This window comes from Myroides sp. DW712 (assembly GCF_046557355.1).
GTDB lineage: Bacteria > Bacteroidota > Bacteroidia > Flavobacteriales > Flavobacteriaceae > Flavobacterium.
Genome location: NZ_JBKFDO010000019.1, coordinates 1 through 106,500, shown reverse-complemented (window position 1 = coordinate 106,500; position 106,500 = coordinate 1). Strand labels below are relative to the sequence as shown.

Here is a 106,500-nt window from a genome sequence, read left to right as displayed (position 1 = left end):
AACTGAGCTACTTCCGCAGGTGATGATCTTTGAAAACTTTCATCAAGTTTTGGAGCGGAAGACGAGGCTCGAACTCGCGACAACCAGCTTGGAAGGCTGGAGCTCTACCAACTGAGCTACTTCCGCAATTGTGGATGCAAATATAAGGCATTTTTCAAATTTTACGCAAGAAATAAAAATATATTTTTTTTATCTATTTCATTTTTTTTTCTTTCTGCAGAATATCAATAAGATATCCTGTTTAAATCTTAGCTATTTTTTTTCTTATACAAAGACAGATTACCCTCCACCTCTACTTTTGTATGTTTTTTCTTATACAAGGAAGGATTATGATTATCCGCTCTCTTTACCTTCTTTTTCTGACGAACGGCGTTCACATTATTCAAATAGACGCTATTCAAGATTAGGATATTACTGAAAAAAAATGTATTTTATATGAGTACCCTTCCAAATATTTTTTCTAAAAAAGCTTATTTTTTACATTTTTATACCTAAAATTGGTGAAATAGAAAAATGATTTCCATTCCTCATGCCTTTTTAATAATGGAATTTCAGCTTATTTAGACGTCGTCTACATAATTTAAGAGAATTTTAAGTTTGTTTGGTTCGGAAAGAACAAAACTAACCCTATCTTTGCCCCGTATAATTATTATTAAGAGTTGTTTCCATAATGCAATACGATCAAAGATTAGTCGATTTGTTTCAAGACTTCTGTGCACATCATGAGGTAGTCTATAATTTCTCGCCACTTACGGCCCAGATTTACACCTACATCATGTTCAACAACAACAGAGACGGCGTAACATTTGACGAACTTGTAGAACGACTAAACGCCAGTAAAAGTTCGGTATCTACGAGTTTAAATTTACTAATCAGCAACAATCAGATTGAACATTTCAATAAAATTGACGAGCGGAAGCGCTTTTTTCGCTTAAACTCCAATTTTATTACTACGCGATTGGAGTTGATTAAGAATATGCTAGACCGAGAATCCACCTTAACCCTCAAGCTTAAAGGTTATGTTGAAGAAGGATTAGTCAACACCCACAACTGTCAAGCAAAGATGAAGCTCTACATTGAGCATTTAGAAAACAGTAAAATTCAGTTAACAAACACCATAGAAAAATTAAAAAGTACAAACCAGTAATTTATATGAAACGTTATTTGCATACTATCGTTCTTGGTTCTCTTTCGTCATTAGCCGTAATTTCTTGCGGTAAGAAAGAGCAAGCCCAAGGAGGGCAAGGTCCAATGCCATACAAAGTTGTTCAAGTTCCCACACAAGATGTTGTGGGTCATACTGCATACCCAACTACCCTACAAGGTAAAGTTACTAGTAGCGTCCGCGCAAAAATAACGGGATACATTCAGGAAGTATATGTAGATGAAGGAGCTTTAGTAAAAAAAGGACAACCCTTATTCCGTTTAGAGACCAATATTTTATCTCAAAATGCAGATGCCAGTAAAGCGGCTATTCGAACTGCTGAAGCGCAAGTAAATGTGGCACAAGTGAATATGGATAAATTAGTTCCTCTTGTTCAAAAGGGAATTGTAAGTAACATTCAGTTGGAAACAGCCAAAGCAAACTTAGCGAGTGCACAAAGTCAATTAGCTTCGGCTAAGGCAAACTACAACAGCGTAGTGGCTAATATTGATTTCTCTATTGTACGAAGCCCAATTGACGGAATTGTAGGATCTATCGCTTTCCGTGAAGGAGCGTTGATTTCACCTAGTGATCCTACAGCCTTGACTACCGTTTCTGACGATAGCGAAATATTTGCTTATTTCTCCATGAACGAAAAAGAATACTTTAATTTCTTAGAAAAAATTGAAGGTAATTCACTGAAAGAGAAATTAACTCATCTTCCAGAAGTAAAGTTGCAATTAGCCAATGGAGCTACTTACGCATATAGTGGTAAAATTGAAACCATTAGTGGTCAGATTAACACAGCTACTGGTACGGTACAAGTACGTGCAGCTTTCCCAAATAAGGATCGCATCTTGAGTACAGGAAACAGTGGTACCCTATTAATTCCACAAACGTATAGCGATGTTATGGTCATTCCAGAATCAGCTACGTTTGAGCAACAAGGGCAAATATATGTGTACAAAGTAGAAAATGACACGGTAAAATCAACGCCAATTGAGGTGATTGACCGTGTGAACAAATTAGCAGTTGTCAAATCAGGATTGGAAAAAGGACAAACAATTGTGGGTACAGGATTAGGTACGTTACGCAATGGTTCGGCAATTACGCCAACGCCTACTTCAATTGAGGAGATTAACAACTACAAATCAACATTCTAAACTATGTTAAAGACATTTATTGAAAGACCTGTTCTATCGACAGTTATTTCTATTCTAATAGTAATCTTAGGGGTGCTGGGATTAACCGCACTTCCTGTGACGCAATATCCTGATATTGCGCCTGCAACAGTACAGATTAACGCTAGTTATCCTGGTGCGAATGCTGAGACTGTGATGCAAAGTGTGATCATTCCGATTGAAGAGCAAGTAAACGGGGTAGAGAACATGGATTACATTACTTCTACGGCCAGTAATGATGGTAGTGCGAGTATTCAAGTAATCTTTAAACAAGGGGTAGACCCAGATATTGCAGCAGTAAACGTACAGAACCGTGTGGCACGTGCTACACCGCTTTTACCAGCAGAGGTAACGCGTTCTGGGGTAACGACACAAAAGCAACAGACCAGTGCGTTGATGTTCCTTTCGTTCTACTCTGAGAATCCAAACTACGATGCGATTTACATCCAAAACTACATGAACATCAACGTTATTCCAGAGTTGAAACGTGTAAGTGGGGTTGGAGATGCTCAAGCATTCGGTTCACGTAACTATTCGATGCGTATTTGGATTGAACCTTCAAAAATGAAAGCCTACGGCTTGGTACCTTCGGATGTTGTTCGCGTATTAAACGAACAAAGTTTGGAAGCTGCCGCTGGACAGTTGGGTGAAAACAATGCAGAAGCCTTCCAATATGTAATCAAATACAGTGGTAAATACAAAACACAAGAACAATATGAAAATATTGTTGTCAAGTCCCTAGCAAATGGACAAGTCTTACTACTGAAAGACGTCGCTAAAATTGAATTAGGAGCCATGTCTTATGTAGGGAACTCGGAACTAGATGGACACCCAGCGGTTGCTATGGCGATTTACCAAACGCCAGGATCAAACGCACAGGAAATTAACAAGCACTTACATGCTGAATTAGAAACACTAGCTAAAAACTTCCCAGAAGGAATTCACTATAAAGTATTGATGGATACCAACGAATTCTTGGATGCTTCCATTAGTAAAGTAGTTACTACATTAATTGAAGCGTTTATCTTAGTATTCTTTGTGGTATACATTTTCTTGCAAGATTTTAGATCGACGTTAATTCCGTTGATTGCGGTTCCTGTTTCGATTATCGGTACGTTCTTCTTCTTGAATGTTTTTGGATTCTCCTTAAACTTACTAACGCTATTCGCCTTAGTACTCGCCATTGGTATTGTGGTGGATGATGCCATCGTTGTGGTGGAGGCCGTCCACGCCAAGATGGAAGCAACAGGGGAAGATGCCTTAGAGGCAAGTAAGAACACGATGGATGAAATTTCTGGTGCGATTATCTCAATTACCCTAGTAATGGCCGCGGTATTTATTCCGGTAACCTTTATTAGTGGTCCAACAGGAGTATTCTATAAACAGTTCGGTATTACGTTAATTATTGCGATTTTAATTTCTGCGGTAAATGCCTTGACGTTGAGTCCTGCTTTATGTGCGGTATTCTTAAAACACCACGAAATTGACAACGGAAAAAGAAAGAATTTGCTCCAGCGTTTCTTTAGAGCCTTCAACATTGCCTTCAACAGCATTACAGAGCGTTATGGTAATTCTTTTAAATTATTACTGAAGCATAAATGGTTGACATTTGTTGTTTTACTTGTTTGTTTAGGTATTACCTACTATTCTGCAAAAACAATGCCTACAGGATTCGTACCAAACGAAGACCGTGGATTTATCATGGGTAACATTGAGTTACCAGCAGGTGCTTCCCAAGACCGTGTGGTTGCTATTCAGAGAGAATTCTCTAAAATTGTGCAACAAATTCCTGGAGTTGATGGGGTAACTGTAGTATCAGGATTCTCTTTCATCAACGGTCAAGGTTCGAACTACGGTATGGCGATGATTAAGTTGAAAGACTTTAAAGAAAGAAAAGCACCAGAGTTAGCTACTGACGTAGTAATTGGAAAATTATTCGGATTAGCAGCGACACAATTCCAAGACGCAAGAATGATTTTCTTCCAGCCACCAAGTATTCCTGGTTTCGGTATGTCTTCTGGTTTTGAGCTAAAATTATTAGATAAAACAGGAGGTTCATTGACGGATTTTGATGAAAAATCAAAAGAGTATTTAGGTGCGTTGATGCAGCGTCCAGAAATAATGTATGCGCAGTCCTCATTCAACACAAACTACGCCCAGTATGAATTAGATTTAAATGTAGCGAGAGCGAAAGAATCAGGAGTACTAGTAAGTGATATTTTCTCTGCTTTGCAGGGGTATATTGGAGGAATCTATGCGGCTGACTTTACACGTTTTGGTAAACAATTCCGTGTTATGGTTCAATCGTTACCTAAATATCGTTCCGATGTAAATAGCTTAAATGAGATTTATGTACGAACAGGGTCAGGGGATATGGCTCCTATCACGCAGTTTGTTAACTTAAACAAAGTGTATGGACCACAATCCATTAACCGTTACAACTTATTTACCTCTTCGAACATTACAGGAGCTCCAAAACCTGGCTTCAGTTCTGGGGATGCAATTAAGGCAGTTCAAGAAGTGGCTCAATCTAACTTGTCAGCAGGATATGGGATTGACTTTACGGGATTATCACGTGAGGAGATTAACGCAGGAAACCAAACGGTTCTTATTTTCTTCTTGTGTGTGGTATTCGTTTACTTCTTACTCTCTGCACAATACGAAAGTTATATGTTGCCATTTGCGGTAATCTTATCCCTACCAACAGGTATTATGGGAGCGTTCATTGCTCAAAAACTTGCGGGACTAGAGAATAACATTTACTTCCAGATTGCCCTGGTGATGCTCGTTGGACTACTCGCGAAGAACGCCATTTTGATTGTGGAATTCGCGGTTCAACGTAGAAGACATGGAGAAACCATTGTAGAATCAGCCATTAACGGAGCAAAAGCGCGTTTACGACCAATTCTGATGACGTCATTTGCGTTTATCTTAGGATTAATGCCTTTAGTATTTGCAGGTGGGGTTGGTTATATCGGAAACCGTTCCATTGGTACAGGTGCTGCATTTGGATTATTGATTGGTACAATCATTGGAGTATTTGTAATCCCAGTATTATACGCGATATTCCAATATCTTCAAGAGAAAATTAAACCAATTAAATTTGAAGAAATTAAGTCTGAATAACATGAAAAAACAATATATATACAGAGCAATTCCTGTTGCAATATTAGGACTTACCCTGCAATCTTGTATAGTTGCAAAGAAATACGATAGACCTGATGTTATTCAAGAGGAACAATATAGAGGTAGCAACACAGCAGACTCTCTTTCTATGGCAGCGATGTCATGGAAAGAGCTGTTCGCTGATCAAACCTTGATTCAACATATCCAAACCGGGTTAGATAACAACCTGGATATGTTAATTGCAATTGAAAACATCAACGCTGCCCATGCGTATATGCAGCAAGGAAAATGGGGCTTTGCTCCTACCTTAAATGTGGGTGCCAATTACACCCACAGCATTCAATCTAAAAATGGTCCTCAGGGAATCATGTATGGAGACAAACGCGTGAAAACGGATTTGTATGACATTACGGGTCAGTTTTCTTGGGAATTAGATGTTTGGGGAAAGCTTAGAAGTAATAAAAGAGCATTTGTCGCAAGTTATTTACAAACGGTATCGGCTCAACAGGCAGTAAAAACACAGCTAATTTCAACGATTGCTACAACGTATTTCCAACTTGTTGCTTTAGATAAACAAAAGGAAATCACAGAACTTACCATTGCCAACAGAAAGAATAGTTTGGAAACGATTCAGGCGTTGAAAGAATCTGGTCAAGTAGATGAGATTGCGGTGAAACAAACCCAAGCACAGTTGTACAACGCCCAAGCATTGTTGGTTGACTTGAATAACAATATCAAAATCACAGAAAATACTTTCAGTATTTTACTTGGACAAACACCAGGTGAGATCAAAAGAGAGAAACTGACCGATCAAAAAGTAAATGCTGATCTGACTGTAGGAGTGCCGATGCAATTATTAGCCAATCGCCCTGACGTTAGAGCAGCTGAATATGGTCTAGTTAACGCATTTGAAATGACGAATGTTGCCAGAGCCAACTTCTATCCTTCATTGCGCTTAACTGCAAATGGTGGGCTTCAAAGTCTTGATTTTGACGAATTATTTAATACAAACTCTTTATTTGCAAATTTAATCGGTGGGTTAACTCAACCCTTGTTAAACGGAAGACAAATTAGAACCCAACATCAAGTCGCTCAAACCAAAAAGGAACAAGCCTACTTGGGGTATAAAAAAGCAATCTTAACTGCTTCTAAAGAGGTTTCTGACGCGTTATATACGTATGAAAGTGCATCTGAAAAAATGGATTTAAAGAAAAAAGAATACGAAGCGTATCAATTAGCGACGGAATATTCAGAAGAGCTTTTAGTTCAAGGGATGGCCACTTATTTAGATGTATTAACAGCCAGAGAGAGTGCTCTTGCTGCTGAATTAAGCTACATCAACACCGAATTGACTCAATTAACTACTTTAGTACAATTGTATCGTTCATTAGGTGGTGGATTAGAATAAAACACATCAACACATCCATAGTTAAAGATAGCAGTAGGCATTTGTCTGCTGCTATTTTTTTTTGCTTCCTAGGTAATGGGCGGTAGTCTTCTTCGACATCCCTTGGAGAATGCTTCGAGAATACTAGGAAAACATGGCCTTTTGTCGAAGAAGTGTTGGAGCGAGGTTAAAGCAATCACGAAGGAGAGCCGATGCATTCATTTCGAAACTCCTTCCTTGGTTAGGGATAATTTTTCGCTTTTTTTGATGAAATCCTCCTTTACAAAACAAAATTTTATTTGATGCATAGCGGTAAAGATGTCACCAAATCCTCACCAAATCCTCACCAAATCCTTACCCATTTTTCTTATCTTTGAATTATGCGTTTACTACCTTTTCTCTTTCCACGGTATACTTGGCATAAATCCAAGGCTGATAAGGTGATCTACCTCACCTTTGACGACGGTCCCATCCCTGAAGTAACGGAATGGGTATTGGATGTCTTAGCTCAACATCAAGTGAAGGCTACATTTTTTTGTATTGGGGATAACATTAGAAAACATCCTGCTGTATACCAGCGTATTTTAAAGGAAAATCATCGAGTAGGTAATCATACCTTTCACCACCTCAAAGGGTGGAAAACTACAACTAAAGCGTATATTGACAATGTAACGTTATGCCAAACAGAAATGGCAAAACACGGCGTAGAAGCCGTAACTATATTTCGCCCACCCTATGGAAAAATAACAATGAAACAAGCGAATCAATTGTTACAACAGGGGTATGAAATTGTCATGTGGTCGATTATTACCAAAGATTATGAGGCGAACCTACGTCCACAACAATGCTTAGCGCGCACTATAAAAAAAATCAAACCAGGCAGTATTCTCGTTTTCCACGACAGCCTGAAAGCAGAGAAGAATATGAAGTACACCCTTCCTCTACTCCTTGAATATTTAAAAAAGCAAGGATATTCTTTTGCTACCTTATAACGTTTGAGTCACACTAAGTAAAGCCTCTGTTTCCATAACTCCTCCTTGTCTCCAAATCATAGCTCCTTTTTTGTACAGCAATAAGGTAGGAACTTTCTTAATTCGCAACGCTTCAATGAGTTCGTTGTTTTTAGCCACATCAATTTTAACGATGCGCAATTGATCCCCTCTAGCTGCTGCAACTTCATGAATGACAGTATCCATTGCGGTACAAGCTTCATTCCATTGAGCATAAAAATACACCAGTACAGGTACTTCTGCTGTTACTAAATCTCCAAATTTTGACATAAATCTTTCCGTTAGTGATTTTACTTGTTCTTTAACAACCTATTTTTACAAAAATATTATATTTTATCAAAACAAACTATTTTTTCTTGCGCAATTCTAGAACTGTTATTTCTGGCCAGATGCCCGTTCTCCCTTGATAGGCATGATAACCAAACCCGCGGTTGACGTAAATCATTTTTCCCATTTTTTCATAGAGTCCCGCCCATTGTTTATATACATACTGAATTGGGCTCCATTTGATAAAACCTGGAATTTCAATTCCGAACTGACTACCATGTGTATGTCCTGCAAGTGTTAGTTGAAAATTCTTTGGATGCTCTAACACTTTAGCCTCCCAATGGGAAGGATCATGTGATAGTAGTACTTTAAAATCGTTCGCCTCCACCCCTTTTGTTGCTTGATCTAAATCGCCGTATTTCATGAAATGTGCACGAGCTCCCCAGTTTTCCACTCCAACAATAACCAAGCTATCTTCTCCTTTTTTTAGGCGCACATGTTCGTTGCGCAAAAGCGTCATTCCAATTGCGGGGCTCAATGCACAAATGGCTTTGAAGTTGCGTTCTCTTTCTTCATCTGTTTCCCATTGAATATATTCTCCATAATCGTGGTTTCCTAAGATGGAGTAATTTCCAAAGGGATGTTGTTCTAATTTTTGAAACACCTCAAGCCAAGGCGTCATTTCAGCGGCTAGACTATTCACCAAATCACCCGTAAACAACAATAAATCTGATTTTTGTTGATTTACTAAATCAATGGCATATTCCAATTTTTCTTGATTGTCAAAACTACCTGAATGAATATCCGAAAGCTGGGTAATAGTAAACCCATCAAAGGCATCAGGCAAATCCTCAAAAGTTAAAACGTGTTTATATACTTGGAATTTATAGCGTCCGATAGTAATTCCATGTAAAACGGAAACAAAGGGAATAGCTGCGATTCCAAAGGCAATTTGCGTTATAAATTTTCTTCGTTCTGGAAGAAATCGATCTTTTTTGGTTATTCTTTCTCTTTTAAAATAGTGTACTATTCCACGGAGTACACGCACGAAATCTTCAAGAAGCAGTAATAGCGTGATTAACACTTTTGGCAGATACACCAAGATAACGAATGCTGCCGCTAACATGGACTGATGGTTTTGCCCCGATGCACGATCGAAACGCGAAAATCCATAAGCAATATAAGCCACGATTAAAACAGAACAAACAATATATAAGCGTCTAAAAAATTTATGGCGGGTTAGCTGTTTTACTGCTTGATACGTATATACTTCAATGAGCAGTAAAACAGGGAGTAAGAAAGCTAAATTCAACATAATATAAGCGATAAGTAACAAAGTTAGTTTTTTGTGTAACGTATCAAAATATCTTTAACAAAGATTAATAGCCTTACTGTAAAAACAAGCAGTTACACTGACTCAATAAAAAAAGCAAATACAAGGCTTTCGCTTGTATTTGCTTTTTTTATTCTGTATTGAGGTATATCACAATATGAAAACACTTAGGGTCTAGGATATCCCTTTACTGGAACTCCTTCAAAAACAGCTTTGAAACGCTTAGTAACATCCGTTTTTCTCACCATATCGACTTCTACTTTGTACGCTGTCGCCGATGTTTTGGCAATTCTAATTTCTCCATAATCAATATCCGTATCTAAATCTCCCGTTTGCTTGTTTTTAATTTGGAATGATTTTCCTACTTCATCTGCTCCTGGTCTTCCTAGACCTTGACTCGCGTTTCGGATGTAACGACCTTCTTTTAAGATATCCTCATCCGCTTGAGCGGCCGCAACGACAAATTGCACATCCCACTGATCATTAGACATATACAAATCGTAAGCGACCGTATGCCCTACTTCATCGCCAACGAAATTCATCTGCGTCATCACTTTTAATTCTTCATCCACTGGTGCTTCTGATTCATCTTTTGTCTTTACCTCTTCCTGAACGATTAGATGTGTATCTGAGGCAGAAATACCCGCTACATAAATAATATATTCCGTATTAGGTTTTGTGACTTTAGGTTTTAACGTACTCGGTCCATCTACCTTTATAATAGAAAATCCTTCTTCCATCACTTCTTCAGCAGTCATTTCTCTACCTTCCATTGCACTCTTTTCAACCACCATATAGCGCATTTTTACTGCTCCAGTTGGAGTTATTGTAAAAATAACGCGTTCATGCGTTGCGTCCACATCACTAATTATAAGGCTAATATCCAATGCTTTTTTTGTAGTGAAAGACACCCCTTTAGCGTCAAAAGTTATCACATCTTCTTTATTAATAGCTAAAGCATAAAGTACATACTCTTGTTCTGGTTCTAGTCCTTCAGCTACTTGTTCAGCTGTTGCATCTTCAACTACAACACCTTGTTCTTTTACTTGATCTACCGTTACTTCTACTCCTTTTTTCTCAATCAAATAATGTACCTTCTCTGCATGCGTAGTAGCTAACTTAAACGTCACTGATTCTTCTTCTACCGATACAATTTCAACTTTTATCGTTGCTTTTTCTGCCCCTTCGCTAGGCTCCTCTGGTCCTTCAGGTCCAGGGATTTCTATATCTACTTTTGTCAAATAATTGTGATCATCGCTAGAACAACTAACAGTTCCTATTAACCCCGCCGTTACCAAGGTTAAAACTCCTAATTTAAGGTGAATTTTTTTCATAAACTTATCATTTTTTATTAATAAACAACAGACAAGTCTATTAATAAAAATCCAATAAAACTAATTATTTACCAGAATAATGGTGTATTAATTAAAATAGCAGTATAAAAAAAATGAATTACATAAATAATAGATACAACAAAAAATGATGGGGGTAACTCAAATTCAGGAAGTCCTGTTGCATCAATTCTCACAGAGAAAAACAAAATCACTATCTTTGAAACTCATTCAGTATTAAATTAAACCATCAATCCATGGCTCAACAAAAACGTCTTTTTTTACTAGACGCCTATGCTTTAATATTTAGAGGGTATTATGCGCTTATTAAAAACCCTAGAATCAATTCAAAAGGATTAGATACCTCTGCTATTTTAGGATTTATGAATTCACTTTTAGATGTCATTAAAAGAGAAAATCCAGATCATCTAGCAGTTGCCTTTGACAATGGAGGGAGCAAAGACCGCTTAGCTATTTTTCCAGCATACAAAGCCAATCGCGATGTAACCCCCGAAGCAATTAAGATTGCTGTTCCGTATATCAAAGAGATCTTAAAAGCCATGCACATACCCATTATTGAAGTATCTGGTTTTGAGGCAGATGATTTAATTGGAACCATTTCCAAACAGGCTGAAAAGGAAGATTTTAAGGTATTCATGGTTACTCCAGACAAAGATTACGCCCAGCTAGTTTCGGACAATATTGTGATGTATCGACCTGCACGTATGGGGAACGGCATTGAAATTTGGGATGTAGAGCGAGTAAAAGAGAAATTTGAAGTTGATCATCCCGAACAGGTCATCGACTTTTTGGGGATGATGGGTGATGCAGTTGACAATATTCCTGGATTACCTGGGGTTGGAGAAAAAACAGCTAAAAAGTTCATCAAAGAATATGGTTCTATGGAGAATCTTTTAGCGCATACGCATGAACTAAAAGGCAAGATGAAAGAAAACATCGAAGCCAATAAAGAAAAAGGATTACTCTCTAAAAAATTAGCTACCATTATCTTGGATTGTCCTGTCACGTTTAATGCAGACAATTATATTTTAGAACAACCCGATGTAGAAAAAACAGATGCACTATTCATAGAACTGGAATTCCGAAGAATGAAGGAGCAATTTGACAAGATTTTTTCTTCAACAACAGCTCAACCTATTACTTCAACTACAAGTACAGCACCAACGACTACACAAGAAGAGCAATTTTCTTTGTTTGACACCGCAGAAGGCAGCAGTACCCAATCGCCTTATCAAACGTTGGAGAATACCCAACACGTCTATCAATTGGTCCAATCTCCTATGGCGATTCGCTTGTTGGCGCAGCAATTGATGCAACAAGCCAGCGTTTGTTTTGATACAGAAACCACAGGATTGGATCCATTGACTGCAGAATTGGTTGGCATTGCTTTTTCTTTTGACAAGGGAACGGCTTTTTACGTGCCTTTATCTTCAAACAAACTAGAGGTCTTAGAAACACTAGAACATTTTAGACCTTTCTTCGAATCCGAAAGCATTGAAAAAATTGGTCAAAACTTAAAATACGACATTAAAGTTTTAAAACAATACGATATACAGGTGAACCATCCCCTGTTTGATACCATGATTGCGCATTATTTGATTAATCCAGACATGCGTCACAACATGGATGTATTAGCAGAAACTTATTTAAACTATACGCCACAGCCCATCGAATCTCTCATTGGAAAAAAAGGTAAAAACCAAAAATCGATGCGCGAAGTGGAGGTTGAACTAACCAAAGAATACGCAGGGGAAGACGCGGACGTTACCTTCCAATTGAAACAAGTTTTCTTGCCCGAATTAGAAGCAACGCAAACAGCCCAATTATTCAAAGAGATTGAAATTCCTTTAGTTTCTGTCTTGGCCGATATGGAAAATGAAGGGATTCGCTTAGATGTACATTTCTTAGAGTCTTTATCAACGACCTTAGACAGTGACATCAAACAACTGGAGCAAGCGATATACGAAACTGCAGGAGAGACCTTTAACCTAGCTTCTCCCAAACAGTTAGGGGATATTTTATTCGAAAAAATGCAGATTGGTGGGTCAAAACCCAAGAAAACAAAAACGGGACAATATGCAACGGGAGAAGAAATATTAAGTGATTTGGCCTCCAAACATGCGATTGTTCAAGATATTTTAAATTGGCGTCAATTGATTAAGTTGCAAAATACCTATGTAGATGCTTTGCCAAAACAAATCAATCCCGTGACCAATCGCGTGCATACCGAATACATGCAAGCGGTAGCCGCTACGGGACGCTTGAGTTCAAATAACCCCAACTTACAAAATATTCCGATTCGCACAGCACGCGGTCGATTAGTCCGCAAAGCTTTTGTAGCCCGTGACGAAAATTACGTCCTACTCGCAGCGGATTACTCTCAAATTGAGTTGCGTATTATTGCTGCTTTGAGTGAAGAACCCAATATGATTGAGTCCTTCAAAAACGGCGAAGATATTCACCGCTCAACAGCGGCACGCGTTTTCAATGTTCCTCTAGAGGAAGTAACCAAAGAACAAAGAAGTCATGCCAAAACCGTTAACTTCGGTATTATCTATGGTGTGTCTGCTTTTGGATTGAGTAATCAGACTAACTTATCTCGTGCGGAAAGCAAAGAATTAATTGATACCTACTACGAAACATACCCAAGGCTAAAAGATTATATCGCAAAACAAATCGAATTCGCCAGAGAAAATGGGTATGTCCAAACTATTTTAGGTCGAAGACGATATTTAAAAGACATACACTCTCAAAATGCAGTGGTCCGCAGTGCAGCAGAACGAAATGCAGTGAATGCTCCTATTCAAGGAAGCGCCGCTGATATCATCAAAATTGCCATGATTGCCATTCACAAACGACTCGTTCAGGAACAATGGAAATCTAAAATGTTGCTACAAGTACACGATGAGTTGGTGTTTGATGCACACAAAGAAGAACTTGAAGCCTTAAAAACCATGGTAAAACAAGAAATGGAAAGTGCCTTTACGTTAGCAGTTCCTTTAGTTGTTGACTTGGGTGTAGGTGAAAACTGGCTAGAAGCACATTAATGGTGATGCGTAATAGGTGATGCGTGAATTTCTGAACTAAATTATTTTTACGATATAAAAGAGGCTGTCTATACAAAGGCAACCTCTTTTTTGTGCTTTGTTGTTTATTTTTTTGGGTTTTGAACAAAACGGATTTCCACACCCTCCTACACCAAACCTCACCAAATCACACCAAATCACACCAAACCACAACCAACCTCACCCAACCCCAACCAACCAAACCAACCAAACCAAGACGGATTTCCATCCGCTTCTATACCATTCACAAAAAACTCGTACTTTTGCGTCCAATACATTGATTACATGAAAAAAGCGATAGGAAAATTAATGTTGGCTGTCACAGGATGGAAACTAGTGGTTCACGACGAATCGTTCAAGCAAGAAAAGAAAAGCATACTCATTTGTGTACCTCACACAACTAACTGGGATTTCTACTATAGTTTGGCTTGTTTTTGGGTGTTGGGTATGCCCTTTAAAATTTTCATTAAAGACTATTACACCAAATCGTGGTTTGGTTTTTTCTTTAAAGCGATTGGCTGTATAGGCGTAGACCGTACAAAGAGTCAGAACTTAGTGGAATACGCCGTACAAATCATTGAAGAAGCGGATGAAATTGCTTTGATTAATACCCCAGAGGGAACCCGTTCATTTTCGCCTAAATGGAAACAAGGATTTTATCACATTGCCAAACAGACAAACATACCGATTGCCCTATGCTATGCCGATTACAAGAAGAAACAATGCGGGATAATGAAGTTAGTGAAAGTCGATACTAAATCTTTTGAGGGATTGCTCGATGAAATTGCGCCCTACTATAGTCCAAAAATGGCAAAATACCCGGAAAATTACAATCCAAAACTCTACTAATCTCTTTCATCACACAATGAAAAAAATTTGTATTCTATTCTTTTGTTCTTTACTATTTCTACAGTGTACAAGCATAAAACCTAAACACGACCAGACCATCCTTGCGTTACAACTTTGTGCGCTTTATGGTTCCGATCAGAGCATACGTTCCAAGACCTTTGCACAAAAGAACAGGGAGCTCTTACCCCTTCTTGATTCAATTAACTTTTCAAAACTAGTCACCTTTGTTCAAACTCACGGTATGCCGAATGAACAATTACTAGGTACTTCGAATTACCATGTTGAATGTGTAAAACTTGCAGCTTTTTCTATTCTCTTACACAATCCAGACAAACTCATACAGAATGAAACTTATTATACGGTATTCTTAAACGAAGTACACGCAAGACGCATGAAACCTGAAGTTTTTGCTTTGCTTATCGACAAGTACTATTGGTCAAGAGGAGAGCACTTGGTTTATGGCAGTCAATTTGGGGCTCCTTGTATGGATGACAAAGCGTTAGTTAACCAACGAAGAAAGGTCTTAGGACTAGGAGAATTAGAGGACACGGCGTTCAAAATATGCGAATAAGTGGATAATTTTAAAAAGATATCTTTTATAGGATCGGCTTTTGGACAATAATAGCGTAAAAAAAAGAGCAAGCTCCTTACTTCAAACAAATTACAAATCAGCGATTTAATAGCAAATAAAAGCAAAAAACAGTCCAATGAATTTGTATAATAAAAGAAATTATGTAATTTTGCACTCCCTTAATTGGGAATGGAATGTTTAATTAAATACAAAATTATTGTGGAAAGTTTAAGCTACAAGACTGTATCAGCAAACAAAGCGACTGTTCAAAAAGAATGGTTAGTTGTAGATGCTGAAGGCCAAAATTTGGGTCGTCTTGCTTCTAAAGTGGCAACACTTTTAAGAGGTAAGCACAAGACAAATTACACGCCGCACGTAGACTGTGGAGACAACGTAATCGTGATCAACGCAGAAAAAATCAACCTAACGGGGAACAAATTAGATGACAAGACTTACATCCGTCACACAGGTTACCCAGGAGGACAAAGATCTTTAACTGCTAAAGTAATGCAACAAAAAAATCCTGCATTATTAGTAGAGAAAGCAATCAAAGGGATGTTGCCTAAGAACAAATTAGGAGCACAATTATTCCGTAATTTAAATGTTAATGTAGGCGCTGAGCACAAACATGGAGCTCAACAACCTAAAGCCGTTAATTTAAACGAAGTTAAGTAATGGGAGTTATTCACAAAATCGGTAGAAGAAAGACCGCTGTTGCTCGTGTTTATGTTTCAGAAGGAACAGGAAACATTACAGTAAACAAAAAAGATTTTAAAATTTATTTCCCTACAGGTACATTACAGTACAAAGTATTACAGCCTCTTACACTTACAGAGAACGCTGAGAACTTTGACATCAAAGTAAATGTATATGGTGGAGGAACTACAGGACAAGCTGAGGCAGTGCGTATGGCAATTGCAAGAGCGATGTGCGAAATTGATGTTGAAAACAGAGCAGTTCTTAAACCAGAAGGCTTATTGACTCGTGACCCTCGTATGGTTGAGCGTAAGAAATTCGGTCAGAAGAAAGCTCGTAAGAGATTCCAATTCTCTAAACGTTAATATTTATTTATTATTAAAAAATCTAGGTTTTTGTTGCGCACTTGCATTTTTTGTAAGAAGTAGTTTAGCATCTAAATGGTTGAGACCGAGTAATCGCTACTGAATCATTGCTAAAGTAACAGAACGTAAACTATTAGAAAATGGCAAACAAAGTAGAAGTTAAAGAATTACTAGAAGCAGGTGTTCATTTCGGACACATGACTAGAAAATGGGATCCAAACATGGCTCCTTACATCTATATGGAGCGTAATGGTATTCACATTATCAATCTATATAAAACTGCAGCTAAAATTGAAGAAGCAAATGAAGCTTTGAAAAAAATTGCTGCATCAGGAAGAAAAATCCTTTTCGTTGCTACAAAAAAGCAAGCGAAAGACATCGTAGCTGAAAAAGCAGCTGCAGCTAACATGCCTTACATCACAGAAAGATGGCCAGGTGGTATGTTAACAAACTTCGTTACTATCCGTAAAGCGGTTAAGAAAATGGCTTCTATTGATAGAATGAAAAAAGACGGTACATTTATGACGCTTTCTAAGAAAGAGCGTTTACAAGTTGAGCGTCTTCGTGCAAAATTAGAGAAAAACTTAGGTTCTATTGCTGATATGACTCGTCTACCAGCTGCTCTATTTGTTGTAGATATCAAAGCTGAACACATTGCGATTAAAGAAGCACAAAAATTAAACATTCCGATCTTCGCTATGGTGGATACGAACTCTGACCCACGTCAGGTTGAATACGTAATTCCAGCAAACGATGATGCTTCTAAATCAATCGATAAAATTTTATCTTTAGTTACTGCTGCAATTATCGAAGGTAATGCAGAACGTAAAACTGAAAAAGAAGAGGCACCAGCTGTAAAAGCAGATGCTGAAGCTAAAGCATAATTTTTTAACAATATCATAAAGTCGTTATGCTGATGGATGTTTACCTTTGTATACAACTGTCCGTAACGACTTTTTTTAATTTATTAACTCTATAAAGATTACTACAATGGCAAATATTACTGCTGCAGACGTAAACAAGCTAAGACAACAAACAGGTGCCGGAATGATGGACTGTAAAAAAGCTTTAGTTGAGGCTGAAGGAGATTTCGATAAAGCAATCGAAGTTTTACGTAAAAAAGGACAAAAAGTTGCTGCTAACCGTTCTGACCGTGAGTCATCAGAAGGAGCTGCTGTAGCTTTCGTTAACGCTGACAAAACTAGAGGTGTTGTTATCACATTAAACTGTGAAACTGACTTCGTAGGTAAAAACGAAGGTTTCCAAGCATTAGCAAAAGAATTAGCTGAAAAAGCAATCAACTTCAATACAAAAGAAGAATTCTTAGCTTCAGCATACAATGCTGAAATGACAATTGCTGACAAATGTATCGAGCAAACTGGAGTTATCGGAGAGAAAATCGAAATCGGTTCTTTCGAAGTATTAGATGGAGCTTTCATCGGTTCTTATGTACACGGTAACAAAATTGCTGCTATCACAGCTTTATCTTCAGCAGTAGCTAAAGCAGAAGAAATCGCAAAAGACGTTTCTATGCAAGTTGCTTCAATGGGTGCTGAGACATTATCTTACAAAGATTTTGACGCAGATTTCATCGCGAAAGAAACAGAAGCTCGTATCGCAGTTATCGTAAAAGAAAACGAAGAATTAGTACGTTTAGGTAAAACACTTAAAAATGTACCTCAATATATTTCTTACGCTCAACTTACTGAAGAAGTATTGAAACAAGCGGAAGAAGATGCTAAAGCTGAATTAAAAGCTGAAGGTAAACCTGAAAACATCTGGGATAGAATCTTACCTGGAAAAGTTGCTCGTTTCATCAGTGATAATACAACTTTAGACCAAGAGAAAGCATTATTAGACCAAAACTTCATCAAAGATGAATCTAAAAAAGTGTCTGACTATGTACAAGCTTTTGGTGTTGAGATCACAGGATTCAAAAGAGCTACATTAGGATAATATTTTTCCTAAAAAAATTAAATATTCAAACCTCAAGCATTTTGTTTGAGGTTTTTTTATTTATTTTCGTATTTTTAAACAAAAAAACATGAAACTCATTAAGAACAGTTTACTATTACAAATTGTAATCGCTATTGCCTTAGGAACCTATTTAGGTGATCTTCTACCATTGGGTATGAGTCGAATTTTTAGCACTTTCAATGCTATCTTCGGGAATTTTTTAAATTTTATCATTCCGTTGATTATCGTGGGATTAATTATTCCAGCCATTGGCAATATTGGCAAAGAAGCAGGTAAGCTATTGCTCCTTACCACAGGATTAGCTTATGGCTCTACCCTACTCGCTGGTTTTAGTTCGTATACTGTTTCTATTAGCATCTTTCCACAATTACTTAAAAATCAATCAGCTAAGCTAGCCATTGAAGCTGAAAACGTGCTCACTCCTTATTTCACTATTGAAATTCCAGCATTATTTGATGTGATGAGTGCTTTAGTATTGGCTTTTATCGTGGGGATTTGTCTTTCAAAAGGTCCTTTTACGCATTTAAAAGGGGTTTTTAACGAGTTTCAATCTATTGTTATGTCTATTATAGAAAAGGTTATTATTCCTTTCTTACCACTCTTTATTTTCGGTGTATTTTTAAATATGTCGTATAGTGGTCAAGTCTTTGTTGTTTTGGAAACCTTTTTGAAGATTATCGGGGTTATTTTTGCCCTTCATATTGTATTCCTTGTATTTCAATACTGCATTGCTGGTTGGGTAGTCAAGAGAAACCCGTTTTTGCTGATGAAACGCATGCTACCCGCTTACTTTACTGCTTTGGGGACGCAATCTTCAGCAGCAACAATTCCCGTCACCTTAGAATCAACCCTAAAAAATGATGTCAACCCTAAAATAGCGGGTTTTGTGATCCCTCTGTGCGCAACCATTCACTTAGCAGGAAGCACACTAAAAATTGTTGCATGTGCCATTGCCTTAATGCTGATTCAACATACACCTATTGATCCGCTAGCCATGATTGGTTTTATCTTCATGCTTGGTGTCACTATGATTGCCGCTCCAGGGGTCCCTGGAGGAGCAATTATGGCCGCTTTAGGGGTTTTACAATCGATATTAGGTTTTGACACGGATCAACAAACCTTGATGATTGCACTCTATGTCGCTATGGATAGTTTTGGAACTGCGTGTAACGTTATGGGGGATGGTGCGATTGCACTAATTGTAGATAAGATAGGTATGGAAACCGATGATGTAGCAGCAGAACACTAATTAACTAAAAATCATATAGATACAAAAAAAGTCAGAAGCAATCTTCTGACTTTTTTTGTATCGTATTTCCATCAGCCTTATACATACAAAATGTAGGAGGCCTACAATTGCAAGCACAAACATCTGATATACTGATTCCACCTCTATCATATTGCAACTGCAAAAACACTTCTTTTTTTAAAGTACAACATAAAACAACAATACTTTAAATTCCCTTTTTACTTTGGTTTCTTTGTTGGACGTACAATGCGTATTTCTTGGTCATTTTTTTATAATAATATCCATTCATCGCCCACATCAATGGGCCGTAAATCACAATTCCTCCCAAGATCCAAATACCAAAAGCCAAGGTTAATCTAGACCACGTTAAGAGATAATTTGTCTCTAAGAAATAAGTCAATCCTTCAACAAAAATCAGCATGATCAAACCAAAAACACCGCCTTCTAGAAGACAATACTTGAGGCGTCCCTTTTTCCTTCTCCTCTCCCAATCAGTCATAAATTTCAGCTCTGATCTTTTCATAAGTTGTTCATTTTTAGTCGAATTTAACATTTTAAACGAAATAATCCAACATTTGCTTCCTATAAAATAATCCTTATATTTGCCTTCAACTTTAGGGGTGTCTACATTGTGTAGGCTGAGATTTTACCCTTTGAACCTGATCTAGTTCATACTAGCGTAGGGAAAAGTAAGATGACTTCATTTGGTACATCCTGTACTGCTGTGTAGCCATTCCTAAAGTTATGTACTAAATACAACAGGGAATGGAACTACAAATCAACAATCAAAAAATTCACTTGGCACAATCGGAAGTAAGTATTCAATTGCTGCTTGACCTCCATTGGTCTACGCCACAAAAAGGCATTGCTGTTGCAGTCAATGCTCAAGTTATTGCTAAAGCCGACTGGGAGACGTATCTTTTATCGGAAGCAGATGACATTTTAATTATCACAGCTACCCAAGGCGGTTGATTCCATTTCAACATAAAAACTACAACCTGTAATTAAATAACTGAACATGGAACAACACGAAAAAATTTCACAAACCCCTTTTCCTAATTCGAAAAAAATTTATGTTGAGGGAACCTTATTTCCTATTCGCGTAGCGATGCGCGAAATTACACTGAGTGATACCAAACTCAGTCAAGGTGGAACAGAAAAAAACCCTCCCGTAACGGTGTATGATACCTCAGGTGCGTATACGGATGAGCAATTGGATATCAACATTAAAAAGGGATTGCCACGTCTGCGTGAATCTTGGATCACTGATAGAGCAGATGTCGTTGTATTGGATCAACTGACTTCAGTCTATGGACAAAAAAGAGCCGAAGATCCTACATTGGCGCACTTGCGCTTTGAATTTACCCACAAGCCCAAAGTGGCCAAAGCGGGCAAAAATGTTACTCAATTACACTATGCTAAACAAGGGATTATCACAGCAGAGATGGAATATGTTGCAATACGCGAAAATCAGCGTATTGCTGAACTAGAAAAGGTATCGCCTGCTCTAAAACAGCAACATGCAGGACATAGCTTTGGAGCAAATACACCTAAAAATTATATCACACCAGCATTTGTGCGTGATGAAATTGCTGCGGGACGTGCCATTATTCCAAACAATATTAATCACCCAGAAAGCGAACCAATGATTATTGGTCGCAATTTTTTAGTGAAGATCAATGCCAATATCGGCAACAGTGCGGTAACCTCAACCATTGAAGAGGAAGTAGAAAAGGCGGTTTGGGCGTGTCGCTGGGGTGCCGATACGATTATGGATTTATCCACTGGTAAAAACATACACGAAACGAGGGAATGGATTATTCGCAATTCTCCTGTGCCGATTGGAACCGTACCGATTTACCAGGCCTTAGAAAAAGTAAAAGGCGTAGCCGAAGATTTAACCTGGGATATTTTCAGAGATACGTTGATAGAACAAGCTGAACAAGGCGTATCCTATTTCACCATTCACGCAGGTGTACTCTTGCGCTACATTCACCTAACCGCTCAACGCGTTACAGGCATTGTCTCTCGAGGTGGATCCATTATGGCAAAATGGTGCTTGTTTCACCACCAAGAAAACTTTTTATATACGCACTTTGACGAGATCTGTCAAATCATGAAGCAATATGACATTGCTTTTTCATTAGGCGATGGCTTACGACCTGGCTCAATTGCCGATGCCAATGATGCTGCCCAATTTGCAGAATTAGAAACCTTAGGTGAGCTGACGAAAATTGCTTGGAAGCACGATGTTCAAGTCATGATTGAAGGACCAGGACACGTGCCTATGCATCTCATCAAGGAAAATATGGAAAAACAACTACGCGATTGTGGTGAAGCACCTTTTTATACTTTAGGACCGTTAACTACAGACATTGCTCCTGGCTACGACCACATTACCTCTGCCATTGGCGCGGCAATGATTGGTTGGTATGGAACGGCCATGTTGTGTTATGTAACACCTAAAGAACATTTAGGCTTGCCCAATAAAAAGGATGTAAAAGACGGCGTGATTACCTATAAATTGGCGGCTCATGCTGCGGATTTAGCCAAGGGACACCCAGGAGTTCAATACCGAGATAATGCCTTGAGCAAAGCGCGCTTTGAGTTCCGTTGGGAGGATCAATTCAATCTATCCTTAGATCCTGATACGGCACGAGAATTTCACGATGAGACCCTACCAGCAGACGCCGCTAAAGTCGCGCATTTCTGTTCGATGTGTGGACCTAAATTCTGTTCGATGAAAATCTCCCAAGAAATTCGCGATTCAGCCGAGCAAGGAATGAAAGAAATGGCAGAAGAGTTTATCAAAGCAGGAAAAGAAATCTATTTGTAAAATGGTTGTGATTACTCCTGAATATAATCACCCAAAAGAACTAAGCCTCGCCAATGAAATGTTGGCTAGAGGCTTGCCTCTTTTGCATATTCGAAAGCCTTATTGGACATTTGAACAGCTGGAACATTGGGTGGAAAAGATTAGTTATCAACATCAAGATCGCTTGGTTATTCACATTCCAACTCCAGTTATCAACAATTGTTTGAAAGTTTTTAAACAATATAGTCGACTTATCAACAGCATAAAGGCTCAATACGCCCACTTATCAACAGAAAATTGTTCACTTGTTAATAACTACATGTCAGAACTGCCCTATTTGTCAACAAGTGTTCATAACTCTACCGAAAGTAAACAGTTATCAACAAGGCATCGACGCGCATTTCTCAGTCCTGTTTTTACGAGTATCTCAAAGCGCGGTTATCATCCGACTATTGATTGGACGTCAATTTTACAAGCGTGGGAATTCCCTTGGATTCAAACGGTGGCACTCGGAGGAATTACACCGGAGTATATTCCGATCATCCAAGCCCAAGGCTTTGACGATTTTGCTGTACTAGGCGCCATTTGGCAAGCCCAAGAACCTTTAAAAATTTTTGATTTATGCCACAACCAAGACCATTTATTCTTTCCCTAGCGGGTTTTGACCCCTCTGGAGGAGCAGGTATTATAGCCGATATGAAAACCTTTGAAAACCACCAGGTATATGGGATTGGGGTTCTCACAGCCAATACAATACAAACTGAAGACTCCTTTATTGACATTCGATGGGAAAAACGAGACTATATCCTTCATCAGCTGGAAAACATCCTTCAACGCTATCAACCACAAGTTATTAAAGTTGGCATTGTAGCATCTGGAATTGAACTATTACACTACATCGATGTGATAAAACGCTATACTCCCCAAGCGTTTATCGTTTGGGATCCCGTTTTGCGTTCTAGTACACAGTTTGATTTTACAGCACATATAGACCAGCCAACCCTGCTGAGCATTCTCAACCAAATTGACCTCGTCACACCCAATTATATGGAGATAGATCGATTAATTACTACCCGTGCTACTCCTATAGAAAAGGCGGAGTCTCTTCGTGGGGTTTGTGCTGTTTTGCTCAAAGGAGGTCATCACCCCAAAACCAAAGCAATGGACCAACTGTTTACTGCAGAAGAAATTCATACGTTTTATCCGCAACAAGTTTTCTCTTCTACCAAACATGGTACCGGTTGTATCTTATCCGCTGCGATTGGGAGTTATATCGCCTTAGAGTATCCCTTGTTTCAAGCGGTACGCAAAGCGAAAAAATACGTGGAGCACATTCTTTCTTCTAATTCATCTTTACTTGCCTATCATGTTTAATCCTATTCAATACATCAGTCAGGGCGATACCCCTCAAGAGCAATTGTATCACATCGAATCTGTTTTAGATGCAGGGCAACAATGGATTCAATTTCGATTTAAAGATACGCTCTCCTCTATTCGTTGGAAAACCGCAGAACAGGTTAAAAAATTATGTATTCCTTATAAGGCCACGTTAATCATCAACGATGATGTTGACTTAGCTTTGGCTATTGAAGCCGATGGCGTTCATCTTGGGTTGCAAGATTTGTCCGTTACACAAGCTAGGCGAATGCTTCCTCATCAGATTATAGGAGGAACAGCCAACACTTTACAGGACGTCCAACAACGCATCGTTGAATCTTGTGATTATATTGGACTCGGACCGTTGCGCTATACACCAACCAAAAAAAAACTAAGTTCCTTATTGGGGTTTGAGGGATATCAACAACTCCTCACCGCATTAACCCCGAAAGAGAGGCGAACACCTCTTATAGCCATTGGTGGCATAACGTTGGAAGATGTTCCCATACTCCAGCAACTAGGCCTATCGGGTATTGCAGTATCGAATTTACTTCATCAAGCCCCAGACCCTCATCAAATAATACAACAACTCCAAACCTATTATCTATGAAACCTCTACAACTTGGTGATAAAACCTTTCAATCTCGATTATTCGTAGGCAGTGGTAAATACGGCTCCAATACCTTAATGGAAGCCGCTACCTTAGCCAGTGGATCCGAATTTATTACTGTTGCGTTAAAGCGCTTGGATTTACTACAAGAAACCCCTGCCATGTTGACTCATTTGAGACATCCGCATTTGGCTTTACTACCCAATACCTCTGGAGCTAGAAATGCAAAAGAAGCTATTCTTGCTGCTCAATTGGCTCGTGAAGCCTTAGAAACCAATTGGATTAAAGTCGAAATTCACCCTGATCCTAAATATTTATTGCCTGATCCCATTGAAACGTTGGTAGCAACAGCAGAACTAGCCAAACAAGGTTTTTACGTCTTGCCTTATATCCATGCAGACCCTGTCTTGTGCAAACGATTAGAAGAAGTTGGCACTACTGCTGTCATGCCTTTAGGTTCGCCAATCGGGACCAATAAAGGATTAAAAACGTTAGATTTTTTAGAAATTATCATTGAAAATAGTCGTGTTCCCGTTATTGTAGATGCGGGTATTGGTGCTCCTTCTGATGCTGCAAAAGCTATGGAACTTGGAGCGGATGCCGTTTTAGTCAATACCGCTATTGCCGTAGCTGGAAACCCTATACAAATGGCTGAGGCCTTTAAACTAGCCGTTCAAGCAGGAAGAATGGCCTATGAATCAAAATTAGGTTTGATTCAACCCCATGCCCAAGCTTCTAGTCCACTTACCTCTTTTTTATACCAATAACCAATGACTTTTTACGACTTATATCAATCCTATTCCTGGGACAGCATCAAACAACAAATTGAATCCACTACTACAGCAGAAGTGAAACAAAGTTTATATCGTCCCAAGAAAGATTTAGTTGATTTTATGCATCTCATTTCGCCCGCCGCTCGTCCTTTTTTGGAGCAAATGGCACAAATGAGTCAGGAATTAACGCATAAGCGCTTTGGCAAAACCATTCAGCTGTATGCCCCCATGTATTTAAGCAATGAGTGTCACAATATTTGTACCTATTGTGGATTTAGTTTAGACAATAAAATCAAACGAAAAACCTTAACACCTAGTGAAATAGAACAAGAAATCCACCTGCTCAAACAGCAAGGCTATGATCACATTTTGTTGGTCACTGGAGAAGCCAATCACACGGTGAACCTAGCGTATTTTGAACGCGCGATTCAACAAATCCGCCAACAGTTTTCGATGCTTTCTATTGAGGTACAACCTTTGGAGCAAGACGAATATGAAGTATTGGCTCAACTAGGGGTATATGCGGTTTTGGTGTATCAAGAAACCTATCACGAGGCTGTATATAAACACTATCATCCCAAGGGAAAGAAATCGAATTTTCGCTACCGCCTAGAAACCCCCGATCGCATTGGACAGGCAGGCATACACAAAATTGGATTGGGTGTTTTATTGGGACTTGAAGATTGGCGTGTGGATAGTTTTTTTACCGCTTTACACCTCGATTACCTTCAAAAGAAATATTGGCAAACCAAGTACTCTATTTCCTTTCCTCGGCTTCGTCCTGCTGAGGGAAATGTTGAACCCAACTTCATCATGGAGGATATAGATTTATTGCAACTGATGTTTGCCTATCGCCTTTGGAATGAAGATATTGAGTTATCGATTTCCACGCGAGAGAGCGAGCACTTTCGAAATAACGTCATTGGACTAGGGGTTACTGCTATGAGTGCGGGTTCCAAAACCAACCCAGGCGGATATAGCGTAGACCAAGGTTCTCTAGCCCAATTTGATATTTGCGACAATCGCTCCACCGAAGTTATAGCAGCTCTGATTCGCTCCAAAGGCTACGAAGCGGTTTGGACGGATTGGAATCACAGTTACGCTCATTTTTCACGAAAAGAATAAACCATGTTAGAAATACACGATTTTTTGCGCTACAGTCGCCCGATGAGTTTAGCAGAAGTTGGCACAACAGGACAACTTAAACTAAAAGAAGCCAAGGTACTCGTTATTGGAGCAGGTGGGTTAGGTTCACCCATTTTGACGTATTTAGCTGCCTCGGGTATTGGGCATTTGGGTGTTATTGACTTTGATCGCGTAGAAGTACACAATTTACACCGTCAAATTCTCTTTACCGAAAGCGATATTGGACAATACAAGGTAGCTTGTGCGGCCAAACGCATCCAACAGCTCAATCCTCATCTTGTTTTTTATCCCTACCAAGAGCGATTAACTGCGACCAACAGTGAAGCTATATTTTCTTCTTTTAACTATATCGTAGATGGAACTGACAATTTTGAAACGCGTTATCTTGTCAATGATATATGTGTGAAATTGAACAAAACACTGATTTATGGGACTATTTTAGGTTTTCAAGGACAACTAGCTGTATTTAATCACAAAGGATCGAAACATTTACGGGCAATTTTCCCAGAACCTCCAAATCCCAAAGACGTACCCAATTGTAGTTTACATGGGGTATTGGGTACTTTTCCTGGTATTATTGGCACGATGATGGCTCAAGAAACCATCAAAGTAATTTTAGATCTTCACCCCTTACACAATCAGTTGTTACTGATTGACACTTTACATTGGAACATTCAAGCGGTAAACTTTTAGCGCTTGAATGATTCTATATGTTTAGGTATTCCATATAAGCTTCGCGAGGAATTTCAATTGCCCCGAGTAAGGCTAAATGAGGATTATACACTTGACAATCTAATAATCGATAATTTTCTTTTGCAAGTTTTTCAATCAAACGATGAAAAGCTATTTTACTAGCATTAGATACCAAAGAGAACATACTTTCCCCGCAAAACACACCGCTGCCGACATCTACCCCATATAATCCACCAACCAATTGACCGTCTTGCCATACTTCAACGGATTGAGCATACCCCATTTGATGCAAGGTACAATAGGCCTCCAACATCTCATCTGTAATCCAGGTTCCATTTTGTCCTTCTCTTTTTACTGTTTGACAATGGGTAATCACCTGTTTAAAGCACGTATTATACGTCACGTTAAAAATGCCTCTATTGAGGATATTCCGCATACTCTTGGAAGGTTTAAAATGCTGTGGAACAACGACCATTCTCGGATTCGGCGCCCACCAAGTAATGGGTTCACCCTCTTCAAACCAGGGAAAAACTCCGTGTTGGTAAGCCAAAAGCAACCAATCAGCTGTGAGTGCACCGCCGATGGCTAAAATTCCAGATTCATGTGTTGTTTCTACTGGCGGAAAACCAGGATATTTAGGGTCTAAAATCGCTATCATAAAGAAAAAAAATCCCCAACCTTAAGATTGGGGATTTGTATCAATTAGAATGGTAAATCATCGTGATCCTCCTCCGTGAATGACGGTGCTGGAGGGAACTGTTGTGTTTGAGGCGCTTGTGGCGCTTGTTGTGCAAACTGATTTGGAGTTCCTTGATTCCCTTGGTAATTTTGGTTGAATCCTCCTGCTTGTTGTGCAGGTTGTCCCATATTCGGTTGTTGCATGTATTGATTTTGCATTGGTTGTCCCATTCCTTGTGCAGGCATGTTACGCTCAATTCTCCAACCTTGAATCGTATTGAAATAACGTACTTCACCTTGTGGAGACGTCCACTCTCTTCCTCTTAAGTTAATCGATACTTTTACTGGCTCTCCAATTTGAAAGCTATCCAATAAATTTACTCGATCTTGTGTAAACTCAATTAAAATATCTTGTGGATATTGTTCTTCCGTAGTAACCACAAGTTCTCTTTTTCTAAAGCTTGAGCTAATATCTTGTGGCTGCCCAATCACCTTAATTCTTCCTATTACTTCCATTATATCTTTTTTTTCCTGATTGTTACTTTGCTAATATCATATTCCAAGCCAAAGGTACATTATTTTCCTCTAAATACTTTTTCGCTTGCTTAAATTTCTTTTCAAGATCTCCCGATTCAACAATTGCTTTTGCTTCCACATTCGTAGATAAAAAAGCTTGAATTTCTTCGGTTGTAGGCAAGTGTTCTACGTTTCCTAAGATTCCTAAATCATTACCTGAAAACACCAAACTATCAATTGCTTCTTGCGGGATAATATCCACACCTAACCCCAAGGTTGTCAATGGTTTTTCTACCTCAAACATCCCTTGATTGGCACGGCTATACCAGTTGCCTCCCATACGAGAAACAAGGTCAATTTTATGTTGATCGATCCCTCCTTTTTCATTGAGAATGGCCTCATCAATATGCATTTTCACTACTTCGCAGATCACTAAATTCCCTGCTCCGCCTTCCATTCCTAAGCCAATTACTTCTTGGACAATACACTCAAACTGAACGGGACTTTCTTTCACGCGGAATGGTCGAACTTCTTCCGATTCGATCATCGTAAAACCAGCTTTGATGAACTCATTCACCCCATCTTTATATTCCGTACTTGATAATGAAGTTTGTTGTACCATATCGTAATTCACTACGTTAATCACCACTTGCATGGTTGCTTGAACATTGAACAACGTATGCTTACACGTATTATCACGTACTCTTCTAGAAGGTGAAAAAACTAAGATCGGTGGATTTGCACTAAATAGGTTAAAAAAACTAAAAGGGGATAAATTGGGTTTTCCATCAGCATCAACTGTACTAGCTAAAGCAATAGGTCTTGGCCCTACAGATCCTTGTAAAAAACCTTGCAATTCAACAGTTGAAATATCTTTTGGGTTTATTGTTTTCATTTTATTTTTTCTTTTTAGGTAGAGGAGTAAAGGTAAGAAAAGCAGATTGAACCACAAAAAAACACAAGAAACAAACCGAAAATTTAAAGGATATTTTTTCTTTTTACTTTCCTGTTATTTAAAAAATTACAACATAACGAGATAAACAAAGTAGGATTTTTCAACTTAAACAAGGATTCATTCTACTAAAAAACTTTTTTTGCGTTTGCGTTCAGCGCCACGTCACTATCATTCAAGCTAAAAAGCTCACAGGACCGAAAGAGTATCCCTTTTTTTAATTACCTTTAAATCTCTAAATTAATAGTCATCTTGAAAATAGAAAGAGAACTTATCCGTTGGATCCTCATCGCTACTGCCTTTGTGGTTTTGTTGCTTATTCTTTGGAATACGTATTCTTTTTTTCAGACGTATAAAGAAGAGGAGCGCATTAAAATGGAAATTTGGTCTACGGCATCCAATACCCTCAATGATGCGAATCCTCAAGACACCAATTTGGAACTTCCCTTGTTAATCCTAACCAATAATACGACGATTCCCATCATACAAACTAATGATCGAGACAGTATTTTGGCTATGGTGAATGTGCCCTTGAAAGTTCAACAAAATGAAAAAGAAGCTACAAACTTTTTGCGCAAGCTCAAACATGAAAATGCGCCAATCGAAGTGGAAGTGGGCAAGCAAAAGCAATACTTGTACTATGGTAATTCTTCTTTACTCTTAAAACTCAAGTACTATCCGCTAGCATTAATTCTAATCTTTGTTTTTTTCACGGTGTTAATTATCATTTTCTATCGCAGTAATAAAATTGCTGCACAGAATCGCTTGTGGACGGGGATGGCTAAAGAAACGGCGCATCAAATCGGAACTCCCTTATCTTCTTTATTGGGATGGATTGAGCTTATGAAGTTAGAAGAGGTCAATCCTGTTATTGTCGAAGAAATCGAAAAGGATGTGAAGCGCTTACAAACCATTGCCGATCGTTTTTCTAAGATTGGTTCAAAACCACAGCTAACTCCAATAGATATCATCGCTGAAACGTACAAAACCTATGCGTATTTTCAACAGCGTTCCTCCAAGCAAATTACCTTTAATTTTATAGCTCCTGACTGTGAAATCAACGTTTTACTCAATCCAGAATTACACAGCTGGACGATTGAAAATCTAATTAAAAATGCAATTGATGCGACAAAAGGCAAAGGTCAAATCGAACTTGTTATTTCTGAAATGGGTCCGTTTGTTCAGCTTTTCCTCACGGATACAGGAAGTGGGATTCCGAAGAAGAAATTTGAAAAGATATTTGAACCAGGTTATACATCAAAAAAACGAGGCTGGGGTTTGGGATTATCCCTATCACGGAGAATTGTAGAAGAGTATCAAGATGGAAAAATCAGGGTCCATCACTCCGAACTAGGCAAAGGAACGACCTTTGTGATTACGTACAAAACAGTCTAAAAACAGCGATCAATCCAATAAAAAAGCAGTACCACACGGATGTCGTACTGCTTTGTGTTTTTTCGATTCTCTTTGGTGAGAATTATACGTATTGTTGTACTTTTTTTACGATTTCTTCAAACTCCGCAGGGCTTAAGCTTTCTTTTTTACTAAAGCGAATATCCTCCATGGTTTGTAGCGGAATTAAATGCACGTGTACATGCGGCACTTCTAATCCTACGACAGACATTCCAATGCGTTGACAAGGAACTGCTTGTTCCAAGGCTTTCGCAATTTTTCTTGAGAATTTCATCAATTCTACATAGTGTTCTTCTTCCATGTCAAAGATTTTATTAATCTCTTGCTTTGGAATACACAGGGTATGTCCTTTAGCATTGGGATTAATATCTAAAAAAGCTAAGAACTGATTGTTTTCAGCGATTTTGTATGCTGGAAGCTCTCCCTTGATTATTTTAGTGAAAATTGAACTCATACGTACGGTGTTTTAAAATTAATCTCTTGAAATTTCAAGAATCTCAAAATTCATTTGTCCATTAGGTACTTTAATCTCTGCAATTTCACCCACAGATTTCCCTAATAATCCCTTCCCAATAGGAGAAGTTACAGAAATTTTTCCTGCTTTTAGATCTGCTTCACTTTCTGCTACTAAGGTATACGTTAAAACCATACCATTAGATTGGTTTTTAATTTTAACTGTTGAAAGTACCAAGGCTTTTGATTCGTCTAATTGAGACTCGTCAATAATTCTAGCACTGGCTACTACTTCTTCCATTTTCGCAATTTTCAGTTCCAGTAACCCCTGTGCTTCTTTTGCAGCATCATACTCCGCATTCTCCGATAAATCCCCTTTGTCTCTTGCATCTGCAATTGCTTGTGATGCTTTTGGACGCTCTACACTTTTTAACTGCTCTAATTCATCCTTTAGCTTTTTCAGCCCCTCAGCAGTGTAATACGAAATTTTACTCATAATTAACTGGTTTATATAAATAGAAAAAATCCCATGAAACGGGATTTTCTGGTGCGTAAAAATATTTTAATATTTATTTAAATAAATTATCTAATTCTGTATTGTCTACTTGTCAAAGTTAATTAATTAAATTTGTTTTACAAATATTTTATGCGATGAAAAAAATTTTATTCTTGCTTCTGATGCTATTAATTAGCTTCAGTTGCTCCAAAGATAGCGTGCGATACAGCAATCCATATTTACCGAATAATCCCGTTTCTATTTTTATTGATCTTAATCTACCAGCCTACGATAAATTAAAATTCCCGAATAACTCGGTTATCATCGAAAATCAAGGTGTTTTAGGGGTAATCATCTTCAATGCAGGGCCTTATTATCTAGCCTATGATATTGCTTGTCCAAACCATCCCGTAGACCGCAATTGCTCACGAATGAAATTGAATAAACCCGGGGATATATTCCTCACCTGTACTTGTGAGCAACATCCGACGCCACTAGAGTACAGTCTACTTACAGGGACTTCTCAAACCCCCGGAGCACAATATCGACTCCAATTCTATAACGTTATTCAAAAAGGCACTACGTTAAGTATTAATTACTAAAGCAACAAAAAAAGGATGATCTAGTTGACCATCCTTTTTTATTTTAAAACTTCAGCGTTACACCTGCCAAAATATTGAACGTAGCTTGAGGATAGTATCCTGCTCCATCAATGGCTTGTGTACCATCAAAATCCGACCAATAATATCCATTCGACACATATTTTACATCAAAGAGGTTATTGGCTAAAACGGATACACCAATGCTTCTAAACCATTTTTTCACAGGAAACTCATAGTTCAAGCTCAAGTCATTGACAAAATAAGAATCGAGTTTCGAATTTTTTGCTTCGATATTTGACATATACTGCTCTCCTACAAATTTCGTGAGTAAGGAAACACTCATTCCATCCACTGGAGTATACGTTATTGCATTGGAGGCAATGAAATCAGGAGAGAATGCGATGGACTTGGTTCCAAAATACTGCATTTCTCCTTCCCATAAATAGGATAAGTTTTTGTTTTTATTGGTACTTACTGTTATACTTGGGTTCCAGTACCATTTTTCCAACACTTTTACTTGGGCATCAATTTCAATTCCTAAACGATAACTGTCTTTGATATTTTCACGTACCGATGCTCCCACATCATTCAATTGTCCTGTTAACACCAATTGATCTTTATACTTCATATAGAACGCATTCACATTCAAAGCCGTACGCTCTGTCTGCAATCTCCAGCCCAATTCAAAATCGTCTAATTTTTCTGCTTTCGGCAGTTGATCAAGCTGACGTTCTTTATAATCCGTACGATTCGGTTCTTTATTAGCTCTAGCATAGGAGAAATAGAACTGATTTTCTTCATTCGCTTGGAAGGTAATTCCCGCCTTTGGATTAAAGAAATTAAATTTTTCGTTTACTAAACCCGTTTCTTCTCCGTTGGCTTCATAGGTTACGCGTCTGTATTGTAGATCACCAAACAAGCTCCATTGAGCTGTAAATTGCCAAGTTGCTTTACCAAAAAAGTTCAAATCTGTTTTGACGGCATGATCGCGATAATACTCTTGTTTATAGTCGAATTTAACTGGTTCTTTTGCCCATAAGACTGAACCAAAGTGATCTCCTTCATATTTATTGGCTCCTCCACCTACAACAACATTCCAAGCCGCTGTTTTGTAATTGGCATTAAATACCATCCCATAAAAATGATTATCTAACCCTTTTCTACGAATTAAATCAGATTTAGCAATTTCATTTCCATCAACGAAAACAGAATCAAAACCGTAGTCTTTCAAGGCTTGTTTTTTCTTGTAGTTTTCGTAGTACCCATATCCTTTGGTATAATGTAAGGATACGTTAGAACTCCACAAATCAGACCAGCGCTCACTCCAATGCAATTGATAGTGATCTTGTTTGTAATTGTCGGTTTCATTGTTGTAGAATTGCGTATTACCTTCGTCGTCTTTATATTTTCCAGAAGGATTGTAACGTCTACCAAACTCGTCTATTTCCTCTTGAGATACGCCATTCCACGCTTGATATGTCTTTTGTTTTCCACCGAATACCAAGGCTTTAATCAACGAAGTATTGCCCACATATACCCCTTGCAAGAAATAAGATCTCAAATCAGAAGAGGCGCGATCAATATAACCATCCGAATGAATATCCGAAAGACGCCCAGCGATCTCAAATTTATCATTGATTAATCCTGTACTAAATTTAACCGTTGATTTACGCGTATTATAGCTTCCGAATGAATTGGCTATTTCACCATTGGCTTCTTGTGCATAGTCATCGGTCTTTAAATTTAGACTCGCACCAAATGCAGCCGATCCATTGGTTGACGTACCTACACCGCGTTGTAGTTGCAAATTTTGAACAGAAGAGCCAAAATCGGGCATATTTACCCAAAACGAACCTTGAGATTCTCCGTCATTGTATGGAATTCCGTTTAAGGTAACATTTACCCGTGTTCCATCAGAACCACGTACACGGAAACTCGCATATCCAATTCCATTTCCAGCATCCGTTGTTGTTACTACGGATGTCATTTGCGACATTAAGACGGGAATATCTTGTCCTAGATTTCGTTTAGCCAATGCCGTTTTGGACAGGTTTTCATAGGCAATCGGTGATTTTCCATCCACGCGAACGGCAGACAGAATAATTTCATTTAAGGCGGTTTTTTGAATAGAATCTTGCACAACCTTATCTTGTGCCTGAGTAGGCAACGTTACACTAAGGCCTAAGCCAAAAATAAATAGTGATTTTACAGTTAGTTTTTTCATTCGTAAAAATACTTTCACAAATAAAAGGGGCAATTATTGTTTGATTAATAATTACACGTTCCCATGCAAGGTAGTACTTGCTTTATATATTCCCTTGGCAGCATTACCTGCCCAGGTTCTACGGGTATGATCTCAGCCTGTTCGGCACCCCTTTGAGATTTGAACTGCAAATATAGGCAGTATTATTTAGAATAAAAATAAACGTTTAACTCTATCTTTTTTATTTTCACTGGCATCCAAGCGTATCCTTCCAAAGGATTAAAAGATGCGTTTTCGCAACTCTTTTTTCAACGATATTTTCTTTTTATTCTCTTTATTTTTTCGTATAACACTTTTAGGCACCTTCGTTTCTTTACGGATTTTTTGCTGCACCAATGCAGTCTTCAATAAAGCTACTAATTTTTGGATGACCAGTTCCTTGTTTTTTACTTGGCTTCTCGTATCTTCTGCACTTAAAATTAAGAGCCCCTCTTTTGAGATATAATTACTCAATTTTCTTGCTAACCTACTTTTCTCCTCCTCATTAAACACCGTTGAATCTGCGAGTGGCCAAAACAACACCACTTTAGAAGACACTTTATTGACATGTTGTCCTCCGGCACCTCCACTTCGAACGGCTTTAAAATTTAACTCTCGTATTAATTCTTGTTTATTCATGTTTTTGTTTATCTAAAATTTTGTACCAAGCCACATAAGCCTGAATCACTAAAACAGTAAAAATAATAAATTGAAGCGCTAAAATCCCCAATCCACGATACGCATAAAGCGGAACGGATATTATATTTCCAATAAGCCACAGGGTCCAATTTTCAATTTTCTTCAATGCCATATAGTACATTCCTAAAAAGAAAACCCCTGAAGTAAAAATATCAACATAATTTTCGGGTGCGATTGGCGTATCCGTCAAACGATACACGGCATACACAATAGCAATGGTAAACAAGAAAACAAGTATCCCCCTTCCCTTTTCTTTCGTATTGGTTCGACTGATGCGCACTACTTGATCTCCTCCCTTTATTCTAGACCAATTATACCAACCATAGATACTCATACAAGAATAATATCCATTGAGAATCATATCGCCTAAATAACCGGCTAAATAGAGCAAATAGACCGTAATTACCGTTGCTATTAAACCCGTAGGATACACGAGTATGTTTTCTTTGCCCGCATACCAAACACTCAGGATACCGAAAATAAAGACGATACCTTCTAAGCCAATGTTCAGCCAACTCGTCTCCCGATAGGCTCCAAAGAAAAACTCAATCATACTTTTATGCTATAAAAAAAGCCATACGATTGGTATGGCTTTAGTATTTATCGTATTGGGATTAATTACTTCTGTTCATTAGAATTCTTAGGATATACCAGAACAACAACATTAACGATGCAAACAAGCTTAACGCGGCTGGCACATATTGATCTGCTGCGAATTCATTCTTAATTTGCCAAGTCGAGTATAGGATTGATCCAGATGCAAGCCCAACCATAGCTAAGGAGAACCACAAGCCTAAATCAAAACCAAACAACATCCCTGCTACAATCGTTCCTAAAGCTAGGAAAAATCCAAGTGTTAAGATGGAACGCAGAAAAGAGAAATTAGCATTGGATCCAAAGACTACCCCTGTTAATCCTAAGAATAGCGCTAAGGTCAATACTCCCGCTTGTACAATTAAGGAAGAATCTCCTGTCATACTTAAGGCTACGACTAAAATAGGTACAAACAAAAATGCTTCTGCTAAGACATAAAGCATAAAACCAGCATATTGTTGTGGTCTATTTGCTGTTTTATAAGTTAGGTTTTGCGCAAACCAAGTAATTCCCATAAAAGCGCCTAAAATGATTAACCAAGAGAATTTACCCATCCCCAACAATTGAAACATTCCATTCACCACAAAGGGCGTATTCAATAAAACTGTTTCAAATACCATAAAGGCAAATACACCTAAGGCTAAATTACCGTAGGTTCTTTTGTAAAACTGTGCTTTCACCGTATCCGATTCATGAGCAACAGCATAAATGTGTTGATTATCTTCCATGTTTATTTTTTTTGGCAATTTACGAAAATTACCACAATTAAAATTTATTTTAATAGCTAACAACAAATACGTAATTCCCTAAGCGAAAAGTATGATAGTGTAGCTGTTTCTGAAAATCATCTTGCTTAATCTTCGCTTGCTTTTGTTCAACATGTACTTCCATATCTTGGGCAAAACTCAAGCTACGTGAATTACACATTTTAAACAACGCTTCTTTCACCGACCAGATTTCCGTTAAATACATTTTTTTATCTTCTAAAGGAACTGGTGCCAAGGCTAATTCTCTTTCATTACAAAATTTACCACTCAAACGGATAATTTTATCGCGAATCAGTTCGACATCTACCCCAATATTCTGCGCACTAATGGCTACGATGGCATAATCGAACGAATGTGAAATTGAAATATACTCCCCTGTGCAAAGACTCGGCCTACCGTTTTTATCATAGCACAAATCACAATCAGCAAAATTCAGCTGACGCAAAATTTGACGCACCGCTAAGAACGCTTTTTGGTGGTTCTCCGCTTTCATCTTAGCCAAGCGCATTTGACTAGCCGTACTTAATTCAAGCCCTATTTCTAATTCTAATAATGACTCTGTAATATGCCATACATATAATTTTGCTGACTCTACTGTTATTTCTTTTACTAGTCCCATAAATAAAAAAAGTCAGTATTGTATACTGACTAAATGAATTGCAAAAATACAATTTGTTTGACATAAAAAAAAGAGTCGCAATTGCGACTCTTTTTATATTATAAAATAATGATTGAATTCTCTCCAACTTCTCCTTTGAAAACTCCATTTTCCAATTTCAATACTGAAATTGTAGATCCATCTTCAAATTCAATTGCAGGACTTACAATGATTTCATCTATGTTGAAACCAATTCCAATTCCACCATTACCGTTTACAGATTCTGTCTTATCATCATTCAATACAGTAGCATATCTTGATTTTGCGGTGTATCTAAAATTATAAACCGTAGCTCCTTCATTGTCTGTAACGATCAAGCTTCTTTTAGATCTTAGAACCGTCATTAAATCTTTATTCAGTTTTAAATTCGTCCAATCCTCAGCAGTAGCTTTTGTCATTTTTATTTTAACTCCTTCTCTTGGAGTTAGGAAATTAATACCTTCTGAATCAGTACCGTAGTATAAAAACTGAAAATCACCTTTATAACCTTCTCCTTTTAAATCATTATTAGGATAAATTGAGTTATCACTTAGTAGGTGAATATAATTTGCGTCATTAAACATCAAATTTACAGTACTACCTATAGGACTAACTAAAAAGTGAGAAGTTCTCTTTTCTAAAGGATTCCTACTCCATGCATAACCGGTATACGGATCAACATCACTTATCATCGTCACTTTGTTATCTTCAAAGTCATACAAATAAGTAAAGCCTCCTAATTGTGAGTCATCTGTGAAATAGATCATTTTCCATCCATCAGCAGAACTTAATAATTCATTTTCAAGCTCTTTTACTCTTTTCTCCGTACGTACTGAAGGACTATCGTCAAATTTACTCTCAAAATTATCGCTATTACAAGAGCTCAAAAGACTTACTAGAGCAAACGCTATCGCTCCATTCAAAAATACTTTTCTCATATCTTAATTATTAGCAGCTTCAACAATATCAAGCGTTCTCTGACGCGTTTCCTTACACAGTTCATAGAAGTCAATACCGAAAGCTTTATCATAATAACTAACAACCATTGCTTCTTTTTTTCTGATTTTTTCTTTACCTGTTACACTCGAAATAGCGTTTACCTTATTATTGTACTCAACAATATCACGTAACATCCAAGAAGCTTGCTCAGCAAAATCTTCTTTTCCATTTGAACGTGCATAGTTAGAAATAAAGCCTAAACTCCAAGCTTCAGCATCACTTGCGTTTTGCCAATCTGCACGATAAGCATTAGACGTAATAGCCATATAGTTTTGCTCATCAAAATGAACCCTCTGATTCAGAATGTGAACATACTCATGTTGAATCGTATGAATAAAGTTTTTAACAGCAGCTTCACTTTTCAGCTGTAATGCATCTACCTCAAACAAAGAGATTCTATAACCTTGCTCAGCTAAACCTAACGTATTTGTCCCATTCGTATTCATATTTCTACTTCCAGTAAGAACCAACTCACGTGGCGCTGTCTCTTTTACGAATAAGGTATCAGCAACTGTAGCATAAGCATCAAGCCAGATTCCTTTTACAACGTCTAGCGCTGGTCTAACATTTTCTTCAGCGGGAGGAGTTAAATAGCGTTCGATATCTACTTTATATGGATTCCATTTATGAAATACTCTAATGTTATATAGATCACGAAATTCTTTATCAACCCAACGATCAATATCAGATTTGTTCTCATCTGGAGTAACATTTAATACAGATTCTCCTAATTTATCATCTTTCTCACAAGAAGCGAACAAAGCGCCTATCGCTAATACTGTTCCTCCAAAATAAGCTAAATATTTAGTACTCTTCATAATTTTTAATTTTTAGGATTATCAATTAATCCGTCGGCAACAGCGTGTAAAGGTAAAGGTATCTCTCTTCGCAAATCGCCTTTTGGTAGTGTAATTGCAGGAGCATCTTTGAATGTATGAACTACTTCCATATTTAAACGTTTAATATCTAACCAACGTTTTCCTTCGTGTAAAAACTCTCTACGTTTTGCCTCTAATACCCCTTTAAGTACAACAGCTTGGTCATCTGAAATACTATAAAAAGGTGTAAACTCATCCGCTACAACAGGGTAGAATTCTTTCATCTTTGCAAGCGTCAATACATCAGTAGCTGGATTATACCCAGTTGTTCTAGTTCCAATATAATAAGACAACTCCGTCATTGCCTCATCCAAACGATTAGACATTACTAAAGCTTCTATTCTATTTAAATAAGCTTCATCATTTGAGAACAAGACATAATTTAAATATCCAACACCAGTTCCTGCAGTAGGATTTTCAATTTTGAAATACTCCCAGAATTTTGGCATCACCATCAAAACTTGATTATTCATTGAACCGAAACTAATATGCCAAGCTTTCTTAAAAGGATTTACGTTAGCGTAAACCTGTTGATATCCATCGTAAGTTAAACCAAATCGAACATCATCTGCAATATCTCTAAAATAATAAGAATTTACAGTAACCATTAATAAATTCGTTTTATGTGTAGATCTACCATAATCTATGTACTGATCACCTAAGCCCAATTCACCTAAAGCTTCCATGTCACGAATGTATGCACCAACAGCAGGTTTAGAACCTAAATAGCTCGTGTTTTCTAATACTTTATCCCACTCACCAATACTTAAATAGAAAGTCGAAGCAAAAGCTTTAGCTGCATCTACATTAAAGTGGTAACCAGAAACTTTGTAATCATTCGTGATGTACTTTAATCCTTCTTCTAAATCAGCTTCGATGTTTTTATACACTTCAGCAACTGAGGCTCTTTTATATTTTTTAACTAATACCCCTTCAACCTCAGTTACATACGGTACTCCTAAATCAGAATCCGCCGTAGCAGGATTATACGGTTTTGACCAAAGTGATACCAATTGAAAATGAGCATAAGCACGTGCTAGTAGAGCTTCAGCTCTAATACCATTTAAACTACCATCGGCATTCCCTAATTTATCAATTGCTTCCAATGCTTGATTTGCAGCAGCAATAGCACTATAACAAGCATCCCAGTAATCCGATGGTGTTTCAGGTCCCGTATCGGAATCAAACTCCCAACGATAATTTTTACCGTTTGTGATAGTTTCAACTGATGGTCTTCCTGTATCAAAAACGTTATCAGAATATGTCTCTGCAAAAGCTGCCATTCCTCTTTCGGGATAAGCAGTTACAAGAAGCTCTGCTATCTTGTCCTTACTATTTAACTCTGTACGGTTATCTGGCGTCTCATCCAAGAAATCACTACATGATACAAAACCAAGTGAAGATAAAACAACAGTAGCCACTAATATTTTAATTCTTTTCATAATTCGTCCTAATTAAAATCCAACATTTAAAGTCAATGAATATTGTGTCGTTACTGGCATTGCTACCCCTCCAGACATAAAGAACTCCGGATCTTGACCGTTTAATTTCTTATCTGAATAAATCAACCATGGATTTGTTGCAGTTGCTCTTAAAGAAAAATTAGAGAAACCAATTTGTTTTTTCAATAATTCAGGGAACTCATACGTTAAAGAAATATCTTTTAAACGAACAAAACCACCATCAGCAATTCTTTCGTCAGAGTAATCATACGTATTATATGCTCTATTAATAGCATTTTTTCCGTAATTTCTCATTAACATTCCTTCAGCCATTACTGGAATACTTGTTTTTGATTCATCTCCAGGGTTAATCCATCTATTATTCATGTCTTTGGTGAATACATCCATATCAGACATTGAAGAATATTGTCCTTTGTACATTGGGTTCAATCTAATTTTATTTCCTCCTGATGCTACAACAAATACGTTCAAGCTCCAGTTTTTATAAGTAAATGAGTTTGATAAACCTAATGATTTATTCGGCTCAACTGAACCTTCATATTTTAAATAACCTGTGATATTCTCACGGTCTTGTAAGTTAGCTCCAGAAATATTATCTGTTACCCCATCACCCATAATAAACGTCGGTAATCCTTCGTGGTTCAATCCCGTGAATTGGTAAGAGTAAATAGAGTTTCTTGGGCGTCCAACTACATTACCTCCTGTAGGAGCAACTAAATCAATTGCACGAGAAATATTTTGCAATTTTGTAATCTCCTGATCATAGTATGACGCATTAATTGTCGTAGACCAAGTAAAATCAGGTGTTACAATATTTTTAGTTGTAATAGCGAACTCGATACCTTTAGTAGTCATATTCGCGTTGTTTCCTAATTTAGATTTTTGTCCACCTACACCAGATGTTGTAACCCAGTCAATCAAGTCAAATGCTTTTCTTTGGTATGCATCCGCAACCAATTGTACTCTATTGTTCCACAATCCTAAATCAAAACCAATGTTCAATTCGTGTTGTTTTTCCCAAGTTAAATCAGCATTTTGTAAATCCTCAATTCTCAATCCATTTTCTCTGTCAACCATAAACTCTCTAGTTGTGATAAAACTTTTGAAAATAGCCAATGAATTCGTTGCAGGACCAGCAGTTGCAGTTAAACCATAAGAACCTCTTAATGCTAAATTACTAATTGTCTCATTGTCAATTAAGAATTTCTCTTGTTTTGCATTCCATTTTCCAGAAACCGTCCAAGTTGGTAACCATTGATTACTTCCTGTTCGCCCTTGTCTATTTGAACCATCATAACGTCCTGTTAAAGACACTACATAACGGTTATCATATGCATAGGTCGCTTTTCCAAAGAAACCTACCGTTCTTTCTCTATCTTGGTTAAATCCATAGTACGAACCACCGTCTCTAACTAATTTCTCGATTACTAATGGATCAATAAAAGGAGTCATTCCTCTTTCGTATTGCAGACCATATGCTTCAACATTGTCCGCATCACGGTCAACGTATCTCATCTCTGTACCCACGAATCCATCTACTTCATGTTTGTCTCCAAATGTTTCTTTGTATGAAAAACTATTTCTTACGTTGTAAGACAATAACGTATTGTCATATCTATATTTGATACCTCCATTTGGCATAATAACTCTTGGAGAAGCTGTTGGATTATCTGGGTCTTTATATAGGAAAATATTTGCATTTTCAACCACTTGTGACTCTTTTGCATTATAAGCTCCTACAACGTTTGATTGCTCATAAATATTATGATCTCTTCTTGAATTTACGTAACGTGCTGATGAATTCAAGTTATACGTTAATGTAGGTAAGATTTTATATTCTGCATCCATTTGAATTTTAATATCTTTTACATCCACTTTCATTTGGTTGTAATCCAATTCGTTTAAGATATTAAATGGCGCCCAGTTCATTCTGTTATACTCTAAATTTCCATCATTGTCATACGCGCGTAATGTTCTAGACGTATTTAACGCATAGCTAAATGGGTTGATGTCAAAATCACGTGATGTTCCACCGTTCACTACGTCTGTTTTACTATCGTAACTTCCTGGCGCATCTTGATTACGTATAGACACGTTTGTACCTAATGTAAGGTTAAATTTATCGTTTAAATAGAAAGTATTTTTCAAGTTCATTGACAATCTACTTACTTTATCTGCAATACTCCATCCTGGATCATGATAGAAACCAATAGAAGCAAAATACGCATTTTCTTTACCTCCTCCTGAAAAACTCAACGAGTGGTTTTGTGCAATAGATGGTCTAAACAATGTTTTAAACCAATCTGTGTTTGCCATTTCATATTGTCTCAAGAATTGATTAGAATTCACATCATCATTCTTTACAAGGAAACTACCATCAGGGTTTACTGTACCAATAGCATTAGCTAAGTGATAATAAACTCCTCCATATCTACCTTGTGCAGCTGAAGCTAAATCAATTCTACCTTTATTACTCATGTCTTGCAACACAGCCATATTATCTTGAGAATTCATAATATCATACTGACCATAACGAGGAACAACTCTTAATGTACTCTCCATAGAGTAATTGATAGATGTTGGAGCTTCACGACGACCAGATTTTGTTGTAATTACTACAACCCCATTCATCGCACGAGAACCGTAAATTGAAGTAGCTGAAGCATCTTTCAAAATTTCCAAACTCAATACGTCATTCGGGTTTAATCCAGCAATTGCAGAACTCAATAACGTTTCAGAGTTTCCAGATGCTAAATCTTGGAAAGACACGTTCACGATATCTTCTTGTACCACTCCGTCAATTACCCATAAAGGTTTTGTATCCCCTAGAATAGAAGACGAACCACGAACTGTAATTTTAGGTGCAGAACCAAAAGTACCCGATACGTTTTGTACCGTTACCCCAGCCGCTTTACCTTCAATCATTCTACTTACGTCAGGAACACCTTCAACTTTTAGTTCCTTCGCGTCAATTCTACTTACAGCTCCTGTAAAGATTCGTTTTGACATTTTGTCAATACCCGTATTAATGATAACGTCGTCTAGCATTTCTGCTTCTTCCGCTAATTTCACATTAACTACAGCTTGTTTGCCAACCTTTTTCTCAGCTGTAACAAACCCCATAAATTGGAATACCAAAATAGCATTCTCATCTTTTACAGTGATTGAATAGTTACCGTCGAAATCGGTAGCAACACCTTCTTGGGTACCTTTAATCAACACACTTGCTCCCGGAAGAGGATACCCATCCCCTCCAGAGATAACTTGTCCTGTAACCTTTCTGCTTTGCGCAAACCCCTCATTTACCATTAGCAAGGCTGCTATTACAAAGAAGAAATGAAGTACAACTTTCCTCATGTTCTATTAATTTTAAATTGTTTAACAAACAAATAACAAAAAATCGACATATGCTAATTTTATGTTATTTTTTTACAATACGGAAAAGTTAAAAAATGTATGCAACTGTTTTACAAACAATTACAACCACACACCTCAAAGCCTAATTCCAAAAGGAAAGATACAGCATAGTACAACAAAAAACAAAATACTAAAATTTTAAACAGATGATAAAAATATACGTTAACAAAACCAAAATTAACAACCAACATAGCTTAATACCAAAACAAAATTAACAATCTACACAAAATCAATACAGCATCTTAAAGTTTACTAACAAAAACTTTAACGAAAATAAAAATAGTTCTAAAAACAATTTTCTTCACCCAGGGAATAAAACTAAAAAAGGAGACTGGTTTTTTCCAATCTCCTTTTTCTGTATTAAAAATAAAATCGCCTACTTTCCTTGATTTTTTAATAAATCGCGAATTTCCGCCAACAAATCTTCTTGCGTTGGTGCTGGTGGCCCTGCTGGTTCTGGTGCTGCAACTGCCTCCTCTTTCTTTCTCAATTGGTTAATTCCCTTTACCATCAAGAATACACAGAACGCTAATAACGTAAAGTTAATTACTTCTGTAATGAAGCTTCCGTAAGCAAAGATAACATTGCCGTCAACTCCTCTCGCAGCAGCTAAAGGCGCTCCATCCGCAGCTTCTCCTTTTAACACCACATACATATTGGTAAAATCTGGTGTACCAATAATAGCCGAAACTAAGGGCATAATCACATCATTAACGATACTTGTAACGATTTTACCAAATGCTCCCCCAATGATAACCCCTACTGCTAGGTCCATTACATTGCCTTTTACAGCAAATTCTTTAAATTCTTTTAAAAATCCCATAGTTAAAATTTTATTGATTGCTTTTAACAAAAATACTTATTTTATTCTAAAAAAAAACTTTTTCTTACTCTTCAAAAAAAATTCTTTTAACTCTTTGAGACACACTTGTTATAATTTCATACGGAATCGTATGAATTGCCGATGCAATAACAGTCGTTGGCAATTCTTCTCCAAAAATAATCACTTCATCTCCTTCTACACAGTCAATCTCCGTCACATCCACCATCAACATGTCCATGCAAATAGAGCCGGTTATTGGAGCTTTTTTATTTTGTATCATCACATACCCTCCATTACTTCCCCATACTCGATGAATTCCATCGGCATAGCCAATCGGCACGGTTGCTATCTTTGTCGGACGCTCTGCTCTAAATCGACGCCCATAGCCCACACTCTCCGTCGTTTGAATTTCTTTGACTTGCATGATGCGCGTTTTTAATGTTCCCACATTGCGCAACTGTCTCATTTCCTCTACGTCATTTCCAATACCATATAAACCAATTCCCAAACGCACCATATCCATTTGGTAAGTGGTATAGTTGTAAATACCTGACGTATTGAGTATATGCAACAACGGCTGAATATTCAGTCGCTCCTTAATATAGGTGCTGTTTTTTACAAATAGTTCCATCTGTCCTAAGGTAAAACCCTGATATTGTTCCATATCACTCGAAGAGAGATGTGAGAATATAGAAGTAACAGCTACGCTATTAGTGTGTTTTAAGATATCAAGGAGTTCATCCAACTCATGGGTTAAAAAACCATGGCGGTGCATGCCTGTTTCTACCTTAATGTGTATCGGATAGTGATAAGCATTTTTTGCACGAGCAACTTGAAGAAAAGCACGCAATTCTCGAATCGAATAAATCTCCGGTTCTAAGTCATACGCCAACATAGCGGAAAAAGCACTAATTTCTGGATTCATCACGATAATGTTCGTTTTGATTCCCGCTTTTCTTAACACAATCCCCTCATCGGCAAAAGCCACCCCTAAATAGCTCACTTTTTCGTGTTCTAATAATTTAGCAATTTCTACGCTCCCATGTCCATAACCAAATGCCTTGACCATCACCATCGTTTTGGTTTCTGGTTGTAATTTGGAACGATAAAAATTCAAATTATGTCGAATGGCAGTAAGATTAATTTCTAAAACTGTTTCATGGGTTTTCTCTTCCAACAAGCTGACGATTTTATCAAAGCGAAAACCACGAGATCCTTTGATTAAAATTGTCTCATCTACAAACTCGTCCATCGATACTTTCTGCAAGAATTCTTCCGTAGAAGAAAAGAAGCGCTTTACCTCAGAATCTTTTCCATACTGACTAATTTCTTCTCCAATGCAAATCACTTTTCCAATCTGGTAATTTTTCAGCAAGTGATTTACCTGTTGGTACAATTCACGCGGTTCTAAACCACTGTGAAAAACATCAGACAAAATCACCGTCTTATTTGCATTACTACGATGCTTTTCTAAAAAATCCAAGGCAATACTCAACGACTGAAAGTCGGAACTATAGGCATCATCAATAAGGGAGCAATTATTAATCCCTTTTTTTACCTGTAAACGCAATTCAATCGCATACAAGTGCTTTATACGTGCTTGTATGATTTCAATAGCGTATCCCATCGTGAGCATCGTCAAGATACACGTCATGCAATTGTTTACCTCAAATTCGGTAACAAAAGGCAACTCAACGGTAAATTTTTCTACCTTATTATATATAAGGAATAACTCCCCCCCTTTTAACTCACCATACAACACTGAATCTGAATCGGTTAAACTCCAATCCATATATTTTGATAATTGCGGCACTGCTGTCGAAATCACGGAATTCTTTTCGCCAAGAATAATAGGCGTATGCGTAAACAACTGCATCTTTTCACGGACTTTCTGCGCGACACTTTCAAACCCTTCTTGATGTTCCTTGGTAATCGAGGTGATGATTCCCAACGTGGGTTGTACAATGGGTTGTAGCTTTTGCATTTCGTTCACGGTCGAGATTCCGACTTCAAACAATCCAATCGTATGTTGTTCCGCCATGCCAAATACAGACAAGGGAACCCCTGTTTGAGAGTTATAACTCTTCGGGCTCTTGCTAATGGAATATTCTGGGCTCAAGAGAAAATTCAACCATTCTTTCACCACGGTTTTCCCTCTACTACCTGTTATTCCTATAACAGGAATAGCAAATTTTTGGCGATGCCAAGTAGCAGCCTGTTGCAGGGCGCGTAACGTATCTTGTACAACAAAATACGTTACCCCTTCCTGCGGTATTATTTTTGTTCGATCGGATACCACAAAGTAGATAACCCCCAATCGAACTAATTCTTCGATATACGCATGTCCATCGTGATTTGGTCCAACTAATGCGAAAAACAACGTGTCACTATCATTCAAAAGTGTGCGGCTGTCCACCGCGACACGATTAATTTCAAAGCGCTCTTCACTCTTATCCCCAACAACCTCAGCATGTAGATAAGCACAGAAATCTGCAGTAACAATATTCATTAACTAGTCTTTATTTATTTAGATATACAAAGATAAGCAGCATGAGCAATTGTATTGCTATAAATTGCACTTAATATACGCCCAACCTGCTTCTTGTTTTTCAATAATGGCTATCAATCCAGAAGGGACAAAAGCAACCTGATCTACGATATCTGATTTTTCAATTTGTCGCACGCGAATCGTATTTTCACAGGCAAAAAACTGCACGCCTTTTTGTATGGCTTGTTTCAGAGCCTCACCAACCATGGTCTTGGTTTTTCTTACCATTCCAATAGCTGGACCATGTACAACTACATGGATTTCTACGTCATCTCCCCAATGATTGATTACATTCGTCACATAGGTCATTAAAGCGTTTTGTTCATTGATATTTTCCGTATTCATTTGAAAAACAACGCTATGTTTCTTTCCAGTATTCATAATTGTTCTCGTTTAATTTTTGTTTTTTGTTGATTAAATATAAAGCTACTAAATCCTTTTTCATTATTCAGTATTTTCTCTTGTTTTTTGTTTGTTTTCTTTCTTCTTCCGTGAAATATATCCTACTGTATCAAAAGTTACTGTAGATAGCCAAAATAATTCTCACTTTTGTGGAATATAAATCAAAATAAAAGAAGTATGCATTGGATTTTTGAACCTTGGCCCTGGTATATTGGTGGAATTTTTATCGCTACTACCTTAGTATTACTGCTCTTTATGGGGAAAACCTTTGGATTTTCATCTAACCTAAGAACAATGTGTTCCATGATGGGGGCAGGAAAAACCTGTGATTTTTTCTGCTTTAATTGGAGGGCACAAACCTGGAACTTACTCTTTCTTATTGGAACCATACTCGGCGGTTTTATCGCATATCACTACCTCAGTGTAGATGCGGCAGCTATTCCATTAGGTGAAAATACCTTACAAAAACTACAGAAATTGGGATTTGACAGTGCAGGACAAGCCTATGTTCCTACAGAACTCTTTGGCGAAGAAGCTTTTTCTTCGGTAAAAACCATACTCCTTCTTCTGGTTGCTGGTTTTTTTGTTGGCTTTGGATCGAGATATGCGGGTGGATGTACCTCAGGACATGCTATCACAGGTTTAAGCAACTTTCAACTGCCTTCGCTAATCGCTGTTATCGGCTTCTTTATTGGTGGATTGATTATGGTACACCTTATTTTTCCATTTTTATTTTAAGTCTTACACATGAAAAAAATAGCTTATTTATTTGTCGGTATTCTATTTGGTATTGGCATGTTTAAATCAGGGGCCGCTTCTTGGTTTAGAATTTACGAGATGTTTCAATTTGACAGCTTTCACATGTACGGAATCATGGGGACAGCTCTAACTCTTGCAGTGATTGCCACTTTACTTATCAAAAAGAATAAAAGCAACGACTTTTCTGGTACTCCCATTGTCTTTACTCCCAAGGAAAAAAGTATCCCTCGTTATTTAATTGGCGGAGCTTTCTTTGGCCTAGGATGGGCACTTGGCGGCGCTTGTCCAGGTCCGATGTTTGCCCTTGTGGGTGCTGGTTTTTATCCCATTATCATCGCTATTATTGGAGCTCTACTGGGTACTTGGTTTTATGGATTGGTTAGAAAATGGTTGCCTCATTAAAAAATTGATGTAGTTATACAGCTCTTTTTGTTAGCTAAACCATTTATAGTATCTTTAAATCCAAACAACGGGAAGCGTCAACATGGGACATATAATTAGAGAGAAATACCGCCATCTTTTTGAAGAAAAATTATTAGACGAAATCATTGAAGTCTCTACCATTAGAGACTTTAGCGAAGGCGAACGCCTGATGGAAATTGGAGAATACATCAAAAAAATTCCACTCCTACTTTCTGGTGCTATCAAAATTATACGCGAAGATCAAAAAGAAGGAGAAATTGTCTTGTACTATATTGAGGAGGGAGATACCTGTGCGATGACCTTAACGTGCTGTTTAGGGGAAACCAAAAGTCAGGTACGCTCTATAGCAGAAAAAGACGGCAGTGTTATCTTAGTTCCTGTTAGCAAAATGGATGATTGGCTCGTTCGCTATAAGAGCTGGCGCAACTTCGTATTGACTAGTTACAACAACAGAATGAATGAATTACTCGTTGCGGTGGATAGTTTAGCATTCATGAATATGGAGGAACGCTTGCGCAAACTCTTACAGGACAAAGCTAAAATATACAACAGCAAATTTATTCACAACACCCATCAAGAACTCGCAGCGGAATTAAACACCTCACGCGTAGTCATTTCCCGAATATTAAAAACCTTAGAGAATCAAGGCATTATTCGCTTAAACAGAAAATATATCGAATTACTACAAAACACCTAACCCATGGATGCAACAATTGTCGGTTATGCTTTAGCCCTTTTCGTAGGTATTTCTCTAGGCTTAATTGGCAGTGGAGGTTCCATTTTGACGGTACCGATTCTCGTGTACATTTTAAAAATCGAACCCTTTTTAGCAACCGCCTATTCCCTATTTATTGTAGGATCAACGGCTTTAGTTGGCGGCATTCAAAATGCCATCAACCGCAAGGTGAACTACAAGCTGGTCTTCCTTTTTGGAATCCCCTCGTTGATAGCGGTTTATGTTATGCGTGCCTTTGTACTACCACTTGTTCCTGATACCCTGGCCATCGGTTCGCTTAACTTATCCAAGAATCTACTGCTCATGGTGCTCTTTGCCCTTGTGATGTTTACCTCCTCTCTGAAGATGATTCGCCCCAAAGCAATAACCCCATCTGCAACACCTCCTAAAAAAAGTAACTTAATGCTTCAAGGAATACTCATTGGAATTGTAGCGGGAACTGTAGGTGCCGGAGGTGGTTTTTTAATTATTCCTGCCTTGGTGCTGTTTGCTAATGTAAGCATGAAAGAAGCTGTGGGAACCTCGCTATTTATTGTCGCCATCCAATCGTTATTTGGTTTTTTAGGTGATGCGAATAACCCACTGATTGATTGGCCCCTATTGGTCACCTTTAGTGCCGTTGCCGTAGTAGGAATCTTTATTGGCATATTCTTAACCCGCTTTATACCAGACAATAATCTCAAAAAAGGATTCGGCTATTTTGTATTACTTATGGCCCTTTACATTTTTACCAAAGAAGTGTTTTTCTAGTTTGTAACCTAGGTTACTGATCAATTCAAAACATCTTCTTACTTTTACTATATCAATTAAAAATAAACAAGACTCATGAAAATAGAACAAATTTATACCGGATGTTTAGCACAAGGTGCTTACTATATAGAAAGTAATGGTGAAGTAGCTATTATTGATCCATTACGTGAAGTACAACAATATGTAGATAAAGCAAGCAAGGATAATGCCGCAATTAAATACATTTTTGAAACACACTTTCACGCAGATTTTGTCAGTGGACACGTTACTCTAGCCGAAAAAACAGGAGCTCCTATTGTATATGGTCCCAATGCAAACCCTACATTTAATGCGCATATTGCTACAGACGGAGAGGTGTTCCAATTGGGAAATATTACAATCACAGCGCTACACACACCAGGACATACGATGGAGAGTACAACTTACTTACTAAAAGATAAAAATGGCAAAGATCACGCTATTTTTACTGGAGATACGTTATTCTTAGGCGATGTAGGTCGTCCGGATTTAGCGCAAAAAGCGGCCAATTTAACACAGGAGCAGTTAGCAGCTACGTTATACCATAGCTTACGCGATAAAATCATGCCTTTAGCGGATGATGTGATTGTGTATCCCGCGCATGGTGCAGGATCTGCTTGTGGAAAAAACTTGAGCAAAGAAACGGTAGGAACCTTGGGAGACCAAAAACAAACGAACTACGCCCTTCGTGCCGATATGACAGAGGCAGAATTCGTGAAGGAAGTAACAGATGGTTTATTACCTCCTCCTGCCTATTTCCCCTTAAATGTAAAATTAAACAAAGAAGGATACGCCAATGTGGAACACATTATCGAAAAAAATCAACCCTTAACACCCGATGCTTTTGAAACTCTTGCGGAAGAATCTGATGCCTTGCTTTTAGATGTTCGATCAGCCGCAGATTTTGCACAAGGTCATATTCCAGGTGCTATTTTTATTGGTCTTGATGGACAATTTGCTCCTTGGGTAGGGGCTTTGATTACCGATATCAAACAACCGATCTTAATTATCGCCCCAGAAGGGCGCGAACAAGAGTGTATTATCCGTCTATCTCGTGTGGGATATGACAACTCTTTGGGCTATTTAGCGGGTGGTTTTACCGCATGGAAAAATGCCGGAAAAGAATATGATACCGTACAACAAGTCACAGCTACAGAATTAGAAACGGCGCTAAACACTGGAGATATCACCATCTTTGATGTGAGAAAACCAGGAGAATACAACGCAGGACATATTGCAAACAAAAATGTAAACCACACGCCTTTAGACTTCCTCAACGATTACTTAGCCGAATTTCCTACAACGGGAAACTTTTACATCCATTGTGCAGGGGGTTATCGCTCGTTAATTGCGGCTTCAATCTTGAAAGCAAGAGGATATCACAATATGATTGACGTGATTGGCGGATTTAGTGCAATTAAAAACACAGGTATCAGCTTAGCGGACAACAGCTGTACGTCTACTTGTTCGTCCAATTTAAAATAAGTGAAAATGACAAAATTTGAAGCGTTAATTCAATCGGATCAATTTGTATTGGTAGATTTCTTTGCCACTTGGTGCGGTCCTTGTCAAATGCAGGCTCCTGTGTTAGAAGAAATCAAAGCGTTGCTACAAGATGAAATTACGATTATCAAAATTGACGTAGATAAAAATCAAGCTTTAACCGCTCAATACAGTACCCAATACAACATGAGGGGAGTCCCCACCCTGATGTTGTTCAGACAAGGGAAACTCTTATGGAAACAGTCGGGCTACACAGATAAACAGACTATATTGCATCACTTTAATGCGTATAAAAACAAGTATTAGTCCGCTACTTCCAGTTGATTGAATCAACCTAAAAAAGCACGTAACACCACTTACGTGCTTTTTTATTTCCTTTCTCCAAATTATAAATAATTGTTAATCAGTAACAAATAAAGAAATCTACGTCTAATTCTTTATGTATTAGCTATACGACGAATAAAATCACAGCTATTTTATATAACTTTTTATAAAACAACCAAAATGAAAAAAATTTTTTACACCCTTGTGCTAGCCAGTGCTATTGGGTTTACCAATTTCACGGTGGCGCAACAAAAGAGCAAAGCTACTTTTGTCACACAAGTAGAAGACATTAAGGAATACAAACTCAGCAATGGACTTCAAGTTTTACTACTTCCCGATGCTTCTCAAAACAATTTAGTTGTAAACATTGTATACAAAGTGGGTTCTAAGCACGAAGGATATGGGGAGAAAGGAATGGCTCACTTACTAGAACATATGCTGTTTAAGAGTACAAAAAACTTAGGGGATATCAAGAAAATGCTTTCAGATAAAGGAGGAACAGCCAATGGTACTACGTATTACGATCGCACCAACTACTATGAAGTATTCCCTTCTACAGCGGAGAATCTCGCTTGGGCTTTAGAAATGGAAGCGGATCGTATGATCAACGCAACCTTACGTCAAGAAGATTTAGATAAGGAATTTTCTGTGGTGCGCAACGAGTTTGAAATCGGAGAAAATGACCCAACGAGTGTATTGATGGAACGCACAATCAATACTGCATACTTATGGCACAACTATGGCTTAAGTACCATTGGATCCAAAGAAGATATTGAACGTGTAAAAACACCTCAACTGAGACGATTTTACGAAAAATATTACCAACCAGACAATGCTGTTTTAATCGTAGCAGGTAAATTTGAGGAACAAAAAGCGATTGAATTTATTGAACAATACTTTTCGGTTATTCCTAAACCTACCCGTATACTGGATGAAATCTTAACCGTAGAACCTGCTCAAGACGGAGAAAAATACGTGGAAGTAAAACGCAATGGCGATAGTAAACACATTCAAATGTTGTATCACACTGCCTCTTATGCAGATAAAGATTACGCGGCATTAGCAGCACTAGAACATATTTTAAATAGCGATCCATCTGGTTATTTACACCAAGCATTAGTAGAAACGCAAAAAGTATCCTCCCTTTGGGCCTATTCTCCCGAAGTAAGAGATGCTAGCTTTATGCTATTTAATTTTGATGTACCGAACGATAAAGATCAAGTAGAAACCTTAGCTGAAATTAAAGCTGAAGTAGCCAAAATTGGCGATATTCAATATACACAAGAAGATCTTGACCGCGCGAAAACAAATCTTTTAAAAGGAATTGAAGCCCTGCAAAACAATACCATCAGCACAGCCATTAACTTAACAGAAATCATTGGTTCTGGAGATTACCGTCTTGGTTTCTTGCTCCGCGATACTATTGAGAACTTAACGCTTTCCGATATCAACCGCGTCGCAAAAAAATACTTCAAAGACAACAACCGTACCGTAGGAATGTTTATCCCTACCAAAGACGAAATTCGAGTTAAACCAACAGAATTCCTGAATACAGATATTGATGCTTTAGTCAAAGATTACAAAGGAAAAGAAACAGCACACAATATTCGCGATTTCGCTCCTACCATTGCCAACTTACAGCAAAATTACACATCGGGTCAGTTGAGTAATGGATTGAAATATGGAATCATTGACAAAGATTTGAAAGGAGAAAAAGTAAACATCTCCATTCAGATTCCTGTTGGAAATCAAAAAGAGTTACTACATAAGCAATACATCGGATCGCTTACAGCTTCTCTGTTAACTGCTGGGACTAAAACAAAATCAAAGCAACAAATTCAAGATCAATTGGATCAATTAAAATCCAATGTAAGCATTCAATTTAACGGTCAAACGATTTCAATTTTTGTTTCTTCGTACAGAAACACCATTAAAGAAACCATGGAGCTTTTAGAAGATGTACTGAAAAATCCAGTATTTCCAGAAAGTGAATTAACGAAGGTAAAACTAGAATACACGACGTATTTAGAAGGAAATTTAAATGATCCACAGACGGTAGCTTTCAATAAAATAGCACAAGCAACATCGAAGGAAGCGAAAGGAAGTATTTTCTACGTAGCTTCTACCCAAGAAGATATTGACGGATACAAAGCGATAACAACCCATGAAATCAAAGATTTTTACAATACATTCTTTGGGGCCAATAATGGTATTGCCACCGTTTTAGGGATGCAGAACAAAGAAGAAGCAAAAGATTTACTTGAAAAAACGGTAGGTAACTGGACCAATAAAGTAAAATTTGAACGAGCTTATCCAACCTTCTTTGCAACCAAACAAGGAAAAGAAATCATCCAGACACCAGATAAAGAAAATGCAGCGGCTGTAGGTAGTTTAACGTTCGAAATGAATAAATCTAATCCAGACTATCCAGCCCTAGTATTTGCCGATGACGTAATGGGCGGTGGTTTTATGACCGCTCGTATTCCTCAACGTTTACGTGAAAAAGAAGGAATTAGCTACGGTGCTGGTACTTCTTTATCTGTGCCATCAGATACCAAAAACAACAGCGCAAGCTGGTTCATTTACGCCTTCTTAAATCCAACCAAACGCGCAGAAGTAGAGCAGGGAATACACGATGAATTTGCTAAATTAGTGGAATATGGAATCACCGAAGAAGAACTGCAAGCAAACAAAGTGAGCTGGAAAAATGCTAGACAAACGGATTTAGGCTCTGACAACTACTTGATGTCATTATCTAACTTATACTTAACGTATAATATTCCTTTTACTGATTTTGACAAGTTAAATCAGGACATGGAAAAATTAACCGTAAAACAAGTGAATGCTGCAATTAAGAAATACTTGCAACCGTCAAAATTCACCACCATTTACGTAGGTGATTTTACAAAAAAATAAGCCCTATAAAAAAACCTCTTGAAATTCAAGAGGTTTTTTTATACTAGTCCTACTGTACTTAACAACTAAAATCTACACGTAGATATAACTTGTAGCTATTAATCTATTTAAAGACCTTTTCCACCTCTGAATCATCCATACGGGTTATAGCCCCACTTATTTAACTTTTGCCCTTAAAACATTGGTTTTGCCCTTAAAAACACCGGTCTGAAGTTCTCCCGGCCAAAGCGGCTTATTTCTCATACTTGTTTTTCCATGATTCATGTCTAGTGGACAAAAAAAAAGACTATCCAAAGAATGAGATAGTCTTTATATCTAACGAATAATCGTTTCTAATCATTTAATTTTAATACAGCCATAAAAGCTTCTTGTGGAATTTCTACGTTTCCTACTTGACGCATGCGTTTCTTTCCTGCTTTTTGCTTTTCAAGTAATTTACGCTTACGGGAGATATCCCCTCCGTAACATTTAGCCGTAACGTCTTTACGTAACGCCTTTACTGTTTCACGTGCAATTACTTTTACTCCAATAGCCGCTTGAATCGGAATATCAAACTGTTGACGTGGGATCAATTCTTTCAATTTCTCACACATCTTCTTCCCAATGTGATACGCATTGTCTGCGTGCATCAGAGCAGAAAGTGCATCCACTACGTTGGCATTCAACATCACGTCTACTTTCACTAAGTTTGATGTACGCATACCAATTGGTGAATAATCGAAAGAAGCATAACCTTTAGATACAGTTTTTAAACGGTCATAGAAATCAAATACAATCTCTGCTAACGGCATATCAAACATCAACTCTACGCGATCTTCCGTTAAATACGTTTGGTTGGTAATAATCCCACGTTTTTCAATACACAGGCTCATTACAGGCCCAACAAAATCGGCCTTGGTAATGATTGTTGCTTTGATATACGGTTCTTCTACGCGTTCTAATTTAGATGGCTCAGGTAAGTCAGAGGGGTTGTTTACCACGATCGGTGTTTCTGGATCTTTCTTGGTGTACGCTAAGTAGGACACGTTGGGAACCGTTGTAATTACCGTCATATTAAACTCTCTTTCCAAGCGCTCTTGAATAATCTCCATGTGTAACATCCCTAAGAATCCACAACGGAAACCAAATCCTAAAGCGGCTGAACTCTCCGCTGCAAAAACCAAAGAAGCATCGTTCAATTGCAATTTCTCCATCGAGTTACGCAATTCTTCATAATCTTCTGTATCTACAGGATAAATTCCAGCAAATACCATTGGTTTTACGTTTTCGAACCCTGAAATCATATTTTGAGTCGGTACTTTTGCATCTGTAATCGTATCTCCTACTTTTACTTCTCTTGCTTCTTTAATACCCGAAATCAAATAGCCAACGTCTCCACTTGAGATCACTTGTTTAGGTACCTGATTTAATTTTAACGTACCAATCTCATCGGCAAAGTATTCTTTGCCTGTAGCCATAAATTTAATTTTTTGTCCTTTGGTAATCTTTCCATTAATCACACGGAAAATTACTTCAATTCCTCTAAAAGGATTGTATACCGAGTCAAAAATCAAGGCTTGTAAAGGCTCTTCAACATCGCCTTTTGGTGCAGGCACACGTTCGATAATGGCTGCTAATATTTCTTCCACTCCCAATCCTGTTTTACCAGAAGCGGGAATAATTTCTTCATAATCACAACCCAATAAGTTCACGATATCATCGCTTACTTCTTCTGGGTTTGCACTTGGCAAGTCAATTTTATTTAAAACGGGAATGATTGTCAAATCATTTTCCAGTGCCAAATAAAGGTTTGAAATCGTTTGTGCTTGGATACTTTGAGCCGCATCCACAATCAACAACGCCCCTTCACAAGCGGCAATAGATCTAGAAACTTCGTAAGAGAAATCTACGTGTCCTGGGGTGTCGATTAAGTTTAAAATATATTTTTCGCCTTTGTACTCGTACTCCATTTGGATGGCATGAGATTTAATGGTAATCCCTCTTTCACGTTCCAAATCCATACTGTCCAAAAGCTGATTTTGTTGCTCACGTGCACTTACCGTTTGTGTAGCATCTAACAAACGATCTGCTAACGTACTCTTACCATGGTCAATGTGAGCAATAATACAAAAGTTTCTAATGTTCTTCATCTTGGTTATATCCAGTATTATAAGATCAATAAAGTAAACAAGTCAGAAGAAATAGGACTTCTTAACCCCGTGATCTAAGTTGTAAGGCTTTCGTTTTATTTCAATTACAAACAACACGCCTATATTTTGCAAATATACTTTAAAGTTTGAATTTTTTGACGCGATAGGCACTTTAAATCACAAGATTGCTTCGCTTTTTTTACTCGTTCTACCCTTAGTTGCTTGCATTCCTGCTCCTACGGCCGAAAAACCAAGTCGATGTAGAAAGAATAATCCCTTCACTTCCTTCGTTTCCTATCCAGATTTTCCGTAATTTAGAGTTCAAAAATTTACGCTAAGATGAAAAAGTTTTTCCCTGCCCTAGTATTGGTGCTCTCTACCCTTGTGAGTTGTAGCCAAAAAAGTGATATTTTACAAGATTATGCCACGCTACCTCCTTATTTAAAAGAGGTATCAGGCATGTCTTATGATGCTCAATCTCATTCCTTTTGGGTCTTACAAGACAGTGGCAATACAAATGAATTGTATCAAGTAGATTCCTTAGGACAAGTCATCCATACCCTAAAAGTAAAAAACCAAAAGAACAACGATTGGGAAGAATTAACCTCGGATACAGCGGGTAATTTATACATTGGCGATTTTGGCAACAATAAAAACACACGTCAGAATCTAAAAATCATCAAAATAAACAAGGATCAGCTTCAGGAAAACGAAGTGGAAGCTGCGTATGTAATTAGCTTTAATTATCCAGAGCAAAAGGAATTTCCACCGAAAACAACAGAGCTATTTTACGATGCAGAAGCTTTCTTTTACTATGACGATTATTTTTACCTTTTTACTAAAAACCGAAGCAAAGCTTTTGATGGTACTTCTTTGGTTTACAAAATTCCCAATGAAGCGGGACATCATCAAGCCGAATATGTGCAAACCTTTCGCGGGTGCAACGTATATAAGTATTGTGCCATAACAGGAGCTGCTATTAGTCCAGATCAAAAAACATTTGTACTTCTTTCGCATACCAAACTTTGGGTAATTGACAATTTCAATCCCAATGCGATTTTAGACGGAAAAATTGTGGAACATAAATTACACCACGATACACAAAAAGAGGCTGTCACTTTTGGGGATGACAGCACCTTGTATATTTCGGATGAAGTAAAAAAGAAATCGGGGGGCAAGATTTACAAGTTAGACTTGAATCAATTAAAACCCAAATCCTAAACCAAACACAAATCGCCCTCCATCTGTACTGTAAAAATAAGAACAATGGAGGGTGGCTTGTTCAATAGCATTCACCCATAATCCTGCTCCATACGCGTTGTGCCATTTAGACGATTGTTCTTCTGGCGTCCAAACGCGCCCATAATCAAACCCCGCATATACGCCATAAGACATGGGAATAAATCCTGCGGTAAACTGACCCGCATTAAAGCGTAAATCCGTTGTTTGTACAAATGACGTTTTCCCCGTAAAACGCTCGGGTCTAAACCCTCTCAAGTTTGTATTTCCGCCAATAGTTGCCCCGTGATAGAAATCGTAATTAGAATTCAATCGCGTTTGATAGGTAAAATTCGTCGCTAAGATCAAATGTTCACTGCGTTCCAAATAATGTGCAAAACTCACTTTGGCATCTAAGAAGGGAAAGTTTTGTTTACTATCTTCCAAATTCGTTCTCCATCCCACTGTCGTGTGGAAAGCAAATCCTTTGGTCGGATTCGCTTGGTTGTTGTACTGTTGGAAGTCATACGTTGCCTGAAGCGTTCCATACTGCTGAAAATCGAATACTTTTTGTTCCACTACATCTGGACTACTCGTAATAAATCGATTGGCTTTATCTTGCACTTTCATCGCCTTATATTCCACATTAACTTCGAATGCATCTCCATTTCTACCTTCGAATTTATACCCTGGTGCCACGGCATAGCTTTGAATACTCACCCGCTTATACTCTTTGCCCATTTCATCGTCGAAATAGTGCGTTTCGTTCCCTATTCCGTAGTAATTCACTGCAAAATTCGGGCTCGTTGCTTTAGCGTTTAACGTAAAGCCCCAATTATTTGTTGCATTGGGAAAATGTCCCTTATATTCCGCCTCTACCCCTTTAGTATTAAAGGAATAAAATCCTTTGATCACATGCTTTGCACTATATGGATCTTGAACAAACTTTCTGCGTGTTGACGAATACAAGAAACCCAATTTCACTCCATCTTCTGGGTTATACCCTACATTGGGCAACAGCATATTTATTGTCAAGGGCAATTTTTCGTAATTAAAATTATTCAAATCATAGCGATTGGTAAAATGATGTTTCGCTTTTACGCCTTCTTCGGTTATTTCATTTTTCTTATCGGCATAATCGTAAATAACTACATTTTTCGCTTGTTCAACTTGGAAGGTGTCTCTGTTTTTTCCACCGATTAAACGCAATTTAATTGGCGCATTTTTACTTCCCTCTACGACAAATGTATCTTCATCATTCAATCCATACACCCAAATTTCTTTCGTTTCATTCGGATAATATGTTCTCATCAATAGGGGCTCTGGTCCTGCTTTTTTTTCTCTAAACTGCATCAAATGAACCGAACCATCTTCATTTCGTTTTAGGGTAAACGTATCTTTTTTGTCGGTACCCGATAAGACAACATATTTGCGCAATTCTTTATAATAACGAGGTACATAGGCAACTATCTTTTGCTTGCGCGCTTGGAGCACTTCTTTGATATGTTCTACATCTTCACCTTGTACTTCTTTAGGAAGTTGGGCAAAAATGCGCTCAATGCTCTCATCGTCCAAGGCATCCACAACCGACTGAGCTTCGTTGATCCAATCTTCTTCAGTCGTTGACTTAAGTAAGTATTGATCCAAAGGAAATGCCGTGTGGTTAATCCAACGCGGAGTAGCAAAATCAGCCGTATAATTTTGCATATGGCGCAACACGGGTAATTTTTTAATCAGTGATAATAACGCACCATCAATTTTGGCAAACGCCTGATCGCGATCTCTTGGAACGGGACGATAAATCGTTTGATCTCCTTCTTTAAATTCCGACCATCTCCATTGATCCCCATGTCGATCCCAATCGCCAATTAACATATCGAAGATTCGCGCACGCAAATACATGGGCTCATCTACTTCATATTTCTCACTTTTTCTCAAATTGGCAATAACATCCGTTGTACTGATGATTTTTGTGGCATTTCCAAAACTCTCTTCTTCATGTCCCTCACTAGGGCGCTCTTCAATCATGTACAATTCATCTCCATAAGTAGCATTAAATGCACCAAGTGCTTGTTGTTTTGGAATATAATACAGTTCTGGATTGGTGTGATAAATTCCCACTTTTTCGGATAAATCCCCAATAATAAAAGGTGTATACGGATGTGCTGTAGTATAAAAATCATAAATAAAGCCCTCTGCCCAGGTATTGTCAAAGGATTCCATCACGTATTGATCGGTAAAAACAGCCGTTTGCAAAAAGCGAGAAACACTTTTTCGCACCCCACGCATCACGTATTGGGTTCCGTTTTTATCCGCTAAACGCAACGATAATGATTGATGGCCTCCACCTGAAATCAAAGGCGTTAATCCCCCTTTAAGTGTATCTAAATTTGCTACAGGAGCCAGAATCGATTGCCCATAGGTAGCACGATAGTGCTCCCCCCATAAGAAACGATAAAAACCACTTTTTTTTGTCCATTTTGTTGGATATACACTGGCCACAATTGAATCTTGTTCTGGTATTCCAAACCCAGTCTTTACTTCTTGTTCTGGCTTAAAAATTTGTTTTTTCCACAGCTGTTGATGTTTTCCATCAACAAAAGAATAAAACGTTACAGCTGTACTTTTATCAGCAGCAATTTCTAGTGTTGCATAGCCCAGTTGTCCCGCAGAAAAACTACCCGGTTCAATCGCTCTAGCAGGTGAAAGATGCCCTAAAGCACCACTTACCACTTGCTTGACCCCTTTCTTTTCTACATATTGCATATTGCGCTCGTGCCCTGAAACGAGCACCACATTATCATACATCTGCGCGATAGTTTGCAAACGCTTGTTAAAGACATTATACTGCTTACTTTGCAAATCTTGGGTATTGACACCAGAGACCGCACGAGTATAGTTGATTAACGATCCCAAAACAGGCAATGGAATCTTCTTTTCAAATGGATATAAATGATCGTTTAACGAGAAATATCCGCCGTGATTTCCTGTACTATACACGGGATGATGCAAAGCTAAAACCACGATTCTATTCTGATTTTTATTAATTTCTCCACGAAGTTCTTCAAAAAAATCTTCTCTTGTTTTGATATCACAATCCTCATTCATATTGGGTTGTTGATCCCAATTTTCCAGGTACCATTGACTATCTACAACAATCAATACGGTTTGTTCATTTACCTTCAAACGTTCGAACCCACAAACTTTACGCGGTAACAACGCCTTTTTATCACTCAAATGCGCGGTTAAATACTTTGAAATATCTTTGATTCCCTCATATCCTTTCTCCCATTCTGCTTCTCCATTGATAAAGACAGTCTCACCTTGAAATCCCTTCGCCCATTGAATAGCGGTAGACAACTGCGCATCGTCTTGGCTTTTGAGCTGTTTTTTTTGTATATTATCTCCTAACAAAACGAGAGTTGATTTTTTATTCGCTTGCTCAAATACACGCGTTAGTTCTGCTAGATGAGCTTGTTCTTCCTGCGATTTCGCTGCCAATAAACCACCAACAAAATAATAGGTATGCACAATTTCACTGCTATTATGGCGTTCTGTATCTGCACGATGAGCGCTTGCCTCTCGATGTTGTGGGCTCAAGGTGGCACAAGAATACACAAAAATCAAGACAATAAAATAAGCCATTGGCTTAATTTTTATACGTTTATCGGAGTTTTGACTAAATAATTTCATATTTTTAGACATCAAAAGAGGGTTGCTATGACTATTTTACAAAAGGTTGAAGAATATATCTTCCAACTATACAAAGATACATTATCACAACAATATACCTATCATAATTTCAATCATACTACACGTGTAGTGAATGGTTTAGAGGAGATATTGGCTCATATTCAAGTCAGTGATAAAGAAGCGATGAATCTAAAGCTCGCTGCTTGGTTTCACGACATTGGTTATACGCAATCCTGTACAGAGCACGAAAAGCACGGGGCTATACTTGCAGAAAACTTCTTAAGTCAACACGGTATTTCCTCGGAAGATATCCAAGTGATTCAGGCCCTTATTTTCGCCACTGAATTACGCCACATCCCAACCAACCTATTAGAATGTATCATCAAAGATGCAGATTTTGCGCATTTAGCAGATGACAACTATATGGAAGTTAGCCACCTACTTTTGCAAGAAATGGCGGTTACCTGTAATCTTTCCTATACAGAAGCAGAATGGAACCAACAAAACCTCAACTTTTTACTCTATAAGCATCGTTTTTATACCGACTATGCACGCCAACAATGGCAACCCAGAAAACAGCAAAATATTTTTGCGATTAGCGACCGCATTGAGAAGGATAAAAAGAAGAAAAACAAAAAAGAAAAAAGAGAACATTTCCGTTCCATTGATACACTATTTCGCACCACCCTGCGCAATCATACGCAACTCAGTGCCATTGCAGACCGCAAAGCAAATATTTTGCTCTCTGTCAATGCAATTATCATTTCCATTTGTCTATCTACGTTGATTCCAAAATTAGATAGTCCTTCGAATGCACATTTAATTGGCCCTACCTTCACCCTTATATTCTTTAGCGTTGCTACAATCATTTTTGCTATTATGTCAACGAGACCAAAAGTTACCGCAGGAACTTTTTCTCAAGAAGAACTCGACAACCACACCGTTAATCTTTTATTCTTCGGTTCGTTTCACAAAATGCCCTTAACTGAATATTACAAAACCTTGCGCGATTTAATTCGCAAGGAAGAAAATATATACGAAGCATTGACTACAGATTTGTACTACCTAGGGAAGGTATTAAACCGAAAATATACGCTATTACGCATTACCTATACCATTTTTACCATTGGAATTTTAGCTTCTGTTCTTGCTTTTGTTCTTGCTTTTAGAGGTATTGGTTTCTAAGAAAGTTAACCATGAGCTGTTGATAATCCAGAAGTTCTAAATTAAAATCAAGATTGACAGATACACGAAGCCCAATTAGCCCCGAAACTCCCTGTAAATCTTCTACTTCAAAGGCTTGGATGGATGGCTGTAAGATCCCTAAATACTGTAAGTATTTGACATACGCCATATAATCATCGCGATCAGCATGAGAAGCAAACACAATGGCAATACTCTTTGGTTGAACAATGCGTTCCTCCGAATTTTGGATCAGAGCCTTATCTAATCGCTTTTTGATAATCTCATAGCGCGTATTATAGGATCCATCAATATCAAATCGCTTTTCATCCATTCGAAACTGAATACTCAAGGAAGCGTCATAAACTAAAATAAGGGAAGTCGCGTCCATCGGAATTTTATCCTGAATGTTGTTGCGATAATGAACACACATTTGTTCAGCCATGACCTGCAACTGCCACAATCTCAAATTCTGTAAATAGGTAATATCAAAAGGGCGATCTGGACAGATTGAATCGCCAATATAAATGTTGTGTTCCACCCCATCTGTTTTAAATCGCTCATAATAATGGGGATAAACTGCTTGTGCGTCCTTCTGTCTTTTGTCTAAAATATCCGAATAGCATTTATTGATTCGTCCAATTTGCTTGTCAAATACCTTGCGGTAACGATAATATACATCCAATTCATAATCCACATACCCAAAATAGGTATTCAACTTTTCCGTATTGAATATATAGCTTTCTTTTTGCAACAAAGGGTGTATTTCTTCTCGAATATAGCTTTGAATTCGTTGTTCTAGTCCAGAATAAAAATGACTCTTCACTTGTTTTGCATACGCTTTGAGCTTTAATCGGTGTTTTTCTAACAAAATATGCTCTCCTGCTTGGGCATAATCATCCAATAACTCCAGTAATTGCCCCAATTGTGCATGTAAATCTTTCTGAATTGCATCATTTCTCAACTGACTCGACCCTTTGATATCGATTTCTCCATACAAAGGAAAAACATCTGGAAAGGCAATAGGCGTCAAGATGTAATTCTTATCCGTTACGCTATCCATATAGTTCTTTTGTGCTTCTTCTAAAAACTTCCAATACACGCTAGGGTGAATCGTTGTATACTCTCGTTGAATAATCGCCTCAATGTGATTCAGGGCATCCGTTCGAACGCGCTCCATCGTTTCGGATATAATAGGCATTAGCTCATTTAATTTCTGCGCATTGACACTGTGTAAATCCCGCGGATTTGTCGATACAATCTCGAGAATTCCCTCAATACCCGTAGAGGTAATAATCGGGCTAAACAAACAGCTTTGTACGTCTTTTTTTAAAAGATTTAAACACATTTCACGATGCTCTTCTTTTTCAATTTCTTGTGCTACATCCGAAATACTAAAATATTGTTTTTGCACCATCAAACGACGATAGGCTTGAGCAGAAATAACAATTTGGCTGTGTTCCTCATTGAGCAAATAGCTATTGACAATCATTACATTTTTCAGCTCTGTTTGCGCCGTTTTATCGCCTTGAAGGACTGTCAATCCGATTTTCAAATTGGGCAATTTAAAAATAGAACTGAATAATTGATTGACAAAATCACCTAGTGGTTTGCGCTGTAACTCGGTTTTTAGGAAACTTTCCTTTAAGAGTGAAAGTGCATTTTCAAACGTCACATCGACCAGACTCAAGAGACCGAATCCTTTGAGGTTCCAGCTCTTTTGCGGAAAATAGTGCTGCCATAGCTCAAAATCATCGTAATTATCCTGCAGAAGTTCAATATCTTTTTGGGTTAACATGACCGCGTTTTCACGGGGACTTAACTCCACGAAATCGGCATTGTATAAAACGCGATAGTAACGAGTAATCCCTCGTTTATCAGGTAAATCAATAAAAAGCGGCTGTGTTAAATCAAACGTCGCATTGAAATAGTAATTCATAATAATACAACAACAAGCGATGTAGTATTCATTCTGATTAAAATTTCGAATTTCTCCTGTATATTTTCCCCCAGCTTCTTCTATAATTTGTTTGAACCGACGCGTATGATTAAACATAATGTTTTGAAACGGCATGGACACGGCTTTGATTTCATTATCCGATAAAGCAGAAGGAAAAATAACGTCAAAGAGCTCATTGACTAAATCGTCATACATCGTTTCTAGCGGATTATCTAGCAGACTTTCATCAATAATTAATTGTTGATTTGCTCGTTCCAATAAATCTTCGTAATAGGCTTTTTTATACGGATTTCCATGCTCCTTTGCGATATACTGTTTCAGTTCTGCTTTGAGCTTATCAAAAGAGAATGTAATCTGGAAAGGGGTCAATTCAAAAGCTCTTAGTCTCATATCATTTGGTTCAATAAAGGTTTAAAGATACTAAATCCTACTGTTGTAATCCATTTTCTCTCAAACTATCTTCCTTCTAAAGTTCTAAAAAACGAAAAAATAAAATATTGTACTTTTGCAGGAAATATCGAAAACGATTATGATTAAAATTGGCAATATAGAACTTCCTGATCATCCGCTTCTTTTAGCACCTATGGAAGATGTGAGTGACCCTCCTTTTCGTCGTTTGTGTAAAAAACACGGCGCAGATTTGATGTATTCTGAATTTATTTCTTCGGAAGGATTGATTCGCGATGCAATAAAGAGTAAGATGAAATTGGATATTTTTGATTACGAACGCCCTGTGGGTATTCAGATTTTTGGTGGAGATGAGGAAGCGATGGCCATGTCTGCGCGTATTGTCGAAACCGTTCGCCCTGATTTAGTGGATATCAACTTTGGTTGTCCAGTAAAGAAAGTAGTTTGCAAAGGAGCAGGTGCGGGTGTATTGAAAGATGTGGATTTGATGATCCGCTTAACCAAAGCCGTAGTCAGCAGTACATCTTTACCTGTAACGGTAAAAACGCGTTTGGGATGGGATGAGGAATCCATTAACATTGATGAAGTTGCTGAGCGCTTGCAAGATGTTGGGGTACAAGCCTTGACCATTCATGCGAGAACCCGTGCACAAATGTATAAAGGACATTCGGATTGGACACATATTGAGCGCATTAAGAACAATCCCCGTATCAAAATTCCCATTTTTGGTAATGGCGATATCGACAGTCCACAAAAAGCCTTGGAGTATAAAGAGAAATTTGGTTTAGACGGTATGATGATTGGTCGTGCTGCCATTGGATATCCTTGGATTTTTGACGAAATAAAACACTATTTTAAAACGGGAGAGTTCCTACCTCCTCCTACCATGCAAGATCGCTTAGAAGCTGCTAAAAACCACTTGATCTGGTCAATGGAATGGAAAGGCGAACGCTTGGGGATTGTCGAAATGCGTCGCCACTATACCAATTACTTCAAAGGGATCCACGGATTTAAACCTCATCGTTTAAAATTAGTTACTACCGATGATGTAACGGAATTACTACACTTGTTTGATCAAATTGCAGCAGAATACAAAGATTACGTGATTGGGGAATAGTGAAGGGTGATGAGTGATGGGTTTGAGATGGGAAAATTACCTTAAATAAGAGTAATCCGCACAAAGAACAAAGAGCTTTTGGTTATGGGTAAATCGTGATGTGTAATGCGTGATAGGATAAAAAGCCAAAGAACAAAAAGCAATAAAAAAAGGGATGAGTTTATCTAAAAACTCATCCCTTTTTTTATTTGTCTAATCTAATATAATCGAAAATTCCCCCATCACCTATCACCCATTTCTCATTTCCCATTTCCCATTTCCCATTTCCACTAAGCTATTTCGTTTTATCCGAGACAATGTGCAAATCGCGTTGTGGAAAGGGAATTTCGATATTTGCTTCATCCAAGGCCATTTTAATAATTTCTTGAATTTCATAGGCAGTGTCCCAATAGTCTCCTTTATCAATCCAAGTACGTACATTTAAATCCACAGAACTTTCGCCTAAATGAGTTACAAACACTAAAGGAGCAGGTGTTTTCAGTACCGCTTTGTGTTTGGCTAAAGCATCAAAGATAACCTGTTGTGCAACTTTGATATTTTGGTTATAGCTAATTCCGACGATAAAGTCATGTCGTCTGGATGTAATTTCAGAGTAGTTCGTAATTACAGAATTTGCCAAAGGTCCATTTGGGCTAAATATTTTCAATCCTGTTGGGCCTGTCAGGGTAGTGTACAACAGGTCAATACGCTCCACGGTTCCTTCTGTACCGCTTGGATTGGAGATATAATCTCCTACTTTAAACGGTTTAAACAGCAATACTAAAACTCCACCAGCGAAATTGGACAAACTTCCTTGCAACGCCAAACCAACGGCTAAACCTGCAGAGGCAAAAATGGTTGCAATTCCCGCTACTTGGAATCCCATGGTTGCCGCTACGATAACCAATAGGACCAAATACAACGTTGCTTTTACCACGCTGATTAAGAACCCGCGCACAGACAATTCCACCTCTCGTTTTTCGAGGCGTCTGCGAACCATTTTTAAAATCAATTTAATAAGATAAGAACCTATACCTAAGAATACAAATCCCAAGATAATTTTGGGAATCGCATGCCAAAGCGAATCTAACATTTGTTCCAATCCATTTAATATAATTTCCATAGCTTTCTTTTTTATTTTACACTTAGATTTTCAATTTCTTCTTCATGTCTTTAGACAACGCATCTTTGTGTACCATAAAATCCGTTGTTTTGTATTTCACATACTCTTTAGACATGTACATATACCCTTTATGGTCATTCGAAACCCCCCAAGAGTTTTTCACGATGTAGAATTCACGTCCTTGTTGATCTTTTGCAATGCCGACAATATGCATTCCATGATCATCTGTTGTTGAATAGTTATCAAACGCTTCTTGACGCATTTCAGCTGTTACTTTACGCTCTGGTTTTGGTCCATTGAAGATGTCTTTGCGTTCGTCCTCACTCATATCCTCCCAGTCTTTCTCTGGCACATAGGCTACACCATTTTTCCAGCTGAAGTATTTTTCACTAACATCACCTCCCCAGGCAACTGTAAACCCATTGTTTACTGCTTGATCGATGATATCTGTCATCTCGTTTACTTTTACGTTATACACTTGGTCAAACGCCCAGTTATCTGGCACCAATAAAACAAATTTATCGTAGTATGGATAATTCATATCTGAACCAATTTCAATATAATCCTCTGGATTAATTCCAATTACCTCACTAGCAAATGTTTTAGGCGTATATTCTTTTCCTTCCCATTTAAATTTTTCAGGCACTTCCCCTAAATACGCATCAATTACAGCTGTATAGGCTTTCTCCCAGTTTGGCGTTAATTTTCCATTTGGATTTGAAACCACTGCTTTTAATACGCCTTCTTGAATCGCTGCCATTTCAGCAAATTGATTTTTCTTTGTTCCGTAATGTAACCCTGTATAAACCTCTTGTGGCACAGCTCCATACATACGGTACATATTCATCACATCGTGGAAGGCTCCCCCGTCCCCTAAAGTCACTGCTCCTTGCATGCGCACATACATCTTTCCTTTCTCAATGTAAGCATTACGCGCAGAATAAATTTGTGAAATTTCTACTGGACGTTTCCCCATACGCATCATCTCTGACTCAATAAAAGAATTAGCAGAATAACTCCAACACGTCCCTGAAGATCCTTGGTTTTTAATCGATGTATTTTCAATATCGACAACAGGCTTAAACTGAAAAAGCTCCTTGCTCTTATCACTTGCGTTTAATTTTAATGCATTTACAAGATTGTCTTGTGCAACTGTAGTTGACGCAGTAATTACAGATAAAACTGCCGTCAATACCCAGGATTGAATTGTTTTTTTATTCATTGTGATCGTTTGTTATAGTCGTAAAGATAAAAAAAACATTGGGGAATGACCTTGGGAGGATCGATTTTTTGCTTTTTTGTTGGTTGCTTTTTTGTGGGGATTGGTGAGCGTTGGGTGAGGTTGGGTGAGAATTAAGTGAGGATTGGGTTAGGATTGACTCTAGTTTTCTCCAACACTTCTCCAACCCCGCTCTGAGTATACATAGAAAAATCAGCTTTTTGTCGAAGAACTCTCGAAGGACTCTCGAAGCAAGGTCGAGTTATTCCTAATGTGATTTGCTCTTTGGTGTTTGTTCGTATCATTCTTATGTAAGACAATTCACGCATCACGATTCACGCATCACGATTTACCCTTTTCCAAAAAAAAAGCAACCCTTTCGGATTGCTTGTTCTATTATAGTGTTTCTTTCAACCAGCGGAAAAATTCACCTTGCCATACTTGTGCATTTTGCGGTTGTATCACCCAGTGATTTTCTTCTGGTAAGTATAAAAATCTACTCTTAATTCCTCTCAATTGAGCCGCTTGGAAAGCCTCTTGACCTTGTCCAATTGGCACGCGGTAATCTTTTCCACCTTGGATTACTAAGATTGGCGTATTCCATTTGTCTACCTTATTGATTGGGTTAAAGTTTTTAATTGCATTTTGTGCATCTTGATTGTCTTTTTCCCAGTATGCTCCACCTGTATCGAAATTCGGGAAGAACACCTCTTCTGTTGTTCCATACATACTCACTAAGTCAAAAACCCCACAGTGAGAAATAAACGTTTTGAATCTATTTTCATGAATTCCAGCCAAGTAGAATACAGAATATCCTCCGTAGCTTGCGCCGATTGCTCCTAAACGATCTTTATCTACGTATTTTTCTTTTGCCACGTCATCGATAGCTGAAAGGTAATCTTGCATTGGTTTTCCTCCCCAATCCTTGCTAATTGCTTCGTTCCACTCTACACCATGTCCAGGCATTCCTCTTCTATTTGGCGCTACGATGATATAACCTTCCGCAGCCATCAATTGGAAATTCCAACGGAATGAGTAAAACTGAGATAAAGCTGATTGTGGTCCTCCTTGTGCATACAACAACGTTGGGTATTTTTTGTTCGGATCAAAGTTTGGCGGATATACTACCCAGGTTACCATGTCTTTACCGTCCACCGTTTTTACGATGCGTTTTTCGCTTTTACTCAAAGCAATTTTCGAATAAATCTCATCATTTACCTTTGTAATTTGATTCCACGTTTTTTTCTTTACATCGTAAGAGAAAATCTCGGTTGCATGGTTAAAATCTGTACGTGTTAGCACTACTTTATCCCCATCAAATCCAACAATTCCCGTTACGTCAAAGTTTCCGTCTGTCAATTGTCTTACTACAGGCGCAATGCGTTTTAATCCTGGAAAGTTTACTTCAAATAATTGAACCGTTCCGCCAACGGCTGCAACGAAATATACTTTACTTCCATCTTTACTCCATTTGTAGCTGTCTACTGTTCCATCCCAATTAGCAGTTAAATTTTGCTCTACCTCTCCAAAGCGAACGATGATGTCATTTTTATCTGCCTCATATCCATCGCGTTTCATTTGCAACCAAGTCAAATGTCCTTGTGGTGAATACGTTGGATGCGTATCATATCCAACATTTGCTTCTGTTAAGTTTTTTGTTTCTTTGGTTTCTAGGTTATACTCGTACAAATCCGTATTTGTACTTAGGGCATAATCTGTTCCAAATTTCTTTTTAGATACATAGACAATTGATTTCCCATCAGGCGCCCATACATAGTCTTCTGAACCACCGAATGGTTTTTGTGGGGCGTCATACGGTTCATCCTGCATGATGTCAATTTTATTATCCTTATTGTCTTTGGGTGCATAGAATACGTGATTATGTGTTCCATCGTTCCATGTATCCCAGTGTCTGTAATCCAAGCCATCAAATACGTACGCATCCGCTTGTTGCATGGTTGGATACAGGTCTTTTCCTAATACCTTATTAATTTTCACCGCTTCATCAAATACGATGTGTTTCCCATCAGGCGAAATAGCATTATCGGTAATCTTCTCTTTATAGGATTCAATAGCCACGGGTTTTCCTCCAGTTAAAGGAATCTGATACGTTTTAGATTCAAAACTATTTTCTTCCATTTTGGCATGGGTCACCTTATAAATAAGATTTTTCCCGTCTTTCGTAATTCCAACTGGACTTACTCTCCCTAATTTCCACAAGAGTTCTTTTGTCATTACATCTTGAGCAAAGGTGTTCAAACACGCTAAACTCAAGGCAAACAAAACTATTTTTTTCATATTCAGTAGGTTTATTGAGCGGTAAATTTACTGTTTTCTTTTGATTAAAACAGAAGCTTATCTCCTTTAGACTGTTAAACCTCAACCAAAGTTCCTTTCTTCAAATACCATTAAAATCACAATTTACTCCCTGACTTTCTCTACGATATCCACATAAAATGTAATAAATCGAAAAAAAATATCAAGATTCATTGGAATTGGAATGCAATTTGAAGTGTTATTTTTATCTAAAACATCGAATTATTATAAAAATAATAAGTATTTTCACGGACAAATTTTTTCATCTATGAAAAACAATAAACTTTTTATTGCTATCATCATCGCCTTAGTCTTAGGTATTATTTTCGGGAGTATCATTCATTACTCTCTTCCGGAGTATATTGCTGGTTTTTCTAAAAACATTAAATTACTAGGGACCGTCTTTATCCGATTGGTTCAAATGATTATAGCTCCTTTGGTTTTCTGTACACTTGTTGTTGGAATTGCCAAAATGGGTGATATGAAAATGGTCGGTCGAGTAGGAGGAAAAGCAATGGGATGGTTTATTACGGCTTCTTTAGTATCCTTGGGTATTGGATTAATCTTGGTCAACTGGTTTAAACCAGGAGCCAATGCGAATTTTAATTTAGACAATACTTCATCTGCTAATGATTTGCTCACGCGTACCAATGCCTTAAGCCTCGAATCTTTTATTGAACACTTGATTCCAAAGAGTGTTTTTGACGCTTTTGCCCATAATGAAATTCTTCAAATCGTTGTTTTTGCTGTCTTTTTTGGTATTGCTTTAGCGAGCATTGGCAAAAAAGGAAAGGTGATCATCAAATTATTTGATCGCATTGCAGAAGTAGTACTAAAAATGGTAACCTACATCATGTGGACTGCACCTTTAGGTGTTTTGGGAGCGATTGCAAGTGCGGTTGCTTTATACGGTTTAAGTATCTTCATGACGTACGCCAAATACTTATTGGCTTTTATTTCGGGTTTAGCAGTCCTTTGGGCGGTTTTAATCCTCGTGGGCTACCTCATCCTCGGAAAAGAAGTTTGGCGTTTGCTAAAGACGATTAAAGAGCCTTTACTAATTGCCTTCTCCACTACAAGTAGTGAAGCCGTTTTTCCAAAGCTAGTGGAACAATTAAACAAATTTGGTTGTTCACCGAAAATTGTTTCTTTCACCTTGCCTTTAGGCTATTCTTTCAACCTCGACGGAAGTATGATGTACCTAACATTTGCCAGTATTTTTATTGCGCAAATTTACGATGTACCCATGACCCTTGGGGATCAGATACTCATGCTACTGGTGTTAATGGTAACGAGCAAAGGAGTTGCGGGTGTACCCCGTGCCTCTTTAATCGTCATTGTTGCCACCTGTGCCATGTTCAATATTCCACCGGAGGGAATTGCTTTTATTTTACCTATTGATCACTTCTGTGACATGGGAAGAAGTATGACGAACGTACTGGGAAATGCCTTATCTACAGCCTCTATTGATAAATTTGAACACCACGATAACTCAACCACACCACTTACTGAGAATTAAAACACACTATAAGACAGAATAAAAACAAACTATGGACGAATTTCACATCTCACAACTAATCAATCCTGAGTTCTATATTAACTTAGAGATTGCGGGGCACTCTATTGGAATATACGTTGTACTTTTTATTGTATTTGCCGAAACAGGTTTATTTGCTGGTTTCTTTTTGCCAGGAGATAGTTTACTGTTCTTAGCAGGTATCTACAGTACGGCTTTAATGCAGGAAATTTTCCCGATAGAAAGTGACTTTTTAAACGTTGCCTTACTCTCCACCTTAGTCGCCTTGGCCGGGATTCTCGGTAATACCTTTGGGTATTGGTTTGGCGCCAAGAGCGGAAATTACCTCTACAACGTCAAAGACAACTTCATCTACAAGAAAAAATACCTATACGAATCAAAAGTATTCTTTGAAAGACACGGCGGTAGAGCGATTATCTTCGCTCGATTCTTACCTGTTGTTCGTACCTTCGCACCAATTATTGCTGGGATAGTGCGCATGGATGTTAAGCGTTTTATGCTGTACAATGTGATCAGTTCGTTCTTATGGGCTACAACGCTAATCTTCGCAGGACATTACCTACAAGTTTGGTTGTTAGAAAGCTACGGGATCAACCTAAAAGACTATATTGAATATATCGTATTATTTCTAGTTTTAGTAACTACTTTACCGATTATTATTAAATTGGCAAAAAGAAAGAAAAGTGATACAGCAATAGAAGAATAAAATAAAAAAGCGACGTTGAATAACGTCGCTTTTTTTTATGGATTAACAGCGGGTTTAGCCGTTATAGCTTATTCTGCTGGAGCTAATTCTACAATTAACCCTTCCAGCTCTGGAGCAATACCAATTTGACAACCCAAACGGCTATTGTCTTTGACATTGAATGCCTCCCAAAGCATGGCTTCTTCATCTGGATTCATTTCTGGTAACTCCACTTCGTCAGCGTTATGTACATAACACTGACAAGAAGCGCACATCGCCATTCCACCACAGATACCAATAGTACCTTCTGGAGCTAACTCATAAGCGCGAACCACTTCCATGATATTCATACTCATATCCGTTGGTGCATCTACGACATGTTCTACTCCTTCTCTATCAATAATTGTAATTTTAATATCTGCTGACATGACTATTCAATTGATTTAACAACCGCTTTCTCCGCTTCTTTGCGTGTACCATCAAATCCATTAATACCCGAAACAGTCGTATATTTCAATACGTATTTCTTTCCAGGGTTCAACATGTTATACACACTTTGACACATTAAAGTTGCTTCGTGGAATCCACATAAAATCAACTTTAATTTTCCTGGGTAAGTATTAATATCTCCAATCGCGTAAATTCCTGGGATATTCGTTTGATAATCCAATGCGTTGTTTACTTTAATCGCATTTTTCTCAATCTCTAATCCCCAATCCGCAATTGGACCTAATTTTGGGGTTAACCCAAACAAAGGAATAAAGTAATCACAAGGCACTTCTTCAAGTTCTCCTTCGCGACTAACTACCACAGCTTCTAATCGTGTTGCTCCTTTGAGTTCCACAATTTCTGCTGGTGTAACTAATTTAATTTTCCCTTGATTTTTGAGTGCTTGTACTTTCTCTACAGAATCTAAAGCTCCTCTGAATTCGTTACGTCTATGTACTAAGTAAACTTCGGCAGCTAAATCCGCCAAATAAATACTCCAATCTAAAGCAGAGTCTCCCCCACCAGCAATAACAATCTTTTTACCAGCAAACATTTCTGGTTTTTTCACGAAATACTCCACGCCCTTATCTTCATAAAACGCTAAGTTTTCCAATTCTGGTTTACGCGGTTCAAATGAACCTAAACCACCTGCGATTGCCACTGCTTTTCCGTGGTGCTTTGTCCCTTTATTTGTTGTAACGATAAACGTACCGTCTTCTAGTTTTTCAATTGTTTCAGCCACTTCATTTAGGGTAAATCCTGGTTGAAATTGCTTGATTTGCTCCATTAAATTATCGACTAATTCTGCTGCTCCTACGGATGGGTATCCTGGGATATCGAAGATTGGTTTTTTAGGATAAAGCTCGGTTAATTGTCCTCCTGGTTGAGGTAATCCGTCAATTAAATGACATGTAAGCTTTAGTAAACCTGCTTCAAAAACAGCAAATAGACCCGTTGGTCCAGCTCCAATAATAATTATATCGGTTTCAATCATGGTGTAGTTCTTTAATACAAAGGTACCCTTTGTAACGTTTATTAAAAATGATAAAAGTCAACTATCTGTCAAGATAATACATTCTTTAACAGCTAGTTGACTTGTTATTTTTATCCAACATTAACTACCGTCTCGATTTCTGGTGCATATTTTTTAATTGTAGTTTCAACCCCTGCACTCAATGTCATTTGATTCACACTGCAAGCTGTACAGGCACCTTCTAAGCGAACTTGGACGTGCTTGTCATCAACTATATCAATTAATGTAATATCTCCTCCATCGGTTTGCAAAAACGGGCGAATCTCGTCTAACGCCTTCATAACGTTTTCTCTGATAGTTTCTGATGCCATATATTTAAATCTATAAAATGGTTTTATTTTTTTCCTACCGCTGAACATCCAGCCATAGTAGTAATTTTAATTGCCTCTGTTGGGGGCAATGAATCGTTGCGCAGCACAACTTGCTCTACTACGTTTCTCGTAATTTCTTCGAATACTTTTGCAACGATTGTGTCTTTTTGTAAAGCAGCTGGACGACCAAAATCTCCTGCTTCTCTAATACTTTGTACAATAGGCACTTCTCCTAAGAAAGGCACTTGCAAGTCCTCTGATAGGTTTTTCGCTCCATTTTCTCCAAAGATATAATATTTGTTGTTTGGTAATTCTTCAGGTGTGAAGTACGCCATGTTTTCTACGATACCCAATACTGGTACGTTGATACTGTCCGACATAAACATAGACACTCCTTTTTTAGCATCGGCTAGCGCCACTGCTTGTGGTGTAGATACCACCACTGCTCCAGTTACAGGTAGGGATTGCATAATTGACAAGTGAATATCTCCTGTTCCAGGAGGTAAATCTAATAATAAGAAGTCTAATTCACCCCAATCTGCATCAAAAATCATTTGATTCAAGGCTTTAGCTGCCATGGGTCCTCTCCAGATAATCGCTTGGTCTGCTTTGGTAAAGAAACCAATCGATAAAAGCTCAACCCCATAGGAACTGATTGGCTTCATTTTAGAACGTCCATCCACCTCAACAGAGATTGGTTTTGCATTCTCTACGTCAAACATTATTGGCATAGAAGGTCCATAAATATCGGCGTCTAAAACCCCAACGCTAAAGCCCATATTGGCTAAACTCGCTGCAATATTAGCGGTAACGGTAGATTTTCCAACGCCTCCTTTTCCAGATGAAATCGCAACAATGTTTTTAATTCCAGGTATTGCTTTCCCTTTTATTTCTGGTTTTTCAGGTGCCTCAACTTTGATATTTACTTTTACTTTAGCCTTTTCATACACTTGTTCGTGTATCACTTTCATTACATCTACTTCAGCTCTTTTCTTAATGTGTAAAGCGGGGGTTGATAAGACTAAATCGACAACTACCTCATCTCCAAAGGTCATCACGTTGTTAACTGCCCCACTTTCAACCATATTTTTACCTTCTCCAGCAACAGAAATAGTCTCTAATGCTTTCAGAATATCTTTTCTATCTAATTTCATTATATGCGATTAGTTTTCAATATTTTACTATAAATCTTGACTTACGCAAATATAGCAGTTATATTTGAAATTTTGATGTTAATATATTCTAAATGCAACCCGCTAGCTCACTTGATACTATAGCCGATTGGTGTAATTTAAAGCTCTTTTTTTCGCTAAAAAAACGCGTTTTATTTCATTTTGAATACGAGCAAATTCCGAGCGAAGCAATTGGTTTTTAGCAGTATTAAAGGAGAAGACATCTGCCTTTCCATTCTCGTATTTTACTTGTGTCGTGTGAAAGGATTTTTGCGCCAAGGCAATGCTTTTTTCAAGGGATTCACTCAACAGTTCCACCTGATTCAACTCTTGTATCAATCGGTCATTTTCTTTGGAAACAAATCGCTCTTTATCCAGTATTTTCAAGGCATTTAACTGTCTCTCCACCTTGTTTTTTCGCAATTGTCGAGCCACAGTTCCACCCTGAAAAACGGGGATTAACACCCCTATTCCAACATAGTGACTTTTATTATCTCCCCACTGTCTAGAGAAGGATTCCACTTGCCAATCCAAGCCCGTTTTAAAGGGCTTGGAATAAAAAGATCCGAATTGATAATTCCCCGTCAATCGAGGGTAATTCTTCGCGCGAATTTCCCTTTCTTCTACCTCTAATATTTCTTGATAAACGCGTACTTTTTCCACTGTAGGATTGAATTCATATTCCAATGAATATCCAACAAATTCCTGTTCAAAGACTAGAGTAAAATCTTCTGTTTCTAACGTATCTATATCCAACAATTGCAACAACTGCAATTGTTGATTTTTTAGCTCATTACGGGTCTCCTGCATGCTAATCTTTTCATTCGCAAAGACATATTCAATATCGTAGCGATCACTTTGTGGTTTTGCTCCCGCTTCTACTTCTTTCGTCACCCGATCCAAATTAATCCTGCTATTTTCCAATTGATGTTCTTGTAATCTATAATATTCTTGTGTACCAATAATTTTAAAAAAAAGATCTAAGATACGCTGTTGATAAGCAAACTTTACTTCTTCTTCCTGTAAACCTGCATAGGAATTAGCTACTATTTTCATCTGACGATCCATATAATCAGACCAATCAAACAAGGTAATGGAGGCATCCACAGCTGTTTGTAGCGATTGAATATTTGAACTGACCCTTGTATTGGTTGTAGGGTTAATTGCCGATCCATAATTGAAGCTCTGAGAAGCATTTACTCCCACTTGAGGCAAGAAATAAGACCCTATACTTCGCTGCTGCACCTCCACAGCATTTTTCTCCAGCTGTGCAATCATCAATTCGTAGCTATTTTCTTGTCCCAAACGCATACAATCACTTAACGTCCACTTTGCTTGCGCAAAGAGAAACGACGTAGAAAATACAGCTAGTAGTGCCCAAATTTTCTTATTCATAATTGATGTATTTCAATGTTGTTATACGGGTAGCCTTGATGGATTTCCATACCACTAACAGCATAGAAAAAAGCGTTAAGCTGAGAAAAGCGATTAAAAACGGGCCACTTGATAGGTCTATGCGGTAAACAAAATCTTCTAACCACAGCTGCATCAGGTAGTATACGGGATATACAGATAGTATAAATCCCAATAGACAGTACACCAAGAAACGGGCAGATAAATTGACTATGAGTTCTTTTCTACTAGCCCCTAATACTTTGCGTATAGCAATTTCTTTTAATCGGCTTTCGATACTAAAAGACACAATAGCCATCAATCCAAATAGCGCAATAAACATTGATACGCCCATCAAACATAAAAACAAGGTGCGCTGATATAAGGTCTTTGCATAACTCGCTTTAAAATCGGTATTAGCAAACTCATATTCCATCGGATAGGTTGACTCTACTCGTTTACGCCAAAATACGTCTAACTGATTGAGTGTTTGTTGTACCTTCGTTGGTTCTATTTTTATGGAGATATTTTCCATAAGTCCTGAAAACCACCCCACTGTATTGGGCATAAAATAGGTTACTGGCGGAATTGTTCGAGTAAAACCTTCTATTTTCATATCCTTTACAACGCCAATAATTTCAAAATCTCGTCCGTTCCATCGCATCGTTTTTCCGATAATGCCATCAGAAAAATGGAAATTTCTTTTATACGTTTCGTTAACGACAATCTTATTGATACTATCTGAAGCAAAAGCACGGTCAAAAAATCGCCCTTCGACCAATTGACCGTCAAATACACGGAGAAAATCGTATCCTACAGGTACATTTTCACTTTGAACAGAAATTTCTTCAATCATATTACTTGAACTACTCCCATAACCGGCACCCATCAGCATGGAATGGTTTACAGCCGCTTTGACTCCATCAATTTTTTGTAGATCTGCCTCTATGCGTTGATAGATTACATTGCGTTGGTTTTCGTCTTTGACCTTAAAGCGAATATTGACCACTTGATCGCCATTAAAGCCCAAATCTTCTTGTAAGAGATGGCTGACTTGTTGTTGAACAAAAATAGCCGTAGACAAAAAGAAAAACGCAATAACAAATTGAAAAACCAATAGCGCATTACGCAAACGCATCCCTGATCTACTTCGAGAAAAGTTACCTTTCAATACTTTAATTGCATCAAAAGAGGCGACAAAGAGACTCGGTAAAACACCTAAAAGCAGGTATACCCCAAGCAAAAGTAGACCAAGAACAGACACTAAGGACAAAAAATCCGTTGTCAGAATTCGACTGACTAAAATATTAAAATAAGGCATGCCCAATTCAACGAGTACCAGGGCTACTGCAAAAGACAGCAAGGTTGTTATTGCTGCTTCAAACATCATCTGTTTCATCAACTGACGCTGTGTACTTCCGATGGCTTTTCGAATACCAATTTCCTTAGCCCGCTTAAAGCTTTGTACAAGTGTGAGATTAATCGCATTGACAAGCGCTAACACCAAGAGTAAAATTGCAGAAAACAACATGATATTTACAATTTTGTTTGCCGCAGGTCCTGCTCCTAATCCGTTGGATTTCGGATTGAGGTAAACTCCACTCAGTTCATTGTAATTCAACACCATAAAACCTTTCATCTTTTCTTTCAACTCTGCAACAGAAACTCCTTCTTCTTGGGCATATATCTGTGTAATTTCTTTGTAAAACACATCCTGTAATTGCTTTTCAGCTTCGTGTATTCCAACTCCATCTCTTACTTTAATAAGGAGCGTATAGTTGTGATCTCCCCAATTATCTGCACGATTATAGGCAATTTGATTTTCTGTTAAGTAAGAAGTCAGCCCCTTAAACACGACCGAACTATTACCCGGTATTTCGAAAACAAATCGCACGGTTAATACTTTTCCATTGTCTAGTTGTACGAGTTTCCCCGTAGGATCAACGCCTACACCAAACAAACGCGCGGCTTCTTTCTTTTCTAGCGCTAGGGCATCTTTGTAATTTTGCTTGTAATCTTCCGCACTACCAAATACAGGGGTGAAAGGGAAAAACTCGAAAAAATTCGCTTGTTTCTCGTCAATATCATATAGGAAATCCGTTCTTCCTTCCACCACTACGCTCATCGAATTGAAAGACATATAGCTAAAGTTATAGGCTTCAATAATAGAGGAGGCTTGATCTAGCTGGTTGGCAATAGGGGCAGGAAACCAATTTTTGAAATAGGAATCTGCGGTTCCTTCTACTTCGTAAATTTTGTTTTTATAGGGATTCCATTGGTTAAAGCTATGTTCATTTTTCCAATAGAATAGCACAATAATCAACGCCGCCAATCCAAGTGCTAATCCTATTATATTGAGCATAGAAAACCATACATTTTTTTTAAAATGCCAGAGATATAACTTTAACCAATTCGAAATCATGCGTTGTATATTAATTTACTTTTTCAATTTTTCCACCAGAAGATTTACTCACTTCTACCAGAGTAGCTGATCCATAAATCGAAATTTTTCCTGAAGAACTTGCCTTTCCTCTTACCTCATCTGATACTGTAAAACTCATAGATCCAGACGAACTCGCTTTCCCTTCTAGTGTTTTTATAGCTAAATCTTTCCCGTCAATTCTACCCGAACTTGACACCTTGGCAACAACCGACTTTGCCGTTCCGTCCAATTCAAGTTTTGCCGAGCTACTTGCCGCTACCTCTACTTTATTTCCTTTTAAATCCAGGTCAACTTTAGCTGATGAACTCACCTCGATAGTCGTGTTATTCGCTATTTCAAATTTTCCTTCCACTTTTGCTGAAGAACTGGCAACTACATCTAAATTATCCGCTTGTACTAGACTTCCATTAAATTTTCCAGAGCTACTAACGGCTACTTTAAAATCTTTTGCCAACACTTTGTTCTGCACATTAATAATGGCTGAAGAAGAAACATAGGCTCCCGTCAATGTTGGGTTACTCACTTGTACATATACGCGTTTCGATTGGTTGTTAAAAAAACCCTTCGGTGTTTCAATAAACACATGCAATACCCCATTTTTCACCTCTGTTTTGACATATTGTAGATTCTCTTCTTCCTCTACACGTACTTCTACACTTTTGGCCGCTCCATAGGTAAAATCGAGCTGAATACTTTGTGACACTTGTACGCCCGAGAAATCGGCTACTTGTCTTTTTTCTTGCTTTTGAGCAAATACTGTACTTCCCATCAACAGGAAGACTAACGCGATTTTTTTCATGATCTATAATTTTTTTAGTTTAATTATTCATATTTAATATATTTCAATACATTGACCTGGACTGCTTGACGAACTTTAATATATACAGTAATAAAGGTCAACACCATCAAAAACAAAAAGGCAAAAACAAAATTAACCCACTGAATGTCAATGCGAAAAACATAATCATTCAACCAAGCATTCATAAAGTAATAGCTGGGATAAATAGAAAGCCCAAATCCAATTATCGCTAGCAAAAGATAACGCTGTGACAATTGTCTCATTTGTTCGTTATTAGAGGCTCCTAATACTTTGCGAATGGCAATTTCTTTATATTGATTGGCAATGGTAAACGAAGCCATACTGTACAAGCCAAAGAGCGCAATAAACACGACAATCACACTTAGCACCAGTAGAATATTCCGTTCTTGCATACTACTTTTGAAGATATGCGCAAAACGACGATCTACAAACTCATGAGAAAAAGGATATGCTGCAATATCAAGTGCCTTATATACCTGTTCTGATTGTGCGATAATCTCTTCCGTTTTTGTAGGATCAATCTTGACATATAATTCATTCACATTCAAAATCTGCCAATCAAAAATTTTCAGATTAAAGAAAATCATAGGGGCATAATCAGACTTAAAACTCCCAGTATGATAGTTATCCACAATTCCAATGACAGTAAACACAGAGCCATTCCAATTGATTTGTTTACCGAGAATAGCTGAATCTCCAAATTTATCCTTAAGGTATTGATTAATAAGGATATTGCTAATGGTATCAGAAGCTATCTCCTGTTGAAATGATCTTCCTTCGACCACTTTTATTTCCATCATCGTTAGAAAATCCTCATCAATTCCAACATTCATAACTTGGACAGAGACACCTTGATGGGAAATTGAACTTGAATTATATCCACCACCACCAATAGCAAGCGTAGAACTACCTACAGCTTCAACTCCTTTTATTTGCAATAATTCTGCTTTATAGATATCATATAGTTGCTGGCGCTCTTTTTTCTGTTTTGAACTTAAAAAGGGTAAAATCAGTATTTCTTGCTTAGTGAATCCCAAATCTTTATCTAGCATATAATTCACTTGTTGATAGACTACCATCGTTCCCATCATGAAAAAAGAAGCAATCGCAAATTGAATAATCAACATCATATGTCTCACACTAAATCGTTGATTATTTTTCAAAAACTCTCCTTTTAAGAGTCCTGTTTTTGATACTTTTCGAAGAACCAAAAGCAATACAACAGCAAGGAAAAAAGCCAATCCTATGATAAACGTTACACCAAAAACAAGTTCTTGTATCAAATTAAAATACAACTGCGAGTGCAAAAATACGCGCAGTGAAGGCAGTGAAAATTCGACAAAAACAAAACTCAGTCCTGTAGCAAAAAGTAGGGTCAAACAGCTTTCGAAAAACAGTTGCCAAAAAATAGCGGTATAACTACTTCCAACCACCAAACGCACACCAAACTCTCGATGTCTTTTAAGACTTTGCACGATGGATAGATTCATATAATTCACCACAGACAAGATCAAAATAGTTAAGGATAATCCAATAAGAATATACAATCGCTGACTGTTAATTGCGGGTTCTAATGTTCCGTTATAATTAATATCCGTAATCATATGTTGTCCAGACAAAGGAAATAAGCGATGAATCTCCATCGTCTCTCCTTCCTCATCCAAATATTCTTGCACCGTTTTTCCTTGTTCTTTAGCTAAGCGGACATACACATGTTCATACATGAGATTGCTTATAGCGGCAGCAACCGCTGTGGTTTGCGTTTGATCTCGAAGCTTGATATATAAAGTTGCATTGTAATTTCCCCAATTTTGCTGTTCTTTGGCCACAACTCTTTCCATCCCTGAAAAGAGCATATGAGGCGCAATAGAATTACGCGTGTCGCCAAAAGTATATAGTCCTTTAATGAGATACTCCTCCTCTTCAAAGGTAAAAGTCTTTCCTAAAGCCTCTTTTCCGAACAATTCTTCTGCATACGTATCGAGTACCAATACACTATTAGGCTCATCTAAAACAGCCTCACCTTGAACCAGCTCAAAAGGGAAGAAAGAGAAAAAATTAACTTGTACTTTTAATCCTTTAGAAAAAAGGATTTTTTCTCCTTCAAAAACCAAACTACTTGATATGTAATTAGACAGATACATATAGTCATCGATAACCTGTTTTTCCTCTTTTAAATGTGGTCCAACAGGAAAAGGAGCTAACATCCAAATATCACCCTCTCCTAAATCTGCACTGATAATAAACACTTCGTCTTTATGCGGATTCCATTGATCATAACGAATTTCCTCATTATAATAAAGATAAGCCAATAAAACGCCCCAAATACCAATAGCCAAACCCAATACAGTAAGAATAAAATACACTTTATTCTTCTGTAGATTTGTTCCATATATTTTCAGCCAATTTTTAATCATTTGTTCGGTATCCTTACAATTTATTATTCATATTTAATATACTGCAACACATTTATCTTTGTTGCAGCATAGGCGCGACTAACGACAATAAGTAGCGTTAAAACCATTATTAATAGTAAACACACGAGATAAACTTCATATCCAATTTCAATGCGGTAGGCATAATTGTTCAACCATCTATTTAATAAATAATAATTAGGCAATAGGGATAGTCCAAATCCTAAGATTGCGTAGAGTACATATTGATAAGATAAACGCAGCGTTAAGTCCTTAGAATTGGCTCCTAACACTTTGCGGATAGCAATCGTTCTTAACTTGGTTCCAATTGTATAAGAAGACACGGCAAATAAGCCAAATAGAGCAATAAAGAGAACCAAATAGCTCAAATAAAGCATCACTCGTTTTTGCACTTGTACTTGTTCAAAAGATTGAGCGAATTTTTGATCTACAAACTGATACTCGAAAGGTTTACTCGTCTCTACGTGAAAAGTAAGCCACAATTTTTCCAAAGCGGGAAGCACAGTTTCCAGCTGTTGAATATCCACCTTTACACTTACTTTGTTAAAATTAAAATATTGTTCAGAAGGCAAAATAAACATCATAAAGCCTATTGGATGTTCTAACCCTGCGGCATGAAAATCGCGAACTACCCCTACAATATTTCTTCTAGCCAATTGTAGCCCATCTATATTTTCTTTCTGAAGATGGCGAAATAAAGTTTCATTGATTACCGCGTTTTCAATACTGTCATTCGCTAAGGTATGCGTTAGGTATCGACCTTCTTTCAAACCGATTTGCATCATTTCCAGATATCCATCCTCTACATTAGAAACGGCAATTTGCACAGGAACCCCTTCATAGGGAAAAACCATAACAAATCCGCTTCTTCCGCGATCGCCATAATCTAAATCACTAAAAGCGACTTGTTCTACGCCCTTTATTTTCAGTGCTTCTTGTTTGAATGTCTGATAGGTGCTCTCTTTGTCTTTACCGTAAAGCTCCTCTAAAAAAGGAAAGCTCATCACCTGATCTCCTTTAAAACCTAGGTCTTTAGCAACCATATAATTTACCTGTTGATAAACAATATAGGTTCCTGTCATAAACCAACCAGCAATTGCGAATTGAATAATCAAAAAGCTATTTTTTAACACACTTCCTGCCCGACTGCGGTGGTAATTTCCTTTGATTACCTTCAACACCTGATAATTAGCCAGGTAAAGGGCAGAAGGTAAGCCTCCAATCACCAAAATTAGAACAAAGATGCCCACAAATAAGTACAGAACATCGTTCATTTTGACTTTGATATGTGTTTCCAGAAAAGAATTAGCAAAAGGCAAAATCCACAGGACAAAGAAGAATCCCAACACAGCAGAAAGCAGTACTACGATAGCTGTTTCCAATAAACTTTGCATCATGATTTTCCCTTTAGTTCCGCCTAAAACCTTGCGAACGCCAACTTCTTTGCCCCTAGAAAGACTTTGAGAAAGCGATAAATTGACATAATTAAATAAGGCCAAGAGTAACATGACCCAAGACAATCCAACGATTACATACAAAAACTGAAGCTTTGTAGTCGGCGTTGGAATATTGAGTACATCTGCATTACTAAAATGAAGGGTTGCTAGAGGATGTGCTATATAGTTCAACTCATATAGTCCGCCATTTGATTTTAAAAATTCTTCTAAAGAAACATTTTGTGCTTGCGCTAAAGCCTTCAAATTATAGTGCTTATAAACACTGTCTGCAGCTTGGGTCAAAGCATCTTTCTGCTTTGTTCGCACTAAAAGGGAAGCACTACTGTGATTCCAATTATCAACTAAATCTTCAGGTATAAATTGATGATCATTGACAACCGCATCTGGTGCAAAACTACTGCGTTTATCTTCCAAATCATAAACCCCAACTACGGTATACCACACTTCGTCTAGGAAGACTTGTTCGCCAACAGGATTCACTCCCGCTCCAAAAATCAACCTTGCTTTTTCTTTTTCTAAAGCAATTTCTTTGGGATTTTGAAAAAGAGTAGACGTCGTTCCATACATCAAGGGATAAGGGAAAAAATTGAAAAAACTCGCATTGGTTTGCAACACATGCTCCACGGTGTATTTCTTCTTCTTATACGCTACCTCAGCGGGAAAATAACCACTGTATAAGACATAATCTTCTACAAAACTATAGTGTTCTTTCAGCAGACTAGATAATATATAAGGCTGAGCACTTGTTTCGCCAGTCTTTCCTTGACTTTCTAGTAAATAAATCTCGTCCCTATTTGTATTCCATTGTTCAAATGCGTGTTCTTCTTGCCAATAAATTGTCGACAAAAATACCGCTGCTATTCCAATAGCTAGACACAATACATTGAGTAAAAAATAAGTTTTATTTTTTTTACTTTGAAATAAAAATACTTTCAACCAACTCTTAACCATAACTATTCGTATTTAATATGCTTAATAAAATCAACCTTTGTTGCAAGGCGCACTTTTGTCCAAACAATGAAATACACCAACCCCACCAAAAAGAGAAAGGAGAAAACAAAGGGATACCCCATTATCTCTTGTTTATACTGAAATTTATCCAGCCACATATTCATGACCCAATACACGGGATAAGCGGTAACTAAGCAAGCAACAACCACCGCAACAAAGAAGTTTCTTCCAAAAAGCGCAAAGAGTTCAGCTGTACTAGCTCCTAATATTTTTCGAATAATAATTTCTTTTTGTTTTTGTTCTAAATGAAGAGATAAACTTGCATATAACCCGAACAAAGCCATGAATACAACGGCTATAACCCAAACAAAAAACATATGTTGTTGTGATTTTACGTGTTGATAATTAGCGGCAAACTGATCAGCAATCGTTTGATAGTGGAATGGATATTCATAGTCCACTTGCACCACCCAAAACGCACGTAAACGCTCAAGGGTTTCAAGCCAATCGATATTTTCATCGAATTCGATGGAGAGGTAATTAATTCCATAGGGTAAAAACTCTATATCCTTCCATTGAAACAACAAAATGGGTTGTACTGCTTCTTCAAACCCGTTGCTGAAATAATTTTTCACCACACCTTCAATTAAATAGGTACTTCGATCATAGGAAATCACATTTCCCAACGCATCGAGAGGCGTTACTCCCATATTGGCCGCAAACTGTTCATTAATCCATACTTTGGGTAAGCTATCTACTTCTATAGGACGATACGCTAGGGTTTCAAATCCCACCATATCAATATACGCTTCATCAATTCCCTCCATAACAAAATCCGGAATTTTACGCATGCCATAGTAAGCCGTATATTTGGTTTTAATCGATTTATCTTCATAGGCAATGGTGGACAAAGCGACGTTTTTAATTCCATCAATTTTTTGGATTTGTTGAATCAATTTATCATTGCGATATAACTTACGACGGATTTGCTGGGTAAACAACTTCACTTGTATCACCTGATCTCCACTAAAACCTCGTGGTTTTTCCTCCATAAATTGCACTTGACTAGCAATAATCCATCCCCCAACAACAAAGAAAAAGGCAATAGCCATCTGTATAAATAGGCTGTAGGTGCGCAATCGCAGCCCTCTTTTTTGTTTTCTATAGGTTTTCCCTTGATACAACTGACGCAGTAGTCGAGTAGCATAAAGCGAGAGAATACCACCAGCCAAAAAAACAATAATACCAATCACAAAAGCAATACCTCCCCAGAGAACAGGATGTCTAATTCCTATCGTTTTATGCAAAAATTGATTGTAAATCGGCATACTAAACTCAATGAGTATTAAAGCTATTCCCATAGCGATAAGGACATTCATCAACGTCTCAAACCCAATCTGCAACGATAATTTTCCTTTGGAATTTCCTAAGATTGCACGTACTTGGAATTCTTTCAATCGCGACAATATCCCTGCCTGATTTAGGTTGATGTAATTCAATACAGCCAATACAAAAATGAGTACCGAACACCCCACAAGTAAATACAGCGTTTCCAACTTCGTTTTTCCCTCTAGTAAGGCCGTTTGCTTAGAAATGAAACGTCCTTCTTTTAACGGAGAAAGCCATACGTGGTATTTTTCCATTTCTTCTTGGTTGCCAAACATCTGATCTTGATTATTTTCAACCAAATCCACTACGTGGTTTTCTATATTTTGTGTCGGAACACCTTTTTTAAGTTTTACTACTAGTCCCCCTCCATTTTCCTGCCATAATGCTGCTTCTACTTCGTTATTCCACTCCATACTCATTAACACTACATCGGGCATAATGGTTGCTTTTTGGTCTAATTGATACACCCCAGCAATCTGATACGAACTGTGAGCCAAGGACAACGTTTGTCCAATTGGATTTTGAAAAGGAAAAAACTGTTGGGCAATTTTTTCAGAAATAGCAATCTGACTAGGATTTGCTGCTACTTCAACGGCGCTTCCATACACAAACTTAAAATTGAAAAAGTCAAAGAAAGTAGATTGGGTGTTTACTATTTTCCCTACAACTGCTTGATGAAAATTACTTTCTGCATAAAAATCAAGATAATCCAGTGCATAGTAACAATAGTTTTCAATCTGCTGTTCTTGGAGTAATTGAGGACCTATGGCAGCTGGAGCAACAATTGCATTACCTGCTTCTCCAACAGTTACATTCACTTCATACAGTTGATCGACATCCGCTAACCATTTGTTATAGCTCCACTCATCTTGGATAAAAAAGAAAGCCAAAAGCAGGCATGCCATACCAATCCCCAATCCTAAGATGGTCCAACAAAAGAACCAAATGGATTTTTGGATGTTTTTCCGAAATGTATGAAACCAACTGTACAGCATAAAAGGAATTAATTGGATTTAACAGACCCCATAGAATCCGTATATTTTTTCAATTCTTTAGGGGTATTGTAATAGATGACTTTCCCCATGGAATCCGCATAAGCATTTAAGCTCTCGATGGGGTACACCTCTGCTTTTCCCATCGAATCCGCTTCTACTTTGACAAATTTAGCCTTGAGGCTTTTTCCATCAAACTTCGCTGCGCTATCCACGTTAATCGTTAAATTTTCTGCATCGCCCGTTGCCGTTGCATGAGCCGCACTATCTAAGTTAACCTTGATATTCTTTGCTGTGATATCGCCCTCATATTTAGAAGCTGAATCCAAGCTAATGGTTACACTATTTGCAGTGAAATCCCCTGTTAATGAGGCAGCCGCATCTCCTTTAATTATCACTTGATTCCCTTGCACACGTCCATTTACTTGTACACGTACTGTGGTACTTACATCATACTCTACAATCTTGGATTGCGCAATGAATACTTTAACCCTACTTTTATACACGATTTTACTCCTGTTTTTTTTCGTGCTCATATCAATATAGAGTACACTCCCCAATTGTCGTACTCCAATATTTTCAATATCTTCTTGTACACCTTCTACGCGAACAGTCGTTGACGAGGAAGTAGCATCTACCTGAATTTCAATGGGCATAGAAGCAACCAATTTGGTTACATTTCCCGTAATTGTATGTGTTTGTGTTGCTTGTCCATGCATCAGTAAGCTGAACAACATCAACAGTAAACTCAAGAAAAAACGTATCATACTTTTGGTTTTTTTAAATGGTAAAAACATCTACAATCTTAGTATTGATTTTTTCTGATAAAATCATACCATCCTTCATCAAGATTGTGCGCTCTGAATAAGAGGCATCGTGATGAGCGTGCGTAACCATAATAATAGTTGCTCCTTGTTGGTGCAATTCGGTTAATAGTTCCATTACCTCTGCTCCATTCTTACTATCCAAGTTTCCTGTGGGCTCATCAGCCAAAATAATTTTTGGATTAGTAATCAGTGCGCGCCCTACCGCTACACGTTGTTGTTGTCCTCCTGAAAGTTGCTGCGGATAATGTTTCAAACGGTGCACAATATTCAAGCGCTCCGCGATTTCCATCACGCGCTTTTTGCGTTCACTACTCGGTACTTTATTGTAAATTAGAGGTAATTCGATATTGTCATACACCGTTAGTTCATCAATTAAATTAAAGTTCTGAAAGATGAATCCGATATTTTCTTTTCGAATCAAAGCACGTTGATTCTCAGTCAACCCCACCATTTCTTTTTCCAATAAACGATAACTCCCTGACGAAGCATCATCCAACAATCCTATAATGTTTAACAGGGTCGATTTTCCGCATCCTGAAGGTCCCATTACGGAGATAAATTCTCCCTTTTTAACTTCCAATGAAACTTCATTCAATGCGGTTGTTTCCACTTCTTCGGTTTGAAAAATACGAGACAATTGTTTTATTGCTATCACCATACTTAATCTTTTAACTGTAAATAATTCACTCTTAAATAGTCTTTATAACTTGAAATAATAACGTCTTCTCCTTCTGATAATCCAGAAACAACTTCATAATAGGCTGGATTTTCACGCCCAAGTTCCACGGATCTCCGTTCTGCCTTACCCTCTTTTACCACATATACCCATTCGCCTTTGGTATCTGTAACAAAACTTCCTTTGCCTAGCAATAAGCGTTGCTCCTTACCTGAAAGGAACAACTTGATTCCCATACTATTGCCCTCTTGTAATTTTAATTGCATCTCATTCATAAAGTTCAACTGTACTTCAAATCGCCCATTGATAATTTCTGGTAACACTTTAATCACCTCAACCGATACCAGTTGTCCTTTGATATCCACCTGTCCCTTTTGACCAACGACTATGCGATCCAAATAAAATTCATCGACATTAGCAACTAATTTATATCCTTCCAACACATCGATTTTACCAATACTCTCTCCCCCATTATACGTTTTTCCTAACATAGGATCAAAAGAAGACAACCGACCAGCAATAGGGGCACGTAGTAAAAAATTTTGTTTGTTCTCTTTCAATTTCTCCAAACTGCGCTGAATCACTACTAATGACTGATTAATCTGCCTTACCTGTACTTGATTGGACTGTTTTTCTTTCTCTACACTCTGTTCCATTAATGCTTTTCTCTTCTTTTGATAGGTAAAGCTTTCAACGGTCTGATTCCATTCATTCAAAGATAAAATCTCTTGGTCAAATAATTTCTTATTTAAAGTATATTGTAGCTCCGCATTTTTATACTCGTATTCAATACTAATCAAATCTTTCATTAGTCCGATTTCTTGATTGCGAATCGTCATCAGATTGACGTTTAGATTGTTCATTTGCTCAATCAAAGAAGATTCTTGAGACATATAAGCCAATTCAGAACTAGGATTATGCAACAACACCAAAGGATCTCCTTTTTTAATAGTCGCGCCATTTTCTACAAATATTTCACTCACTGCCCCACCTTCTGTAATATTAATCAACAAGGATTGTAAAGGTTCTACCTTGCCCTGAAAAGAAATATACTCTTCAAAAACGCCTTCCTTTACTGCTACAATTCGAACTTCTTTTTTTGATACATGAAGCACAATATCTTGAAAAAAAGTAAAGTAAGAAGCAAATCCTAGGAGGAGTAGCCCACCAATTATTAGCAAAATTCTCTGTTTTTTTCTATTTTTACGAGGCAGAACTCTGTCCATAGTACTTTCTTTTACAACTATAGCAACAAAACCATGCCATAGGATAAACAAAACATAAAATACTATCAATCAGAAGATTAAATATTAATTAATTTTTAATGTGTTCAATAATGAACACTAGAATGTACGGTTTCAACTCCTACACTCCATCAACATGAGAAAGACAAATGCTACCCTTTTGGTTTTAGACGACAATTCCGAAGTATTAATCGCGGCTAAACTGCTTTTAAAGCGTCATTTTGAATCTGTTTTAACGAATAATAACCCTAAAAAAATCTTCGAAATTCTCCAAGAAACAACCGTAGATGTTATTATTTTAGACATGAATTATCGCGTTGGCTTTGAAGACGGAAAGGAAGGAATTTTTTGGTTCAAAGAGATTCGATCCAAATACCCGCAGATCCAAATTGTACTCATGACCTCCTATGGGAATGTTGAGACGGCTGTTGAAGGAATCAAACTAGGTGCGATTGATTATATTTTAAAACCCTGGGACAATGAACAGCTGATTGATTTAATTAAGAAAGCGGTGCAGCAAAAGCGCAAAAAAGAGCATGAATTCATTCCTACTTCAACACAAGAAAACAGCTACTTTGAGGGAAACTCACCAGCCATACAGCAAACGTATCGCATGGCACAGCGCGTCGCACAGACCGAGGTCAACACCCTATTGCTAGGAGAAAATGGAACCGGAAAATATGTGCTGGCCGAATATATCCATCAACATTCTAGTCGGAAAAACCAGCCCTTTATTCATGTTGATTTGGGATCACTCAATGAAAACCTATTTGAAAGTGAGCTCTTTGGCTACGCAAAAGGGGCTTTTACGGATGCCAAGCAAGATACAGCTGGTCGATTTGAAGCGGCACATGGAGGAACGATTTTTCTAGATGAGATTGGCAATATTCCGTTGCATTTACAGGCAAAGCTATTGCAAGTTATTCAATCCAAGTCCGTTATTCGACTGGGAGAATCTCAACCTCGTCCCGTTGATGTTCGCATCATTACCGCAACCAATGCTGATATAGAAACAGAAGTTGCACAAAAAGAATTTCGCGAAGATCTTTACTACCGCATTAATACGGTTGTATTACAACTTCCTGCTTTACGTGAACGCAAGGAAGATATTCCGGCATTGCTTGATTTTTTTATGACTCAGTATGCCGAAAAATATCAAATTGCACGACCTAACATCCATCCACAAACGCTAGAGTCTCTCTGCAATTATGAGTGGAAAGGAAATATTCGAGAGATGCAAAACCGCGTAGAGCGTGCCTTGATTCTAACCGAAGCAGAGGAACTGCACCTATCCGATTTTGGAATTTCAGCTACTTCAATTAAAGAAGGTTCTTTAGATGACACGACACTTCAAGATGTAGAGCGAACAACCATCATTCGAACCTTAGAAAAATACAAGGGCAATATCAGTCAAACAGCGGATGAATTAGGATTGTCACGTGCGGCTTTGTACCGCAGACTGGAAAAATACAATATTAAAAACTAATACCACGAGCAGATGTCGTTTCACTTGAAAGTTTTTATACGCATTTTAGCGCTTTTAGTGCTAGCCTTGGTTGCTGTGTGGTTGTTTCAACACCATTATAGCTATACGTTTTTTATTTCACTCGTGGTAATCCTGGGGGGACTAATCGAACTCTATACCTACCAACGTAAGTATTACGGCATTATTGATCGTTTGGTCTTAGCCATGATCTACAATGATTTCTCCTTAAAATCCAATAAAAAACAGGCTAATGAAACCTTTCAACACCTTCAGCAACTGTATCAAAAACTACAACTAGAACAGGAACAAAATCAAGTAAAAGAATTAGTTTACCTCAATATCTTAAACAATTTAGAAACAGGTATCATCATTTTTGAACGACAAGAAAATACGTGGAATATTTTCTTGATTAATGACTATTTTTCCCAACTATTTGATATTCCAAAAGTGAAGTCGTGGCAAAATTTATCGCGTTTACTACCCAATTTAACACAGTATTTGGAGCATTTAGAATTTAAAGAATCCAAGACGTCGCTAGACATGCGCATCGAAGGAGAAGAAAAGCAAACCTTCATGCTACAAACCTCGACAACTGTCAGTCAGGGGCAAGAGTTTTACATTGTTTTATTGGATTCAATTCAAAAAGTACTAGATAAGAAAGAAAAAGATACTTGGGAAAATTTAATGAAGGTCATTTCACATGAAATCATGAATTCGTTAACGCCGATTCACTCCTTAGCCCACAACACATTAGAAATTTTAGAAGAAGAAACCATCCTATCAGCGGATGATATGGATGATTTAAAACTCAGTGTACAAACCATTGCAAATAGAACGAATCATTTGCGTCAATTTATTGACAACTATCGAAAACTGACCATGCTACCTAGCCCTTCGAAAACTTGGGTCAACAGTGCAGAAATTTTGGTACAAAGTCTTGCCATACTCAAACCGATTTGTCAGCAATACGCAATCGACGTTCAAACCGTTATTGAAACACACCTTTCCCAATATTGGGATGCCAAACAAATGGAACAAGTTTTTATCAATCTACTTACCAATGCCATTTATGCTGTAAAAAACCAAGATAACAAAACCATTGTACTCCAAGTATACGAACGCAACAATCGCTTGTGGATTGACATTATAGACAATGGAAAAGGCATTCCTGATGAAATAAAGCAAAAGATCTTTATTCCTTTTTACACCACACGTGAAGATGGAGCTGGTATTGGCTTACCTTTATCAAAAAACATCGTAGAAATGCACAACGGTTACCTAACTTTTAATAGAAAAGATGACCTGACCTATTTTAGCCTTAATTTTCCGTTAGCGTAAGTTAGAACTTTACGGGAGGAATCCAGAGTATATCTTTAAAATTTTGAATTTGATTATTTACAACAGTAATCCCTTCGCTTTCCAAGAGCTGCTGCATTAAATTGGTCCCCTCAAAATGGTGTTTACCGCTCAACATGCCCAATCGATTTACTACGCGGTGTGCGGGTACACTGTCATCAAAATGTGAGGCATTCATCGCATATCCAACCATTCGCGCCGAACGAGGTGCTCCAATTGCCTTGGCAATAGCGCCATACGTCGTTACTTTTCCGTAGGGAATTTCGCGCACAACCTCGTAAACCCGTTCAAAAAAATTAGTTGAATCGGACATTATCGCACTAATTTATAAATGGTAATCAAACAGATAATGCCTGTAATTGATCCAATAACATAATTTATGTTGCGCAATAAAAAAGCATTTTCATTAGCTACTTTCCTAAAAACGGAGATATACGCATAAAACATTAATCCCGAACCGAACACTACACCAATAGAAAAAACAACCGTATACATCCATTCAAAAATTGGATAAGCATAAGATGCTAACGTCACACTCAAGAACACGTAATACGGGATAGAAAACACATTAATTAAAGCGAGTAATGCCCCGTAGACATAAGGGTTCTTTAATCGTTTAACCGCTTCATTCTCTTCTTTCTTTTTGCGCTTGGCAAATCCTAAAAAGTAAATGGTCAGTGATCCAAAAATAACCAACCCTATTTCGTGTAAGATTTCGGTGATAAACGGACTTGAGTCGATTAGTTTGGCAAAGAAAATAGCCACATAGGTTTGAATAAAGATAATGGACAATGCTCCTCCGATGTACCATATCGACGCTTTTCTTCCTCTTTCTTGCGCTACTTTAACAGCAGTCATATTGAGTAACCCTGGGAGAGATACCCCGATTACTGCTGCTAAAAAGCCAAAGAATAATAAGGTAAAATAGTAATCCATCCGCTATTTAATTCTGAATTGAATATAAGTAATGGCTTTATTTTGTTCTAAATACTGTGATTCATAAAACGTTTGGATTTCAGTAACTACTGAAGGAGCCCCTTCGTTTTTATAAACATGGTGATTTGCGTAAATCACTTCATGTCCTTCTCCATGTAACAAGCCTAACGTATACCCATGCATAAATTCACTATCTGTTTTTAAATTCACTACTCCGTCTGCAGTAAGAATTTTCTTATAGCGTTGCAAAAATTCGGTATTTGTTAAACGATGCTTGGTGCGTTTATATTTAATCTGTGGATCTGGAAAAGTAATCCAAATCTCACTCACCTCTCCTTGTTCAAAAGCGAATTCGATCAATTCAATCTGCGTACGTAGAAAAGCCACATTGTGCAACCCTTCCTCCACAGCTGTTTTCGCTCCTCTCCAAAAACGAGCCCCTTTGATATCAATACCAATAAAGTTGGTTGTAGGAAAACGACGCGCTAACTCCACGGTATATTCTCCTTTTCCACAGCCTAATTCTAAAACAATAGGATTATTGTTCTTAAATACTTCCGACGCCCATTTACCTTTTTGGGGCAAATTTGCTATCATATCTTCTCTTGATGGTTGGAAAACATTACCAAAAGTTTCGTTTTCTCTAAATCGCTTTAACTTGTTTTTACTTCCCACAGGGTTATTCGTTTAAATTTGATGCAAAATTAAATAAATATAACGAAAGTAAAACCTTTTTATAGGGCATGCAAATTAAGTTGTCTTTTGCGTTTTTTCTTTCACTGCTTTCTCTAAGGTAAAGGAGAATTCTGATCCATAGCCATAGCTACTTTCTACGTAGATATGCTCGTCATGTGCTTCCACAATGTGCTTCACAATCGATAATCCTAATCCTGATCCTCCCACACTACGTGCTCCACTCTTGTCAATGCGATAAAAACGCTCAAATAATCGCGGAATATGTTCTTTGCGAATTCCCAATCCATTGTCCGTTACGCGTACAATCAATTTATTCTTCACTAAGTTTTCAATACTCACTTCTGTTGTTCCCTTTTCCTTTCCATACTTGATAGAATTCTCAATTAAATTGGTAACCACTTGACCGATGCGTTCTTTATCCCCCACCACATAAATCGGCTTTTTATAGCCCATATCAAACAATAGTGATATATTTTTCTTTTTCGCTTTGTATTCCAAAAAGTCAAACGCATGCTGAATCATCTCAACCAAATCAAATTCGACGATATTCAAATGTAAATCACCCGATTCTAGTTTAGAAATCATATCCAAATCCTTCACAATATAAATAAGTCGGTCTACTCCTTGTTCGGCGCGTTCTAAATAACGATCGCGAACCTCCAAATCATCGATAGCTCCATCACTCAAAGTTTCTAAATAACTTTGAATCATGAATAAAGGTGTTTTTAATTCATGGGAAATATTACCCAAAAATTCACGTCTATATTCCTCTCGAACTTGTAAAGATTCAATTTCTATTTTTTTATGAGTAGCAAATCGTTCAATTTCTTCCGTTAGTGTTTTCATATCCGTTGTTACCGCATTCGCACGAAGATCTGTGTGCTCTAAAAGGGAAACTTTATCGTAAATCTTTTTGATTCGGCGGTAAATAAAGTGCTCTACCCGATACTGAATCACGAAAAAAGAAGCAAAATAAACCAAAAGAGTATGAATGCCTACTAGTATCCAAGGTTTTTGTTGAACCAAAAACACAAAAGGCAAGCTAATAACAAGAGAACATATTGCTATTAATAACGCTGATTTGACAGCAAATTTATACGATCTTTTAAAGCGTGTTGACATGAAACTACATATCTAATTTATATCCTACCCCTTTAATTGTCTTAAAGCAGTCATCTCCAACTTTTTCTCTTAATTTTCGAATATGTACATCAATGGTTCGTCCACCAACAACTACCTCATTCCCCCAAACGCGATCTAAGATTTCTTCTCGCGTAAAGACTTTTCCAGGTTTTGAAGCTAATAAATACAATAATTCAAATTCTTTTCGAGGCAGAGACAATTCTACCCCATCAATTAGAATTTTATACTCATCGCGGTTGATTTCAATATTACCAATCTGAATAATATCACTGTTTTCTGTGTCTTCAACATTTTTCAATCGACGCAACAAGGCTTTAACTTTGCTCATCAACACCTTTGGTTTGACTGGTTTGGTAATATAATCATCCGCTCCGGCATCAAACCCCGCTACTTGTGAATAATCTTCGCCTCTCGCCGTTAAAAAAGTAATCATCACCTGCTGCAAACTATCAATTTTTCGAATATGTTCACAAGCTTCCATACCGTCCATCTCAGGCATCATAACATCTAGGATAATCAGATGAGGAAGCTCTTTTTTTGCCTTTTCAATAGCTTCTTTTCCGTTCCTTGCTGTACTAACCTGATAGCCTTCTTTTTCTAAATTATAACTGATGATTTCAATGATATCTTGTTCATCATCAACTAACAAGACTTTAATGTCTGAATTTTTCATTCTTTATCTGTGTGTGTTATAAATCGGTTCAAAGATAAAGATAATACATAACGAGAAGTAAAGTTTACAATTATTTAATGTGGTAACGATTTAATAACGTTTAGTGCAAAATGTGTTAAAACGGCGATAACACACAGAACATATTTACGCTTGTTCTTTGCACTAGCTTAAATAAAATAAGAATTATGAAATCAAAGTTATTATTCGCCCTATTATTTATTAGCCAAGTACTTGGGGCATCTAATGGAACGATTAAAGGAATTTTACAAGATTCAGCAACCAAAGAACCCTTAGCCTTTGCTTCTGTCAGTGTAAAAGGAACAACACAAGGGGTTAATACCGATCTAGATGGTTTCTTTACTATAGAAGTCCCTGAAGGAAAGCAAATCTTAACTTTCAACTATGTAGGTTATACTTCAACGGATAAAGCGATTGTAGTCAAAGCCAATGAAACAATTGAATTGACCATTGACTTGCTTTCAGAAAGTGTACAGCTTGAAGGAGTAGTCGTACAGGCCACACGATCAAAATCCAGAGAAGCTACGTTACTAATTGAACAACAGCGTTCCGTGGAGATGAAACAGCACATTGGTTCACAAGAACTTTCTAGAAAAGGAGTAAGCGATGTAGCTAGCGCGGTGGCCAAAACCACTGGAGTAGCCAAACAAGAGGGATCGGGAACGATTTTCGTTCGCGGGTTAGGTGATCGTTACAACAGCACCTCGTTAAATGGATTGCCATTAGCATCCAATGACCCAGAGAAGAAAAACATTGATTTAAATATTTTCTCTACTGATATCGTCGAATACATCGCCATTGATAAAACTTATTTTGCTCGAAACTATGGAGATTTCGCTGGTGGAAATATCGACATTATGTCTAAGAACCACAGTGGAGCAGCATTTATCGAAGTTGGAGTTAGTACCAATATGAATACAAATGCCGTAAAACAGGATAATTTCAAAACCTTATCCGATCGCAGTTTCTTTGGTTTTTCAGATACTAACATACCTGGAAACGCTTTAAATGGATATAACTTTAAAAACTCAACCCAAACCGATACCCGCAGTCCTTGGGGAGCTGGATTAAATATCAACACAGGAAAATCATTTTTCTTTGGTAGTGAATCAGCTTTACACTTATTTGCAACAGCTTCTTTTGGAAACAACTTCAAACAAAAAGAAGGGATTACAAGAACCGCTCAAGCGCAAAACTCATTCACCAAAGATTTAAATCTAAATGCGTTTGAATACAGCACCAATACAACAGGAATGTTGAATGCAAAATTTGATATCAACGATTCAAACTCCATCAAATACAACTTCTTATTTGTAAACGATTCAAAAGAAAAAAATGAAGATTACCAAGGGTATGTAAGAGATATTACTTTAGATAATTCGGACCATACCTACATCAATAGACAAACCTATCGCCAAGATCAATTGATGGTAAACCAATTGTTGGGAAATCACAAAATAACCGATCAATGGGAGGTAAACTGGGGAGCAGCCTTCAACAATATCTCTGCTCAAACCCCCGATAGACAACAATATACTTTAAACAAGCTAAAAGATCAAGATAGCTACCAATTTTCAATTAATTCAAGATCAGATAACAACCGTTACTTTGAAGATTTAAAAGAAAATGAAATAGCTGCAAACCTTGCTGCTGATTACAAATTTGGGAAAAACGAAGAAAATCTATACGATGGTAAACTAACAGTAGGATATAACTTCAGAAAAAAGGACAGAGAATTTAAAGCAACACAGTTTGTTTTCCAAATTAACAGAGAGCACAACAACAATATCAATCCAGATGCATTAGATCAATTCTTCAACCAAGCTAATTTTGCTAATGGATATTTTGACATCTATACCTTTAGAGGAGGTGCCGCAACACCGAATGCTTTACGCCCCCAAACCTATGATGGAAAATTAAATATTCACGCTGGTTTCGTTAACGTAGAATACCGCTTGACATCAAAATTATCTGGATCCTTAGGCGCTCGTTTTGAAACGATTTCTCAAGATGTAACGTGGCAAACCCAATTAGATGCCGAAGAAACAAGTAACAAGTTTACCAAAAATGCTTTCTTACCAAGCTTATCCTTAAAATATGAAGTGAATGACAACAATAACTTGCGATTCGCCTTATCCAAAACCTATACCTTACCTCAATTCAAAGAAAGAGCGCGTTTTATCTACGAAGATGTAACCGAAATTAAAGTGGGTAACCCCGACTTATATGCATCCGATGATTATAATGCTGACTTAAAATGGGAATATTTTCCTAAGAATGACGAAGTACTATCGGCTACCGTTTTTGGAAAATATATTAAAAATCCAATCAACGAAATTGTATCGGCTTCTTCTTCCAATGATATTACGTATGCCAATACAGGAGATTATGGGTATGCAGCAGGATTGGAAATCGAAGTACGAAAAAACTTGTTCAGCTTTGATGATGAATTAACGCATAAAATTACGGGAGGATTAAATGCATCATTTATGAAAACCTACCAAAAATTAGATAACGAAAAGGTAAACCATGAAAACAAGTACTTAAGTACTTCCTTCACGCATGATAATTCAAGTTTTACAGGTGCATCTGATTTATTGTTAAATGCGGATATCTCGTATATTAAAGAATGGGCAAATGACCAAAAATTAATGGCAACGCTTTCTTACGCTCACTTTTCAGACAAACTTTATTCCTTAGGAACGGAACAAAGTGGAAACTTAGTAGACAAAGCTTTCGGATTCTTAGATTTCACATTTAAATATGATTTCACGAAAAACTTTGGCATGAGTTTTAATGCTCGAAACTTATTGGATCCAGCCATCGAAAGAAAACAAGAAAACCTAACACAAGATGTTTTAGTACAATCGTACAAATTGGGCCAAAACTTTAGTTTAGGATTTAAATATACTTTCTAACTAAGAATACCTCCTGTTTACAAAAAGTCTGCCTCATCCGCAGACTTTTTTGTTTTTCTGCCTTTTTGCTTTTTGTCCATCTAGTCAATGAATATATCCTTTGTAGCGGAAGAAATAATTCCGATAGATGCATCTAAACAAACCGCACGAAGAACAAACCGCGTAACTAACAAAAGCTGAAAGCCAAAAAACACATAACAATTCAATAATATTTCTCCCTATGAACATAACAATTCAATGATAAAGTGCTAACCATCAGTTCATCTTTGTCAACCATCTTTGTATCAGTTAAAATAAAATAACACAATTACTTTATGAAAAGATTATTCAAATCAGCATTATCAATTGCATTAGTATCAGCTTTAGTTGTAAGCTGTGGATCAGACGACAATTCAAACGACAACGGTGGAGGACCAAACCCAGAACCAACAGCAAACATTGGACAAACATTAAAAAAAGGACAAACGCTGACGTTAGAGAAAAATAAAAAATATAACTTATCTTCTAAATTAATTGTAGAAGATGGCGCTATCTTAAACATTGAAGAAGGGGTTGAAATTATCGGTACAGGCGGAACATCTTCTTACATCGCTGTAGCACAAGGCGGACAGATTTTTGTAAAGGGAACGAATACAAATCCTGTAGTGATGACCGCTCTAGAGAAAAAGAGAGGAAGCTGGGGAGGCTTAGTTGTATGTGGTAAAGCTCCAATCAACAAAGCAAAAACAGCAACAGCAGAGGTTTCTGATTTGACCTATGGTGGTGAGATTAGCAATGACAATTCAGGATCTATCCGTTACTTGAGAATTGAGTACGCAGGAGCGAACTTCAACAGCGAAAAAGAATTTAACGGATTATCGTTATTCGGTGTAGGTAGTGGAACGAAAATCGAATATGTACAAGCGCATGAAGGATCAGATGATGGATTCGAGTGGTTTGGTGGAACAGTAAGTGCACAGTACTTAGTTTCTACACATAACGATGACGATCAATTTGACTGGACAGAAGGATGGAATGGACAAGAGAATAAATTTTGGTATTCGAAACAAAGTGGAACTGCAGATAAAGGTTTTGAAGCTGATAACAATGCTAAAACAAGAACAGCAGAGCCGTATTCAAACCCAACCATTGATGGTGTTACGTTAATCGCAGCTGTAAAAGGAGAAGGAACAGCGATGAAACTACGTGAAGGAACAAAAGGAAAAATGAATAACGTCGTATTAAGCGGGTGGAAAACAGCCTTTGACGTAGAACATGATGAGACTATTGCTAACGTTGCAAACGGTTCATTGTTGGTAAACAATGTTAAACTAATCAACGTTACTGAAAAAGCAAAAGGTAAAAATACAGCAGGTGAATCAGTAGATGTAAACCGTGTATTTGTAGAAGGAGAAAACCAAGGAGCTGGAAATAGTGAAAATGCTCCTGAATGGACAAAAGGTTGGACTGTAGGACTATAAGAATTTAATTTTTTACAGCTATAGTTCACAATAAGTCATTAATTTATGTTAACAAAAAATATTTGCCCTAAAAAAGCAAATATTTTTTTTATCATTTAAGAAATAATCCTTACTTTTATAGTATTAAATTCATTTGAATGACCAAAAATTACTTTTATAACTATCTTTTCATCGGATTTTTTGCCCTTACCACGAGTCTGAGTGTCGCTCAAACCAGTACTGTGGTGACTTCTCCGACTAAAGCTACAGTTGTCAAAACAATTGAAGGCCTATCCATTTATCCTAATCCAGTTCAGACGAACGGTAAAATTACGATAGAAACGAAAACAAATGAAACCAAAGAAGTTGAAATCTACAATGTAATGGGAAAGAAAATCCTAGCTACTCAACTTAATACGAAAGAATTAATACTACCCAGTACAATAACGGCAGGAATTTACATTATTAAAATCAAAGAGAACAATGCCTCGGCTACTCGAAAACTAATTGTAAAATAATCCATACCAATATCCTATAAAACGAAAGCATCATTTCTACTTTGATGCTTTTTTTTATTGTATTTTTGTATCAAATAATTGAATTGTGTTTACACCCGAAGATATCATTAGCATACAGACCCGAAAAGAGTTTCATAAAATCGCGATGAAAGTGTATCGCTATCAATATGAACATAACTTGGTGTATCGTGAGTTTTGTGATCTCATTCAAAAAACACCAACGGAAGTTCGAAGCTTAGATCAGGTACCCTTTTTACCTATTGAATTTTTCAAAAGTAAAAATATTCTAAGTAGTACAGCTGAGATTCAAACCACCTTTACCAGCAGTGGTACAACGGGAAGCATCACAAGCAAGCATCATGTCACAGATTTAAACTATTACGAAGAAAGTTTCAGAAAAGGGTTTACCTACTTCTATGGTCCAATTGAAGAATACGTCGTTTTAGCTCTATTGCCTTCGTATTTAGAACGAGAAGGTTCTTCTTTGATCTATATGGCAGATGATTTTATCCAGCAATCCAACCACCCTGAAAGTGGTTTCTACTTACATAATTATGAGGAACTCATCGCAAAGCTAGAACGTTTAGATCGCGAAGGAAAAAACGTGCTACTCTTAGGAGTTACCTATGCACTACTCGACATTATTGAGCAACACCAATTTACACTCAAAAACACCATTATCATGGAAACAGGTGGAATGAAAGGCAAGCGAAAAGAAATGATTCGAGAGGAACTACATCACATTCTTTGTCAAGGATTTGGAGTGCATAAAATTCATTCGGAATACGGAATGACAGAACTTCTTTCGCAAGGCTATTCTCTTGGGGATGGAATTTTTCAATGCCCTCCGTGGATGGATATTGTTATCCGAGATCCTGAAGATCCATTTACACGTATCGAAACCTTCGGAAAAACAGGGGGCGTTAACGTGATTGATCTAGCCAATATCAATTCGTGTTCGTTTATTGCCACTCAAGACTTAGGAAAAAAATACGAAGATGGTAGTTTTGAAATACTAGGTCGCTTCGACCATTCTGATATTAGAGGTTGTAACCTCATGGTATTATAAAATATAAAGGGCAATTTCACTATAAAATTGCCCTTTGCTATTACTTCTCAATCAAATCTGTTTTCTCAGCAAAATAGTCGCAGAAATCGCGCATTGTTGCCGCCATTTTCTCATCTTCTGTTGCTCTTTCATAGGTATCAGCCATCGCTACTAACGTTTGATGAAAGAATTTTTTCATTTCATCCACTGGCATATCTTTCGTCCAAAGATCAATACGCAGCGTTTCTTGTACCTTATCATCCCAAATAGACAATAACATTGCTTTTGATTTAGCTCGATCTACTCCACCATCCTTCGCCGTCCAGCTTAATTTTTCTGGAACGCGATTCTCATCTAATTCTACTCTAATATTAATATCAGAAATGTGATTTTTACTCATTACTTCTTCGGTTTATACTTTGATTTTTCAAAAATATCTTTTGCAGGCGTTGCAAAAAGTTCCTGCAAAGTTACATTATTATTTTCCATATAAGAACGAACAATTTGCCACCCCATCCAAACGCCTACTCGTCCAGGCGAATCACCATCAATATCCAAGTAAAACTTGCTAAACGGCGCTGGATCAATAAAACGAGTGGTCAACTTTCCATCCGTATCAAAAAACAGTTGATTATCGACAAAATAACGCCATACCTGAGACTCATTTGCTTTACACCAGTCTAATTGCTCCTTGGTGTACGTGATTAACGATTCTTCAGGCACTTTAGGCAATAACAACTCTTTCGCATACATTAACTTCCCTTGTTGAATCATCACCCCTAAAAAGGTTCGATCCGCCGTCTTAGGCAATTTCTGAATCACAAAACTTTCCGCCATATCGGGCAAAATTTGAGAAGATTCAAAGGTTGTTAGCGTATAGGCAGGGAATCCTTTGTAAAAATGATGGTCTTTTCCCAAATAGGTGTCCAAACTAATCAGCGCAAGGGTATCCGCATAAATGGCTTTTGCCGCTACATCTACTTCTGAAATTACTGTTATTACTTTTTTGTGATCCGATTCCTCCGGATAATAATACTTCATCGCTTGAAACAAATGCTTTAAATCCGCAGGCAATGTTTCTAAATCCTGATATTGCTTTGTTACTTCCTCGTAAAGTTCGGCAAAAAGAGTATCGTGTTTCTTTTCTAACCAAGCCTCATTTGAAACACCTGACGGGAATAAATAGGAATATTTCTTTTTCAAACCAAGAAAATCCTCATCCTTTCCGGTATAAAATTCTTGATCAAATCGAAAAACCGTAACATCCATGGGGATTTGTTCCACCTCTTTATCTACTTTCGTCTTTGAATCACCACAACTCCAAACAAAAAAACTAAAAACCACCAATAAGGGTAGAGATATTTTACTAATTTTGAACATAGTATTCTTACATTATTATCTGATAGCTACAAATATAAAAAGAAGAACTACATATCACTCACAAATTTTCTAGGATGAATCAAAACTTTCAAACCGAAGCAGTAACCAACTATATCGTCGAATGGCTTAAACGTTATGCACAAGAAAGCGGCATAAAAGGATTTGCTATTGGAATTTCTGGTGGTATTGATTCAGCAGTCACTTCTACCTTATGCGCTTTAACAGGCCTACCTTTACTTTGTGTGGAAATGCCTATTCATCAACCAGCTTCACAAGTAAGCAGAGCCAAAGAACACCTTGATTTTTTAATGCAAAATTTTGATCAAGTTCATATTGCTACATCGGACCTAACCTCGACCTTTGAGCTATTCAAGCAACAATTGCCAACTATAGAAAACGAAGCACTGTTAAACTTAACCTTAGCTAATACAAGAGCTAGATTACGCATGACAACCCTGTATTATTATGCGGGAATTCACGGTTACTTAGTGGCTGGTACTGGTAACAAAATTGAAGATTTTGGTGTAGGCTTTTTTACCAAATATGGAGATGGAGGCGTTGATATTAGTCCTATTGCTGATTTATTAAAATCGCAAGTCCGTTTACTTGGTGAATACCTGAACGTTCCCCAAAGTATTCTCCAAGCCAAACCTACGGATGGATTGTTTGGAGATGATCGCTCGGATGAAGATCAACTAGGAGCCAATTACGATGAACTCGAACAAGCCATGTTAGCTGTAGAGCAAGGAAAAACACTAGATGATTTCGAAGGACGAGAAAAAGAAGTTTTCGCTATTTATACACGACTCAACCGAATCAACCAACACAAAATTAACCCCATACCTGTTTGTACAATCCCCAACCATTTAAAATAAAAAGCTATGATAAAAAGATATTGTTTACTCTTAGGTGCAACGCTCTGCCTTGCAGGTTGTACCATTAGTGATGACTATTATGATCGAGATGTCTTTATCAGAACCGAAGGACTGGAGCTCTTTGGATGTTATAATACGAAAGACAATTTATATGTCCCTACACTTCAAGGCAATGAATTTACAATCATCACAAATACCCGAGACTACAGAAACTTAGTACAAGGATGTAATGCTGCGGTTGACTTTAGACAGTTTGACCTTATAATCGGTCAATATTGGGTACAATCCAATACGGAAGATATCAAATACGTCTACAAAAAAAATCGATACAATGAATATACACTATTTGTAGAGTTTCTCCAAAATCGAGGAGGTAGAGCTAGATTTGTTACTTACCATGCTTTAGTACCTAAACTACATCCTAGGGACCCTGTATTTGTAGAAACAATTGAAACCTACGCTTGGTAATATGAAATAAAAAAACGTCGTTTAAATCGGTTTTAAACGACGTTTTTTTTATTATTGTTCGTTGTTTGGCTTTCGGCTTTTGTACTTCGTTCGGTTTGTTGTTTGTGAGGATTGGGTTAGATTAGGTGAGGATTGGGTGAGGTTAGGTGAGATTGGGTGAGGTTAGGTTAGGAGAACACTCATCTCCCATTTCCCTTCTCTAGCGTAAACCGTTCACTGTAAACTGTAAACTGTAAACAAAAAAAGCCTGACTACTTGCGTAATCAGGCTTTTAAAAGAAGGGCGACGACATACTCTCCCACCATGTGGCAGTACCATCTGCGCTAGCGGGCTTAACTTCTCTGTTCGAAATGGG

90 protein-coding genes, 1 tRNA gene and 2 riboswitches are annotated in these 106,500 nt (G+C 37.6%); of the genes, 43 read left to right on the top strand and 48 right to left on the bottom strand.

Annotated features, from left to right (window positions below; genetic code table 11):
• Positions 1–50: 50 nt before the first annotated feature.
• Positions 51–126, bottom strand: a tRNA-Gly gene (locus ACLJX0_RS13420).
• Positions 127–670: 544 nt separating this feature from the next.
• Between ACLJX0_RS13420 and ACLJX0_RS13415 the strand changes: the two genes are divergently transcribed.
• The 5 genes from ACLJX0_RS13415 (at position 671) to ACLJX0_RS13395 (ending at position 7,830) form a co-directional block, all read left to right on the top strand.
• Positions 671–1,147: a transcriptional regulator gene (locus ACLJX0_RS13415; protein ID WP_410881086.1), complete on the top strand. Its 477-nt coding sequence runs from the start codon at positions 671–673 to the stop codon at positions 1,145–1,147.
• A gap of 5 nt (positions 1,148–1,152) precedes the next feature.
• The gene (locus tag ACLJX0_RS13410; RefSeq protein ID WP_410881085.1) at positions 1,153–2,307 is read left to right on the top strand and encodes an efflux RND transporter periplasmic adaptor subunit; all 1,155 of its coding nucleotides are present in this window, start codon (positions 1,153–1,155) and stop codon (positions 2,305–2,307) included.
• Between the two features lie 3 nt (positions 2,308–2,310).
• Positions 2,311–5,451 (top strand): efflux RND transporter permease subunit, encoded by a 3,141-nt coding sequence (locus ACLJX0_RS13405; protein WP_410881084.1) that lies wholly within the window; start codon positions 2,311–2,313, stop codon positions 5,449–5,451.
• A 1-nt stretch (position 5,452) separates the two neighbouring features.
• The gene (locus ACLJX0_RS13400; protein WP_410881083.1) at positions 5,453–6,859 is read left to right on the top strand and encodes an efflux transporter outer membrane subunit; all 1,407 of its coding nucleotides are present in this window, start codon (positions 5,453–5,455) and stop codon (positions 6,857–6,859) included.
• Positions 6,860–7,218: 359 nt separating this feature from the next.
• On the top strand, positions 7,219–7,830 hold the full coding sequence (locus ACLJX0_RS13395) for a polysaccharide deacetylase family protein (protein ID WP_410881082.1): 612 nt from the start codon (positions 7,219–7,221) through the stop codon (positions 7,828–7,830).
• On the opposite strand, the gene ACLJX0_RS13390 is transcribed toward ACLJX0_RS13395, so the two are convergent.
• The 3 genes from ACLJX0_RS13390 to ACLJX0_RS13380 form a co-directional block, all read right to left on the bottom strand.
• On the bottom strand, positions 7,825–8,118 hold the full coding sequence (locus ACLJX0_RS13390) for a thioredoxin family protein (protein ID WP_410881081.1): 294 nt from the start codon (positions 8,116–8,118) through the stop codon (positions 7,825–7,827). The two genes, ACLJX0_RS13395 and ACLJX0_RS13390, sit on opposite strands and share 6 nt — an antisense overlap.
• Positions 8,119–8,194: 76 nt before the next feature.
• Entirely contained in the window at positions 8,195–9,430 is a 1,236-nt protein-coding gene (locus tag ACLJX0_RS13385; protein WP_410881080.1) for a metallophosphoesterase, read from the bottom strand.
• Positions 9,431–9,615: 185 nt separating this feature from the next.
• Entirely contained in the window at positions 9,616–10,782 is a 1,167-nt protein-coding gene (locus tag ACLJX0_RS13380) for a hypothetical protein (RefSeq protein ID WP_410881079.1), read from the bottom strand.
• A gap of 254 nt (positions 10,783–11,036) precedes the next feature.
• Between ACLJX0_RS13380 and polA the strand changes: the two genes are divergently transcribed.
• The 8 genes from polA to ACLJX0_RS13340 all read left to right on the top strand — a co-directional run bounded on the left by polA (position 11,037) and on the right by ACLJX0_RS13340 (position 19,572).
• Positions 11,037–13,847 (top strand): DNA polymerase I, encoded by a 2,811-nt coding sequence (polA, locus tag ACLJX0_RS13375; RefSeq protein ID WP_410881078.1) that lies wholly within the window; start codon positions 11,037–11,039, stop codon positions 13,845–13,847.
• Between the two features lie 303 nt (positions 13,848–14,150).
• A complete protein-coding gene (locus ACLJX0_RS13370) occupies positions 14,151–14,714 on the top strand; it encodes a 1-acyl-sn-glycerol-3-phosphate acyltransferase (RefSeq protein ID WP_410881077.1) in 564 nt (187 codons plus the stop codon).
• A gap of 241 nt (positions 14,715–14,955) precedes the next feature.
• On the top strand, positions 14,956–15,285 hold the full coding sequence (locus tag ACLJX0_RS13365) for a hypothetical protein (protein ID WP_410881076.1): 330 nt from the start codon (positions 14,956–14,958) through the stop codon (positions 15,283–15,285).
• A 219-nt stretch (positions 15,286–15,504) separates the two neighbouring features.
• Positions 15,505–15,960, top strand: coding sequence for a 50S ribosomal protein L13 (gene rplM / locus ACLJX0_RS13360; protein ID WP_036462661.1), 456 nt, complete (start codon positions 15,505–15,507; stop codon positions 15,958–15,960).
• The gene (gene rpsI / locus ACLJX0_RS13355) at positions 15,960–16,346 is read left to right on the top strand and encodes a 30S ribosomal protein S9 (protein WP_002987796.1); all 387 of its coding nucleotides are present in this window, start codon (positions 15,960–15,962) and stop codon (positions 16,344–16,346) included. Before rplM ends, rpsI begins: the two co-directional genes overlap by 1 nt.
• 140 nt (positions 16,347–16,486) lie before the next feature.
• Complete coding sequence (gene rpsB / locus ACLJX0_RS13350) at positions 16,487–17,230, top strand: 30S ribosomal protein S2 (RefSeq protein WP_410881075.1); 744 nt, start codon at positions 16,487–16,489, stop codon at positions 17,228–17,230.
• Positions 17,231–17,336: 106 nt separating this feature from the next.
• Positions 17,337–18,302, top strand: a complete 966-nt coding sequence (tsf, locus tag ACLJX0_RS13345; protein WP_410881074.1) for a translation elongation factor Ts — start codon at positions 17,337–17,339, stop codon at positions 18,300–18,302.
• Between the two features lie 88 nt (positions 18,303–18,390).
• Positions 18,391–19,572, top strand: a complete 1,182-nt coding sequence (locus ACLJX0_RS13340; protein ID WP_410881073.1) for a dicarboxylate/amino acid:cation symporter — start codon at positions 18,391–18,393, stop codon at positions 19,570–19,572.
• A 205-nt stretch (positions 19,573–19,777) separates the two neighbouring features.
• On the opposite strand, the gene ACLJX0_RS13335 is transcribed toward ACLJX0_RS13340, so the two are convergent.
• Entirely contained in the window at positions 19,778–20,095 is a 318-nt protein-coding gene (locus tag ACLJX0_RS13335; protein ID WP_410881072.1) for a hypothetical protein, read from the bottom strand.
• Positions 20,096–20,178: 83 nt separating this feature from the next.
• Positions 20,179–20,275, top strand: a riboswitch (TPP riboswitch).
• Positions 20,276–20,337: 62 nt separating this feature from the next.
• Here ACLJX0_RS13335 and thiS point away from each other — a divergent pair.
• The 8 genes from thiS to ACLJX0_RS13295 are packed head-to-tail and all read left to right on the top strand — an operon-like array spanning position 20,338 to position 26,986.
• Entirely contained in the window at positions 20,338–20,544 is a 207-nt protein-coding gene (gene thiS, locus ACLJX0_RS13330; protein ID WP_410881071.1) for a sulfur carrier protein ThiS, read from the top strand.
• Between the two features lie 46 nt (positions 20,545–20,590).
• Positions 20,591–22,408 (top strand): phosphomethylpyrimidine synthase ThiC, encoded by a 1,818-nt coding sequence (thiC, locus tag ACLJX0_RS13325; protein WP_410881070.1) that lies wholly within the window; start codon positions 20,591–20,593, stop codon positions 22,406–22,408.
• 1 nt (position 22,409) lies between these two features.
• A complete protein-coding gene (locus ACLJX0_RS13320) occupies positions 22,410–23,042 on the top strand; it encodes a thiamine phosphate synthase (RefSeq protein ID WP_410881069.1) in 633 nt (210 codons plus the stop codon).
• Entirely contained in the window at positions 23,009–23,761 is a 753-nt protein-coding gene (locus ACLJX0_RS13315) for a hydroxymethylpyrimidine/phosphomethylpyrimidine kinase (RefSeq protein WP_410881068.1), read from the top strand. Before ACLJX0_RS13320 ends, ACLJX0_RS13315 begins: the two co-directional genes overlap by 34 nt.
• Positions 23,754–24,374, top strand: a complete 621-nt coding sequence (gene thiE, locus ACLJX0_RS13310) for a thiamine phosphate synthase (RefSeq protein WP_410881067.1) — start codon at positions 23,754–23,756, stop codon at positions 24,372–24,374. Before ACLJX0_RS13315 ends, thiE begins: the two co-directional genes overlap by 8 nt.
• The gene (locus ACLJX0_RS13305; protein WP_410881066.1) at positions 24,371–25,141 is read left to right on the top strand and encodes a thiazole synthase; all 771 of its coding nucleotides are present in this window, start codon (positions 24,371–24,373) and stop codon (positions 25,139–25,141) included. Before thiE ends, ACLJX0_RS13305 begins: the two co-directional genes overlap by 4 nt.
• A 3-nt stretch (positions 25,142–25,144) precedes the next feature.
• Positions 25,145–26,272: a 2-iminoacetate synthase ThiH gene (gene thiH, locus ACLJX0_RS13300; protein ID WP_410881065.1), complete on the top strand. Its 1,128-nt coding sequence runs from the start codon at positions 25,145–25,147 to the stop codon at positions 26,270–26,272.
• Between the two features lie 3 nt (positions 26,273–26,275).
• Entirely contained in the window at positions 26,276–26,986 is a 711-nt protein-coding gene (locus tag ACLJX0_RS13295; RefSeq protein WP_410881064.1) for a HesA/MoeB/ThiF family protein, read from the top strand.
• A 13-nt stretch (positions 26,987–26,999) separates the two neighbouring features.
• Here the strand turns inward: ACLJX0_RS13295 and aat are convergent, their stop codons facing one another.
• Genes aat through ACLJX0_RS13280 form a run of 3 tightly spaced genes read right to left on the bottom strand, consistent with a single transcriptional unit; the run spans position 27,000 to position 29,075 of the window.
• Complete coding sequence (gene aat, locus ACLJX0_RS13290) at positions 27,000–27,644, bottom strand: leucyl/phenylalanyl-tRNA--protein transferase (protein WP_410881063.1); 645 nt, start codon at positions 27,642–27,644, stop codon at positions 27,000–27,002.
• Positions 27,645–27,688: 44 nt separating this feature from the next.
• On the bottom strand, positions 27,689–28,180 hold the full coding sequence (locus tag ACLJX0_RS13285; RefSeq protein ID WP_410881062.1) for a DUF3127 domain-containing protein: 492 nt from the start codon (positions 28,178–28,180) through the stop codon (positions 27,689–27,691).
• A 22-nt stretch (positions 28,181–28,202) separates the two neighbouring features.
• Positions 28,203–29,075: a flavin reductase family protein gene (locus ACLJX0_RS13280; protein WP_410881061.1), complete on the bottom strand. Its 873-nt coding sequence runs from the start codon at positions 29,073–29,075 to the stop codon at positions 28,203–28,205.
• 309 nt (positions 29,076–29,384) lie between these two features.
• Between ACLJX0_RS13280 and ACLJX0_RS13275 the strand changes: the two genes are divergently transcribed.
• Positions 29,385–30,527 carry a sensor histidine kinase gene (locus tag ACLJX0_RS13275; protein ID WP_410881060.1) on the top strand — a complete coding sequence of 381 codons (1,143 nt, stop codon included), beginning with the start codon at positions 29,385–29,387 and terminating at the stop codon, positions 30,525–30,527.
• An 82-nt stretch (positions 30,528–30,609) separates the two neighbouring features.
• Here ACLJX0_RS13275 and ACLJX0_RS13270 read toward each other — a convergent pair whose 3' ends face one another.
• Positions 30,610–30,999, bottom strand: a complete 390-nt coding sequence (locus ACLJX0_RS13270) for an HIT family protein (RefSeq protein WP_410881059.1) — start codon at positions 30,997–30,999, stop codon at positions 30,610–30,612.
• A gap of 18 nt (positions 31,000–31,017) precedes the next feature.
• Positions 31,018–31,494 (bottom strand): transcription elongation factor GreA, encoded by a 477-nt coding sequence (gene greA, locus ACLJX0_RS13265; RefSeq protein ID WP_410881058.1) that lies wholly within the window; start codon positions 31,492–31,494, stop codon positions 31,018–31,020.
• Positions 31,495–31,649: 155 nt separating this feature from the next.
• Here greA and ACLJX0_RS13260 point away from each other — a divergent pair, with 155 nt between their 5' ends.
• The gene (locus tag ACLJX0_RS13260; protein WP_410881057.1) at positions 31,650–32,096 is read left to right on the top strand and encodes a hypothetical protein; all 447 of its coding nucleotides are present in this window, start codon (positions 31,650–31,652) and stop codon (positions 32,094–32,096) included.
• A gap of 43 nt (positions 32,097–32,139) precedes the next feature.
• Here the strand turns inward: ACLJX0_RS13260 and ACLJX0_RS13255 are convergent, their stop codons facing one another.
• From ACLJX0_RS13255 to ACLJX0_RS13200, 12 genes are all read right to left on the bottom strand, one after another.
• Complete coding sequence (locus ACLJX0_RS13255; RefSeq protein ID WP_410881056.1) at positions 32,140–34,320, bottom strand: TonB-dependent receptor; 2,181 nt, start codon at positions 34,318–34,320, stop codon at positions 32,140–32,142.
• 73 nt (positions 34,321–34,393) lie between these two features.
• Positions 34,394–34,482, bottom strand: a riboswitch (TPP riboswitch).
• Positions 34,483–34,578: 96 nt separating this feature from the next.
• Positions 34,579–34,977 carry an alternative ribosome rescue aminoacyl-tRNA hydrolase ArfB gene (gene arfB, locus ACLJX0_RS13250; RefSeq protein WP_410881055.1) on the bottom strand — a complete coding sequence of 133 codons (399 nt, stop codon included), beginning with the start codon at positions 34,975–34,977 and terminating at the stop codon, positions 34,579–34,581.
• The gene (gene pnuC / locus ACLJX0_RS13245; RefSeq protein WP_410881054.1) at positions 34,970–35,590 is read right to left on the bottom strand and encodes a nicotinamide riboside transporter PnuC; all 621 of its coding nucleotides are present in this window, start codon (positions 35,588–35,590) and stop codon (positions 34,970–34,972) included. Before pnuC ends, arfB begins: the two co-directional genes overlap by 8 nt.
• A 61-nt stretch (positions 35,591–35,651) precedes the next feature.
• On the bottom strand, positions 35,652–36,359 hold the full coding sequence (locus tag ACLJX0_RS13240) for a Bax inhibitor-1 family protein (RefSeq protein ID WP_410881053.1): 708 nt from the start codon (positions 36,357–36,359) through the stop codon (positions 35,652–35,654).
• Between the two features lie 49 nt (positions 36,360–36,408).
• Positions 36,409–37,017, bottom strand: a complete 609-nt coding sequence (locus ACLJX0_RS13235) for a 4'-phosphopantetheinyl transferase family protein (protein ID WP_410881052.1) — start codon at positions 37,015–37,017, stop codon at positions 36,409–36,411.
• A gap of 98 nt (positions 37,018–37,115) precedes the next feature.
• On the bottom strand, positions 37,116–37,973 hold the full coding sequence (locus ACLJX0_RS13230) for a DUF4302 domain-containing protein (RefSeq protein WP_410881051.1): 858 nt from the start codon (positions 37,971–37,973) through the stop codon (positions 37,116–37,118).
• Between the two features lie 3 nt (positions 37,974–37,976).
• A complete protein-coding gene (locus ACLJX0_RS13225; protein ID WP_410881050.1) occupies positions 37,977–38,852 on the bottom strand; it encodes a substrate import-associated zinc metallohydrolase lipoprotein in 876 nt (291 codons plus the stop codon).
• 5 nt (positions 38,853–38,857) lie between these two features.
• Positions 38,858–40,282 carry a RagB/SusD family nutrient uptake outer membrane protein gene (locus ACLJX0_RS13220; RefSeq protein ID WP_410881049.1) on the bottom strand — a complete coding sequence of 475 codons (1,425 nt, stop codon included), beginning with the start codon at positions 40,280–40,282 and terminating at the stop codon, positions 38,858–38,860.
• An 84-nt stretch (positions 40,283–40,366) separates the two neighbouring features.
• Positions 40,367–43,732 (bottom strand): SusC/RagA family TonB-linked outer membrane protein, encoded by a 3,366-nt coding sequence (locus tag ACLJX0_RS13215; RefSeq protein ID WP_410881048.1) that lies wholly within the window; start codon positions 43,730–43,732, stop codon positions 40,367–40,369.
• 436 nt (positions 43,733–44,168) lie between these two features.
• Positions 44,169–44,615 (bottom strand): large conductance mechanosensitive channel protein MscL, encoded by a 447-nt coding sequence (mscL, locus tag ACLJX0_RS13210; RefSeq protein WP_410881047.1) that lies wholly within the window; start codon positions 44,613–44,615, stop codon positions 44,169–44,171.
• A 64-nt stretch (positions 44,616–44,679) separates the two neighbouring features.
• Positions 44,680–47,124 (bottom strand): bifunctional UDP-N-acetylmuramoyl-tripeptide:D-alanyl-D-alanine ligase/alanine racemase, encoded by a 2,445-nt coding sequence (locus tag ACLJX0_RS13205; protein ID WP_410881046.1) that lies wholly within the window; start codon positions 47,122–47,124, stop codon positions 44,680–44,682.
• Between the two features lie 57 nt (positions 47,125–47,181).
• The gene (locus ACLJX0_RS13200; protein WP_410881045.1) at positions 47,182–47,544 is read right to left on the bottom strand and encodes a DsrE family protein; all 363 of its coding nucleotides are present in this window, start codon (positions 47,542–47,544) and stop codon (positions 47,182–47,184) included.
• A gap of 198 nt (positions 47,545–47,742) precedes the next feature.
• Here ACLJX0_RS13200 and ACLJX0_RS13195 point away from each other — a divergent pair, with 198 nt between their 5' ends.
• The 7 genes from ACLJX0_RS13195 to ACLJX0_RS13165 all read left to right on the top strand — a co-directional run bounded on the left by ACLJX0_RS13195 (position 47,743) and on the right by ACLJX0_RS13165 (position 54,994).
• Positions 47,743–48,303 (top strand): YeeE/YedE family protein, encoded by a 561-nt coding sequence (locus tag ACLJX0_RS13195; RefSeq protein ID WP_410881044.1) that lies wholly within the window; start codon positions 47,743–47,745, stop codon positions 48,301–48,303.
• 9 nt (positions 48,304–48,312) lie between these two features.
• The gene (locus ACLJX0_RS13190; RefSeq protein ID WP_410881043.1) at positions 48,313–48,726 is read left to right on the top strand and encodes a DUF6691 family protein; all 414 of its coding nucleotides are present in this window, start codon (positions 48,313–48,315) and stop codon (positions 48,724–48,726) included.
• An 82-nt stretch (positions 48,727–48,808) separates the two neighbouring features.
• Positions 48,809–49,444 carry a Crp/Fnr family transcriptional regulator gene (locus ACLJX0_RS13185; RefSeq protein ID WP_410881042.1) on the top strand — a complete coding sequence of 212 codons (636 nt, stop codon included), beginning with the start codon at positions 48,809–48,811 and terminating at the stop codon, positions 49,442–49,444.
• 3 nt (positions 49,445–49,447) lie between these two features.
• Positions 49,448–50,233 (top strand): sulfite exporter TauE/SafE family protein, encoded by a 786-nt coding sequence (locus ACLJX0_RS13180; RefSeq protein ID WP_410881041.1) that lies wholly within the window; start codon positions 49,448–49,450, stop codon positions 50,231–50,233.
• Positions 50,234–50,308: 75 nt separating this feature from the next.
• The gene (locus tag ACLJX0_RS13175; RefSeq protein WP_410881040.1) at positions 50,309–51,736 is read left to right on the top strand and encodes an MBL fold metallo-hydrolase; all 1,428 of its coding nucleotides are present in this window, start codon (positions 50,309–50,311) and stop codon (positions 51,734–51,736) included.
• Between the two features lie 6 nt (positions 51,737–51,742).
• Complete coding sequence (gene trxA / locus ACLJX0_RS13170) at positions 51,743–52,060, top strand: thioredoxin (protein ID WP_410881039.1); 318 nt, start codon at positions 51,743–51,745, stop codon at positions 52,058–52,060.
• 198 nt (positions 52,061–52,258) lie between these two features.
• Entirely contained in the window at positions 52,259–54,994 is a 2,736-nt protein-coding gene (locus ACLJX0_RS13165) for a M16 family metallopeptidase (protein ID WP_410881038.1), read from the top strand.
• A 332-nt stretch (positions 54,995–55,326) separates the two neighbouring features.
• On the opposite strand, the gene lepA is transcribed toward ACLJX0_RS13165, so the two are convergent.
• On the bottom strand, positions 55,327–57,123 hold the full coding sequence (gene lepA, locus ACLJX0_RS13160; RefSeq protein ID WP_410881037.1) for a translation elongation factor 4: 1,797 nt from the start codon (positions 57,121–57,123) through the stop codon (positions 55,327–55,329).
• A 339-nt stretch (positions 57,124–57,462) separates the two neighbouring features.
• Between lepA and ACLJX0_RS13155 the strand changes: the two genes are divergently transcribed.
• Positions 57,463–58,344 carry an SdiA-regulated domain-containing protein gene (locus ACLJX0_RS13155; protein ID WP_410881036.1) on the top strand — a complete coding sequence of 294 codons (882 nt, stop codon included), beginning with the start codon at positions 57,463–57,465 and terminating at the stop codon, positions 58,342–58,344.
• On the opposite strand, the gene ACLJX0_RS13150 is transcribed toward ACLJX0_RS13155, so the two are convergent.
• Complete coding sequence (locus ACLJX0_RS13150) at positions 58,327–62,034, bottom strand: metallophosphoesterase (RefSeq protein ID WP_410881035.1); 3,708 nt, start codon at positions 62,032–62,034, stop codon at positions 58,327–58,329. The two genes, ACLJX0_RS13155 and ACLJX0_RS13150, sit on opposite strands and share 18 nt — an antisense overlap.
• A 27-nt stretch (positions 62,035–62,061) precedes the next feature.
• Here ACLJX0_RS13150 and ACLJX0_RS13145 point away from each other — a divergent pair, with 27 nt between their 5' ends.
• Entirely contained in the window at positions 62,062–63,219 is a 1,158-nt protein-coding gene (locus ACLJX0_RS13145) for a Pycsar system effector family protein (protein WP_410881034.1), read from the top strand.
• Here ACLJX0_RS13145 and ACLJX0_RS13140 read toward each other — a convergent pair.
• Complete coding sequence (locus ACLJX0_RS13140) at positions 63,200–65,566, bottom strand: hypothetical protein (protein WP_410881033.1); 2,367 nt, start codon at positions 65,564–65,566, stop codon at positions 63,200–63,202. The genes ACLJX0_RS13145 and ACLJX0_RS13140 overlap by 20 nt on opposite strands.
• A 139-nt stretch (positions 65,567–65,705) precedes the next feature.
• Between ACLJX0_RS13140 and dusB the strand changes: the two genes are divergently transcribed.
• Positions 65,706–66,701: a tRNA dihydrouridine synthase DusB gene (dusB, locus tag ACLJX0_RS13135; RefSeq protein WP_410881087.1), complete on the top strand. Its 996-nt coding sequence runs from the start codon at positions 65,706–65,708 to the stop codon at positions 66,699–66,701.
• A 274-nt stretch (positions 66,702–66,975) separates the two neighbouring features.
• Here dusB and ACLJX0_RS13130 read toward each other — a convergent pair whose 3' ends face one another.
• The 3 genes from ACLJX0_RS13130 to ACLJX0_RS13120 all read right to left on the bottom strand — a co-directional run bounded on the left by ACLJX0_RS13130 (position 66,976) and on the right by ACLJX0_RS13120 (position 71,320).
• Positions 66,976–67,803, bottom strand: a complete 828-nt coding sequence (locus tag ACLJX0_RS13130) for a mechanosensitive ion channel family protein (protein WP_410881032.1) — start codon at positions 67,801–67,803, stop codon at positions 66,976–66,978.
• 22 nt (positions 67,804–67,825) lie between these two features.
• Positions 67,826–69,025, bottom strand: coding sequence for an aminopeptidase C (locus ACLJX0_RS13125; protein ID WP_410881031.1), 1,200 nt, complete (start codon positions 69,023–69,025; stop codon positions 67,826–67,828).
• A 393-nt stretch (positions 69,026–69,418) separates the two neighbouring features.
• Entirely contained in the window at positions 69,419–71,320 is a 1,902-nt protein-coding gene (locus ACLJX0_RS13120; protein WP_410881030.1) for an alpha/beta fold hydrolase, read from the bottom strand.
• A 286-nt stretch (positions 71,321–71,606) separates the two neighbouring features.
• Between ACLJX0_RS13120 and ACLJX0_RS13115 the strand changes: the two genes are divergently transcribed.
• Positions 71,607–72,857: a dicarboxylate/amino acid:cation symporter gene (locus tag ACLJX0_RS13115; RefSeq protein ID WP_410881029.1), complete on the top strand. Its 1,251-nt coding sequence runs from the start codon at positions 71,607–71,609 to the stop codon at positions 72,855–72,857.
• Positions 72,858–72,888: 31 nt separating this feature from the next.
• Positions 72,889–73,581, top strand: coding sequence for a DedA family protein (locus ACLJX0_RS13110; RefSeq protein ID WP_410881028.1), 693 nt, complete (start codon positions 72,889–72,891; stop codon positions 73,579–73,581).
• 68 nt (positions 73,582–73,649) lie between these two features.
• On the opposite strand, the gene ACLJX0_RS13105 is transcribed toward ACLJX0_RS13110, so the two are convergent.
• From ACLJX0_RS13105 to ACLJX0_RS13045, 13 genes are all read right to left on the bottom strand, one after another.
• On the bottom strand, positions 73,650–73,988 hold the full coding sequence (locus ACLJX0_RS13105; protein WP_410881027.1) for a ferredoxin: 339 nt from the start codon (positions 73,986–73,988) through the stop codon (positions 73,650–73,652).
• A 2-nt stretch (positions 73,989–73,990) separates the two neighbouring features.
• Complete coding sequence (locus tag ACLJX0_RS13100) at positions 73,991–75,043, bottom strand: NAD(P)/FAD-dependent oxidoreductase (RefSeq protein WP_410881026.1); 1,053 nt, start codon at positions 75,041–75,043, stop codon at positions 73,991–73,993.
• Between the two features lie 110 nt (positions 75,044–75,153).
• Positions 75,154–75,393 (bottom strand): NifU family protein, encoded by a 240-nt coding sequence (locus ACLJX0_RS13095; protein WP_410881025.1) that lies wholly within the window; start codon positions 75,391–75,393, stop codon positions 75,154–75,156.
• 23 nt (positions 75,394–75,416) lie between these two features.
• A complete protein-coding gene (locus ACLJX0_RS13090; RefSeq protein ID WP_410881024.1) occupies positions 75,417–76,547 on the bottom strand; it encodes a P-loop NTPase in 1,131 nt (376 codons plus the stop codon).
• Positions 76,548–76,664: 117 nt separating this feature from the next.
• Entirely contained in the window at positions 76,665–77,960 is a 1,296-nt protein-coding gene (locus tag ACLJX0_RS13085; protein ID WP_410881023.1) for a TolC family protein, read from the bottom strand.
• A complete protein-coding gene (locus ACLJX0_RS13080) occupies positions 77,953–80,319 on the bottom strand; it encodes an ABC transporter permease (RefSeq protein WP_410881022.1) in 2,367 nt (788 codons plus the stop codon). The genes ACLJX0_RS13085 and ACLJX0_RS13080 overlap by 8 nt, the downstream gene beginning before the upstream one ends.
• Positions 80,320–80,389: 70 nt before the next feature.
• Positions 80,390–81,199 (bottom strand): GIN domain-containing protein, encoded by an 810-nt coding sequence (locus ACLJX0_RS13075; protein ID WP_410881021.1) that lies wholly within the window; start codon positions 81,197–81,199, stop codon positions 80,390–80,392.
• Positions 81,200–81,222: 23 nt separating this feature from the next.
• Entirely contained in the window at positions 81,223–83,637 is a 2,415-nt protein-coding gene (locus tag ACLJX0_RS13070) for an ABC transporter permease (RefSeq protein ID WP_410881020.1), read from the bottom strand.
• 23 nt (positions 83,638–83,660) lie between these two features.
• Complete coding sequence (locus ACLJX0_RS13065; RefSeq protein WP_410881019.1) at positions 83,661–86,063, bottom strand: FtsX-like permease family protein; 2,403 nt, start codon at positions 86,061–86,063, stop codon at positions 83,661–83,663.
• 2 nt (positions 86,064–86,065) lie between these two features.
• Positions 86,066–88,447, bottom strand: a complete 2,382-nt coding sequence (locus ACLJX0_RS13060; protein ID WP_410881018.1) for an ABC transporter permease — start codon at positions 88,445–88,447, stop codon at positions 86,066–86,068.
• Between the two features lie 8 nt (positions 88,448–88,455).
• Positions 88,456–89,211 carry a GIN domain-containing protein gene (locus tag ACLJX0_RS13055; RefSeq protein WP_410881017.1) on the bottom strand — a complete coding sequence of 252 codons (756 nt, stop codon included), beginning with the start codon at positions 89,209–89,211 and terminating at the stop codon, positions 88,456–88,458.
• Positions 89,212–89,224: 13 nt separating this feature from the next.
• Positions 89,225–89,929, bottom strand: coding sequence for an ABC transporter ATP-binding protein (locus ACLJX0_RS13050; RefSeq protein WP_410881016.1), 705 nt, complete (start codon positions 89,927–89,929; stop codon positions 89,225–89,227).
• A 2-nt stretch (positions 89,930–89,931) separates the two neighbouring features.
• On the bottom strand, positions 89,932–91,173 hold the full coding sequence (locus ACLJX0_RS13045; RefSeq protein ID WP_410881015.1) for an efflux RND transporter periplasmic adaptor subunit: 1,242 nt from the start codon (positions 91,171–91,173) through the stop codon (positions 89,932–89,934).
• 154 nt (positions 91,174–91,327) lie between these two features.
• Here ACLJX0_RS13045 and ACLJX0_RS13040 point away from each other — a divergent pair, with 154 nt between their 5' ends.
• Complete coding sequence (locus ACLJX0_RS13040; protein WP_410881014.1) at positions 91,328–92,677, top strand: sigma-54-dependent transcriptional regulator; 1,350 nt, start codon at positions 91,328–91,330, stop codon at positions 92,675–92,677.
• A 12-nt stretch (positions 92,678–92,689) separates the two neighbouring features.
• Positions 92,690–94,015 carry a sensor histidine kinase gene (locus ACLJX0_RS13035; protein ID WP_410881013.1) on the top strand — a complete coding sequence of 442 codons (1,326 nt, stop codon included), beginning with the start codon at positions 92,690–92,692 and terminating at the stop codon, positions 94,013–94,015.
• Position 94,016: 1 nt separating this feature from the next.
• Here the strand turns inward: ACLJX0_RS13035 and ACLJX0_RS13030 are convergent, their stop codons facing one another.
• The 5 genes from ACLJX0_RS13030 to ACLJX0_RS13010 form a co-directional block, all read right to left on the bottom strand.
• Complete coding sequence (locus ACLJX0_RS13030; RefSeq protein WP_410881012.1) at positions 94,017–94,346, bottom strand: MGMT family protein; 330 nt, start codon at positions 94,344–94,346, stop codon at positions 94,017–94,019.
• A complete protein-coding gene (locus ACLJX0_RS13025; RefSeq protein WP_410881011.1) occupies positions 94,346–94,969 on the bottom strand; it encodes a LysE family translocator in 624 nt (207 codons plus the stop codon). The genes ACLJX0_RS13030 and ACLJX0_RS13025 overlap by 1 nt, the downstream gene beginning before the upstream one ends.
• A 3-nt stretch (positions 94,970–94,972) precedes the next feature.
• Entirely contained in the window at positions 94,973–95,644 is a 672-nt protein-coding gene (trmB, locus tag ACLJX0_RS13020) for a tRNA (guanosine(46)-N7)-methyltransferase TrmB (RefSeq protein ID WP_410881010.1), read from the bottom strand.
• A 75-nt stretch (positions 95,645–95,719) separates the two neighbouring features.
• A complete protein-coding gene (locus ACLJX0_RS13015) occupies positions 95,720–96,787 on the bottom strand; it encodes a sensor histidine kinase (protein WP_410881009.1) in 1,068 nt (355 codons plus the stop codon).
• Between the two features lie 4 nt (positions 96,788–96,791).
• The gene (locus ACLJX0_RS13010; protein ID WP_410881008.1) at positions 96,792–97,481 is read right to left on the bottom strand and encodes a response regulator transcription factor; all 690 of its coding nucleotides are present in this window, start codon (positions 97,479–97,481) and stop codon (positions 96,792–96,794) included.
• 185 nt (positions 97,482–97,666) lie between these two features.
• On the opposite strand from ACLJX0_RS13010, the gene ACLJX0_RS13005 reads away from it, so the two are divergent.
• From ACLJX0_RS13005 to ACLJX0_RS12990, 4 genes are all read left to right on the top strand, one after another.
• On the top strand, positions 97,667–100,417 hold the full coding sequence (locus ACLJX0_RS13005; RefSeq protein WP_410881007.1) for a TonB-dependent receptor domain-containing protein: 2,751 nt from the start codon (positions 97,667–97,669) through the stop codon (positions 100,415–100,417).
• Positions 100,418–100,731: 314 nt separating this feature from the next.
• Entirely contained in the window at positions 100,732–101,877 is a 1,146-nt protein-coding gene (locus ACLJX0_RS13000) for a hypothetical protein (RefSeq protein ID WP_410881006.1), read from the top strand.
• Positions 101,878–102,014: 137 nt separating this feature from the next.
• Entirely contained in the window at positions 102,015–102,374 is a 360-nt protein-coding gene (locus ACLJX0_RS12995) for a T9SS type A sorting domain-containing protein (RefSeq protein ID WP_410881005.1), read from the top strand.
• A gap of 85 nt (positions 102,375–102,459) precedes the next feature.
• Positions 102,460–103,443 (top strand): acyl transferase, encoded by a 984-nt coding sequence (locus ACLJX0_RS12990; protein ID WP_410881004.1) that lies wholly within the window; start codon positions 102,460–102,462, stop codon positions 103,441–103,443.
• A gap of 40 nt (positions 103,444–103,483) precedes the next feature.
• Here the strand turns inward: ACLJX0_RS12990 and gldC are convergent, their stop codons facing one another.
• On the bottom strand, positions 103,484–103,822 hold the full coding sequence (gldC, locus tag ACLJX0_RS12985; RefSeq protein ID WP_410881003.1) for a gliding motility protein GldC: 339 nt from the start codon (positions 103,820–103,822) through the stop codon (positions 103,484–103,486).
• Positions 103,822–104,802: a gliding motility lipoprotein GldB gene (gene gldB, locus ACLJX0_RS12980; protein WP_410881002.1), complete on the bottom strand. Its 981-nt coding sequence runs from the start codon at positions 104,800–104,802 to the stop codon at positions 103,822–103,824. Before gldB ends, gldC begins: the two co-directional genes overlap by 1 nt.
• Positions 104,803–104,876: 74 nt before the next feature.
• Between gldB and nadE the strand changes: the two genes are divergently transcribed.
• Both nadE and ACLJX0_RS12970 read left to right on the top strand, forming a co-directional pair.
• Positions 104,877–105,677 (top strand): NAD(+) synthase, encoded by an 801-nt coding sequence (gene nadE, locus ACLJX0_RS12975; RefSeq protein WP_410881001.1) that lies wholly within the window; start codon positions 104,877–104,879, stop codon positions 105,675–105,677.
• A gap of 6 nt (positions 105,678–105,683) precedes the next feature.
• Complete coding sequence (locus ACLJX0_RS12970) at positions 105,684–106,145, top strand: hypothetical protein (protein ID WP_410881000.1); 462 nt, start codon at positions 105,684–105,686, stop codon at positions 106,143–106,145.
• Positions 106,146–106,500: the final 355 nt, after the last annotated feature.

Excerpts from the sequence above, each read along its gene's own strand:
- ACLJX0_RS13145 (WP_410881034.1), top strand. The coding sequence starts at position 62,062 with ATGACTATTTTACAAAAGGTTGAAGAATATATCTTCCAACTATACAAA.
- pnuC (WP_410881054.1), bottom strand. The coding sequence starts at position 35,590 with ATGATTGAGTTTTTCTTTGGAGCCTATCGGGAGACGAGTTGGCTGAAC.
- ACLJX0_RS13045 (WP_410881015.1), bottom strand. The coding sequence starts at position 91,173 with ATGGACAGAGTTCTGCCTCGTAAAAATAGAAAAAAACAGAGAATTTTG.
- ACLJX0_RS13340 (WP_410881073.1), top strand. The coding sequence starts at position 18,391 with ATGAAACTCATTAAGAACAGTTTACTATTACAAATTGTAATCGCTATT.
- ACLJX0_RS13150 (WP_410881035.1), bottom strand. The coding sequence starts at position 62,034 with ATGAAATTATTTAGTCAAAACTCCGATAAACGTATAAAAATTAAGCCA.
- ACLJX0_RS13195 (WP_410881044.1), top strand. The coding sequence starts at position 47,743 with ATGCATTGGATTTTTGAACCTTGGCCCTGGTATATTGGTGGAATTTTT.
- ACLJX0_RS13320 (WP_410881069.1), top strand. The coding sequence starts at position 22,410 with ATGGTTGTGATTACTCCTGAATATAATCACCCAAAAGAACTAAGCCTC.
- ACLJX0_RS13025 (WP_410881011.1), bottom strand. The coding sequence starts at position 94,969 with ATGGATTACTATTTTACCTTATTATTCTTTGGCTTTTTAGCAGCAGTA.
- trxA (WP_410881039.1), top strand. The coding sequence starts at position 51,743 with ATGACAAAATTTGAAGCGTTAATTCAATCGGATCAATTTGTATTGGTA.
- polA (WP_410881078.1), top strand. The coding sequence starts at position 11,037 with ATGGCTCAACAAAAACGTCTTTTTTTACTAGACGCCTATGCTTTAATA.
- ACLJX0_RS13080 (WP_410881022.1), bottom strand. The coding sequence starts at position 80,319 with ATGCTCAATATAATAGGATTAGCACTTGGATTGGCGGCGTTGATTATT.
- ACLJX0_RS13190 (WP_410881043.1), top strand. The coding sequence starts at position 48,313 with ATGAAAAAAATAGCTTATTTATTTGTCGGTATTCTATTTGGTATTGGC.
- ACLJX0_RS13240 (WP_410881053.1), bottom strand. The coding sequence starts at position 36,359 with ATGGAAGATAATCAACACATTTATGCTGTTGCTCATGAATCGGATACG.
- gldB (WP_410881002.1), bottom strand. The coding sequence starts at position 104,802 with ATGTTCAAAATTAGTAAAATATCTCTACCCTTATTGGTGGTTTTTAGT.
- ACLJX0_RS13155 (WP_410881036.1), top strand. The coding sequence starts at position 57,463 with ATGAAAAAGTTTTTCCCTGCCCTAGTATTGGTGCTCTCTACCCTTGTG.
- greA (WP_410881058.1), bottom strand. The coding sequence starts at position 31,494 with ATGAGTAAAATTTCGTATTACACTGCTGAGGGGCTGAAAAAGCTAAAG.
- ACLJX0_RS13100 (WP_410881026.1), bottom strand. The coding sequence starts at position 75,043 with ATGATTGAAACCGATATAATTATTATTGGAGCTGGACCAACGGGTCTA.
- ACLJX0_RS13410 (WP_410881085.1), top strand. The coding sequence starts at position 1,153 with ATGAAACGTTATTTGCATACTATCGTTCTTGGTTCTCTTTCGTCATTA.
- ACLJX0_RS13370 (WP_410881077.1), top strand. The coding sequence starts at position 14,151 with ATGAAAAAAGCGATAGGAAAATTAATGTTGGCTGTCACAGGATGGAAA.
- ACLJX0_RS13255 (WP_410881056.1), bottom strand. The coding sequence starts at position 34,320 with ATGAAAAAACTAACTGTAAAATCACTATTTATTTTTGGCTTAGGCCTT.
- dusB (WP_410881087.1), top strand. The coding sequence starts at position 65,706 with ATGATTAAAATTGGCAATATAGAACTTCCTGATCATCCGCTTCTTTTA.
- ACLJX0_RS13090 (WP_410881024.1), bottom strand. The coding sequence starts at position 76,547 with ATGAAATTAGATAGAAAAGATATTCTGAAAGCATTAGAGACTATTTCT.
- ACLJX0_RS13030 (WP_410881012.1), bottom strand. The coding sequence starts at position 94,346 with ATGTCCGATTCAACTAATTTTTTTGAACGGGTTTACGAGGTTGTGCGC.
- thiH (WP_410881065.1), top strand. The coding sequence starts at position 25,145 with ATGACTTTTTACGACTTATATCAATCCTATTCCTGGGACAGCATCAAA.
- ACLJX0_RS13260 (WP_410881057.1), top strand. The coding sequence starts at position 31,650 with ATGAAAAAAATTTTATTCTTGCTTCTGATGCTATTAATTAGCTTCAGT.
- ACLJX0_RS13050 (WP_410881016.1), bottom strand. The coding sequence starts at position 89,929 with ATGGTGATAGCAATAAAACAATTGTCTCGTATTTTTCAAACCGAAGAA.
- ACLJX0_RS13130 (WP_410881032.1), bottom strand. The coding sequence starts at position 67,803 with ATGGAAATTATATTAAATGGATTGGAACAAATGTTAGATTCGCTTTGG.
- ACLJX0_RS13065 (WP_410881019.1), bottom strand. The coding sequence starts at position 86,063 with ATGGTTAAGAGTTGGTTGAAAGTATTTTTATTTCAAAGTAAAAAAAAT.
- arfB (WP_410881055.1), bottom strand. The coding sequence starts at position 34,977 with ATGAATAAACAAGAATTAATACGAGAGTTAAATTTTAAAGCCGTTCGA.
- rpsB (WP_410881075.1), top strand. The coding sequence starts at position 16,487 with ATGGCAAACAAAGTAGAAGTTAAAGAATTACTAGAAGCAGGTGTTCAT.
- ACLJX0_RS13180 (WP_410881041.1), top strand. The coding sequence starts at position 49,448 with ATGGATGCAACAATTGTCGGTTATGCTTTAGCCCTTTTCGTAGGTATT.
- mscL (WP_410881047.1), bottom strand. The coding sequence starts at position 44,615 with ATGGGATTTTTAAAAGAATTTAAAGAATTTGCTGTAAAAGGCAATGTA.
- ACLJX0_RS13395 (WP_410881082.1), top strand. The coding sequence starts at position 7,219 with ATGCGTTTACTACCTTTTCTCTTTCCACGGTATACTTGGCATAAATCC.
- ACLJX0_RS13185 (WP_410881042.1), top strand. The coding sequence starts at position 48,809 with ATGGGACATATAATTAGAGAGAAATACCGCCATCTTTTTGAAGAAAAA.
- ACLJX0_RS13315 (WP_410881068.1), top strand. The coding sequence starts at position 23,009 with ATGCCACAACCAAGACCATTTATTCTTTCCCTAGCGGGTTTTGACCCC.
- ACLJX0_RS12995 (WP_410881005.1), top strand. The coding sequence starts at position 102,015 with ATGACCAAAAATTACTTTTATAACTATCTTTTCATCGGATTTTTTGCC.
- ACLJX0_RS13225 (WP_410881050.1), bottom strand. The coding sequence starts at position 38,852 with ATGAAGAGTACTAAATATTTAGCTTATTTTGGAGGAACAGTATTAGCG.
- ACLJX0_RS13110 (WP_410881028.1), top strand. The coding sequence starts at position 72,889 with ATGGACGAATTTCACATCTCACAACTAATCAATCCTGAGTTCTATATT.
- nadE (WP_410881001.1), top strand. The coding sequence starts at position 104,877 with ATGAATCAAAACTTTCAAACCGAAGCAGTAACCAACTATATCGTCGAA.
- ACLJX0_RS13040 (WP_410881014.1), top strand. The coding sequence starts at position 91,328 with ATGAGAAAGACAAATGCTACCCTTTTGGTTTTAGACGACAATTCCGAA.
- ACLJX0_RS13230 (WP_410881051.1), bottom strand. The coding sequence starts at position 37,973 with ATGAGAAAAGTATTTTTGAATGGAGCGATAGCGTTTGCTCTAGTAAGT.
- ACLJX0_RS13105 (WP_410881027.1), bottom strand. The coding sequence starts at position 73,988 with ATGTCAGCAGATATTAAAATTACAATTATTGATAGAGAAGGAGTAGAA.
- ACLJX0_RS12970 (WP_410881000.1), top strand. The coding sequence starts at position 105,684 with ATGATAAAAAGATATTGTTTACTCTTAGGTGCAACGCTCTGCCTTGCA.
- ACLJX0_RS13075 (WP_410881021.1), bottom strand. The coding sequence starts at position 81,199 with ATGAAAAAAATCGCGTTAGTCTTCCTGTTGATGGGAAGTACAGTATTT.
- ACLJX0_RS13140 (WP_410881033.1), bottom strand. The coding sequence starts at position 65,566 with ATGAGACTAAGAGCTTTTGAATTGACCCCTTTCCAGATTACATTCTCT.
- ACLJX0_RS13270 (WP_410881059.1), bottom strand. The coding sequence starts at position 30,999 with ATGAGTTCAATTTTCACTAAAATAATCAAGGGAGAGCTTCCAGCATAC.
- ACLJX0_RS13010 (WP_410881008.1), bottom strand. The coding sequence starts at position 97,481 with ATGAAAAATTCAGACATTAAAGTCTTGTTAGTTGATGATGAACAAGAT.
- ACLJX0_RS13205 (WP_410881046.1), bottom strand. The coding sequence starts at position 47,124 with ATGAATATTGTTACTGCAGATTTCTGTGCTTATCTACATGCTGAGGTT.
- ACLJX0_RS13060 (WP_410881018.1), bottom strand. The coding sequence starts at position 88,447 with ATGCTGTACAGTTGGTTTCATACATTTCGGAAAAACATCCAAAAATCC.
- ACLJX0_RS13285 (WP_410881062.1), bottom strand. The coding sequence starts at position 28,180 with ATGGAAGTAATAGGAAGAATTAAGGTGATTGGGCAGCCACAAGATATT.
- ACLJX0_RS13305 (WP_410881066.1), top strand. The coding sequence starts at position 24,371 with ATGAAACCTCTACAACTTGGTGATAAAACCTTTCAATCTCGATTATTC.
- ACLJX0_RS13415 (WP_410881086.1), top strand. The coding sequence starts at position 671 with ATGCAATACGATCAAAGATTAGTCGATTTGTTTCAAGACTTCTGTGCA.
- ACLJX0_RS13200 (WP_410881045.1), bottom strand. The coding sequence starts at position 47,544 with ATGAATACTGGAAAGAAACATAGCGTTGTTTTTCAAATGAATACGGAA.
- ACLJX0_RS13125 (WP_410881031.1), bottom strand. The coding sequence starts at position 69,025 with ATGAATAAAAAAACAATTCAATCCTGGGTATTGACGGCAGTTTTATCT.
- ACLJX0_RS13295 (WP_410881064.1), top strand. The coding sequence starts at position 26,276 with ATGTTAGAAATACACGATTTTTTGCGCTACAGTCGCCCGATGAGTTTA.
- ACLJX0_RS13235 (WP_410881052.1), bottom strand. The coding sequence starts at position 37,017 with ATGGGACTAGTAAAAGAAATAACAGTAGAGTCAGCAAAATTATATGTA.
- ACLJX0_RS13095 (WP_410881025.1), bottom strand. The coding sequence starts at position 75,393 with ATGGCATCAGAAACTATCAGAGAAAACGTTATGAAGGCGTTAGACGAG.
- thiE (WP_410881067.1), top strand. The coding sequence starts at position 23,754 with ATGTTTAATCCTATTCAATACATCAGTCAGGGCGATACCCCTCAAGAG.
- aat (WP_410881063.1), bottom strand. The coding sequence starts at position 27,644 with ATGATAGCGATTTTAGACCCTAAATATCCTGGTTTTCCGCCAGTAGAA.
- ACLJX0_RS13070 (WP_410881020.1), bottom strand. The coding sequence starts at position 83,637 with ATGATTAAAAATTGGCTGAAAATATATGGAACAAATCTACAGAAGAAT.
- ACLJX0_RS13390 (WP_410881081.1), bottom strand. The coding sequence starts at position 8,118 with ATGTCAAAATTTGGAGATTTAGTAACAGCAGAAGTACCTGTACTGGTG.
- ACLJX0_RS13120 (WP_410881030.1), bottom strand. The coding sequence starts at position 71,320 with ATGAAAAAAATAGTTTTGTTTGCCTTGAGTTTAGCGTGTTTGAACACC.
- thiS (WP_410881071.1), top strand. The coding sequence starts at position 20,338 with ATGGAACTACAAATCAACAATCAAAAAATTCACTTGGCACAATCGGAA.
- ACLJX0_RS13015 (WP_410881009.1), bottom strand. The coding sequence starts at position 96,787 with ATGTCAACACGCTTTAAAAGATCGTATAAATTTGCTGTCAAATCAGCG.
- ACLJX0_RS13085 (WP_410881023.1), bottom strand. The coding sequence starts at position 77,960 with ATGAATAAGAAAATTTGGGCACTACTAGCTGTATTTTCTACGTCGTTT.
- ACLJX0_RS13055 (WP_410881017.1), bottom strand. The coding sequence starts at position 89,211 with ATGATACGTTTTTTCTTGAGTTTACTGTTGATGTTGTTCAGCTTACTG.
- ACLJX0_RS13215 (WP_410881048.1), bottom strand. The coding sequence starts at position 43,732 with ATGAGGAAAGTTGTACTTCATTTCTTCTTTGTAATAGCAGCCTTGCTA.
- rpsI (WP_002987796.1), top strand. The coding sequence starts at position 15,960 with ATGGGAGTTATTCACAAAATCGGTAGAAGAAAGACCGCTGTTGCTCGT.
- tsf (WP_410881074.1), top strand. The coding sequence starts at position 17,337 with ATGGCAAATATTACTGCTGCAGACGTAAACAAGCTAAGACAACAAACA.
- thiC (WP_410881070.1), top strand. The coding sequence starts at position 20,591 with ATGGAACAACACGAAAAAATTTCACAAACCCCTTTTCCTAATTCGAAA.
- ACLJX0_RS13165 (WP_410881038.1), top strand. The coding sequence starts at position 52,259 with ATGAAAAAAATTTTTTACACCCTTGTGCTAGCCAGTGCTATTGGGTTT.
- ACLJX0_RS13385 (WP_410881080.1), bottom strand. The coding sequence starts at position 9,430 with ATGTTGAATTTAGCTTTCTTACTCCCTGTTTTACTGCTCATTGAAGTA.
- ACLJX0_RS13280 (WP_410881061.1), bottom strand. The coding sequence starts at position 29,075 with ATGAAAACAATAAACCCAAAAGATATTTCAACTGTTGAATTGCAAGGT.
- ACLJX0_RS13380 (WP_410881079.1), bottom strand. The coding sequence starts at position 10,782 with ATGAAAAAAATTCACCTTAAATTAGGAGTTTTAACCTTGGTAACGGCG.
- ACLJX0_RS13115 (WP_410881029.1), top strand. The coding sequence starts at position 71,607 with ATGAAAAACAATAAACTTTTTATTGCTATCATCATCGCCTTAGTCTTA.
- ACLJX0_RS13335 (WP_410881072.1), bottom strand. The coding sequence starts at position 20,095 with ATGAAAAGATCAGAGCTGAAATTTATGACTGATTGGGAGAGGAGAAGG.
- ACLJX0_RS13035 (WP_410881013.1), top strand. The coding sequence starts at position 92,690 with ATGTCGTTTCACTTGAAAGTTTTTATACGCATTTTAGCGCTTTTAGTG.
- gldC (WP_410881003.1), bottom strand. The coding sequence starts at position 103,822 with ATGAGTAAAAATCACATTTCTGATATTAATATTAGAGTAGAATTAGAT.
- lepA (WP_410881037.1), bottom strand. The coding sequence starts at position 57,123 with ATGAAGAACATTAGAAACTTTTGTATTATTGCTCACATTGACCATGGT.
- ACLJX0_RS13405 (WP_410881084.1), top strand. The coding sequence starts at position 2,311 with ATGTTAAAGACATTTATTGAAAGACCTGTTCTATCGACAGTTATTTCT.
- ACLJX0_RS13175 (WP_410881040.1), top strand. The coding sequence starts at position 50,309 with ATGAAAATAGAACAAATTTATACCGGATGTTTAGCACAAGGTGCTTAC.
- ACLJX0_RS13365 (WP_410881076.1), top strand. The coding sequence starts at position 14,956 with ATGCCGAATGAACAATTACTAGGTACTTCGAATTACCATGTTGAATGT.
- ACLJX0_RS13005 (WP_410881007.1), top strand. The coding sequence starts at position 97,667 with ATGAAATCAAAGTTATTATTCGCCCTATTATTTATTAGCCAAGTACTT.
- ACLJX0_RS13000 (WP_410881006.1), top strand. The coding sequence starts at position 100,732 with ATGAAAAGATTATTCAAATCAGCATTATCAATTGCATTAGTATCAGCT.
- ACLJX0_RS13400 (WP_410881083.1), top strand. The coding sequence starts at position 5,453 with ATGAAAAAACAATATATATACAGAGCAATTCCTGTTGCAATATTAGGA.